The sequence below is a fragment of the Flintibacter hominis genome, assembly GCF_014287965.1.
GTDB lineage: Bacteria > Bacillota > Clostridia > Oscillospirales > Oscillospiraceae > Lawsonibacter > Lawsonibacter aceti.
Genome location: NZ_JACOPO010000003.1, coordinates 169,590 through 282,812, shown reverse-complemented (window position 1 = coordinate 282,812; position 113,223 = coordinate 169,590). Strand labels below are relative to the sequence as shown.

The window sequence follows — 113,223 nt, the reverse complement described above, 5'->3', positions numbered from 1 at the left end:
CGCTATTCCTTCCATCTTCCACATGAGGCTGATGCTATCGAACAGGCGGTAGATGCCGTGCTGGCTGAGGGCTGGCGGACCCAGGATATTGCGAAGTCGGGAGAGCAGACCATTGGCACGGTTCAGATGGGAGAGCTAATCCGAAGGAAACTATAAAAATAGAAGAAAGAGATCTGGTTCGCCAGGTCTCTTTTTGTTTCTCTTTCCCGGAGGCAATTAGTAGAAATTGCAAAATTAATTTTTTTCTCTTGCATTTTAGATCGTAATCGAATATAATATGCGTTGCAAAAATTGGGCCTCAAAATGAGAGGTTGAAGGAGGACACATGATATGAAGGAACTGTCTAAGATCGCCCTGGCAGTGGAGCCCTCTACTACTATGGCCATCGACGCTATGTTTAAGCAGATGAAGGCGGAGGGGCAGAATGTCATCGGTTTTGGTGCTGGAGAGCCTGACTTCCCCACCCCTGATTATATTAAGGAGGCTGGTATCCAGGCCATTCGGAACAACGAAACGAAATATACCCCTGCAGCCGGCACCATTGAGCTGCGCAAGGCTGTCTGCCAGCGGCTGAAGGAGGACTGCGGTGTAGACTATGAATATACCCAGATCGCTGTGTCTAACGGCGCGAAGCCCTGTGTCTATGTGGCCCTCCGCGCGCTTGTCAATCCAGGGGATGAGGTCATCTTGCCCGCTCCCTACTGGGTCAGTTATATCGAGCTGATCCGTATGGTGGGCGGCGTTCCGGTTGTGGTAGAGGCTACCGAGGCAGAGAATTTCAAGATTACGCCAGAGAAGCTGGCCGCCGCCATCACTCCAAAGACCAAATGTATGATCCTTAACAACCCATCAAACCCCACTGGCATGATGTATAGCCGCCAGGAGCTGGAGGCCATCTCTAAGGTCTGTGTGGAGCAGGATATTTATGTTATCTCTGACGAAATCTACTACGGGCTGGTCTATGACGGCGGACAGTTTGTCAGCCTGGCTGCCTTAGGCGAGGATATTAAAGAGCGCACCCTGCTGATTAACGGCGTGTCCAAGTCCTATGCCATGACCGGCTGGCGAATTGGCTATGTGGCTGCCCCCGCCAAGATTGCAAAGGTCATCGCCAATTTCCTCAGCCATTCCACTGGCTCCCCCTGCTCTATCTCTCAGAAAGCCTCGGCTCTCGCGCTCTCCGCTTCTCAAGACTCCATTGAGGAGATGCGCAAGGCATTTGAGGAACGGCGCAACTATATGGTGGAACGGATGAATCAGATTGAGGGGGTCAGCTGCATCAAGCCTGAGGGCGCTTTCTATGTAATGATGAACATTGAGAAGCTCATTGGAAAAGAACTCCATAGTACGGTGATTAAAGACTCTGATGACTTCGGAAACCTCTTCCTGAAGTACGGGAAGGTGGCGGTTGTCCCCGGGACCGGCTTTGCGGCGCCGAATTTTGTCCGCTGGTCCTATGCCACCTCTATGGAGAACATCAAAGAGGGACTGGACCGTCTGGAGCGATTCCTGGCGGGAGAGACAATCTGAATACGATGAAAAATGGCCGTCCCTATGGGCGGCCATTTTCAATCATTAAAGTTTTGTGAAACTTTTAAGAAAGAGTAGCGGGGGAGAAGAAAATACGATATAATGAAAACAACAGCGATCAAGAAGAAAGCGGGTGGGCTGGTTTGAAGAGAGAGAAGTACGGACCATTTATCGCGGCGGGAGTCACGGCCTTTTGTGTGGTGACCGCGGCAATTTTACTGTTTTTCCTGATCTTCAACGCCGCCTCGGTCCGTGCTTTTTTCACGACCTTATCACATATCCTGCGCCCTATTTTTATGGGGATGATACTGGCCTTTCTGTTGCTGCCAATCCAAAGGCATATCCTCCAGTTTATGTTGGCCATGACACCAAATCAGAAGCTGAAAAACAAGAACGATGTCCGGTTTTTATCTATAATATCCATCGTCTTGAGTCTGCTGGTTGCCTTTATCCTGCTGTATCTACTGCTGGCCATGGTAATTCCCCAGGTATATGACAGCATCGTCGGATTGGTCATGGCTTTCCCAGAGTACATTGAGAGCGCCCAGGTGTGGTTGTTAACCTTCCTGGAGGACAATCCAGAGATACAGTCCGCTATCATGCCCATCTATAACTCGGCGGCCACCTCTCTGGAGCAGTGGCTCTCCTCAGATATCCTGCCCAATTTAGAGTCGGTGTCCTCCACGCTGGACTGGCTGCGAGCTACGGTCCTACCGAACATTACCGGAGTTGTGTCCGGTGTATCCGCTATTTTGTTGGCTGCCTTACTGCTGATTAAGGACCTGTTGATTGCCATCATCGTTTCTGTCTATCTCCTTGTTCGGAAGGACACGTTTGCTGCTCAGAGTAAGAAGATTGTTTACAGTATCTTCCGTACAGACCACGCTGATTTGATTGTATCTGAAACGAGAGAAGCCTACCGCATCATGAGTGGGTTTATTAATGGAAAGCTGTTGGATTCTCTCATTATCGGAATTATTTGTCTGGCCTGTTGTAATCTCTTTCACTTTCCCTATCCGGCTTTGGTTGCGACCATCATTGGTGTGACCAATGTGATCCCCTTTTTTGGTCCATTCATTGGAGCGATTCCCTGTATCCTGCTGATCTTTATCATCGATCCCATCCAGAGCATATATTTTGCCATTTTTGTTTTAGTGCTTCAGCAGTTTGACGGAAATATCCTGGGCCCTAAGATCTTGGGTGAGTCTACCGGGTTGGCCTCCTTTTGGGTCCTGTTTTCTATTATTCTGTTTGGCGGACTGTTTGGTTTTGCTGGGATGGTGCTGGGAGTGCCAGTATTTGCTATGATCTACAGTATAATCAGGCGGCTGGTCTGCTATGGCCTGCGCCGTCATAAGCTGCCAACTGAAACAGAGGTGTATATGGGGCGTACAGGCCCCATGTCCCTGCCAAATGGTCATAAAGAATAAAAAATCAGCCCCGGAGAGCAGCTCCGGGGCTGATTATATTTTAGATTACATATCAGTGGTCAGCACTTTCTTCAGATGGGCGAAGCGGGGGAGGGAATGTTCCTTGGGAGCGTCAGTTTCGCCTTGGATTAGGGGGAGTACATAATCGATGAAGGGCTGCTCCACGCCGTTTCCGGCCTCGTTGATCCACTCACGGGGGACCTTCTTCTCGAAGTTAGCCACGATGTCCAATGGCTCCAGAGAGGTCTGGCACTGATAGCCGCCTTCACGGGTGCATTTGAAGGCCACCATCTTATCGGTTGTGCCGGCCACAGCGGCTTCAACAGCAGCGGAGCCGGCCTGCCAGGCTTCTTCGACATCGGTCTTGGAGGCGGCGTGGGAGGCACAACGCTGCAGCAGAGAGAGCTCGATTCCCCGGACCTTGGCGCCAGTGTGCTTCTTGATGACATCAGCCAGCATTACGGCCAGGCCACCCAACTGAGCGTGGCCGAAGCCGTCGGTGGCGGAGGTTTCCGCCTCAGACACGAACCGGCCATCGGCGTAGTGGATACCCTCGGATACAGCGACCATGCACTTACCGGTCTTATCATAGATGCTCTTGACATCGGCGATGAACCGGTCCATATCGAAGTCCACTTCGGGCAGGTAGACAAGGTCGGGACCACAGCCGGTGAGGGAAGCCAGAGCGGCCGAACCGGCCAGCCAGCCGGCGTGACGGCCCATGATCTCAATGACAGTGACCATGCCAGTATCATAGACGTGGGCGTCCTGCCAGACCTCGGCGCAGGAGGTGGCGATATACTTGGCGGCAGAGGCGAAGCCGGGGCAGTGGTCTGTGCCGTTCAGGTCGTTATCAATTGTCTTGGGCACGCCCATGATGCGGCACTCATAGCCTACCTTCTGCATATACTTAGAGATCTTATTGCAGGTATCCATAGAGTCATTGCCGCCATTGTAGAAGAAGTAGCGGACGTTGTACTTCTGGAAAATCTCAAGGATCCGCTTGTAATCAGTGTCATCCTTGTCGGGGTCAGCCAGCTTGTAGCGGCAGGAGCCCAAAGCGGAAGAGGGGGTATACTTTAGAAGATCCAGTTCAGCGGGATCCTCCTGGGACATATCATACAGCTTGTCCTCCAGTACACCTTTGATGCCATGGGCAGCACCGAGAACACGGGTAATGCAATCGGACTTCAAAGCGGTCTGGATGACACCCTGAGCGCTGGCGTTGATGACAGCGGTGGGGCCGCCAGACTGGCCAATGATACAAGCTCCGGTCAGTTTCTCCATGTTTGCTTCCTCCTTAAATATAAAAATACGTGGAAAAATGATTTAACTCAGAAATTCTCTTCTAAATTCTAGCACAGATACTTGTAATTATCAACTGTTAATGGTACAATAAGGATTACCAAATTCAAAGGAGATGGTAATTATGCCATTGGTTACTACTACAGAAATGTTCAAGAAAGCCTATGATGGCGGTTACGCAATCGGTGCTTTCAACGTCAATAACATGGAGATCGTTCAGGGCATTACCGAAGCTGCTAAAGAAGTCAATGCTCCCCTGATCCTCCAGGTCTCCAAAGGGGCCCGGGCTTATGCGAACCACACCTATCTGATGAAGCTGGTGGAGGCTGCTGTGATTGAGACCGGCCTGCCCATCTGCCTGCATCTGGATCATGGCGACAGCTTTGAGACCTGTAAGTCCTGTATTGACGGCGGCTTTACCTCCGTTATGATCGACGCCAGCTCCAAGCCCTTTGCCGAGAATATTGAGATCACCAAGAAAGTGGTGGAGTACGCCCATGACCACGGCGTGGTGGTTGAGGCGGAGCTGGGCGCTCTGGCTGGCGTTGAGGACGAAGTGAATGTGTCTGCTGAGGCCTCCCATTATACCCGCCCCGAAGAGGTGGAAGAGTTTGTGTCCAAGACTGGCTGTGACTCTTTGGCCATTGCTATCGGCACCAGTCACGGCGCTTATAAGTTCACCGCCGCTCAGTGCACCCGTAACGAGAAGGGCGAACTGGTGCCTCCACCCCTGCGATTTGACATCTTGGATGAAGTTGTGAAGCGCCTGCCCGGCTTCCCCATTGTGCTTCATGGCTCCTCTTCCGTGCCGCAGGAGTTTGTCAAGATGATTAATGAGAACGGCGGAAAGATGCCCGATGCCGTCGGTATTCCTGAGGAGCAGCTCCGTCAGGCCGCCCGTGGCGCTGTGTGTAAGATCAATATTGACTCCGACCTGCGTCTGGCCATGACTGGAACCATCCGCAAGTTCATGGCTGAACACCCTGATAAGTTTGATCCCCGTGAGTATCTAAAGCCTGCCCGTGCCGCTATCCAGGCTATGGTTAAGCATAAGCTGATTGATGTTTTGGGCTGCGACGGTAAGGCCTGATAATTTTCAAAAAGCAACGACTCCGGCCCCAGATCCGCTACGGCGGGTCTGGGGTCCTTTTCTGATCTCTCTGCATAAGATGAGAGAAGGGGGGAGGAAGAATGCTAAAAATCATACCTTATGACCGTTTTGCTGGAGTTTCCTATGCGCACCGCTGGGCCTATGAAAGAAACCCTAAATATATGAATTTCGATGAATTAGGAGGGGATTGTACTAACTTTGCTTCCCAGTGCCTCTATGCCGGGGCTGGGGTCATGAACTTCACACCTACCTTTGGCTGGTACTACAACAGCGGGAAAGACAGGGCTCCGGCGTGGACAGGGGTACCTTATTTTTTTAACTTTTTAACGAGGAAGCAAAAGACACCCGGTCCATTTGGGAGAGAGGTCCTGCTGGAGCAGGTGGAACCGGGCGATTTTATCCAGCTTCGTTTCTCCGGACATCAGGAATTTAGCCATAATCCAATCGTGGTAGAGATAAAAAGAGAGAATGGGCCGGGCTCTATTCTTGTGGCCGCGCATAGTCAGGACACGGATTTTCGTCCCTTGAGCACCTATCCTTATGTACAGCTAAGATGTATCCATATCTTAGGTACATATCAATGGGGATGAAAGATACCATTAAAAAGCACCCAAAGTAGATACTTTGGGTGCTTTTTTAATGCTTCTTTGAATTGCGATGGCTTAGTTTCCTCAACCAAATCACCACTCCGGCCAGCAGAAGAACGATAACAAGAGTCAAAGCCGAACTAATAGTAGACATCATATCATAGGTGAGAAAAGGAAGAACTTCAATGGAGAAATTCTGTATGATAATGACACCATTCTCGGTAATGGTCTGAGTAAACATTTGATTCTGCAGCATACAAACAGCAGATTCCACCAGAGCGATAATGCCAGCAATAGCATAGATGAGGCGCAGAGGGAGGCGGACTCGCATCTGATCTTCCTCTGAAATATCAAAAAAACGGTACATCTGTCCAGAACCTTTAATTGAAACATAAAACAAATAAAAAGCAACGATTAATTGAAAGGAATCAAGGAATGCGGTAGGCATGGGTTCCTCCTAAAATACTGTTTAGCGAAATAAAAGTTAACAACAATAATAATATATTGCGGACCAATGATTGTCAACTGATTTAGATGCCACTTCACTTTGAATAAAAATTGAACTGCCTACAGACTCATAGGGTAATGCAAGAATGCAGCCATTAAATTTCATTATAATATGACTGAGTTTCAATTACAATAATTTTATCTTTACGACTTAAACAAATTTTGGCTACAAATTTGACATATCATACAAAAAGAATAAATATAGAAATGTTAGCGTTGACATTTTGCATGTACTGATATTAAAATAAACAACAAGAATTTGATTCCATAATAAGAGATAATATTTCATAATATGAAAAAACGATATTAAAGAGAAGTCTCTCTTTAGTATAATATTTGATCAAACAGGAGGAAAACAATGAAAAAGGTTCTTGCATTTGCGATGGCTTTGGCGATGGTGTTTTCCATGGCCGGCTGTGGAAACGGTAGTAATAGCGGCTCTACCAACAGCGGCGGAGATGAGGTAGAAACATTAAAAATTGGCGTTGTTTGCCCCATTTCTGGTGTCTCTGCTATTGCTGGAAAGTACATTACGAATGGTGTCGAGGTTGTAGAGAACGAGCTAGGCGGTAAGATCGACATTAAGGGCAAAGAGTATAACATCGAGTTCATTTACATGGACAATGAGGCATCCGAGGAAAAAACAACAAATGTGTTTCAGAAGTTAATTGAGGAAGAAAAGGTTATTGCTATAGTCGGCCCTGATATGTCCAAATGCGCATTGGCTGCTGGTCCGATTGCTCAGAATGCCAAATGCCCCATCGTTACTACCTTTGCGACTAACACTGCGGTTACTGAGGTAGGCGACTATATTTTCCGGGCCTGCTTTATTGATCCTTTCCAAGGGCAGATGGCTGCCCAGTATATCTGGGAGTCCGGATATGAGACTGCCAGCATTATGTTCAACAACGCTGATGCCTATGCGACTGGACTGAAGGACGCATTTATTGAAAGCTATGAAGCGCTGGGCGGTCAGATCTTGGCTATCGAAGAGTATTCCGGCTCTGATGTTAAGGACTATAACGTCCAGTTGACGAAGCTGGCCGCTGCCAATGCAGAGAGTGTATTTTTCCCCAACCTGCTGAGTGAGCTCGGCCTCCAGATCCAGCAGGCCCGCTCCGCTGGCATCACTTGCCCCATTATCTGTGGTGACTCTGCTGATACTCCTGAAGTCGGACAGGTGGCTGGTGCTGCTGTGGATGGCGTAGCCTATGTTTCCGCTTTTTCTGCTGAGTCTACCGATCCCGCTGCTGTTGAGTTTGTTGAGAAGTACACTGCCCTGCATCCCGATGAGCAACCCAATTCCAATGCTGAACTGGCTTATGAAGCTACTATGATGGTTCTCTATGCGTTGCAGAATGCAGAAGAGCTGACCCGCGATGGTGTCCGTGACGCTCTGGCTTCTATTGAGAATCTTCAACTGCCCTCTGGTCCTATGACGATGGGTGAGGATCGTAACCCCATTAAGGGTGGCGTGGTTATGCAGTATGATGCTGATGGTGTTTCCCATTATGTTTCTTCCATCAATCCTAGCTGATTTCTTTTGGATTTTTCATCGGTGACATAGGGCAGCAATTCTTTCTTAGGCATAACTGAATGTGCCGGCTGCGTTTGATACCAGCCGGCACATTTCCTTTCTTAGTAAATCCATTTTTTAGACATGATAGGAGGCGTTCCTGTGGCTACGATCCTACAATACTTAGTTTACGGCTTGCAATTGGGCAGCGTATATGCGTTGCTTGCATTGGGCTATACCATGGTCTATGGGATTGTTGGCATGATCAATTTTGCTCATGGTGACTTTTTGATGATTGGTGCATTGGGCACCTATTTTATTGCTCAACTTTTCTCCAGCTATCAGATTGATGGAACATTCCCAATGCTTATTGTAGGGATTATCATATTGATTGCTATGCTGGGCACTGGCGGAATCGCTGTAGCGACTGAGGCGATCGCTTACAGACCTCTGCGCAATAAACCTAGAATGATTGCGTTGATCACAGCTGTAGGTGTCTCCATGTTTTTGGAGAACTTTCCAAGGGCCTTACCTTTTATTGGCCCGAATCCTCGCTCGTTCCCCACACTATTTACGCCCAAAACCTTTAATGTTTTAGGGGCGTCTATCACTTCGACCCAGATTATCATGATCATATTGGCTGCTGTTACTATGATGGCACTATATTTCATGGTGAATGGCACAAAGATCGGTGGACAGATGAGGGCCGTCAGTATGGACAAGGATGCAGCTTCTTTGATGGGTATCAATGTCAACCGCGTCATTTCCATCACATTCTTCGTAGGCGGCGCTCTGGCCGCAGTGTCTGGTATTTGCTATGCCAGTGCCTATCCTCAGGTTGATGTGTATATGGGTTCCTGGCTGGGCAATATGTCATTTGTCGCAGCCGTTCTGGGTGGTATCGGTGATATTAGGGGGGCCATGTTGGGGGGCTTTATCCTTGGAATCGCCCAAATATTTGCTACCGCTTTGAACTCTACCTTCGGCTATGCTGTCGGATTCATTATTTTGATTGTTATCCTTTTGGTCAAGCCTGCCGGTATCATGGGCAAGCTGGTCATAGAGAAAGTTTAAGGAGGGGTGATCTTTATGAATATAAAGAAATTGATTAAGTCGATTTACCCCGCCTTAATTGTTGTCCTTTTATATGTAGTTGTAACGGTCCTGCGCTCTGTGGGTATCCTAAATGGCTATTATATTCAAGTCATGATGTTTGCCGGCATCAACATTATGATGACAGCCAGTCTGAACTTGGTCAATGGCTTTACTGGACAGTTCTGCATTGGCCACGCTGGCTTTATGTCCCTAGGTGCTTATGGGGCCGCGGTCATTACCACCATGGTATTTGATGGTAAGAATATTCCGGTAGTTGCCCAGGTCCCTGTCTTTTTGTTAGGCCTACTGGTAGGAGGGTGTGTGGCTGCCTTGGTAGGAGTGCTGATTGGGATGCCCTCCCTAAAGCTAAAGGGGGACTATTTGGCCATTGTTACTCTGGCCTTTGGTGAAATTGTCCGCGCTATCCTTCGTCTGATCCAGCCGATTGGCGGAGCCAGAGGCATGATTGGCATTCCAAATTACTCCAATTTTGCCTGGATCTTATTCTTTATGGCGTTGACGTTATATCTATTGCGTAACCTTATCTATTCTCCCTACGGCCGCGCCTTTATCGCAATTCGGGACAATGAGATTGCTGCAGATGCCATGGGCATCAATACTACCCGCTACAAGATCACATCGTTCTGTATCGCTGCCTTTATTGCCGGCGTAGCAGGCGGCCTGTATGCTCATGTGCTAGCCTTCATTCAGCCGGACTCCTTTAGCTTTACAAAGAGCTCCGATTTCTTGGTCTACTTGTATGCCGGGGGTTCCGGATCTCTGACTGGTTCTATTTTGGGCGCCACACTGTTGACCATCCTGCCTGAGGTTCTCCGCTTTTTGGCCGACTGGCGCCTGGCGGTGTATGCGGCTATTCTGGTCATTGTGATGCTCTATCGCTCAGAGGGGCTTTGTGGTGGCAAGGAAGTTCCCTTTATGCGTATTTCTCGTGCGTCCCTGTACGAGACTCCGCTGTTTGGCTCAAAGAAGGATAAAGAGCCTGCGGGTGTCTCTAAGTCCTGAGAAGGGAGAAGTGGTGATATGAGTCTTCTTGAGGTCAAAAACCTCTCTATCATGTTCGGTGGGCTTTGCGCCGTGGATAATTTTAATTTGGAAGTTGAAAAGGGCGAATTAATTGCCATTATTGGGCCAAACGGCGCAGGAAAGACAACCGTATTTAATATGCTGACCGGTATTTACAAACCCACCACCGGTACCATTAAGCTAGATGGGGTGGATATGGTAGGGCTTAAACCCTATCAGTTTGCGCGACAGGGGATTACCCGAACTTTCCAGAACATCCGCCTGTTCTCTAATGCCAGTGTGGCGGACAATGTAAAGATGGCCCATACTATGCATAACGACCAGAATCTAGCCAAATGTTTTTTGCGTACACCGGGCATGGTGAAGAGCGAAAGGGAGCTGGATGAGAAGGTCATGGGTCTGTTAGACCGTCTGGGACTGGCCGACAAAGCAAATTTACTAGCAAAAAATCTGCCCTATGGCGATCAGCGCCGTCTGGAAATTGCACGTGCCCTGATGACGGATCCCAAGATCCTGTTGTTGGATGAGCCAGTAGCTGGTATGATTACCACTGAACTGGAGGATATGGCGAACCTGGTAGCACAGATTCGCAAGGACTTTGGTGTGACTATCATTTTGATTGAGCACCACATGAACTTTGTAATGCCTATTGCGGACCGCATCAAAGTCTTAGACTTTGGTAAGACCATAGCTGAAGGGGTGCCCGCCGAAGTGCAGGCCAATCCGAAGGTTATCGAGGCATACTTAGGAGGAGGCTATCAGAATGTCGCTACTTGAGATTCGGGATCTTCATGTGTCCTATGGAGCCATTAATGCGGTACAAGGCGTTTCCTTCTCGATGGAAAAAGGGGAGATTGTGGCGTTGATTGGGTCCAATGGCGCTGGAAAGTCCACCATTCTGCGCACCATCTCTGGTCTGGAGCACGCAAAAAGCGGGTCAATTCTGTTTCAGGGAACAGAATTGACCAAGATGAAGCCCCATAAGATTGTAGAACAGGGCATTGCCCATGTGCCAGAAGGCCGCCGGGTATTTTCGAAGATGTCCGTCACTGAAAACCTGACTATGGGAGCCAATCTGATAAAAGATAGAGCTTTCATAAAAGATGGTCTGGAACGGGTATTTACTATCTTTCCACGACTGAAGGAGCGTGAAAAGCAGCAGGCTGGGACACTTTCTGGAGGTGAGCAGCAGATGCTGGCGTTAGGCCGGGCCTTGATGACCAATGGAAGCCTGTTAATGCTAGACGAGCCTTCCATGGGGCTGGCTCCTATTGTTGTAGAAGATATTTTTCGCGTCATCAGGCAGATTAATGAAACTGGCACTAGCATCTTGCTCATCGAACAGAACGCCTTTTTAGCTCTGAATACGGCCTCCCACGCTTATGTGCTGGAGACGGGGAAAATTACCATGCAAGGTGCCTCTCAGGATTTGCTAGCTGATGAGCGTGTGAAGGCAGCCTATCTGGGTGCCTAAGCATATACAACAAACTGATTTGTAGGAGTGAATGAACGATGCAGTTGTCAAATTTGGCCCAAAATCTGGGTGGATCAGTCATTCGGGAGATGTTCAATGAGGCCTTGAAAATGGAGGATACTATCAGCTTTACAGTTGGCGAGCCGGACTTTATCACTCCGCGCCCCATCATTGAAGAGGCATGCCGATGCTGGGAGTCCGGTATGACTCACTATACCCCGAACAGTGGCGTGTTGGAACTGCGCCAAGCGATTGCGGAGTACCATGCCAATGATCTGAAGCCTGATCCCGCAAACCAGATTATGGTGTCCTGCGGTGCCACTGAGGCGATCCAGATGGCTTTGTTCACCTTGGTAAATCCCGGTGATGAAGTCATCGTAATCACACCGGCCTGGCCTAATTATTTTGGACAGATTGGTATGGTGGGCGCCAGAATGATCTGTGTCCCAGCACGTGAGGAAAACGGATTTATCCCAGATCCTGATGACATCAAGGCCGCGATCACACCTAAAACAAAAGCTATCATTCTCAACTCACCCTCTAATCCTACCGGTGCGGTGATTGACAAGGATACTTGCAAAGCCCTGGCTGACCTGCTCCGCGAGCGGGATATCTTTATCATTGCCGATGAGATATACAGCCGGTTAGTTTATGATGATGCGGGCTATACCAGCATTACCTCCTTTGATGGAATCATGGAAAAGACTGTGTACATTAGCGGCTTCTCCAAAATGTTTGCCATGACTGGCTGGCGCCTTGGTTATGCGATCTCCCAGCCTGATATTATCCGTAACATGACTAAACTGCACGAGAACGGCGCTTCCTGTCTGCCGGCCCCCAGCCAGATTGCGGCCGCCTGTGGGCTGCGTCAGTGCCAGTCTGAAATTGAGAATATGCGGCAGAGCTATCTTCGCCGCCGTGACCTGATCTGTTCACTGATTGACCAGACACCTGGTCTGTCTATTAAAAAGCCAAAGGGCGCCTTCTATGCCTTTGTCAATGCCAAGGAACTGACAGAGTTCACCGGGATGAATTCCCGTGACTTGTGTATGGATCTACTGAAGAAGACCGGGGTCGTTACTGTCCCTGGATCCGGATTCGGTGACAGTGGGGAAGGATTCATCCGAATTACCTACGCCACCTCTGACGAAAATATTAAGAGGGGCTTTGAGCGCATCCAGGGCTATATTCAGGGCCTGGGATTTTGAATCTAAATCTATATCAAATGAAGGGCAGAGGCCTTGTCTGGGGACAGGGCCTCTGCCTTTGTTTTGATTCCCTTGAATTTTGTTTTGGAAAATGCTATGCTGGAATTAAGAAACTACAATGGAGCGGATAATGAATATGTTAGCCTATACTTTTTTGGAACAAGGAACATTCAAATTGTTGGAGAAGGAGAGACCAGTGATCTTGGATGACCGAGATGCGATCGTGCGGGTCACCTTGGCCAGCATTTGTACCAGTGACCTCCACATCAAGCATGGCTCTGTGCCAAGAGCAGTGCCAGGTATTACAGTTGGCCATGAGATGGTGGGTATAGTAGAGAAGGTTGGTCCTGCTGTATTATCAGTGAGGCCTGGTGACAGGGTCACCGTAAATGTAGAGACTTTCTGTGGGCACTGTTTTTTCTGCCAGCATGGCTGGGTGAATAACTGCATAGACCCGAATGGTGGCTGGGCCTTGGGCTGCCGCATCGATGGCGGGCAGGCAGAATATGTGAGAGTTCCCTATGCGGACCAGAGCTTGGATAGGATCCCTGATCCCGTGACTGACCGCCAGGCCCTTTTTGTAGGTGACATTCTGGCTACAGGTTATTGGGCGGCCCAGATATCAGATATCAGCCCTGATGACACTGTGCTTATCATCGGGGCCGGCCCGACAGGTATATGTACCTTACAGTGTGTTTTGTTAAAAAGTCCAAAACGTGTGATTGTATGCGAGCGGGAAGAACAGCGCCTCCAGTTTCTCCACCGTTACTATCCTCAGGTGCTGGCGACCACACCGGAAAAAGCACTGGACTATGTACGGCGAAACAGCGACCATGGCGGTGCGGATGTAGTGCTCGAGGTCGCTGGTGGAGCGGAAACCTTTCGTATGGCCTGGCAGTGTGCCAGACCCAATGGCACTGTGGCAGTAGTGGCGCTGTATGACGGTCCTCAGCAGCTGCCATTGCCCGAAATGTACGGGAAAAATCTGACCTTCAAGACTGGTGGTGTGGATGGTTGCAGCTGTGCGGAGATATTAAAGCTGATCAAGGAGGGAATGCTGGACACCACGCCGTTAATCACCCATACCTTTCCGCTAGAGGAAATCGAGGCGGCCTATGACCTCTTTGAACATCGGCGGGATAACGTGATAAAAGTGGCCATTGAGATAGGGGAGAAGTCCTAATGATCTTATATTTTTCCGGAACTGGAAACAGCTGTTATGCCGCTGAACTTTTGTCAGAGCAGCTGAATGAAGAACTCCTGGATCTAGGAAAACGAATCAAAAGTGGTGAAAAAAACCGATTTTTCTGCTAGGCATTGGGTTTTTGTAAGTTTTCATTATATTTAAATTTAGAAACATGTCACTGAATTTGTATCTTTCTCTATATCCGTCAAGCTTCCAGACTAATTTTTTCATATCCATCCATATCTCATATCTTTTCCACTCTAGGACATACTACTTACTCTCGATACTGGAGGTGAAAAGAATGAGCTTGATCGTGTGCACTGATTCCTGTGTTTATCAGAAGGACGGATACTGTTCTCTCTACCGAGCCGCCTCCTCCGGGTTAACTTCTAGCTCCAGCTGTATTAATTTTGTTCCCTTAAGTAAAAAAGCTTTACAGCAACGTCGCCAGAGCCTCCCGAATACTGGAAACCCGGATCAACTCTAGTCCCTCCGGAGCAATTAGTTTGCCCTGGACACGCTTTGGAATCAGACATTTTGTAAAGCCTAGCCGCTGGACTTCGGACAGGCGTTGGCCTAACGCACTGACTGCCCGAAGTTCTCCGGTCAGCCCCACTTCCCCAATAGCAGCAAGATAATGAGGTACCGGTCTGTCCCGAAAACTGGAGGCCATAGCCAACACAACTGCTAAATCTGCCGCTGGTTCGTCTAATGTTAGCCCTCCAATGACATTTAGATAGCTGTCACAATTTCCCAGTAAAAGGCCGCCGCGTTTTTCCAGCACGGCCAGCAACAACATGGTGCGGTTATATTCGAAGCCATTGCTCACTCTTCTAGGATTTCCTAGGCTGCTGGGCACCACTAGGGCCTGGATTTCTGCCAGCACCGGGCGTACTCCCTCCATAACACAGGTAACACAGGTACCCGGAGCATCCATGGGACGGCCAGCTAACAGAGTTTCCGAGGGGTTTGGCACTTCACACAGTCCACCATCCTCCATCTCAAAAACACCAATCTCATTGGTCGCACCAAAGCGGTTCTTGGCCGCCCTTAAGATGCGGTAGGCCATATGCCTCTCACCTTCAAAATAAAGGACACAGTCTACCATATGCTCCAGCACCTTAGGCCCGGCAATAAAGCCCTCTTTGTTCACATGTCCGATGACAAAAACGGTAATTCCCTCTCCCTTTGCAAGCTGCATCAACGCCAGTGTGCACTCCTTTACCTGGCTTACGCTTCCAGGGGCGGCATTCACATCCCCGTGGTATAAAGTCTGAATAGAATCCACAATGAGCACATCAGGCTGGAGATGATGAACTGAATCAATCATGTTCTCCAGATCGGTTTCCGCCAGCAGATGAAGCCCCTCCTCTGCCACGTTTAGCCTCTGCGCTCGGAGTTTGATCTGCCGTTCGGATTCCTCTCCTGATACATACAAAACTGTGGCAAACCGGCACAGATTATCGCAGATCTGCAGCATAAGTGTGGACTTTCCAATGCCAGGAGCACCGCCTATCAGAACCAGCGATCCCTTGACCGCGCCGCCTCCCAGAACCCGGTCCAGCTCTCCCATTCCTGTACAAAATCTCAGCTCATCTTTGATCTCCACATCTTTCATGAGTTTGGGACGGTGAACGGCCACGCCAGCCGCGGAACCTCTGGGATGGTTGATTCCTGCTTTTTTGACGGGCTTTTCTGTGGGTTGCTCTACCACCGTATTCCATGCGCCGCAGGCAGGACATTTCCCCTGCCATTTTGGCATCTCGTTCCCGCATTCTGTACAGTAAAAGAGAGTCTTTGCTTTCATCGTCCTGCTCCTTCTGGTGCCGAGTTTGATTTATTTTATTCTAGCAGGTTTTCGCCTTATTGTAAATCTGTACGGACAGTTTCTATCAGCTTTGAGAAGAGCCAGGCCCCCTAATAAATGGGAGCCTGGCTGTTTTTTAACCTCTAGCAGGAGTCCTGGGTTGTGCTTTGTCAAAGGCAGGGTTAGTAAGGTAGACGTTTCTTGCGTCCATCTTCTCTTTGCACAGGCGCAAACACTCGCCAAATCGCTGGAAGTGGACAATTTCCCGCTCTCGCAGAAAACGGATGACGTTGTTGACATCTGGGTCATCGGAAAGGCGGAGAATGTTATCATAGGTGAGGCGGGCCTTTTGCTCGGCCGCCAAGTCTTCAGTCAAGTCGGCAATGACATCGCCGGTAGATTGGATAGAGCCGGCGCTCCAAGGGAACCCGGAAGCGGCAGTAGGATAGACACCTGTGGTGTGGTCTACGAAATAAGGAGCAAAGGTTGGATTATTTCGCACATCTTCGTCGGTGAGGTTTCGAGTCAGTTGGTGAACGATGGCGGCTACCATCTCCATATGGCCCAGCTCCTCAGTGCCGATGTCCGTCAATACGCCTTTTGCCTCAGCATAAGGCATGGCATAACGCTGGGACAGATAGCGCATAGAGGCACCTAGTTCTCCGTCTGGACCACCATATTGACTGATAATAAAAGCGGCCAACTTAGGATTTGGAGTGGCAATTTTTACTGGAAATTGAAGCTTCTTTTCATAAATAAACATTTACTTCACCTCATTCTGCTGGAAATTCCAAGGCCAGGGCTCCTGGAGCCAGTTGTATCTCTCTCCAGTCGCCGCCGCGGCTTTGGTCAGGGGCCCGAATTTGCTTTCGTAAGCGGCTTTGGCCGACTTTTCCATGGCGGCATACTGCTTGAAAAGGGTGAATGCCTCCGTATCGTCAGGATGGGTGTCAAGATAAATCCCAAGTTCTAGTACGACGAATTCCAGAGCCTGGAGCTCTACCAGCGGATTTGTGGGCAAAGTGGAACCTTCCACCTTCAAATGGAAGGGGAGGTTGAGGCCTGGAAAGAGTGTACCGTTGCTCAGAGCCTCACTTTGGGAATATTTATTGGGTCTATCCTGCTGAAATGGGACGTAAGGGACTGCCAGTCCTGCACAGGACGGCAGAGTACCATAATTATCAGGGCAGCTAGTCTGCAGGGGGCAGGAGCTACCGATCTCTTGATTCAAAGGGATTCCCTCCTTGGTTGGATTTGAGGGGCGGATGGGCCCTCATCCCAGTGTATGGTCTGACCGGTAACGTGGTCCCTGGAGAAAAAGGGAGTCAAGGATGGAACTTTTGGGCTTTCCGGTTATCTTCTCTATTTCTTTACCAAGGAAGACAAGATTTGGTGGCCAAAATAAATTTTATTTTAAATAGGGAATATTGCTCTTGTCCGTCTCCATATGTTAGGTCGAGGTGGTCTTATGAGGCGGCGGATGTTATTGCTAGGATTGGCTATCGTGACAGTATTGTTTTTGCTGAACTGGTCGCTGCGCTTATGCATGGGGAGAATGGATAGAATAGCGTCATCTTCCTCTTTAGTAAATAGCCAGGCCAATCTGATTCTGGATGCCGGGCATGGTGGAGAAGATGGGGGTGCTGTCTCACTCACTGGTATGCCGGAAAGTCAGATTAATCTGGCAGTGGTATTGAGGATGCGGGATATTTTGGCCTTTTACGGAGTATCTCCCATGGTCCTTCGAGAAGAAGACATTTCCCTCCACGACAACAGTGCGGTTTCACTGCGTGAAAAGAAGGTATCTGATCTAAAAAATAGAGTGGCTGCTATTGAGGGACAAAGAAGCGCCACTCTGCTTAGTATCCATCAGAATACTTATCCGAATAATCGCTATCACGGCGCACAGGTATTCTATGCGCCCACAGAGGGCTCTAAGGAACTGGCGGAACATATTCAGGCGGTAGTCAAGGGGACACTCCAGCCAGAAAATGAGCGGTCGGTAAAACAAATTCCGGATACGGTCTATCTTATGAATCATATTAGTTGTCCAGCCGTCCTGGTGGAGTGTGGATTTTTAACGAATCCAGAAGAGGAGGCACAACTGTTGGATCCAGATTATCAGAAACAACTGGCCGCTGTTCTGGTGGGGGCCTGGCTGACCGCTCCATAAGAACACAACCACCAGCTTCGCTGGTGGTTGTCTCTATGCGGGCATAGCCCTTTATTCCTCACGGATGACACATCAAACGTGTAATTCAAATTCTGTCAGCCGGCTCTATCCACGCCGTTTTGATTCCTTAGTCCTTTCCTACCACCACTTTCTCTTTCTGCACCTCTGTCACTCCTACTGAGTTACGATAAATTCCTGTTTTTTCCGTTAATCCCTCAAGGAATTAATACACGCCAGCCGCAGTGATGTGTTCTCATGACACAGTTTAATCGAACATAACCGTCTCAGCTAAGTCTAGATTGGTATTTGATATTTCTTGGTCTACAACAGATACCGGAGCATTACTCTTTACTCTTTCTGCTCCTGTGATATCCCATCCGCCACCAGCAACGGCTTCGTTTGTGTTCACCATTACTTCCATACCACTATACATGAATCTTAACCAGCCTTCTGCGGTTATCGTGTCTTCTCCGAAGTACTCATAATCATCGACACCAATCAAGGAGAAGAAATCTTCAAAGGACATGTCATCTTCCATGTCTGGAAAAAGTACATTTGCTGTTGTGATGAAACCAGCGCATTTTAACTGGTCTTCATATTCGTTCATAGCCTTTTCAGCATCACCGCTCTGTGTTCCGAAAAAGTAGGAAACATATTCCGCCTCCGGATCCCCAAAACATATAGCAGCACAATCCGGGAATCCATCTAATCTTACAATAAATTCGCCTTCGGGATACTCATTTCTTAATTCACTAAGTGTTTTTCCAATGTCATTAAAAAATTCAGGTGTTTGGTCGCTAGGGGTTGCAGGTACGCAAGCGGAAAATGCGAATGATACAAGCAAACATATGGTCACAATAACTACGTTTCTTTTCATATTAACCTCCGTTCAGCGATATCATACTGCTCTAAATGTAACATTTTTGAGGAATTTCTTGGAGTAAATCGGCAGACAAAATGATGTATTGTTTTATAAATTATAATAAGAAGCACAACAAAAAGCAAGGATTTGGAATGTTGTTCCCAATCCCCCAATTCTTGCTAATCAAAGTACATTTTCAGCAGAAATGATAAATCCGAACACATTCATCACTTAGAGAATGTAGTTCGGATTATCGTTGTTTGCAGAGGACTGTTAATATCGATATTTTCCGACGGTGAAAAATACCGCCCGCAGGGCGGCCACCAGCTGCGAGCCCAGCGGAGCGGGTCGCAGTTGGAAAGGAGGAGCAAGGGAGCGGGCAGATGACGCCTTTTTCCCCAGCATAAAAAGATGTCGGAGCAAAGTGGACTTTGCTCCGACGTGGTCCTCCTAATGATTACATATCCGAACGATGACGATCTTCCAAAAGGTAAGTATTATATCCTTTGGGGACAGGGCAGTAGGTAGCACGATAAAATTAAGACAGAGTCCTGGTCCTGGCCCTGGCCCTGCTCCCAGAGATACAAGCCTTTTTCGAGAGCGAGGAAGGACAGCGGGAGTTTGCAGAGTGGAAAGCGCAACAAGAACAAGACAAGGAAAAACAGGACTAAAGCACAAGGCGGGAACATCTGTCACGATGCTCCCGCCTTGTTATTAACTCTCATTAGATGCTTTTCGTCCAAATAGAACAAAAATATATGGAGGCAATATCCAGGCAATTATGGCAGAAATCCAAACATTTTGAGTAACTTGGAATAGCAGACTTGAAATAAAACTATCCCACTCTGTTAACTCGGCAAAATACAGAGAAAACATTCCTTGCATTTTATAAGCAATTAAGCCAAATACAATATTGAGGACAACCAAGACAGACGCAGAGTAAAAAAGTTCTCTGTGCGTCATCTTACGAAAAAAGAAAAATCCACCAATCGTAACAACAATTATAAACAGTACAATATTAAGAATTAACCATCGTGTACTATCTGTGGATATTGACCCGTCTGGCAATGTTACTATTGTCCATCTTCCCAAAAAACGGACCTCCAGTTGAAAACATATCCAACTTGCTACAATGCAATATAGAGGAACTTTCCACCATGATTTCTTCATGCTATGCGCCTCCTTTGGATCAGTTTCTGTGATTATATCACCGATTTTGTTGAAAAGCAATGGCAGGAATTTTCTTCCTGCCATTGTCTGCTAAATTACATTTTCAATAGAAATGATAAATCCGAACACATTACCCATTTGGATAATGTAGTTCGGATTATCATTGTTTGGTCCGAGTGGCGGGATTTGAACCCACGGTCTCTTGGACCCGAACCAAGCGCGATACCAAGCTTCGCCACACCCGGAGTTCTAACTGCTATATTATAAAATCTTTCATCAAAGATGTCAAGTGTAATATCCAAAACCGCTTCAGAATAGACTGACCTATCACCGATATCTGAAAAGGGAGGGGCCAGGATGTATCGCGCCGCACACACTGCCCGAAAAAATATCCATTTCTCACCTACCGGAGCAGGCCGGCATAGTAGAGGATCCAGCAGCCAGGAGAGGACACGTCTACGTCAGCTGTTGGTCTGTGTCGTCCTATTCCTAACCGTATTTTTAGGGAAGGGAATTTTCCCAGCCAAACTGCTTCAGGTGCGGGACGATATCGTTCAGCTTATCACCTATAATATCGATTTTAAAGCTGCTTTTTCCAAACTTGGTGCCACGATTGGGGGGGAAGGCACGCTGCTGGACCAACTTGGTGAATTTTGCGTAGAAGTATTCGGCGGTTCTTCTAGTTCCGACGTAGATCCACAGCAGGCAGGAAATTTGTATGATTCCTCCCAATCAAAGATTGTGCTCCTGACAGGGGGCAGACAGGATCCGGAGGAATTGACCCAGAACCTATTTTCCTCCGATCTCCCAAAGCTGGATATTTCCTTTGATACGGAGCCTGTGGAACAGTCGGAGCAGCCAGCGGCAGTGGAGGAGCCAGCCGTGGTGCCGGCCGCGGGTACGCTGCTCCTCAAATCTGATTATAGTGGGAAGGAACTGCCCAATAATTATACCATGGATAAGCTCTCACTGGGAGATCTCGAAACAGTCACCCCTGTTCTTGGCCATTTAAATTCTGTCTATGGATACCGGGACCACCCTATTAATGGTGTGTATCAGTTTCACGGCGGCGTGGATATTGGTGGACAGACAGGCGATCCGATCAGCGCCTTTGCCACCGGCACGGTGGAGTATGTCGGCCAAGACGACTCCTATGGGCTCTATCTCCAACTGGACCATGGAAATGGCGTCAAATCATTCTATGCTCATTGTAACAAGGTCTGTGTCAGTAAGGGACAGTCTGTGGCTGTGGGGGAGAAGATTGCGGAGGTGGGCTCATCCGGCGCCGCCACTGGGCCACACCTGCATTTGGAACTTAAATTCAATAAAACTCATCTGGATCCAATTTACTATATCCAGGTCCTGGAAAACTAATGCGCATTGGAAAGTTGGAAGTAACAGCGCCCTTTTTCCTCATGTTGGCGTGGCTCAACTACCTGGACCGGCAGGGGCTGGTCCCGCTGTGCGTGTTGGCCTGCTGTTTCCATGAGCTGGGGCATCTCCTGTCGATACGGCTGTTGAGTGGAGATATCAAGCTAATCCGCCTTACAGCTGTTGGAGCGGAAATGGTACTGTGTAGGCCGATGGGATATGGCCAGGAGATGGTGGCGGCTCTAGCGGGACCGGGCGTGAATCTGCTGCTGGCTGTCCTCTGCTGCCGCTGGAGCTGGGGAACACTTTTCGCCGGGTTGAATCTGGCTCTAGGCTGTTTTAATCTTTTGCCGGTCGGGAGGCTGGACGGCGGCCGTTTTTTACATGGATTGCTGGCTGTCTTTTGTGGCCTGAATGTGGCAGAGCAAATTGGAGCCTTGCTGGACGGATGTCTGGTAGGCTCGCTGCTTCTGGCGGGGGCGCTGCTGGCCTGGAAAAACGGAAATATCACCCTGTTATCTGTTGGGCTGTGGCTGCTGGCTGTTTTTTCCAAAGGAAAAAAGAGGGGAAATAGGGCTTGCCTTATAGATAAGAAAAAGGTAAAATCATATTGATTCGCTCCTAGGCGTTTCAACTGGAGGATCAATATGAATCGCACACTAGAGCATATCTTACCCAAAGTACAAAAGCCCGCCCGCTATACTGGCGGCGAGTATAACGCAGTGGTCAAAGAGAAGTGTTCTGTGACCACTCGTTTCGCACTTTGTTTTCCGGATACCTATGAGATTGGGATGTCCAATTTGGGATGCCGCATTTTATATGGCGTCATGAATCAGAGGCCCGATGTGTGGTGCGAGCGCTGCTATGCCCCCTGGGGCGATATGGAAGAGGAAATGCGCCGGGAGGGACTGCTCCTCTATGGGCTGGAGAGCGGGGATCCCATCGCAGACTTTCATATCATCGGCTTTTCTCTTGGGTATGAGATGGCCTACTCCAATGTTTTGAATATGTTGGATCTGGCGGGACTGCCGCTCCGATCCGCGGACCGGAAAGGTCTTACTCCGCTTGTGGTAGCTGGTGGCACCTGCTGTTATAATCCTGAACCGTTGGCCCCTTTTATTGACTTCTTCGTCCTTGGCGAAGGGGAGGAGGTCACCCTGGAGTACATAGACCTGTACCAAAGGGCCCAGGAGGAAGGATGGTCTAAAGAGGAGCTTCTGCAGGAAGCGGCTCGTATCCCTGGTATCTATGTCCCCTCGCTTTATGAGGTAACTTACCATGAGGACGGACGGGTGGCAGCCATCACTCCAAAGGAGGGCGCCCCCGCCACCGTGACAAAACGGATCATCCAGGACATGGACAAAGCCTATTTCCCAGTAAAGACCATCATTCCCTCCACCGAGATCGTCCACGACCGGGTGATGCTGGAGCTGTTTCGGGGATGTATCCGGGGCTGCCGCTTCTGCCAGGCTGGATATGCCTATCGCCCTGTCCGAAGCCGCAGCCCAGAACTGCTGGCCAGATATGGGAAGGAAGCCTGCGAGGACTCCGGCTATCAGGAGATGACACTGTCCAGCCTGTCCTCCACGGATTATCCCTGTCTGCTGCAGTTGTGTGATGACCTGCTGGATTACTGCGCCCCACGGGATATTGGCCTGTCTCTGCCCTCCCTGCGGGCGGATACCTTCTCCATGAATCTGATGGAGCGGCTCCAGCGGGTCCGAAAGGGCGGATTGACTTTCGCTCCGGAGGCTGGGACCCAGCGCCTAAGAGACGCCATCAACAAAAATCTCCGGGAGGAGGACCTTCTCCAGTCCTGCCGCACCGCCTTTTCCGGCGGTTGGAGTGGAGTAAAGCTGTATTTTATGCTGGGACTGCCCACAGAAACAGATGAGGATGTCCTGGGCATCGCCGACCTAGCCCGTAAGGTCTATTTTACCTGGCGGGAGTGCACTCCAAACAAGGCCCGTGGAGTACGAATCACGGTATCCACCTCCTGGTTCGTTCCAAAGCCGCACACCGCCTTCCAGTGGGAGGCCCAAATCCCGGTAGAGGAGTACCAGCGCCGGGTGGATTTGTTGCGGGATGCGCTGAAGCGGGACAAGTCGATCACTTACAACTGGCACGACCCCCAGACCAGCTATCTGGAGGCCATTTTCTCCAGGGGAGACCGCCGTTTAGCCGATGTATTGGAATGGGCCTGGGAGCATGGAGCCAAATTTGACGCCTGGAGCGAATATTTCGATTACCAGCGATGGATGGACGCTCTGTCCGCCTGTGGGCTGGATGGGGACTTCTATGCCCACCGGGTCCGGGAAAAGGACGAGCTATTCCCCTGGGCAGTACCAAGCGTCGGGGTCAGTCGGGAATTCCTGTGGCGGGAGCGGGAGCTTTGCTACCAGTCTGTCACCACTCCAGACTGCCGGTCACGCTGCTCGGCCTGTGGGGCCAACAAAATGCTGACAGGAGGTAGGACCTGTGGCTGACCGCCTGCTATTTTCCAAGACAGGGAGAGCCAAATATATCTCTCATCTGGATCTGATGCGCACCTTTCAGCGTGCTTTCGCTCGCGCCAAGATCCCGATCAAGCATACAGAAGGGTTTAATCCACATCCCTTTGTTTCCATTGCGCTGCCCCTCTCGGTGGGCTACTCCAGCCAGTGTGAAATACTGGAGTTTGGACTGATGGAGGGGACCGGCAGGGAAGAGGTGCCGGGCAGATTGACCGCCGCCATGCCGGAGGGGATCGTGGTCCATCAGTGCTATCCAGCACAGCGAAAACTCAAGGAGTTGGCCTATGTCAACTACATCATGAATATGGAATATCCGGCAGGCCGTCCCCAGGAGACAGAGTCTGCCATGCGGGAGCTGCTGGGCCGCGACAGTTTGATTATGCAAAAGAAATCTAACAAAGCCAAAAAGGGATATACAGAAGTGGATCTCATTCCTTTGATCCGCGGCTGGAATCTGGAATGTCAGAGCGACACTATGACGCTAGATGCGGTACTGTCAGCCCAGAATCCCGGCCTGAACCCCGAACTTATCCACAGCGCCTTTTGCCAGGAATATCCTCAATTCCGGCCAGACATGGTTACCTTCCACCGCCGAGAGGTACTGGACAAAGATGGAACTCCCTTCCGCTGAAGGGGCACAATACACAGGAGGAGAATACCCATGGAGGAGAAGAAGCAGCATACACTGACCTGGACAGTCACAGACGATATGACCGCCAAGCGCATCGGAACCGCCGGCGCCAAGATCCTTTCCACCCCCAATATGCTGGCCCTGATGGAAGGGGCCGCTCTGGAATTGGCCCGTGAATTTTTGGACGATGGGATGACCACCGTAGGCGCGGAAGCGCACGTCAAGCATTTGGCCCCTACACCCGTTGGGATGAAGGTGTGGGCTACCGCCACCCTCCGGGAAATCGAGCGCCGGAAGATGTGGTTTGACATCGAAGTGTTTGACGAGAAGGGCAAATGTGGTGAGGGTTGGCATCTGCGTATCATGGTGCCTGACAAAGACCGGAGTCAGGTCCAGTGACGCTGGCATTGTATCCGAAAGGCCTTGGGATCTCCTGACTTCAATTACACCTATATTGTCTATGGAAAGTATTGCGAACTTTGAAAGCAATTGTACCAAAGGAGGTTAAACAATGAAAAATTGGGTATTTCTTTTAGGTATGATCACTTTATCCATTTCTATTATAATTTTTGGCGTTCTTTTGTCTCAAGCAATTGAACGGGCAGGATCTGGTTTGGATAGTTCGCTTTCTTATTTTGCAGAGTTGTTGCGTGGCACACTTCTTACCATTTCCGAAAGAAATTGACGGTGCAATTTCTGTAATCTATATAGATTGGACGATCTCCTGAGAAAACAGCTTGTCAAGGCCTATAAAGAGTGATATAATATTTGCGCTCATTACACAAGAAGGGAACGATATTACCATGTCCGGACATTCCAAGTGGCACAATATACAGAAGACCAAGGGTGCGGCCGATGCCAAGCGCTCCCAAATTTTTACCAAGATTGCCCGTGAAATGATCGTAGCAGTCAAGACCGGGGGCAGCGGTGATCCCGCCAACAACTCCCGTCTGGCCACCGTCATTGCCAAGGCCAAGGCGGCCAATATGCCCAACGATAATATCAAGCGGACCATCGACAAGGCGCTGGGCTCCGGCAATACCGACAGCTTTGAGAACGTGACCTATGAGGGCTACGGCCCCAATGGCGTCGCCGTGATCATCGAGGCGCTGACCGACAACCGCAACCGCACCGCCCCTGAGGTGCGCCACCTGCTGGACAAGTATGGCAAGGGCTTGGGCGCCACTGGTTGTGTATCCTGGTCCTTTGACCGCAAGGGTGTCATTGTCATCGAGTCGGAAGACCTAGACGAGGATACTGTTATGATGGATGCTCTGGAGGCCGGCGCCGACGATATGCAGGCTGACGACGAGGTATTTGAGGTCTATACTGATCCCGATGCCTTCGCCGCTGTGACCGAAACTCTGGAGAAGAAAGGCTATGTCTTCTTGGAGGCTGGAGTCCAGATGGTCCCCCAGAACTATGTCAAGCTCACCGCTGAGGACGATATCAAAAATATGGAGAAGCTGATCGATTTCCTGGAGGAAAATGATGATGTCCAGGCTGTGTATCACAACTGGGACCAGGACTGATTCTTCTCATAAGATAAGGGCCCTGGAGCGCAAAACCGCTCCAGGGCCCTTTTTTGTTACTCGTCATAGATGATAATGCAGAACTGACTGGTGCCAGTATAGGTATCATACTTTGTAACAGAAGATGAAATTTCCATAAAATAAACTCCTAATTTCTTGGTCCCAAAGTCTAATTCAAAAATGAATGTACATTGATTCATTGATAGGTTTATCAAAATTTATAGAAGAATACAATCAAATCATTTTTTTAGATTGGCTGGGTATTATCTGTTTCTTCAAGGTCAATAAAATACTGTTCATCCATATGGACGCAAAAAATTCTGTGATGTTACATTTCATCATTAAATAATCCTTGAATGTAAAAAAAGAATCATATAACAGCCAAAGTTGCCTTCAGCTATTTCATGTTTCTGGGTATTTCTTATAGTATTCATACTATTATTCTCAGTTCCGACCAGGAACACAAAGAGGAATTCTGATAGAAAATAAAAAATACAGCGTCCCTGCCCTCTGACTGGAACGCTGTATCGCAAGCAGGCCTGTAAGCCGGGTTCTGTCTTTTAAGACAGCCATCTATCTCGATGCGTCGTTGCCGGCGCACTCAAGCCGCCTCCATGGAACGGCCGGGCCAGCCTGTTGTCCCTCCACGGCGTTGCTCCGGATAGAGTTTACAGCGATGGGCGCTTCCACGCCATCGGGTGAGCTCTTACCTCACCTTTCCACCCTTACCCCGTTCAAGGAGAACGAGGCGGTATATCTCTGTTGCACTTTTCCTAGGGTCGCCCCCGGCGGGTGTTACCCGTTATCCTTGCCCTGTGGAGCCCGGACTTTCCTCACAGATGGGCCTTTCGCCCCATCCGCGCGGCTGTCCAGCCTGCTTGACTGGTCTATCATACAGGAAAACGGAGTGTATGTCAAATGGTTTCCTGGACTGGAAACTTCCAAGCATATGGAGCCGCTCACAGTTTCGATTGAATTTTTTTACCCGGTATGTTAATATAAAGTTCTAGGAAAGAAAAACTTGGAAGGAGGACGTTTCAGTGTCCACCATTACTGAATATCTTGAGTCCCTCCATGGCTATTCCATCGCTGTCATTGGTATGGGAGTCAGCAATACCCCTCTGATTCGAATGTTCCTTCGGGCTGGTCTGAAGGTCACGGTCTGTGATAAGGCGCCCCGGGAACGGGTGGAGGAGCAGGCCGCGGAATTGGAGAGCCTGGGGGCTAAACTTCATCTGGGACCTGGTTATCTGGACCGGTTGGCGCGGTTCGACCTTATTTTCCGAACGCCCGGCCTCAGTCCCAATACCCCTGAACTGCGGGAGGCGGCCGAGAGGGGGAGCATCGTTACCTCTGAAATGGAGCTCTTTTTTCAGATGTGTCCCTGTAAGATCATCGGTGTCACTGGCAGCGACGGAAAGACCACGACCACAACGCTGATCAGTGAGTTTCTAAAAGAAGCTGGGTATAATGTCTATGTGGGGGGTAATATCGGCAAACCACTTCTCCCGGATGTCGCCGGTATGACCCCGGAGGATATGGTCGTGGTGGAGCTGTCCTCTTTTCAACTGATGTCTATGGGGCAGAGCCCCAATGTGGCGGTCTTTACCAATCTTTCCCCCAACCATCTGGACTATCATCACACCATGGAGGAATATACCGCCGCTAAGATTAATATTTTCCGGTACCAGGAGCCGGGTGACCGTGCAATATTCAACTACGATAACGATATTACACGTGCCCTGTCCAAACAGGCCCCGACCGCCGTCATGCTGTTCAGCAGAAAGCAGAGTTTGGAAGAGGGAGTCTATCTCCGGGATGGCGCTATCTGGCTGACCAATGAAATCGGCAGCCGTGAGGTGCTCCCCCTGGCTGACATCCAAATTCCTGGTGTCCACAATATCGAAAATTATATGGCGGCCATTGCGGCTGTGGATGGCTTAGTGCCAGACAAAAAGGTTCGGGCCGTTGCACAGCGATTCACCGGTGTCGAACATCGTATTGAGTTGGTCCGTGAATTGGATGGCGTAAAGTATTACAATGATTCTATCGGTACCAGCCCTACCCGCACTATGGCCTGCCTGGATTCCTTCAATCAAAAGCTCATTTTGATTGCGGGAGGATATGATAAGGGAGTCCCCTTTACGCAGCTAGGCGTGGAGATTATAAAGAAGGTAAAAACGTTGATTTTGACGGGTGATACCGCCCCTGCCATACGAAAGGCTGTGGAAGAAGCGGAGGGCTACAGGGACAGCGGGCTAAAACTGATTGAAACCGAGGATTTGTCCGCCGCTGTGGCCGCGGCTCAGGGGGCCGCAGTCGCGGGTGATGTGGTGGTTCTATCTCCCGCCTGTGCCGCGTTTGACCGATTTAAAAATTTTATGGAGCGCGGACGCGTATTTAAAGAGCTTGTCAACGCGCTCTGATGCGGAGGAATAGGCTTGGACTATAGAATCATTTTGCCGCAGTTGTGTGCCCTAGCGGGCCCTAGCGGCTTTGAGCGGGCGGTAGCGGAGGCTGCCGCCCAGCTTCTGGCCCCCTGGATGGACGCAGTACAGATCCAAAAAATGGGCAGTGTAGTAGGCGTCCGGCGGTGTGGAAAAGAAAATGCACCTAGACTTGTACTGGATGCCCACTTAGATGAGATTGGTTTTATCATTACCGGACATGAGGACGGTTTCCTCCGTTTTGCATCCTTGGGCGGTGTAGATCCTCGGATGCTTCCAGACCGGGAAGTGACCATTCTCACCGATCCTCCCATGCTGGGTGTGGTAGCCTGCCTGCCGCCCCATGTGCAGAGTAGAGAGGACATGGACAAGTCCCAGCCCATTCAGGAACTGTTTATCGACATCGGACAGAGTAAGGAAAATGCCAAAAAACTGGTCCCCGTTGGCACGCCGGCCGTATATCACACCAGCTGTGTGCCATTGGGGGAGGATCTGATATGCGGAAAATCACTGGATGACCGGGCCTGTTTTGCCATTTTGCTGGACACTGTCCAGCGTCTGGCGGGAGAAGATCTGGATGTGGACGTATATGTAGTAGGCTCCACACAGGAGGAAACGCATAGTACCGGCGCTATTACCGCCGCTTATGGCATCATCCCTGATCTGTGTGTGGCAGTGGACGTGACACACGGAGACAGCCCGGATGCCTCTAAAGATAAGACGTTCCGGCTGGGAGGGGGCCCTGTCATTGGGCTTGGCCCAAACTGTGCCCGCTGGATGTCCCAGAGGCTGCGGGACAAGGCGCGGGAGCTGGATATGGACTTCCAGATGGAAGTCATGGCTGGTCACAGCGGTACCAACGGATGGCCCCTTCAGGTGAGCCGGGAAGGTGTGGCTACCGCCGTCCTATCCCTACCACTGCGGTATATGCATACCCCAGTGGAAACTGTCAACTGCCGGGATTTAGAAGCGACGGCCGAGCTTCTGGCCGCCTTTATTCGGGGTATTGGGAGGGAGGTCCCCAGCTATGCTTGAGCTACTGAAGGAACTGTGCCGACTCAACGGCGTTTCTGGGGCAGAGGACCCGGTCCGAAACTTTATCCAGACACAGGCACAGCCATATGCCGACTCCCTGCGCAGCGACGCGCTAGGAAATCTAATCGTTTTTAAGCGTGGAAAGAAGTCTACCGGAAATAAGCTCCTTCTCGCCGCCCACATGGATGAGGTGGGCGTGATTGTTACAAGGATTACGGAGGAAGGCTTTCTAAAATTTGATTTTGTTGGTGGTGTCGACCGCCGTGTGGCCATTGGTAAGCCGGTGGTCCTGGGCGAAAATGAGATTCCTGGACTGATTGGACTAAAGGCCATCCACCTGGTGAGCAGGGAGGAGGAGGAGAAGGTCCCAAAGACCGACGCCCTCTATATTGATATCGGAGTGAAGGATAGGGAAGAGGCAGAGAAGCTGGTCCCGCCTGGCACCTACGGCTCCTTTGTTGGCCCCCCCCAGGAGTTTGGACAGGGCTTCTTGAAGGCCAAGGCCATTGATGACCGGATTGGCTGTGCGATTATGCTGGAGCTGTTGAAGGAGGATCTGCCCCTGGATGTGACCTTTGCCTTCACTGCCCAGGAGGAAGTAGGCACCCGTGGAGCCTTTGGGAGTGCCTTCTCGGTGTCGCCGGAGGTGGCGCTGGTGCTGGAAACCACGACCGCTGCCGATCTGCCTGGGATAGAGGGAGCGCGTCGAGTATGTGCCCCAGGCAAGGGGCCTGTGATCTCCTATATGGACGGCGCTACCATCTATGACCGGGACCTTTTTGAGAATCTGCGCCGCTTGGCGGAGGAGCACGGGATTCCCTGGCAGACCAAGGAATATATTGCCGGAGGCAACGACGCCCGCACCATTCAGCGATCCAGATCCGGTGTCCGGGTAGCCGCTCTGTCCGCTGCGGTACGCTACCTTCATGCGCCGGCCACGGTCGGCAGTTTGGCCGACTTTGAAAATATGTGGAAGCTGACCCGACTGTTTCTGGCCGATCAGGCGGCACAGCTTTGATGGGAGGACAATAGGTAATTCATATGGAACTGTTTGAATTGATACAGACGTTAAGCTCTGCCCACGGCCCCTCTGGGGATGAGGCCGATATTAGGAATATCCTCTCCGAATTGGCTTCTCCCATGGCCGATGAGGTGGCCTGGGACACCATGGGAAATCTCATCGTTCACCGGAAGGGACCCGGCTCGAAGGTAATGCTTGCCGCCCATATGGACTCCATCGGTTTTATCGTAACTCACATCGAGAAGGAGGGATTCCTCCGAATGGGGAAGCTGGGGGGGATTAGCCCCAAGGAGGCTGTCTATACCCCCATTCGTTTCAAAAACGGTGTCCGGGGCGTGGTCGTACCAGAGGAAAAAGCCGATTTTGGCAAGCTGAAGCTAGATGAATGTTATATTGATATCGGAGCCAGAGACGAGGAGCAGGCGAAAAAACTGGTCCAGGTGGGAGATACGGCAGTGTATGACTCCCCCTGCTTTCTCCAGGGCAGCGGCGTAATCTCTCCCTATTTGGATAACCGCATCTCCTGCGCGGTCCTGCTAGCTGTGCTGGAGCGTATCCAGACCAGTGCTAACGACCTGTACTTCGTCTTTACCTCCCAGGAAGAGGTGGGGCTGCGGGGCGCTAAGACCGCCGCCTGGGCTGTTGATCCGGACTGGGCCATTGCCGTAGATGTCACTGATGTAGATGACACCCCTGGATCAGAGCGGTCAGGCACTGTTCAGTTGGGCAAGGGAGCGGCTGTCAAGGTAATGGACTCCTCTATCATCTGCCACCCAGAAGTGGTAGCGAAGCTGGAGGGACTCGCGCAGGTACAGGGGATCTCTGTCCAAAGGGATATTATGCGCGGCGGCGGTACTGACGCTGGCGCCATTCATACCACCCGCCTGGGGGTAAAAACCGGAGGGATCTCTGTGCCCTGTCGGTATATCCATACCCCTGTTGAGATGGCCGACCTTGGAGATGCGGAAGCCTGCATAAAACTGGTGGAAGCCTTCGCCCAGACTGCGTTGAATGTATAACAAGAGACAAAAAGATTGGACTGACAAATAAAATGCCTTTACAGTTAAGCGATAAAGTGCGTGCCCTGGGTGATCAGGCCCAGAGGGAGCTGGTTGATGAATTTTCCCGCATCGATACCATAGCCCAGGAAAATACCCAGCGGGTGCTGGCTGCCTTTCAAGACCACCGGGTGGCGGATAGCTATTTTGCCGGCACCACCGGCTACGGCTATGATGACCTTGGCCGGGACAAGCTGGATGAGATCTATGCCGATCTTTTTGGCACAGAGGCCGCTCTTGTCCGGATACAGTTCGTCAACGGTACCCATGCCATCGCCTCCGCTCTTTTTGGCGCTCTGAAGTCTGGCGATGTGCTGGTTTCCGCTGTCGGGGCCCCCTATGATACCCTTTTAGGTGTCATAGGTACAGCGGAAAAGGGTCATGGATCTCTAAAGGACTACGGCGTGGAATATCGTCAAGTGGAGCTGGTAGACGACGCCCCAGACTTGGAGGGGATTGCCCGGATGGCGGCCGATCCCAAGGTAAAAGCGGTGCTGATTCAGCGATCAAAAGGGTATTCTACTCGAGCCTCCCTCTCTGTGGCGGAGATTGGAGAGATGTGTGCTATCATCAAAAGGGCGAATCCCAATGCCGCCATTTTGGTGGACAACTGCTATGGTGAATTTGTAGAAACTCTGGAGCCGACCCATGTAGGGGCCGACCTAGTAGTAGGCTCCCTGATTAAAAATCCCGGCGGCGGACTGGCACCCACTGGAGGCTATATCGCTGGCCGCCGCGATCTGGTAGAGGGGGCGGCCCAACGGCTTACAGTTCCAGGAATCGGTGGGGAGTGCGGCTGTACTCTGGGCCAGAACCGTCTGCTTTACCAGGGACTGTTTTTGGCCCCTCACACTGTGTCTCAGGCTGTTAAAACGGCTGTTTTTGGCGCAAAAGTAATGGAACTGCTGGGCTATGAAACAGAGCCACACTCCAGTGCCGTCCGTCACGATATCATCCAAATGATTCATATGCGGGAACCGGAAGCCCTTAAAAAATTTTGTAAGGGCATCCAGTTCGGCGCGCCTGTGGACTCCTATGTGACCCCGGAACCCTGGGATATGCCCGGTTATGACAGCCAAGTCATTATGGCTGCTGGCGCCTTTATTCAGGGAGCCTCCATCGAACTGTCCGCTGATGCCCCCATGCGTCCGCCCTATACGGTGTATCTCCAGGGCGGCCTGACCTTCGAGTCGGGCAGACTGGGGATCCTGCTGGCCGTCCAAGAGCTCCTTGGCTCAGATCAGCCGGTTCCCAGGGAATAGGCCAAGCCGGAAATTACATATCTTCTCCCTATGGGGGTGAGGATATGGTCATGGGTCCTTTACGGCGTGAATTATACCGAAAAATACACGGCGGCCTATTTTATAGATCGGCTGGCAGGGGAGTGGGACGGTCCTATTCATTTCCAGTTCACGTCCCGCGTTGGCTGGTCACACTTGGCGTCGCTTTGCTCCTATCTTTCTCAATCATCAGTTTCTTGGAGTCCAGGATAAAGCCCGTTATAGCGGCGGCGGCTACTACCCAGATTCAAAATCAATTGACAGGCCTGATCGAGCGATCTGTTGTAGAAGATCTGGCACAGCGCCAACTGGGATATGGCGATCTAGTTACGATACAGCGTGAGGAAAGCGGCGCGATTACCTCACTTTCCACGGATATGGCATCTATGAACCAGCTCAGGGCATATCTGGTTAATCAAATCCTAGAAGAATTAGATGGTATCGATGTTTCAACCATTCAGATCCCAATAGGGAGCCTCTTTGATTCTGAGCTACTCTGGGCGGCTGGACCCTCGCTTCATGTCAGGGCTATGTCCGTAGGAACTGTCCAAGCGGAGTTTGAGAGCGAATTTTCGGAGGCGGGAGTCAACCAGACTCGTCACCGGATCTGGCTCCATCTCTCCATTCCCGCCACAGTCCTGCTGGCAGGCAGTGCCATAGAAGTGCCGCTGGATACAGAGCTTTGTGTCGCGGAAACAGTGATCGTAGGACAGGTACCCAACACCTATCTCAGCTTGGATGGGATATCAGGCCATTAAACGGAGTTTTACAGATGAGTCTTTGGGAAACAATACAATGGTATTGGGGTAATATCTTGGATTACGGTCTGCAGATGCTTCCCTGTATGCTGATCGGAGTATTCGGATTTCTTCTGTTCCTGCCGTCCCGCAAAAGAAGACTGGCCAGTCTTGGGCTGTCAAGCAGCAGCGGGAGAGAGGCTGTTCTGCTCCTTTTTGTCATGTTTTGCGCTGGATTGGCCTCTGTAACTCTTTTTCCTGCTAATTTCTGGAGCTTGAATCGATGGTACTGGGTCCTGCATGGAATGGAGCCTCTATTTCCGCCTGTCGATTGGCAGATCCAGTGGGATACTTTACAGCTTACCCCCTTTCAAGAGATCATTCGGGCCTTTCGCGGGCCATGGGTCATGTTTTTAATGGTCGCGAATATCGGTATCTTCTGCCCTATTGGTTTTTTCCCTGCTCTGCTGTGGCGGGGCTGGCGGTGGTGGAAATCCGCTCTGGTTGGTCTTTGCACCTCTGTTTTTATTGAATTTGTCCAGTTTTTCATTGGGCGCAGTAGCGATGTGGATGATGTAATCCTCAATACTGCGGGCACTCTCGTGGGATTCTGGATCTTCTGGATGATAAATACCCTGCTGCCACAGCTGACCATTAAATTTCAGTGCACCACAAAGGAGTTACCTGGATATGGATGAATTGAAGGAGCTCGAGCTACTACGCCATGAGCTGATACAGGCCGGTTTAGAGTATTATGTGTATGATGCGCCAACCATGTCTGACTATGAATATGACCACAAATTGCGCCGTCTTGAGGAGCTGGAGGCAGCCCACCCAGAGGCAATAACTCCTGACTCCCCCACCCAGAGGGTGGGTGGGAAGGCACTGGAGGCGTTTTCTCAAGTAGAGCACCGGGTCCCCCTGGAGTCGCTCCAGGATGTCTTTGATTTTGAAGAACTGAAGGCTTTTGACATCCGGGTCCGAGGAGTGGTCCCGGATGCCCATTATGTAGTGGAGCCTAAGGTGGATGGACTTTCTGTCGCGCTGGAATATGAAAATGGTCTCTTTGTCCGTGGGGCAACACGGGGAGATGGCCGGGTAGGGGAGGATGTCACAGAAAATTTGAGGACGATCCGCTCTATCCCTATGCGTCTGCCGGATATGCCGGCTCACCTGATTGTCCGCGGTGAGGTATTCATGCCTAAACAGGTTTTTCATGCGCTCAATGAGGAACGTGAGCGCAGGGGAGAGCCTCTTTTTGCCAATCCAAGAAATGCCGCCGCTGGCTCGCTCCGCCAGTTAGACCCCAAAATTGCCGCATCTCGGAGGCTTGACATACTAGTATTTAACATCCAGTGGATTGAGGGGGCCGCTCTGTCCACACATCTGGAGACACTGGAATACTTGAAACGCAATAACTTCAAGGTGATTCCGCATTACAGCTGTCAACAGATGGAACAGGTGATGGACCATATCGCAGAGATTGGAGAGAACCGTGATTCCTTCCAGTTCGATATTGACGGAGCGGTCGTAAAGGTAAATAGCCTGTCAGATAGAGAACGCCTAGGTTCCACCGCAAAATTTCCCCGCTGGGCCGCTGCCTATAAGTACCCGCCTGAAGTCAAGCCCTCCAAAGTGACGGATATTTTAGTCCAGGTAGGGCGAACTGGGGTACTGACACCCAAAGCAGTACTGGAGCCGGTCCGGCTCGCCGGTACTACGGTGACCAGCGCGACTCTGCATAATCAGGATTTTATTTCGGAAAAGGATATTCGCATTGGCGACACAGTTCTGGTTCGGAAAGCAGGGGAGATCATACCAGAGGTTCTGTCTGTCGTTATGGAGCAGCGTCCGGAAGGAACACGCCCCTACTTTTTGCCATCTGTCTGTCCGGTGTGCGGGGCTCCGGTGGAACGAGATGAGGATGGGGCCCATATCCGTTGTACTGGATCCGAATGTCCAGCGCAGCTGCTTCGCAATCTAGCCCATTTTGCCAGCCGGGATGCCATGGATATCGATGGTATGGGTATCGCAGTGGTGGAGAACCTTGTTGGGGCCGGCCTAGTCAAGACCCCAGGTGATCTCTACTTTCTTCATGAGGAAGATATCGCAAAGCTGGACCGGATGGGTAAAAAATCAGCTCAAAATCTTATTTCAGCGATTGAGAACTCTAAATCCCAGGACCTGTCCCGACTGATCTACGCCTTCGGTATCCGTCAGGTGGGCCAGAAGGCCGGAAAAGTATTGGCTGCCCACTTCAAGACCCTAGATGCTTTGGAAACGGCTACGTTAGAGGAGCTCACCGCCATTGATGATATTGGAGAGATTACAGCACACAGCTTGTTGGAGTGGATGTCCAGCCCTCAAAGCCGACATTTGATCTCTCGTCTGCGGGAGGCAGGCGTCAATATGACGGCAACTGATCAGGGAGATGACCAGCGCTTCGCTGGTATGATTTTTGTTTTGACAGGGGCGCTGGAACGCTTTACCCGGGATGAGGCCACTGAATTGATCGAGGCAAGAGGTGGAAAGGCCGCCAGTTCTGTATCTAAAAAGACCACCTATGTAGTAGCAGGGGAGTCCGCCGGATCAAAACTGCGCAAAGCACAGGAGCTAGGAATCCAGATCTTGACAGAGGATGATTTTTCAGCACTTCTGAAATAATACTTGGATGATTTAAAGGCCCTCAATACTGTTTGGGGGCCTTTCTTTCATTATTAGTTTTTTTACTATTGTGCAGTTCCATTTTCTTTAGCATATGGTATAATTATTCTATCGAGAGGGGAGGCGTTATTTGTGAAAACAGGATATCTGTATATTGCTATTGCGGTAGTCATGTTCAGCTCCTTTGAGGTGGTATTGAAATTTATTGCTGGAGAACTGAACTCTGTCCAGTTGACCTTTGCTCGTTTTGTTATTGGCTTTCTCTTCCTATTACCTTTGGCCCTGCATACACTTCGAAAGAGGAAAAAGAGGCTTGATACGAAAACTCTGGCTTATTTTGCCCTTTTAGGGTTCACTGGGATATCTCTGAGCATGACAATTCTCCATCTAGCTGTCGAGTATACCAGTTCCTCGGTCACTGCGGTCCTCTTCAGTTGTAATCCGGTATTCGTGACCTTCCTGGCCTTCTTTCTGCTCCATGAACCCATTAAAAAACGTCATGTGGCAGCCCTTATTTTTGAAATCATCGGGACTCTGGCAATCATCAATCCATTCCACAGCAACCTGAATATGTTGGGGGTATCGTTGGCGCTGCTATCTACCCTGTTGTTTTCTCTGTACGGGGTTATGGGAAAGCGGAAGTGTGCTGAGTATGGCGGTGTGGTCGTGACCTGCTTTAGTTTCCTATTTGGAAGCCTCATCGTACTTCTTTTTATCGTCCTATCTCACATTCCGGCTGTGGCGGCGGCGATTACCTCGGCTGGTCTGCCAAATTTCGCCAACATTCCTATCCTGGCCGGTTATACCATGGAAAATCTCCCCTATGTGCTCTATGTTTCTGCCGGTGTAGCAGGTATCGGGTTCTGCTCCTACTTTTTAGCTATGGAATATCAGCCAGCTAGTGTAGTTTCCCTAGTATACTTTTTTAAGCCCGCTCTGTCACCGATACTGGCTTGGTGGCTCCATGGGGAAGATATCCCGGGAAATATGCTGCTTGGTATCCTTTTGATTGTCGTTGGCTCTCTGTGTTCCATCATCCCAGGTATTTTGGAAGCCAAACGCCCGACTGTATCACATTAAATAATAAAAAGGCCTCCAAGAAAAAACTTGGAGGTCTTTTTTATATTAGTTTGTTTCCATGTTCATCAAATCCATTTTTTAACAGCAGATCTACTAGAAAGGCGGACAAACAAAAAAATACCATCTGACCGGCCAGAAGCCACAAAATAAAATTGAGATACTGGTCCCGAAAAAACCACATCAGCAGAGCGGTCACCAACCCAAGTACGATGCCAAGACGAATCCAGAGCTTTGAGCAATGGCGATGTGCAAAGCTCCAAGTTTCTTCACTGCGTGTAGACAACGCTGTACGGTAGGCCAACCCCTTGCTGTCCATTTTGGGCGGGGATACTTTCCATATGATTCCCACACACAGAATAAGGATAGGGGGGAGCATGGTCAGAATAAAGCAGGCAGCGTACATGTATCAAACCTCTTTCTTTTGATTTTTCGTCTTCGTTCGAGATACTCGGCCAAGGGGATTGGCCCTGGCTGCGGTACGAAGATCATCACTATCTACATGGGTATAAATCTGGGTAGTATTGAGATTATCGTGCCCCAAAACTTCCTGGAGGGTACGTACATCTACACCGTTTTGAAGCATAAGGGTAGCCGCTGTATGGCGCAGTTTATGCGCTGAATACTGGCTACTGTCCAGCCCTGCAGCTAATAGATGCTTTTTGACCAGTTTATGGACTGCCGCTCTGGATATCCGACGCCTATTTTGCAACGTGACAAATAACGCCTTTTGATCGACTAACGTCAACATGCTTCGCTCAGTTATCCAATCCTGAAGCGCCTGTTGACAAGCTTCATTCAAATAGAGCATCCGCTCTTTATTTCCTTTTCCCAAAACACGCAGTTGATCGCCTCGAACATCTGTTACATTTAAGCCTACCAACTCAGAAATACGTAATCCACAGTTTAGGAACAAAGTAAGAATACAATAATCACGACTAGAGTTTTTTCCAGCCACTGAATCCAGAAGTTCTATGCTTTCATCAAGATTCAGATATCTTGGGAGTGATTTGCGTAGCCTAGGTGAGTCCAAATCTTGCACAGGATTTTCTCTTAACAGCTTGGCCTTATTAGTCAAGTATTTATAAAAGGAGCGGATTGTAGCGACTTTTCGAGCCCTTGACGTAGCTGTAAGTGAGCGATCTTGGGAGAGAAAACTCATAAAATCATAGACATCGCTTAATGTGATACTGTGGACCAGAGATAGGTCGACATCATCAATCATGATACTGTCAAACGGAACATCCTTAGATATAAGATCCTTTTTCTGTTTAATATAGCGAAAGAAACTACGCAGATCCAGAAAATATTCATCTATTGTGCGACTGGAATGTCCTTGGATAGTTTCATGATAGACAAGAAAATCTCTGATTAGTGCGGGAGCTTCAGTTCGATAATCCATATTCCCCTCCTTTTAGGTCAACAAAATTTTTATTTTGTTGACCTATTATCTTAAAAAATAAAGGACCGAGGAGGTCAACAAAATAGACGGTTATTGTTGGGCCAAGAAGCGACTGCTTAAGATGGTCCGAACCCTTATTCCTTCCCTTTTGAATAATCTAGCTTAAATATAATCACAAAAAAGGAAGAAAGTCAAGCATTATTTTTTGTTTTATTTATAAGTATTATACTTAGTATGTTAGCTGGATTTAGTCATTCGATGAATTGACCGTTAATGTGTATTTATTCCTTGAAGGATTTATAGAAAAATAATGATTGCTAAATAAGTAAACCAGGAGGGAACAGCATTTCAGATGTCCCCTCCTTTATCATGCGTGTTTGTATTATTTAGACTTTAGACTGTTGCCGTGCTTTCCACTCTGCAAACTCTTGTTTCCAGGTTATCAGTGGCCGTATTTTTGGCAGAGATACTGGATGGCGCGCCGGTAGCCCTCGAAGCCCAGTCCGATAAAGGACTCCTCGCAGGCCATGCCCGCATAGGAGATTTGCCGAAATGGTTCCCGGCTGTTCACATCGGAGAGATGGACCTCTACCGCCGGCAGCGCCACCGCCTTTAGGGCATCCAAAATAGCTACGCTGGTATGGGTATAGGCGGCTGGGTTGATTACGATACCGTGCATTCTGCCATAGGCAGATTGAATTTTATCCACAATCGCTCCCTCATGATTGGATTGGAACAACTCCACAGACGCCCCACTCTCCTGGGCTGCCGCCTGGATAAATCGTTCCAAGGCGGCAAAACTCTGGTCGCCGTAAATGTTCGGCTCCCGGATACCTAACAGATTCAAGTTTGGACCATTGATTACAAGTAGATTCATAACTCCAGCCTCCTAATGATCTCGTCCGCTGTTTCCTCTACCGTACCTTGGTTGTCAACCGTAAGGTCAGCCAACTGACTATATAGAGGTGCGCGCTGCCGGTAGAGCTCCTCCAGAGAATGGAACTGGGATACCGGACGCCCATCCGTGGGGAGCAGTTCCAAGTCCCGGCGGAGATAAATAACTGTGGAATTTTGGCGGATAGGGTCCCAGTTCTCACGTTTGGTGACGATTCCGCCGCCGCAGGCAATGACTTTACCTGACTGCTTGGCCAGCTGACAGAGGGCCTGATGCTCCCTGCTTCGGAAGCTCTCCTCCCCTTCCCAGGAAAATATCTCCGGAATAGAACAACCACTGTTGGCAACGATATGCTGGTCAATATCTTCCAGGGGCCGCCCCAGACGGCGGGCCAGCGCCTGCCCTATCGTAGTCTTTCCGCAGCCCGGCATCCCAATCAGAAGAAGATTGAGAGTCTGACGTTCAATACAGGCGGTGATTTCCGCCACCCTGCTGTCCTGAATCGTTTGGCCTAAAAACCGCTCCGCTGCCGTTTTGGCCTGGGCTACCAGCATTCCTAAGCCATTGGCCCAGAGCATTCCTCGTCTAGCACCATCCAACAGGAACCGGGTCCGGCTTGGGTTGTAAATGAGGTCAAAGACCTGGCCGCAATGTGGAAATTGCGCCAAGTCCACAGGAGAAGCCTCTACATTGGGATACATCCCCACTGGCGTAGCGTTCACAATCAGTTCCGCATCCTGGTTCCGCTCCAGATTTTCGTAATTGTCCGGTCCTTTGCGGGATATCCCTACGGCCTGCCTAACGCCTAAATCCGAAAGGACCGCATGGACAGTGAGCGAGGCTCCTCCACTTCCAAGTACAAGCGCTTTTTTTCCTCTTATCTGGGCCCCGGCTGAACGAAGCAGATACAAGAAACCGTCATAATCGGTATTATCCCCATACAGGGTCCCATCAGGTCCCTTGATAATGGTATTGACACTGCCGATCCGCTGGGCCGCAGGGGAAAGCTGGTCACAGAATCTCATCGCTGTTTTTTTGTAGGGAATCGTCACATTGAGTCCGCGAAACTGCCCTTGACGCAGGAAGGGCCCCACCTGTTCTGGAGACAGCTCCACTAGTTGGTAATCATAGTCCCCCAACTGCCGATGGATTGCTGGGGAGAAGCTGTGAGCAAGATGCTCCCCCAGTAGTCCAAATTCCAGATGACGCGGGACCATCAGCAGATGACCTCGTTATAGGTCCCAAGGTAGCGGAAGTACTCGCTCTCCTCATCCAAATCTTGGAACAGGCGTTCCATCTCCGGGGCGTATACAGAGCACTCCAGATCGAAGTAGAACATGAACTCAAATTCCCGGTCCGGAAGCGGGCGGCTCTCCAGCTTGCGAAGGTTGATCCCCAGAGCATAAAATTTGGACAGTACATGGTAGAGCGAGCCTGGTCTATGGGGCAGGGTCATCATCAGCGAGGTGCGGTCCGCTCCGGGATATATTTCAGGGATTTTTGAGATACAAATGAACCGGGTATAGTTGTTATCCTGGTCCTGAACATTGGTCTGAACCAGATTGAGACCATACTCCTCGCCACAGAAGCGAGAGGAGATAGCGGCAACATCGGTACGGTCAGATTGTGCCACCATACGGGCGGCCACCGCAGTATTTTCTACCATGGTCACTTTGATGTTCTTCATTCCAGCCAGATAGTACGCGCACTGGCTGATCGCCTGCTCATGGGAGAACACCTCTCGAATGTCACCCAGCTTCGTCCCGTGCTTGGCCAGCAGATTGTGGCTGACCTTCAGGCGGACAGAGCGGACAATGGAAAAGTTGTGCTGGATCATCAGATCATATATCGCGTTGACGGAACCGGCGGTACTGTTTTCGATGGGCAGTATTCCATATTGGCACATGCCGCTCTCCACCGCTTTGAATACATGATCGAAGGTATCAAAATAGAGAATCGTAGGAGATTTAAAGATGCTGTCGCAGGCCATCTGGGAGTAGGCGCCCTCTATCCCCTGGCAGGCCACGGTGGCCCGCTGGGGAAAGAGCGCCGGGGTCTCAGCCAAGGCCGTCCGGATGGTTTCATAGATCTGGGACTTCACCCCGCCACACTGGTTCTGATAGGAGCGGCCCACGGCCAGGATGGCACGAAATACAGACTCTGTGTAATCGGCCAGCTCCTCACCAGCCTCCGCCCCTACCTTGGCCAGCAGCACCCGTTCTCTGCCGGCATCTAAGGTGGGCAGTCCGTTTTTCCTTTTGTATAGAGCTACATCTCTGGAGACAGCCATCCGCTGTTTCAGCAGGTCTACCAGTTGGCTGTCAATGTGGTCAATTCGCTCCCTTAAGTCATTCAGATTGTGCTCCATGGGAAATCTCCTCCTAAATTTTTATCCTAGATATGGTCGGTATTTTGATCCAGCAGGGCGTCCAGTACGACGGCGGCAGCGACAGCCTCTACCACTGGCACCGCCCGGGGTACGATACAAGGGTCATGGCGGCCGGTGATGTGAAGCTCCTCCTCTGTGTGGGTAGAAAGGCGGACCGTACGCTGAGACTGGGCGATAGAGGGGGTAGGTTTAAAGGCAACTCGGAACAGGATAGGCATCCCATTTGATATCCCACCCAGTATTCCACCGGCATGATTTGTTTCAGTCCGGATAGCCCCATCCTCCAAAATAAATGGGTCGTTGTTCTCTGATCCCCGCAGGTTGGCGCACTGAAAGCCGGTGCCAAACTCCACGCCCTTTACAGCCGGGATGGCGAACAGGGCCGCGGCCAGTTGGCTCTCCAGGCCCTGAAACATGGGAGAGCCTACCCCGGCCGGCAGCCCGGTGACCATGCACTCTACAACACCCCCTACCGAGTCCCCTTCCCTCTGCGCCTGGAGGATGACCGCACGCATCGGCTCCTCCACATTGGGGTCTAGGACTGGGAATGAGGCCGCCTGAACCCGCCGCAGCACTTCTGTCTGTTCTCCCAGTGGGTCAAATGGCTTATCTTCTATCTGTGCGATAAAACGAATATGGGCCCCAATGGCAATCCCGCGTCGGGACAGGAGCTGGGCGCAGATGCCGCCGGCGATACAAAGGGGGGCTGTGAGCCGCCCAGAAAAGTGTCCGCCGCCCCGCACATCCTGATGGCCACCATATTTGATCTGGGCAGTAAAGTCTGCATGTGCGGGGCGCGGCTTATCGCATAGGTCATTGTAATCCTGGGACCGAATATTGGTGTTCTCGATGATAGCGGTCAGAGGCGCTCCACAGGTCTCTCCCTCCAGCAAACCACACAGAATACTAGGGATATCTCCCTCCTTTCGAGCGGTAGCGGTAGTGTCCCATCCAGGGGCGCGACGATGGAGAAAGCGTTGGAGTCCCTCCAGATCCACGCTCTCGCCGGCTGGCAGTCCATCCACTGTCACGCCGATCACCTGGGAATGGGACTGCCCAAAGATAGAGATATGGATATGCTTACCGAAGTACGAGGCCATGTATATTCCCTCCTAACACTTGAAAATGCTCCCAGAAATTGGGGTAGGACTTGTTTACGCACTCCGCACCTAAGATAGTTACTGGCTTCTGGCAAGTCTGGGCGGACACAGCGGCCATCATTGCAATGCGGTGATCGTTTTGGCTGTCAACCATTTCGCCTCCCATCAGGCTGTCCCGGCCCCGGATGGTAAGGCTGTCCTCCCCTTCCCTAATATCCGCTCCTAAAGCAATCAGAGCTGCCGTTACTGAATTGAGGCGGTCACTCTCCTTCATTCTAAGCCGCCCAGCGTTATTAAAGCGGCAGGTCCCTTTCCGTACCGCGGCCATTGCGGCCAGAGGGGGTACAAGATCAGGGTACTGGGACATGTCCAGATCCACATCACCTGGCCGCGCCAGTTTCCAGTAGAAGGAGGCCACAGCCTTGTCTCCCTGGGCGGAGGTGGGGTTCAACCCCTGAATCGTAATCTGTCCACCCAGAAAATTGGCGGCGTACCAAAAGGCTGCCTGGGACCAATCGGATTCCACAGTATAATCCATCGCCTTGTAAGCAGTCTTTCCGGTGATGTGAAAATACTTTATAGTATTGTGAAGCTCGGTCACTGTTACCCCTGCGCCTGCCAGGGTATCCAAAGTCATGGCGAGGTAATCCCGGCCCTCTATGTGGGTAGTAGGTACAATGCGTGATATCCCTGACACCAGAGGTAGAGCATAGAGAAGACCTGTAAAAAATTGGCTGGACACATTTCCGGGTAGCTCGTAGTCCCCTGCCTTCAGTTGTCCAAGGACTGTCAATGTATCCCCCTCCCTGTTCCAGGAGATCCCCTTTTCACGGAACAGGTGGATGTAAGGCTCCTGGGGCCGCTCCATCAGCCGGCCCCGGCCGGTAAATATCCCGCCTCCTGCTACCGCCAAGGCAATCGGGATGAGAAAGCGCAAGGTAGAGCCCGACTCTCCACAGTCAAAGTGTGGCAACTCCTTTCCCGGCTGGAAGATCCCCCCCATACCGGTCACCTCTAAGGTCCGCTCCCCCTTCCGCTCCCAATGTGCCCCCAGGGCACCGATACAACTCAGGGTAGCGAGGATATCCTGTGAAATGGCCACATTCTCCAGCCTGCTCCTGCCCCTGGCCAGGGCAGCGGCCAGAATGACCCGGTGTGTCTGACTCTTACTGGGTGGCGGCGTTACCCTGCCCTGGAGTTTGTTTGGAACAATGGTCACATCCATAAGCTCATCTCCCATACATACACTTCAGCAGTCCCAGCAGCTCATCCCGAGCCATCTTTCGGTGTACCGCCTGCCCCAGCTTTTCCAGGACGATGAGGGATATGTGGTCCCCGGCGTTCTTCTTATCTAGTCCTACCGCCTCTGTCATAGTCTCCCAGGGGCAGGGAATGTCCAAGGGTAAGTCAAATTTTTTCAGAAGCTCCTGAATGCACTCCACCGTTTCCGGTGGCGTGACGCCCAGCTCTACGCCAAGTTGGGCGGCCCAGTTCATGCCAGCGGCCACTCCCTGCCCGTGAGTCCAGGTTTCATAATGTCCGGCCAGCTCAAAGGCATGGCCGACAGTGTGTCCAAAGTTCAGTAGCTGGCGCAAGCCGGTGTCCCGCTCGTCCTCTACAACCACCCGGCGCTTCAAGTCGCAGCAGGTATAGACTACATCTACAATGCGCTCCATCACTCTCACCCGGCTCCCGCACCGATTCAGGAGTTCAAACAACTTCCGGTCCAAGATACAGCCGTATTTGATGACCTCGGCCATGCCGTCGGAGAAGGTCCTGTCAGGCAGGGTATCCAGGCAGCCTGGATCGATGATTACCAGGCTGGGCTGCCAGAAGGCTCCTGCTAGATTCTTGCCAGCCCGCAGATCAATGGCCACTTTTCCGCCTACGGAGGAATCGACCTGGGACAGCAGGGTGGTAGGGATCTGGACATAATCTACCCCGCGTAACAGGGTGGCTGCCGCAAAGCCCGCCAAGTCCCCCACTACGCCGCCCCCAAGAGCTACCACAGCATCCGTGCGGGTCATACCAAAGGCCATCATTTTTTCCCAAAGGATAACAAGCTGCTCCGCGCTTTTTGACGCCTCCCCAGCAGGGACGGTAAGGCATTGAATCTGAAAGCCCATCTGCTCCAGGCTGTCTGCCGTCCGCGCCAAATACAGGGGCAGAACTCTGCTGTCGGTGACGATTGTCAGCTTCCGGGCGTTGGGGATCGCCTGACGGCACAGTACACCAGCCTGGTCCAGAGATCCCCGCCCAATCTTGATCTCATAGGGCCGGGAGGTATTGACGGCCAATGTTTTCATAGTCAGACCTCCTGGGCCGCCGCCCGAATGGCATAGACGGCCTTGACCACATCCTCAAACTGCTCTGGACGAAGGGACTGGGCCCCGTCGCATAGAGCGCGTGGAGGGTCATTGTGGACCTCGATGATCAGGCCATCCGCCCCGCAGGCCGCCGCCGCCATAGCCATGGGTTTGACATAGCGGGCCACACCAGTTGCGTGGCTGGGATCCACGATGACAGGCAGGTGGGTCAGCTCATGGAGCACGGTCACGGCGGACAGATCCAGTGTGTTCCGGGTCGCTGTTTCGAAGGTCCGAATCCCCCGCTCACAAAGAATGATGTTTTCGTTGCCGCTAGCCATAATATATTCTGCGCTCATCAGTAGCTCCTTGATGGTATTGGCCAGACCGCGTTTGATGAGGATCGGCTTCTGGGTCTTTCCCAGTTCCTTGAGTAGCTCGAAATTCTGCATATTCCGAGCACCAACCTGAATCACGTCCACGTCCTCGAACAACGGCAGGTGGTTGGCGTTCATGATCTCGGTGACAATAGGCAATCCAGTCTCCCTCTTCGCTTCCAACAGCAATTCGATGCCATCCGCCTTCAATCCCTGGAAATCATAGGGAGAGGTCCGGGGTTTGAAGGCTCCACCCCGGAGCATGGTGGCCCCAGAGGCCTTGACGCTTTTAGCCACGGAAATGATTTGCTCCTCGCTCTCCACCGAGCAAGGGCCGGCGATCATAACAAAGTTGCCGTGCCCCACCTTGACGTGCTCCTGGCCTACTTGGATAATGGAGTCCAGGGGATGGAATTTCCGGTTGGCGCTTTTGAAGGGTTCCGACACACGCTTGACTCCCTCTACAATATCCAGCCCACTGACCAGGCCCTCGTCTAGCTTGCTGGTATCTCCAATCACACCGATAATTGTCGAGTAGTCCCCGGTAGAAACATGGGTTCGGAGGTCCTGGGCCTCGATCCACTGAATCAGATCCCGGATTCGCTCTTCCTTTGCGTTCTGCTTAATGATGATAACCATGATGCGCTTCCTTCCTTTCCTCTGCGCTCTCCACCGGGTCATAAAAAATGACCTGCGGTGAAGCGTTTGTTCACCGCAGGTCATTCAATGTTCCAACACTCCACCTAAATTGCGGAGGGGAGCCGTCTGTTTGCAGCAAAAAACACTTTTACCTTTTTTGCACGAAAGCCAAAAAAGTAAAAGTAGCTAAAGAAGTAAGCTGCAAACTGCTTCATAAAAGCGTGGCTCCTTTCCTCAAAATGTATATTGGTTATTTTTATGGTAGCACTGGTCATTCCGTCTGTCAATTCAAAAAATATATTATTTTTTACAAACAATTTTATTATACTGTCAAAAATATATTCAAATAATACAATTCAGAGTATCAAGACGATTGTATTGACCGATAGAATACTCAGGTCGCAGGATATCCGTTAGCAGTCGCCCGTCCTCCTGCTTTACTCTATTTTTACTGTCTATTCAACAATCACTCCTGAGCCTGACTGTGTTGGTGGCGATCTTCTGCCGGAACATCTGGTCGTGCTCTACAAAAAGCAAGGTAGGCTGAAAGTCCAGAAGCAGGTCCTCGATTTGAATGCGGGAAAACAGGTCGATATAGTTCAGCGGCTCGTCCCAGATATAGAGGTGGGCGCTTTGACACAGGCTGACCGCCAATAGCACCTTTTTCTTTTGACCCTCGCTGTATCCGGACATATCCCGTTCAAACAGAGCACGGGAGAAATCCAGTTTTCGTAAGACAGTGAAAAACCTCGTCAGATCTATCCCCTGTCTTTCCGCCCATTCTAAGGGGCTGCCCTTCAGATGGTCCGTTTTTTGGGAGACATAGGATATCTTCAATCCAGACGCCCGCCAGAGTGTTCCAATATGGGACAGATTCTCCCCCAGGACAGCCCTGAGCAGACTCGTCTTTCCGCTTCCGTTTCCCCCATCCAAACATATCCGATCACCACGTTTTAGTGTAAAGCTAACTCCCTTGCAAGCAGGACTTTCCTCATAACAAACCGCAAAATTGCGCAGCTCCAGGATTCGCTCACTGTGATAGTCCAGCGGTGTTAGCTTCAAGCTGTCCGCACACTCTACATCCCGGAGCAGGGCAGACTTTTCCTGGATGGCGCTCCGCTGCCTGGCCTCAAGGGTTTTGGCCCGCTTCATCATTTTAGCTGATTTATGGCCGATAAATCCACGGTCTACCCGCAGTCCTGAATTCTTACTGTTAAATTTGCTCTGTTCCGTCCGCTCCGACCAATCGGATGCCCGGCGGGCTGCCTGTTCCAGTCGCCGGATATCCCCTTTCAGCTTCTCATTTCGCTCCTGCTCTCCCCTGTCCCGGGCCTCTTTTTCCTGAAACCAGGTAGAAAAATCTCCACGCATCAGTTCCGGGCCTGTCTGGTTCAGCGCCAGCACATGGTCGATACAGTGATCCAGGAAAGCTCGGTCGTGGGAAACCAGCAAAAAACCCCGGCGCGTATTTTTCAGATAAGCGGCTACCAGTTCCCTTCCCTGGACATCTAAATGGTTGGTGGGCTCGTCCAGCATGGGATAGCTGTCCTCGTCAAGGAAAATGGCGGCCAGAGCGGCTCGTGTCTGCTCTCCCCCGCTTAAACTTTGGAACGGCCGGTCCAGTAGATGTTCCCCCAGTCCAAGGCGGGAAAACTCCCTGATTAACCGCCACTCGTCCACATCCTCCATCCCATCTAACAGGACCTGCCGGGTAGGAAGGTCCATGTGGAGCACCGGTTTTGGATAGCGGCGGCATCGTCCAGGGAGAATAATCTGGCCCACGCCCTCCAATTCTCCCTCTAACAGGCGAAGCAGCGTGGTCTTGCCCCTGCCGTTGCGGCCTACCAGCCCCAGTCTCCAGTTGGTGTCTAGCTGCAGGTCCAACCCTTCAAATACCGGCGTATAGTCGCCCTCGTAGGTAAATCCAAGGTCTTGTATCATGATCTGTGACATAAGACATTCCTCCTGTCGTATCAAAAGTAAAAGCCGCAAGAGGGTATTCCTCTCGCGGCAGACAACGACAGAAAGACAGCCGGAAATTCCGATGTCATTCCTCCTGTTTGACCGAAAGCAGGTACGAATCCCTCTTACGCCGGGTACGACAGACCAGGGCCACAGAGATGGCCCAAAGTTGTCATACCATATTCAGCAAGAGAGATTGCGCATTTTCCCGCCTCCGTTTCTTTCATATCGCGCCTATCATAGCACAGGAAAAAATTGATGTCAATAGAGTGGAAAAAGCTCCTTTTTATTGTATTGGACATCCCAAGCAGGGGGTATTTATGGCCTCGGAAGCCGCTGATGCTATCTGTAAACCGCCCAAACATCTGCATCCTCTCTGCAATCAGCTTCGTCAACTTTTCTTAACATTCTTTTTCAATCTTGCTGAAGACAGTACGGATTTGTGTGGTGCTATCCGACCACCTCATCGTACACTGTCCGCACCAGCGGTATTCGTAGATCTACTACTTGATATATCCAGTCCCAGGTCTGCGTCTGGCCCTTTTCGCAGATTGAAAGTCGGTCATAATTTTTGCTGGAGGCTCCAAAGATGTGTCTAGCAGTTTCGCTTTCCCTGCTATGATTTTTTCTGTTATACTGTGTCAGTTTACAAATATCTATGTGTGGTACGCATTACAATTTCAGCTAGTAATCAGGTATTACCACCATAAAAAAGAGACCTCACGCAGCAGGGTGCGCACTGCACAGGACGCCATGCGGTCTGTCAACTACCCTATCGTACTCTCAGATTTATACACAGCAGGATCCTCCCTCCAAACTATAATATAAACCAGTTAGACTAGGACCCCCCGGCTATACTTGGGAGTTCCTATTGTTCAGACAGTGGGATTCAAGTTTTTTATCTTTGGACGAGAGGAGTTATTCACCAAATCCGCTATCAATGAGGGCTACCAGGGTATCCACAGCCTCCTGTTCATCCGGACCATCACCGCAAATCTGTACACGCTCGCCACAGGCAAGTCCCTGTGTCAGAAGTGTGACCATGGACTTGGCGTTGTTCATCTTGGGCGGCTCGCCTACTGTCCGCTGGATGGTCAGGCGGGAAGCATATTGTAAGGCACACTTAACAAATTCCGAAGCAGGGCGGGCGTGTAACCCGGTTTCATTCCGGATGGTAGTTTCCTTTTCATACATGATACTTTCTCCTTTCAAGGCTTGCTTTTCAATCTCTCTAGTCGTTCTTTTACTTCTGCCTCTGTGGTCAAGACACAGATATCCCGTGCACACTGCTCCGCCTGCCACAGGTCTAGGTTGCACACCAGCTCCTTCACCATCGCCACGGAGGACGCACCCACAGACAGGGTCCTGAGCCCCATGCCCAGCAAGGCAGTCACTGCCAGTGGGTCACTGCCCATTTCACCGCATACGGAAATCTGCTTCCCGGCATCGTTGAAGGCCTGGATTGCAAATCTCAGCAGCCGCATCAGCGCTGGATGGAAAGGGCGGTAATACTGACTGACCACGGGGTTCACGCGGTCCACCGCCAGCGTATACTGGGTCAGATCATTGGTTCCGATGCTGGCAAAGTCTACCTCTTTTGCGACTTGGTCAGCCAGAAGAGCCAGCGAGGGTATCTCAATCATCACACCTACCGACATCTTCTGGTCCCACTGCTCTCCCCTGGACTGGAGCTGCTCCTTGGCCCGTTCAAGCAGAGCCTTCGCCTGGCGGATGTCCTCAATGCCTCCTACCATGGGGAACATCAACTTCAACCTTCCGTGGGCCGAGGCCCGCAGGATGGCCCGAAGTTGGGTCAGGAACATATCCGGGTGGTCAAAGCACAGCCGCACAGCCCGGTTGCCTAAGAACGGATTCAATTCCTTTGGCAGATCCAGGCAGGGAGCCTCTTTGTCGCCACCGATGTCCAGAGTACGTACAGTCACTGGTGCGGGGGCGAACACCTCAAAGACTCGGCGATAATAACGATATTGTTCCTCCTCGTCTGGAATCTCCTGTCGGTCCATGTAGAGAAACTCCGTTCGGAACAAGCCAACACCATCTACAAAGGCAGCACACTGCAATTCCTTGTCATCAACCGCACCCACATTGACCATCACCTGAACCCGCTCACCATTGAGTAGGGTCGGCTGTACCTTCCGGTAGGTTTCCTCCCGTTCCCGTGCGGCATGGAACTCAACCTGTTTGGCCCGGAAGTTGGACAGCTCATTCTTAGAGGGTTGGACAATCAGTGCTCCCTCCAGCGTGTCGACCAGCACCAGCTGACCGTCTTTCACAATCTGGCAGATATCAGTCACACCAGCTAGGGCAGGGATGCCATAACTGCGAGCAATGATAGAACTATGGGAGGTGATACCGCCTACTTCTGTAACGATGGCCAGGACCTGGGAGGGGTCTAGTGCGGCAGTGTCGGATGGAAGCAGATCATGGGCAAACAGTACCACGGGTTCTAACAGTCCAGCCAGACCTTTATCCGTCCGGCCCTCCAGACAGCGCAACAACCGCAGGCGCACGTCCGCCATGTCCGCAGCCCGTTCGGAAATGATGGAGTTGGGTGACATGCGCAGGACCTCAGCATACTGGGAATACACTTGGTCCACCGCCCAGGAGGCTCCACAGTCCTCAGAGCGGATCAGCATTTCAATCTCCTCCGTCATCACGATGTCATCCAGAATGCCCATGTGAGCTTGGAATATCTTTGCCCGCTCCGGATCTCGGGCAGTCATGCTCGTACAGAGCTGTTCCAGCTCTGTACGAGCCGCACGGTGGGCCGCCTGATATCGCTCCATCTCATCTTGCGGCTCTCCCTTTGGAACCTGGACCACATTTGGCACATAGGGCGCATAAAGGAAGGCCGTTCCCTCCACCAATCCTCTCGATGTTGCTATACCGGGATATCTCATCTTGATCACTCCAATGGTCTATGAATTCTGCGTTACTCGGATACGCCGATTCGATAACTGCGCTGGAACAGCCCGCCGGCGTCTAAGGCAGTCACCCGCGCCTTTTGGTCGATCTCTCCCGGTTTCTCCCCACACAACGCGTTGATGCCGCACCAGGGCTCCAGGCAGAGGAATTCAGCCTGTTCCACGGTATGGGGGTCGGTCCAGACGGCCACTACCGGGAAATCCGGGAAATCGACCCACAGGGCATAGTTCTTCTTCTCACACTGTAGTGCGACACGAGTAAGGCCCGTGTCTTCCAGGATGAGTGCATCCCGCTCCATCAATTTGGGCGAGAGGGGAAGCACTGTACCTTTCGGGGCTACAAGTTCCTTCTCCTCCGTAAGGTAACGTCCCTTTACCCGGCGTGTTTCCACCAAAATAGGTTTGTCAAATACTAACTGGTAGTCGCTCAAGCTGGTACCGGGTAGCAACCGGAAACCCGGATGGGCACCGATTGAAAAATACATGGTTTTATTATCCAGATTTTTTATGTTCCAAGTGACATGAATTCCATTTTTTTCCAGTTGATAGCTGATCTCTAAGACAAAGTGGAAGGGGAAATATCTCCAGCTCTCCTCACTGTCTCGCAGGGCAAAGGCGGCGGACTCATCTTTCCTGTCCAGCAACTCAAAGTCCATGTCCCGGGCAAAGCCGTGGGCGGGGGCTGGGTACTTTACCCCTCCATGTACATAGACCTCACCGGCCAAACCGCCAATGTTTGGGAAAAGAACCGGTGAGCTACGCTTCCAGCTCCCATTCCCGTTCCACAAATACTCCCGACTGGTCTTTTTGCTGTACAGCCGCTTTAGTTCGGCCCCATGTTGGGCAATCTGAGCAATCAAGGCCCCGTTCTCAATGGTAATCAAATTCATGGATCCGCACCTCTTTTGCTTTTTGATGATTTGTATGTTAAACTAATTATATATTTCTTCTATATTTAAATACACGGAGGCCATTATGGACAAAACAACAAAGAAAAATTTTCAGGCGAGAGAGTACATCATGAATATTATCCTCTCTTCACCAATCGGAACAAAATTGCCGTCTGAGCGGGAGCTGATGTCCCACCTCAACTTTTCACGGCCCACCATCCAGCACGCCATCGACGACCTGTTACTGGACGGCTACCTCTATCGAGTAAAGCGGCAGGGGACCTTTATCGCAAACAATTTCCGCAGTACCAACCTCAACCGTATTTCCAGCTTCAACGAGGCGGCCAGAGAACTAGGCGTTCAGCCCGACACGGAGCTGTTAGACCAGGCGATTGTCCCCGCCAACGAGTATATGGCGACAAAGCTGGACTGCCCTATGGGAACGATCATCCACTTCTTCCTTCGGCTGCGGAAGCACGCCGGGATACCCGTGATACTGGAATACTCTTACTTCACTGATTTTGCTGTCTCCAACATCACGAAGACCGACGTGACCCGGTCGATCTACCGGTATATCGAGCAGATTAAGGGCCTGTCTATTGGTTCAAGCAGTGTTACCATTGAGGCGGTCCTGCCTGAGGCGGAAATCGCCGAACTCCTCGAGGTTCCTAATAATGAACCGTTGTTGCAGTTAGAGCGCTCCTCCCGGCTCCAGGATGGGCACACCTTTGAATATACTAATAGCTTTGTAGTCTCACGATACAATAAATTTTCTGTTACTTCAGTACGCCGTGGATAGAATTAAGTTGGCCTATCACAGGGAGAGGGTTCTCTATGATAGGCCTTTTTAATCGTTATCCAGGCCTTTAACCAGATAATCTGCAGCGGAGAGATACGCACGCTCCTGTGTGGTCAGCTTTCCCTTACTTTCCAGTACCCTCTTTGCCTCATAGCAGTCCCGATATTGAAACCCGGCGTCCAGTGCGTAGCCGGAGGCAATAGACCACCCTTTTACCCGGTAGGCCTCTAGGATGGTGCCATCCTTTTCAGCGATGAGCACGGCCACCCGCACCCCCGCCAGAGACTTGGCGATGGCGACACTGCTCGCCGGCCCCCGCACTTTCAACTGGACTAGCTCCTTGTTTAGCCGGATCTGCTGAGGCACGGCCAGCATCCGCGCTAAAAATATCATCAGAATTAGGGCAATGGCAAGAAAAGCCAGCTCTTTTCTCATACGTATCTCTCCCTATTCAGCAGTAGAACCGGATGGTGTCTCCTACCCGGACCTCGGGCAGGGGTTTCTCCTCCACATGAATCACGCCAGGAAGAACCGGGGCCTTCTTTCCATCAAAGTGCAGGGTGCAGTGTCCCAGAAGCCTAAAGGTTTCCATAGCCTTATGTCCGATGGCGGTTACCTGGTAGGTATGTCCGCCGAAGTCCAGGATATCTCCGGGGGCAACGTCCCGGTTCACCTGGGGCATGGTAATCTGGACACTGTACTCCTCCAGACCGTTGCCGGCCTGATTGCCGAAGAGGATTAGGATATGGTCCTCCACAAAATCAAGCGCACCCTGGCCCATGCCGGTAATCCTAGTCTCACAAATATTTTCCATGGAAGCTCCTCCGCAATCAGAACAGGAACATACCGATGACGATTGCCAGACCGACCTCCACAGGGGCGATAATGAATTTGCTGTAAAGGCAAGCAGGTACGGCAATCTCAACGGTTTCTGGTTCGGCTTCAGTAAGGGACATTCCCACAGGGATAAAGTCGGAACCACAAGGCTGGTGAATGGCGAACACAGCAGGCAGTGCCATGGCCAGTGGGATATCGCCGGTGGCAATCAGGCCGCCGATGAGGGTGCCAATGATGGAGGCGATGACGGCACCTGGACCGATTATGGGGGAAATCAGGGGGAACGTGATAATCAGCGACATAATGAGCAGACCGATGCTGGAACTGGCAAGACCGCTCAGGCCGTTGGCGATGATATTGCCCAGACCGGTGGTCAAGATGAGGGTAGACACGGTGGCAATGAGGATCATAAAGGGAATGATGGTGGACAAAACGATTTTGAATGAGCGCTTGGCAGACTCAAAGATGATCATGACGAATTTGCCGATGGCAGAAGAAATCGTAATCGCCAGATTTCCAATCGCGTTCATAAATATTACCCCTCTTTCGATTCAATATTTCTCGGTGTCACGCCAGAGACATAGATACCGGCCTTGACAAAGGCGGCAAAAGGACCACTGGGACCAGCAGGGTTGACGTTGATTGTCTTCAGCCCTTTCTTGGGAAACATACCAAGGCGGAGAGTACCTCCGCAGTTGACGATGACGCAGGCGGTTTCCTTATCGGGGATGACCTTGCGGAAACCGTCCACCGCCTCACCGCCGGTGATCTCGGCGATTTTCTTAGCCACGGGATGGATGCCCGTCCCGGTCATAGAGACAATCTTGTTGCGCTCCCCTTCGACGGAGATTTCCAGCGGGGTGCCAAAACCGCCGCTGCCCTTGGATACAATAGCGATGCTCATAAGAGTCTTTCTCCTTTCACTTACAGTCAGCGTCAAATCAGGTCATATCTTCTGTATAAACCTTTTCGGCTTTGTTCTTTTCAATTTGATTGAAATCCACGCCCTGGCGCTTGGCAAGGAACATAGTCATTTTCTCTACCACAAGTCCGATGAAACTGGAGGTGCAGAAGGCTAGGGCAAAGGTAGCTACAGCAAGGGTGGCGCCAGCCCGCTCGCCAGCGATGGTGACCACGCCGTTAAAGATGCCCAGCCAGACGAACAGCTCACCGGGATTAACGTGGGGGAACAGGCACATCATGGGTGCCATGTTGGTGCGGGTGCAGACCTCCTGATAGCCGGGCTTGTACTTCTCGGGCAGATATTTGCCGAAGGTAAAGGATGCAGGGCTACCCACCATAAAGTTTGCCAAGTAGGGTAAGAGGGTATAGCGGGCGAAGAAATTTTTGGTCAGCTTACGGGAGGCGGAGTCGAACCGGTCCTCACCAATGAGGGCCACGATGGCATTCAGCACTGTCAGGGCGATCAGGGCTAAAGGGACGATACTGGCAGCAGTCCCCATAAAAGATTCACCAGCGGCTGAAAAAAAGCCTGTTATACCCTGGGCGATACTTACGATGAAATCCATGTTGTTTCCTCCTTTTACATCCTATATTTTTGTTTTCACTGGCAGGAATCATATTGGGCGGCCAACTCCACCTGGTGTCTGTTACGCAGATAGTCGGCGTAGGCGTCCGCCTTGGCCTGGCAAATCTCCTGGCACAGAGCCATATACCGCTGGGTAGTCAACTCCGGCAAATCCAACTCTGCTTTCCGGACAGTCCGGGCGGCCTGCTCCGCCTTAGCGGCCTGCTCCATAGCAGCTTGGTGATCGGCCCTGCCAGCTCGCACCCGCTGGATAATTTTATCCAGCCGGGCCTTCTCACCAGCGCAGACCTGTGCATCGGCCCCTGAGGCCGGGATCTGACACTGCTCCTCCAATGTACCATAGATGTCCGTATAGTACTTGTCCAGTGCGGTCAGGACCCAATCCTTAGTAATAGGCTTGGCGCTGATGATGGTGTACCGATAGGCAATCTCGTCGATATATGCCTTTAGGTCGGCCAAACAGTCATACAAGGTGATGGGCGCGATTTTGTAGTTGGTCCGGGGGTTGATAGCCAGGTCGGCCAGGGAGATGTCCAGCCCCAGCCGTTGAATCATGGACAGCGCCCGCTCATGCTCGTTCTCCTGGAGCAGAGACATAAAGTACACAGAAAGGGCAACCACCTGTCCATGAGTCAGTTCAGTACCTGCCACATTCTCGAAATGGTCGAACATACCGTGCTCACTGGCACTTTCCCACATGGTGTGCTGCATGATCCAGCTCTGCTCGGCAATCCAGTGATAGGCCCGGGCCAGGAACATGGCGCCTGCTTTCCGTCCATTACGGATATCGTCAGCGTGCTCAGCCAACAGGGAGAGCAACTCCTTGGCACCCTCACACACGTCCTGGGAGAAGGGTTTCTCCAGTATGGTGGTTTCCCGGTGATCAATGGGGTCGGGAACAGACATTCCCCGGGCTACCAGGCTGTTGATCCGCCAGTCAAAGGTGGCAGTCAGGATAGATAGCAAATCTCCGGCACCGGCAATATTCAGCTCCCGAAGCATGTTCCACTGTCGGCCTGCGATTGCGGAATCCTCACCACCCGCCTGAGCCCGCTGGAGCAGCTTAGATCCGGTAATAACATCCAGGTCAATGCAAATAGCTTGGGGCAGACCGTAGAACTTATATACCACGTTGTACGCCCCTGACTTGTAGGGGTCCTTCATCCGGATGGCCGCCTTGTAGCAAAAGGAGGCGTTAACGGAAAGAGCTGTAGGCACGCTGTACAGGGGGGCGTGAATAATGTTCTCGGCAAAATACTTTCCCGCATCACTGGCTACGCCGCCGCCCAGGGCGACCACTGCTTCAAAGGTCCTGTCAGCTAGGCTCGCCGTCTGCTGTACCAAATGTTTAGGCAGAGAAGCGTCCTTCTGCTGATGGGCTACCGTGCCGTCATATAGCGTCTGGATAGCGCACAGAGTGTCCTCCTTGGTGTCGGTTACGTAGATGCAGGTATAGTTGGTGCCTTCCAGCTGGTCTAGCGTAGCCAGATAGGCACCGGGGGCGGTAACCAGCAAATAGTTGTTAATCTTCTGCTCTTTCAAAAAGTCTGAAATGGGCTGATACTTGATGTGGAACACCTGATCCTTGGCCTTGACCAACGGGCGGATGGGCAGGAGGGGCAGCTCACAGGCAGATGCCACGGTTTGACGCCGCTCCAATTCCGCAAGGCGCGCTTGAGATAGGCCCCCACAGCCCGCATAATATTTTTCCATAATACACATGACTCCTTCTGACTCAAATAAGCGGGTAGATCAACCCTTGATGCCACACTTGTCGGCCAGCGCCCGGTCGATGACAATGGTAGCGTCCCTGTGTAGCTTCAAAACGGAGACGGGCAGGTCAGAGGAGACACTGTCATCGGCAAAGAGCTTAGAGATGACGGGTTGCTTACTATCTCCAGTGGCAATCAGGATAATCTTACTGGCCTTCATAATATCGCCCACGCCCATAGTGATGGACTTAGTTGGCACATCGGCGGGGGAGTCGAAGTAGCGGGAATTGGCCTGAATGGTGCTCTCGTCCAGTTCCTCAATGTGGACGCCGGCAGTGAGGACAGCGCTGGGCTCATTGAAGCCTATATGTCCGCTGACGCCAACGCCCAGTAACTGGAAGTCCAGCAGTTTGTCGCCATACAGCTTTTGGTTGAAGGTCTTAATCTCGGCCTGGGGGTCATTCAAGCCACTAGCCACATAGGTGTTCTCCTTCTTAATGTTCACATGGTCAAAGAACCAGTTGTCCATGCACTTGCGGTAGCTGACTGGATTGTCAGGGCTCATCCCCAGATACTCGTCCAGGTTTACAGTGGTCACATTGGAGAAGTCTACCTTGCCGTCCTGATAGGCTTTGACCAAGTGGGGATATACCTGCTCAGCGGTGCCGCCAGTGGCCAGTCCCAACTTGGCAACGGGGTTAGCATTGACCAGAGAGACCATTTCCTGTGCTACATATTTGCAGGACTCCTCATAGCTGTTGGTAATAATCAGTTTCATATTAAGTTCGCTCCTTTACTTGTAAGATTTTTCATTCTTCAGATATGACTGCTACTTATATTGTGCTGATGGTTTTATTGTAGGATGCTGGACATATCCAGGGCAAGTATCCACGAACTTTTGTTTTTTCTTTGTTGGAATCGCCAGTTAATAGAGTTTTATTTTGGAAATTTTCAACATAAAAAAACTATTCTTTTGATGTATTAAATAAAATAGGCCACTATATTTTGTCGTTTTTGTCATTCCGTTATCCGAAGTACGTTGCCCTCTTTCCACCATGGATATATCCAGAGCAGTTTAGAGAAGGCAATCCAAACAGTAAAAAGGAGTTGTTACTATTTTTGAAATGTGTTACAATATGGGCAATATATTGGGGGGATGATATTTATGACACAAAACAAGTATGTCATTTTTGATATGGATGGCGTCCTGTTCGATACGGAGGCCCTTACCATCCGCATATGGGAGCAGATTGCAGAGGAATATTCTATCCCTCATGTAACGGAGGTCTGCCATCTTTGCGTCGGTATTAACGCCGTAGAGACGGAGCGAATTTTCGAGGAGCATTACGGAGATCGTTTACCAATTCACGATATCCGCAAGGAGGTTGCCCATCGTTTCCGACATATTCTGCAAACGGAAGGCCCACCTCCTAAACCTTATGCCGACCAGATCCTTCCTTTTCTAAAGGGCAAGGGGTATTTGCTGGCCGTTGCATCCAGCACAGTCTCCCATATCGTTCACCAGAACCTGACCACGGTAGGCTTTATCCAGTATTTTGACCAAATCATTGATGGCGATATGGTCCAGCGAAGCAAACCTTACCCAGATATCTTTCTCAAAGCCTGCGAAGCACTGAGATGCACTCCGGCGGACGCCTATGTCATTGAAGATTCTTTTCATGGTATCCGAGCCGCCCATGCCGCCGGAACTACTCCTCTAATGGTCCCGGATCTGTTTCAGCCTAATGAGGAGATCCGCAAACTGTGCCACGCAGTTTTTTCCGACTTGGGAGAAGTCCAGACATTCTTTAAAAATATGTGAATCTTCCCACTTCGGAGCAAACTCCATATTGTTTGCTCCGAATTTCGATAAAAGTCGGAGCACGCTCATTTCATTTATTATCCTTGTTATATATAGTCCATCTCCAAGGGCCAGCTTGACGTGCGATTACCCGGCCACAAGACGGTTCTAGAAAGGCTCCAACCACACTCCCTTACAGTTTTTACCAATCATTTAGATTCCGCCAGACGCTTGATATAGAACAAGGTTACAAGGTGTTTTGTAGATACAGCATCAAGTCTCACATCTGGAGGTTTTGCTCATGGTTTGTGTCGGTATTGGCCATGTAGGACTTGAGACCCAAATTGGACAAGAGCATAGCCAAGATTAACTAGCCCAAAGGGGAAAGGGAGAAAAAAGCCAGGAACTAAACAGTTCCTGGCTTTCACGCTCTAGGGTGGGCTTTGAGATAGACATCTTTGAGCTTTTGGTTCAGCAGTTTGGAATATATCTGAGTGGATGAGATGTCGGCGTGGCCCAGCATCTCCTGGATGGAGCGCAAATCAGCGCCGTTCTCTAGCAGGTGTGCCGCAAAAGAGTGCCGCAGGGTATGTGGAGTGATGTCCTTTTGGATTCCAGCCTTCTCCTGGTAATATTTGATGAGTTTCCAGAAACCCTGACGGCTCATCCGTTCCCCGTTCATATTGACAAAAAGGGCGGTCTCTTCCACATCCTCCACCAACTGGGGACGGACATTATGTACATATTCGCTCAGTGCACGAATGGCGGTCTGGTACAGAGGGATGATTCGCTCCTTCCCCTTACTGTAGCATTTAAGTACCCCGCCCGGAAGATTGAGATCATCCAAATCCAGGTCGATCAGCTCACTGACCCGGATGCCGGTGGCATACAACAGCTCCAGCATAGCTCGGTCCCGGTAACCCTTCAAATCTGTACAATCAGGCTGCTCTAAAAACAGCTCGACTTCCTTTCCAGTCAGAACTTGGGGCAGTTTACGCTCCACCTTGGCCGGGGCCACCCCCTTGGCCGGATTACGGTCCACTTTCCCAAGGGCAATCAGACAGTTATAAAAAGATTTGATAGACGCCACAGAGCGGGTTACCGTGGCGGGAGACTTCCCTTTTCGTACCAAGGATTTGGTGAACCCCTCTACATCTTTGGGTAACACCTCAGTCAAGGACACACCGCTATCCTCCATAGACTGAGCGAATTGATGAACGTCACGGACATAGGAACTGACCGTGTTTGCCGAGGCGTGTTTTTCAGTTTTCAAATAGTCCTCATACACTGTCAAAAGCTCAGACACGTTCCTATGCTCCCCTACAATGATTTTACAACACAACACGGGCAGCTGCCCGAAGAAGAACTGGGATCACATGGTATTCTACTAGGCCACACAAAAGGATCAGGATGAAGCTGACTGTCAGCTTTCCCCAATAGACTGGCGCGAAGGGTAGTGCGTCGCGCCCATCACCAAGGCCACGCAAAAGCAGCTTGCGCGAACCATTCAGCCCTTGGACGCCAGAGAGAAAAAGAGCCGGTCCCCACAACAGCGCTGGCAAGCCAAACAAAAACAGGGCGGGCAGCAAGCCAGAAGATCCGAATACACGGCAGAAGCAGGCCACAGAAAAAGCGAAGAAAAAACCCCGCACCCCAAAAAGTAACGGCAGACCCACCACACCGATCCCAGTAAGGCCGAGCAAAAAAACAGCAAGCAGGTACCGAAGCTCCTCCCACAAGCCGGACCAAAAGTTATGAAAGAGGGCACCATCTCTGATCAGCCCCAGGTAATCCCGCAGATAGTCACACAGCTCCTGTCCACCCTGCCCGTCTGCCAGACTGGCAAAGATGGAACCGCAAAGTCCCCCCAATAAAAAGAAACCTGATAAAATAGCCAAGGGGACCCATTGTTCCGACGGCAAGTCCCATTTTTTTCGTTCCCTCTTTCCCATCGCTGTCACCTCAAGATAACCTTATGAGAAAGGGGAAAAAAATAGACATGGAAAGCTCAAAATAAGGCCCACCATTTTCTATATTCTTAATATAGCCTCTTCTTCCGCTTCGCGCAAGTGTTTTCGGTCATATTTTCAAGAAATATTTTTTCCGCTCCAATTTTATGTAAATTGCGTTATGTAAATTTAAAAACTAAAAAATGAAGTGAGGCGCTAAAGTAGCGCCTCACTTCACAAAATGCAGTACATAAAACACGCCGCCGGCACTATATGTTGAAATTCATTTAGATTCCCCTAGACTGCACTCAATACAATCTGTATTATTACAATTCGTATTTCTTTTGCTTCCCATACCGGCTTCAATGGCGTTCAGAGCGATGGCACATTCCAGCCGCTTGCGTTCCATCTGGCAGGCTACATCATTCGATTTTGTTATGTCGCCATTGACAAGCAGGTTAGATGCGGAACAGCCGCCGCTGCAATAGAAACGGGCCCAGCACTCCCGGCAGGCCGGGCGGGTATAGATGTTCTGCTGTGCAAAGGTTCCGGAGATATCCATATCAAAGGAGCCATCGAACACGTTGCCCATACGGTACTCCTCCTTCCCTACGAACTGGTGGCAGGGATAGATATCTCCATCAGGCGTAATGGCCACATACTCACAGCCAGCGCCACAGCCGCGCAGACGCTTAATCACGCAGGGCCCCTGGGCCAGATCTACATTGAAATGGAAAAAGTTGATGTCTGGCCGCTCCATCAACTGGCCGGCCAATTTCTCATATTCCGCTTCTACCTTTTCCAAGTCCTCCTCTTTAATGGCGAAAGGATCATCCAGCGGTCCGCTGGCGGGCTCTACCGATACATGACGGAAACCCAGATCCCCCATGTGGAGAACATCCTGAGAAAAGTCCAAGTTATCCCGTGTAAAGGTCCCACGAACATAGTAATCCTTGGTTCCACGGCCGGCCACCAATTTTTGGAATTTTGGAACGATGACCTCATAGCTCCCCTTCCCGTTCACAGTAGGCCGCATCCGGTCGTTAACAGGCTGACGACCGTCCAGAGACAGGACAACATTGGACATCTCCCGGTTGATATATTCTATCGTCTCATCATTGAGCAGGACACCGTTGGTCGTAATCGTAAAGCGAAATACCTTGTTGCGCTCTTTTTCCAGGGAACGGGCGTATTCCACAGTGCGCTTCACCGTATCCATCGCCATGAGAGGCTCCCCGCCAAAGAAATCAATCTCGATATTTCTACGCTTTCCGGATTTTGCCACGACCCAGTCGATGGCCCTTTTGGCCGTTTCAAAGTCCATGGTCATCCGATGGCCAGTGCCGAAGTCGCCTGTCGAGGCAAAACAATATTTGCACCGCAGGTTACAGTCATGAGATACATGGAGACAAAGCGCCTTGACCACTGCCGACTTGGGCAGGGCCATAGCGGCCTCCGGATCGATGTATTCGTCATCAGAAAAGAGAAGGCCCTGGTCCTGAAGACCTCTCAGTTCCTCCCAAGCCTCGGATAGCTCCCGTGGATCATATTGGTCCAACTGCTCCGCCAGTTTTTGAGGCAGCCTCTCTCCCATTGGCCCTTCAATCAAAGAGAGCAGGTCAAAGCTCAACTTATCCAACACATGGACCGCGCCACTGTTCACATCAGCGGCCAGATACTGGCCGAGCGCCGTAAAGGTATGTACCATATCGAACTTCCTTCCTCGATTTCTCTATCGATATCATTTGGATGGAGAAATAGACATGAAAAAGGGCAGGCTGACGCCCACCCTTTTCAGGTATGTTGAGAACTTACTTATTCTCGCACTTCTGATTGGCAACAGTGCAGGAAGTCTTGCAGGCAGACTGGCAAGAAGTCTGGCACTCGCCGCAGCCGCCCTTGGCGGCACTGGCCTTCAAAGTGGCCCCGTTGAGGGTCTGGATATGCTTCATTGGTATCTCCTCCTGAATCGCTTAGTGCAACAATTATACCACAGTTTTTCTCTGGACGCAAGTCCGGCAGTTCCTTTGGCGGAAAACTGAAGCTGGGCAATATCGCTGCTATCAAGTGGTATTGTAGCATAGCGAACCGGATATTTCAATCATCTTTTCCGCTTTTTCTTGGGCTTTCTTCCCAGTATACCGGCTATCGCTCCCCCACACAGGCAGGCGCAGAGTATGCCAGCTCCCCCCTGCTCTAACGATGCGGTATCATAGGCCAGAAGGCCTGCCGTCAGCAGAAGCAGGAACAGGATTGCTCCTACTCCTGTCCCCACTAGCAAAGATTTGGAGCGGATCCTTTTGATGCTGTATATCCCGCCAACAGCCCCGCCTAAGACACAGACCGCTAGTACCGCTCCCTGAGCCCACTGTTCCCGCAGGACTCCTGTTGAAATGAGCAAGGCGCACAGCAGAAGTGCTAGCACGGCCGAAAAACCGGCGAGCACCCCACCCTTGAGCAGTTCACACATACTGTTGACCCACTGCTCGCCCGATTCCTCTTGCCGTCTTTCCCTCTTTTTCATAACACAATGCCCTCCCCGCGGTCTTCTGTTTTCACGAAAACCTATGCGAGAAGGGCATATAGTATGTCTATTTTCTGTGATTACTTCTGCTCCGCAGCAGCGGCAGAGGAGTTCTTAGTGGAAACAGCCCACTTGGTGAACTCGATGCGGACGCGGTCAGCCCCGGTCTCAATCACGATGGTATTCTCCTTCACAGAACAGATGGTGCCGATGATACCGCCGATGGTAGTAATCTCATCGCCGACAGTCAGCGAATTGCGGAGGTTCTGAGCCTCCTTCTTCCGCTTGTTCTCGGGGCGGATCATAAAGAAGTAGAGCATTGCGAACATTAAGGCCATCAGTATTAAGGTTTCCAAAATTCGTTCCCTCCAAAGTTGTTGTCAGCTGTTTCCAGTCAGACGCATTAGTGCTATTATAGCGGGTTTTTTTCCTGTTGGCAAGTCCTTTTGTCAAATTCGAGGACTATATTCCTGGGTCTGCTGCGGGTCTGTCCAGCTTTCCAGAAAATTTCTGTCGGAATGCCTCAAATCGTCCCTGATCCAGTGCCTCGCGGATGCGGAGCATCAATTCGTTATAGAAATGGAGATTGTGGAGCACTGCCAGACGCATAGCCAGCATCTCCCCGGCCGTCAGCAGGTGCCGGAGATAGGCTCGGGAAAAGGAGCGGCAGACCGGGCAGTTACAGGTGGGATCAATGGGACGGGAATCCAGCTTGTACTTCTCATTTTTGATATTTATGGTGCCCTCCCAGGTATACAGCTTTCCATGGCGGGCGTTTCGTGCCGGCATAACACAGTCAAAAAAATCCACGCCGCGGGCTACTCCCTCGATGATATTGGAGGGGGTTCCCACTCCCATCAGATACCTAGGTTTCTCTTTCGGCATATGGGGCTCCACCGCTTCGATAATATCATACATGGTCTGTGTGGGCTCCCCTACAGCCAGACCGCCGATGGCGTAACCGTCACAGTCCAGTTTGGCGATCTCATCCATGTGCCATTTCCGCAGGTCTGCATAGGTCCCACCCTGGTTGATGCCAAATAGCATTTGGCCGGGATTGACGCAGCCAGGCGCCTCATTGAGCTTTCTGTGCTCCACTGCACAGCGATCCAGCCATCGGGCTGTCCGCTCGCAGGAGGCCTTGACATAGTCGTAAGGCGCCGGGTTTTCCACACACTCATCAAAGGCCATGGCGATATCACTGCCCAGATTGGATTGGATCCGCATGGACTCCTCCGGTCCCATAAAGATCCGCTTTCCATCAATGTGGGAGGCGAAGGTAACGCCTTCCTCTGTGATCTTCCGCAGTCCGGACAGAGAGAACACCTGGAATCCTCCGCTGTCAGTGAGCATGGGGCCATCCCAATCCATAAATTTGTGGAGTCCACCCATCTGTCGGACTACATCGTCACCCGGACGCAGGTGGAGATGATAGGTATTAGACAACTCGATCTGACAGCCGATTTCTTTCAGGTCGTGGGCGGACACCGCCCCTTTGATCGCTCCGCAGGTGCCGACATTCATAAAAACAGGAGTCTGCACAGTTCCATGGGGGCAGGTAAATACTCCCCGGCGGGCCTTCACCTCGGTTTTTAGTAATTGAAACATAGATTTCTCCTTAAAGTGTGTGATACCAGCGACTTCATTCCGCCTTACGCGCTGGCTGCAGCTGGCTGTCTTGGGTCCCGGTCCTTCGCGCCGGTTAGCGCCTCCAACTGCTGGAGTCACGCTTCGGGATCCAAAACATTTCTGATTTTTTTGGAACACTCCTTCCAATCCCATCGCTCGAAGCTGCTCTGTAGCGGATATTACCGCCCCCTCTAGGCCGACCACGAGAGCCTGACCGATATTGGACAAGTCTATCAGCCATGACGCGCTTTCTAAGAAATGAACATGGCGTCTCCGAAGCTAAAAAAGCGGTATTTCTCTTTCACCGCCTCTTGATAGGCGTTCAGTACATGTTCGCGGCCCGCCAGAGCGGATACCAACATGATAAGGGTGGACTGAGGTAGGTGAAAATTTGTGACCAGCGCGTCCAACACCTTGAAGCGATACCCAGGATAGATAAAGATATTTGTCCATCCAGACCGCTGTGTCATGGTGCCGTCCTCCGCCGCAAAGCTCTCAATGGTGCGGCAGGAAGTGGTACCCACACAAATCACCCTGCCTCCATTTCTTTTGGTTTCATTGATGATGTCCGCGGTTTCCTGAGATATCATGCAAAACTCAGAATGCATCTCATGGTCGCGGATGTCCTCCGCTTTGACAGGCCGAAAGGTACCAAGGCCGACATGGAGCGTAACGTAGCATACCTTCACACCCATTTCCTGGATATTATCCAGCAGTTCCGGAGTAAAATGCAGTCCGGCGGTGGGCGCTGCGGCGGATCCTACGACTTTAGAATAGACCGTTTGATAACGCTCCTGGTTCTCCAGCTCGGCCTTGATATAGGGCGGCAGGGGCATTTTCCCCAATTCCTCTAATATTTCAAGAAAAATTCCCTGGTAGTGGAACTGGACCAGCCGCTTGCCGTCCTCCAGCTCCCGTTCAATCGTTGCAGTCAGCTGCCCTTGTCCAAATATTATCTGGGCGCCTGTCCTAAGTTTTTTTCCTGGACGGACTAAGCATTCCCAGCACCCCTCGCCCCGGTCCACCAGCAGCAATACCTCACAGGTCCCTCCCGTGGGTCGGTGCCCGATCAGACGAGCGGGCAGCACTCTGGAGTCATTGAGGACTAGGCAATCTCCGGGGCGCAGGAAGTCCGGCAGATCATAAAAGTGGTGATGTCCGACTGCTCCTGTGTTCTTGTCCAGTGTCAGCAGCCGGGAGGAATCACGCCGCTCTAGAGGAGTCTGAGCGATCAGCTCTTCTGGCAGTTCAAAATTGAAATCAGAGGTCTTCAAAACAGTTTACGCCTTTCTCTTCTTTTAATAGGTGCCCACTTGGACGCCAGGAAAATAAAATTTCAGTATCTCGTCATAGTCAAACCCTTCGCGGGCCATGGCGTTGGCACCAAATTGGCTCATTCCCAATTGGTGCCCCCAGCCCGCTCCGTCAAATACATAAGTATCTCCAGAGACGGTCACTGTGCCGCCTCCCACATTGGTCCCGGAGGCACCGGTATTCCCCTCCGCCAGCGAGCTGATCTTTCCAGAACCGGAGATCACATACAAATCGCTTCCAGCTCCAGATACCGAACCGGTACCAGAAATCACATATACATCGTCCGTACCACTCAGTGTACCGGAACCATTGACTGCATAGCTTCCAGATCCGTTTCCGGCTGGCTGGCTGACCATCTTTCCATTTACTGTAAACCGGATCGACTTAACACCAAAATTTCCTCGGATACCCATATCTATACCGCCAGAGGATGCACTTGGCTTGAACGTGTTGCTGTTCCCATTTTTCCAGTGTACCTGAAGTCGAATGACGTTTCCCATCTCAGAGTAGGTCAGTTCTAGGTAATCGATGGAAGTACCAACCCCAAAGCCGTTGCTCTGAAGTTTACTGGTCAGCTCCTCTGAGGTATAGGTAACCGTCCAGGGAGAATAGGGATTTAAGTCGTCTACTAGGGATTCGTAAGGATCTATCACACCCTTCAGGTAGGGATGGGTGTTGACTGTATCCGTCCCCCAGACATTCTTTGCGTCCTCTGTGGCTCCGCCCGCGCTGGAGGAATATACGGTCTCTGCCAATTTTCCGTTATAGAGAACCACCTGGCCCGCTGTTTCCTCTACCGCCTGGTCGCTTACCTCACTGGGGCCGGAGTTGGAACGTCCATCTCCGCAACCATGGTATGCCTGACATTCCGTACTGCCACATACGTCAAATCCGTAGCTCTGGTGCCGGCCCATGTTCCTCAGAACATAAGTCCTGGCACAGGTGGCTTGGGCCTTCAGGGCCTCCAAGGGCCAGGTGCGGCCCATCTCATAACAGACCACACCCTTTACATAGTCCTCCAGTTCCACCACATTGACTACCGAGATATTTCCTCCATTGAGGCGCTGATAAAGAAAGCCACCTCGGTATTTATAATTGGAGAACCAAGTCCTGACATCCTCTGCTCCGGTCACGTCTGGCAGGATCGCCAGGATACCACCTGTTCCCTGGTCAAATTGAAACAGGATATGATCCGTCCCTGTTTCCACAATACTCATTCCGTAGGAAGTAGTCCCTACAACGGTCCCCTCCCCTAAGGTATCGATTGCGTCCAGCGCCTCGCCCTTTGAGAGATAGGCTCCCACCCGAACCTGGTATTCTCCATCTATCCAGGCCACGAAGCCATCCTCATAGTCTTCCGCGTCCCGCCGTGCGTCCTCGTAGTCTCCATACCCGCTATCGATCAAAATATGATAGCAGCCCACCGCGATATTGCTGGTAATGGAGGAGGAGTAGGTAGTCTTGCCCAACGAGGCGTCCCGTCCATAGTAGAGGTTTTGTGTCTTAAGCACCGCCACCTGGTCAATGTCCTTCTCCGTCCGTCCCAGCTCAACGAAATCCATATTCCCGTCGTAGTAGCCGAAGCGGAAACCGGCGCCATACCCTGTATTATTTTGGAGGTGAGCGGCCTCCAGCTCTCCCGTTTCTACGTACTGGTACGAGGATGCCAGCCCTACACGGATCATAACCTCACCGTCACTGTTGGTTCTTACGGCCCATCCGGTGGGGACTGCCAGGGTTATTGCAAGTACAGCGGCGGCAAGCCGCATCCAATTTCTCCTCATGGTCTGCTCCATTTCTCCACTTCTGCGGTTTTGTACTATTGACACCGACCTTCAAACGTGATAGGATAGGGTCAAATTCTGCAAGATAGAGGTGCGGCTACATCAGTAGACATGGCCAGGGAGCCGGTTCCCGCTGATCCATGTTCAAAGGGGACGCCGCCGAAGAGCTGCTCTTCCGGTCGAGAGTTTGCTCTGGTCGTCTGGTTAACAGCCAGCCGACTGTCATCAGGGTCAGGCTGATGGAGAGCTGTCTGCTTTTGTGAATATTTTGCCGGTCGAGCAATTTGCTCTTAGTCGACATTATAGTACAAAATCAGCCGCTTGAAAAGCCGCTGATTTATTTTTTTCTTTTCCCTGGTCGACTCATCTATGTTCAGACTTTGTCATACCCTTATATAAGAGAGATTTGGAGGTTGCTTTACATGAAAAAGTATAAAGTAGGTATCATTGGCGGAACCGGTATGGTTGGTCAGCGTTTCATCACACTGATGGAGGGTCATCCCTGGTTCCAGCTTACAGTCATCGCAGCCAGCCCCCGTTCTGCTGGAAAGACCTATGAGCAGGCTGTCTCCGGACGTTGGGCCATGGAGAAACCCATTCCTGAAGAGGCCAAGGGCTTGGTTGTCATGGATGCTCAGGCCGACGTGGAGAAAATCGCCGGTCTGGTGGACTTCGTATTCTGTGCTGTTGATATGAAGAAGGATGAAATCCGCGCTTTGGAGGAGCGGTACGCCAAAGCCGAGTGTCCCGTGGTCTCCAACAACTCCGCCCACCGTTGGACCGATGACGTGCCCATGGTGGTCCCCGAGATGAATCCTCAGCATATTGAGATCATCCCCGCACAGCGCCGCCGCCTAGGTACCAAACGCGGCTTTATCGCCGTCAAGTCCAACTGCTCTATCCAGTCTTATGCTCCCGCCATCACCCCCCTGCTGAAGTACGGTGTGGAAAAGGTCCTGGTCTGTACCTATCAGGCCATCTCTGGCGCCGGCAAGACCTTTGAACGTTGGCCCGAAATGGTCGATAACCTGATCCCTTATATCGGTGGCGAGGAGGAAAAGAGCGAGCAGGAGCCGTTGAAGATCTGGGGACGCATCGAGAACGATAAATTTGTCAAGGCGGATGGCCCCTCCATCACCGCCCAGTGTCTGCGCGTCCCAGTATCCGACGGACACACCGCCGCCGTATTTATCAAGTTTTCCGGTGAAAAGCCCTCCATCGAGCAGATCAAGTTAGACTGGGCCAATTTCAAGGGCAGAGCCCAGGAGCTGGAGCTTCCCTCCGCGCCCAAGCAGTTTATCCATTACTTCGAGGAGCCAGACCGTCCCCAGGCCAAGCTGGACCGTGAGCTGGAAGGCGGAATGGCGGTTTCCATGGGGCGGCTCCGTGAGGACACACAGTATGACTATAAGTTCGTGGGCCTGTCCCACAATACCCTGCGGGGTGCTGCAGGCGGCGCTGTCCTGTTGGCCGAGCTGCTGTGCGCCGAGGGCTATATCGATCATATGTGAGCCAGGAGGTCACCCTCCTTACTTCCCGCATTTGAAGAAAGGGTGTATTGTTTATGAGAAGTCCTGTTTTTACCGGTTCCTGTCCCGCGCTGGTCACTCCCTTTGACCAAAACGGCAGCATCAACTACGACGCCTTCGGAAAGCTGATCGACGACCAGATCGCCGCCGGCGTGGATGCGGTGTGTGTCTGCGGCACCACTGGTGAGTCCGCTACCATGTCTATTCGTGAGCACATTGCTGCCGTGGAATTTTGTGTCAAGCGGGTAGATCACCGTGTCAAGGTCATCGCTGGTTCCGGCAGCAACGACACCTCTGCCGCCGTCTACCTGTCCCAGCACGCACAGGATTCCGGTGCAGATGCCCTGCTCCACGTCACTCCCTATTATAACAAGGCAAGCCAGACCGGTCTGATCAAGCACTATGAGTATATTTCCGACCGGACTGACCTTCCCATCATCCTGTATAATGTTCCCAGCCGCACCGGCGTATCCTTTACTGCCGACACCTATAAGGTGCTGTCCGAAAATCCCAAGATCAACGGTGTCAAGGAGGCCAGTGGCAATTTCTCCCTCCTGGCCCATACCCGGTATCTGTGCCCTGACGACTTCTATATCTGGTCCGGCAATGATGACCAAGTGGTCCCTATGATGGCGCTGGGAGCCAAAGGCGTCATCTCTGTGGCCTCTAACATCATCCCTGAGGTCATGGTACAGATGAGCCACTGGTGCCTGGACAATGACTTCGAATCCGCGGCTAAACTCCAGATCGAATATATGGATCTAATCGACGCCCTGTTCTGTGAGGTCAATCCCATCCCCGTCAAGGCGGCTATGAATCTAATGGGGATGGAGGCTGGTTCACTTCGGCTGCCTCTGTGCGATATCTCTGACAAGAATCTGGCCGTACTCCGCACCTCGATGGAGCGGATGGGCCTGCTGAAGTAAGGAGCGTCCACACGTGCTAAAGATAATCATTTCCGGCTGTAATGGTCATATGGGCCGGGTGGTGACCTCTCTCTGTGAGGCAGATCCCCAGGTCCAGGTCGTCGCTGGCTTTGATGTACTAGGCGCCAGTGACCGAGAATTTCCGGTGTACTCCTCCCCTGCCCAATTTCATGGAGAAGCGGATGCTGTCATTGATTTTTCCTCTCCGGCCGCGCTGGATGGTCTGTTGTCCTTTGCCAGGGATACCCGAATTCCCATGATTTTGGCCACCACCGGATATACTCCTGAGCAAGTCGCTCAAATTGGTGCGGCCGCTCTAGAAGTTCCAATCTTCCGCTCGGCTAATATGTCCCTTGGCATCAATGTACTGCTTGAGTTGGTCAAGAAGGCTTCCACAGTATTGGGAGACAGCTATGATATCGAAATCATCGAGCGGCACCACCGCCGCAAGGTAGATGCCCCTTCGGGAACTGCCCTTATGATTGCGGACGCTGCCGCCTCCGCCTGTGGGCATGAAACCGAATACGTCTTTGACCGACACTCCGTCCGTCAACCACGGGATAAAAAGGAGATTGGCATCTCTGCTGTACGTGGAGGCACCATTGTAGGAGAGCATGAGATCATTTTTGCCGGCCACGATGAAGTAATGGAGATCCGTCATATCGCCCATTCCCGTGAGATTTTTGCCAAAGGGGCTCTTGAAGCCGCAAAATTCATGGCCACAGTGGATGCTCCGGGCCTGTACGATATGAGTATGCTAGTCAAATAAGTCCATCAAAAACGCTCGGATGCCGATGTGGCGATCCGAGCGTTTTTGATGGGGCAAGAAAAAGGACGCCCGATTGGGCGCCCTTTTTTCTTGGCAGATATCAGCCCTGCTGCTCACGCATCTTGGCGAAGCAGTCGCTGCAGTAAACGGGACGGTCAGACTTGGGCTCGAAAGGAACCTTAGCCTCACCACCACAGGCAGCGCACACCGCGGTAAAATACTCACGGGGGCCGCGAGCAGCGTTCTTGCGGGCATCACGGCAGGCCTTGCAGCGCTGGGGCTCGTTCTGGAAGCCGCGCTCGGCATAGAACTCCTGCTCACCAGCGGTGAAGGTGAACTCGTTGCCACACTCTTTACATACCAGGATCTTGTCTTCGTACATGGACTTTCCCTCTCTTTGACTCGTTGCCCAAATCAATTCGCTTGGGCGATTGTAATATGCGATCAGCTCACGCTGGATACGCCGGGGATAAAATCACCGCGCCAATTTGCGGCGAATGCGTTGGATGGCGTTGTCTACCGACTTTTGGGAGCGGTCTACCTGCTTTGCAATCTCTCCACAGGAGAGGCCGTTTAAATAGAGCGGCAAAATATTGGCTTCAAGCTCAGACAACTGGCCCTTCAGAGCATCTAGCCGCTCTTTCAGTTCCTCCCTGCCGATGATGACGTCCTCCGGGCTTTCCACGATGGAAAACAGTTGCGCGTTGGTCCCGTCAAAAAGAGGGGGTTCAAAAGAGATGCTGTGATTCAATGGGGAATGCTTGCCGCCTTGGGCGGCGCGGACAGCAGTAATCAGACGGCTTCGGATACAGATTTCAGCATAAGTGCGAAAAGCCGTGTCCCGCCGGAGATCAAAGCCACGGATGGCAGTCAGCAGGCCCAACATACCTTCCTGGATCAGGTCCTCGCTATCACCGCCTGCTAAGAACAGAGGGCGGGCACAAGCACGTACCAGTTGACCATATCGAAGGACCAATTCATCCTCCGCCTCACGGCAGCCATTGGAAATCTGCTGACATAATTCCTCATCGGACAAACTCTGGAATCGCGTTACTTCCATATCAATAGGATGGCTCTTAATCATAATAAACAAAATCAACGGATTTGTCAAGCCCTTTGCAGAAATATTTTGTCAAAACCTCCAAGCTCGACCATATCCGATTCATCTTTTATAGTTGGGGGATCAGATCTGCCAGCCGTTGGGCAGCCGCCTGGGCAATCTCCTCTGTCTTGGCCTCCACCATCACCCGCATCAGGGCCTCGGTTCCTGACGGGCGGACCAGCACCCGGCCCTCGCCGTTTAGGGCGCTCTCCTCCTGCTGGACAGCCTGGGCCAGTAACGGGCTGGCCATCGCCGACTTTTTTACATCGTTATCCGTGACCGGAACATTGATAAGCACCTGTGGGAAACGGGGACAGCATCCAAACAGCTCCGAAGCCCTTTTTCCACTCTCCTTCAGCAGGGCCAACATCTGTAACGCAGTCAACTGGCCGTCGCCAGTAGTTGCGTACTCCAGGAAAATCATGTGGCCAGACTGCTCGCCGCCTAGACGGTACCCCTTTTCCAGCATCCGCTCTAGAACATTCCGGTCGCCTACCGCAGTACATTCCAGGTCCATACCTTTTTCCTTGCTGTAAAGATGTAGGCCCAGATTGGACATGACAGTGGCCACGATGGCATTCCCAGGCAGCTTTCCCTTGGCTTTCATATCCAGTCCACAGGCGGCCATGATCTGATCCCCGTCGATGAGATTTCCCAGTTCATCGACCGCCAGACAGCGGTCCGCGTCCCCGTCAAAGGCGATGCCAATGTCGTAGCCGCCTGCCTTGACCATAGCGGCCAATCCATCAATATGGGTAGAGCCGCACTTTTCGTTGATATTGATTCCATCCGGGTCGGCGTTGATGACATCGGTACGCAGCTTAGAGAAGCGGTCAAACAGCCGCGCGGCAGTGGTAGAGGCCGCTCCGTTGGCACAGTCTACAAGGATACGCAGGCCACCCAGGGTGGAGTCTATAGTGCTCTCCAGGTGGTCGATGTAGTCCTCGCTGGCCTTGGGGGCCACATAGCTCACCTTGCCAATATCGCCACCTGTTTTCATAGGGACATTGTTGTGGCCAAAAAGGACAATATCCTCGATTTTTTCCTCCAGTTCATCGGACAGCTTGAAGCCCTGGCCGTTGAAGATCTTGATGCCGTTGTGCTCAAATGGATTGTGACTGGCGGAGATAACGATGCCAGCGTCCGCCCCCTCGTCCACAGTCACCCAGGCCACGCCTGGGGTGGGAAGAGTGCCCAAGTCCAGCACATCGGCCCCAGCAGTGCACAGCCCAGCGATGAGGGAGCCTTTCAGCAGATCCCCGGAGATCCGGGTATCCTTCCCGATGGTAACCAGAGGCTTCTCCCCCGGTTTTTTGTCCTTGGACAGCACAATAGCGGCAGCCAGTCCTACTTTATACGCCAAATCGGCGTCAAGCCCGGCGTTGACTACGCCGCGGATTCCGTCAGTCCCAAATAATTTACCCATAAATTCGCACCTCTATCATACAAAATGTGTCAAGTCAGAATGTCAGTTGATCCAGCTGGTCCACGGCTGCCGCTCCCGCGACAGGCAGTCCTAAATGTCGATAGGCTTTTTCCGTGACGCACCGCCCTCTTGGGGTACGGGTGAGGAAGCCAAGCTGCATCAGATAGGGCTCATAAACGTCCTCTAGGGTAACAGCCTCCTCGTTGATGGTAGCGGCCAGAGTATCTAACCCCACCGGTCCCCCCCGATAGTTTTCAATAATGGAGCGAAGCATCCGGTGATCGATGGAATCCAGCCCCAGGTAGTCGATCTCCAGGGCGGTGAGGGCTTCATCAGCCACCTTCTTGGTGATGACACCGCCAGCCCTCACCTGGGCGAAGTCCCGTACCCGGCGGAGCATCCGGTTGGCGATGCGAGGGGTTCCACGGCTGCGGCGCGCGATCTCCATGGCCCCGTCGGCTTCAATGGGCACCTCCAAGATGCCGGCGGATCGGGTAACGATCAACGCCAGTTCCGCCGGGGTATAGAGTTCAAGCCTTAATGTCACACCGAACCGGTCCCGCAGCGGGGCAGACAGTTGGCCAGCCCTGGTAGTAGCCCCGATCAGGGTAAACTTGGGCAGGTCCAAGCGGATAGAGTTGGCCGATGGGCCCTTGCCGATGATGATGTCGATGGCGTAGTCCTCCATGGCCGGGTACAGAACCTCCTCCACCGAGCGGTTGAGGCGGTGGATCTCATCCACAAAGAGTATGTCGTTCTCATTCAGGTTGGTGAGCAGGGCAGCCAGGTCCCCAGCCTTTTCAATGGCGGGGCCAGAGGTAATGCGCACATTGACCCCCATCTCGTTGGCGATAATGCCGCTAAGGGTAGTCTTACCTAATCCGGGTGGTCCGTGGAGGAGCACATGGTCCAGGGGCTCATGGCGCATCTTGGCCGCCTGGATGAACACCTCCAGGTTTCCCTTGGCCTTCTCCTGGCCGATATACTCCCGGAGGGTTCTGGGCCGAAGGGAATACTCCCCCTCGTCCTCCCTGGTGAGAGAGGTGGTCACCAGCGGTTCATCCGGCTCCTCACGGTCAAATTCTATGTTGGAAAAATCGATTGCCATGGGTTCACTTCCTGTTTTATTTTAGAGCTTTTCCGCCAGATCCCGGAGGGTATCTAAAAAGGCCTCCTCCCCCCAGGTGTTGAGCTTAAAAAACATGGCCTGGCTGCCGCCAGAGGTGATGGCGGACAGGAACAGCTCATCCCCATCCCCTGCCAAAGTCATGGCCAGGGACACTCGGTTACCACCGCCGAAGCTGTACCGCTCGTACACCCGTACACAGCAGCGCACTCCGGCGGACTGGAAATAACTCTCATCCTCAAAGCTTGCCGACATGCTGGCGTTCAAAATGCCCTCATGGATATACCGCAAGGTGTCGTCAAAGTCCCCATGAAGCCTTACTTCATACTTGGCCATAGCGTTTCACCTCAATCTCTTTTTTGAAATCAGTCCGCCCACACAATGGTACAAGGTACCTTGCGTCATATCGGGCCTTCACTACCTCGGAACTCAAGTCCGGCGCTCATCCCTTCATCATCTTTTTCAGGGCCTGCTTGATAATCTCCTCCAGCGCCAGGCTGTCCAAATCGATTCCCTTCAAAGCCAGATTGATCTCTCCCTGGGAATAGCCCAGTACCGCCAGAGCGGCGGACGCCTCTGACAGCTTATTCTCCGGGATGACGGTGATGCCCGTTCCGCCATAGGCCTCTCCCTTGGCAGAAATGGTCTGTCCTTTGGCCAGTTTATCTTTTAATTCCAAAATCACCCTCTGGGCAATTTTTTTGCCAATCCCTTGGGCGCAGGTAAGGGCCTTTTCGTCCCCAGTAATGATAGACAGCGCCAAATTGGCCGGTGTACTGGCAGACAGAATGGACAGCGCCGCCTTGGGCCCCACGCCGGACACAGAGATAAGATGCTGAAACAGGTTCAGCTCCTCCTGGGTGGCGAAGCCGTAGAGCTCCATGGCGTCCTCACGGACATTCAGGTATGTAAAAAGTTTTCCCTTGTTTCCTTTTTTCAGCGCTGACAAGGTGTAGCTGGTGGTACGGCAGGCAAACCCTACCCCGCCGCAATCAATCACGGCCAGGTAGGGCTCAATATGGGCCACCGTGCCGCTGAGATAGTAAAACATAAGTTCCTCCGCATACCGCCTTTTGGGCGGTGTTTATTCTTTTAGCAAATACCGTATTTCCCCGGTATAGTAGATCTCCAGTTTAAATTCTAATATGTGGTCCTGCAGATTCAGAAAACCGCTCAACACGGTCAGCCGAAAGCCATAGCTCTCGTCCATAATGTCCAGAGTACCGTCGGAATGCTCCAGCAGGAAGGTCTCCAGGGTCATTTTTTTGCCAGTAAAAGCTCCACAGTTGCCGCACAGGACGTCCTGGTACTCTATTATGTAGATGTAAGAGGAGTCCCAGTCCACCCCGGTGAGCTCCACATCCCCATCCACCTGTCCATAGGGGGCGGCGGTGCACACATAGCCGTACTGGGTCACCAGACGCAGGGTATCCCTCTCCGCCTGCAGTTCCATAATATGGGCGTCATGGAGGCTGTACTCCGGTTCTGAAGCGGGCTTTTTGACGATCATCCTCATCCCATTACCTCGTATCGTACTTTTTGGGGTCAAAGACCCGCTCAGTGTTCAGCAGAGATGTGGCCGCCCGGCTGTGGCAGATGGCGATGGCCAGGGCGTCGGCGGCATCGTCAGGCCGGGGAATCTCCTTCATGTTGAGAAGCCGCTGGGTCATGAGCATGACCTGCCGCTTGTCCGCCCCTCCGTAGCCAGCGACAGCTTGTTTCACCTGCATAGGGGTGTACTCAAAGACGGGCACGCCCAGCTTCTCCGCGGCCAGCAAAATAACTCCCCGTCCATGGGCTACGGCAATGCCAGTGGTAATATTTTTGGTAAAAAACAGTTCCTCCACGGCCATCTCGTCCGGATGAAAGGTCTGGATCAGCTCCTCCATATCGTCAGATATCTGACAAAGGCGGCGGGACAGAGGGAGCCCCGGCGGTGTGGTGATGACACCATATTGGAGCAGAGCGTTCCTGCCCCGATCAGCCCGAATGAGGCCAAAGCCAATGGTAGCGACCCCAGGGTCGATGCCTAAGACGACCATAATTCCCTCCGTGTCCATATCAATACATTGTAATGATAACATACTTTTGTTAGAATTGGAAGTTGGAAATAAACTTTGTTTTTATAGGTGGTCGTCACAGGACTTCAGGGGCTTGCGATCTATCCGTCTAAAAATATTTCTTAAGGCGGTGACATTTGGCCTTCCAGAGTTGAGTTATGGTAGAAAGGAGGTTTTGCCGATGGACGCTAAACCACTGCGCACGGGCGGCCAAGTGGAGGATATCCTGGTCCGCTATCAAAATACGGTATACGGTCTGGCTCTGGCTAGGACCGGCAGCCGAGCAGACGCAGAGGATGTATTTCAGGAGGTCTTTCTCGCTTACTTCCAATCAAACAAAGCTTTTCGAGATGAGGAACATCAAAAGGCATGGCTGCTTCGGACCACGATCAATTTCTGCCGGCGGGTCACCTCCTCCAGTTGGAGGAAAAGGACGGTCCCTCTTTCCCAGCGGGAAGACAGGCCTCTTCCCTTCCAGTCCGCGGAAGAAAACTCCGTGTGGCAGGCTGTGATGGAGCTGGAGGAGTCCCTCCGTGTCCCCATCTACCTCTTTTATTTTCAGGGGCTGACCACACAGGAAATCGCCCGCGCTCTGTCTATCCGTCCTGGTGCGGTCCGAATGCGGTTGTCCCGTGGTCGGGAGAGGCTGCGCCAGACTCTGAAAGGAGATTATTTCGATGAATAAGGATCTGTTTTGCTCCATGCAGAGAAAACTGATACCCAGCCAACAGGCAGTGGACCAACTGAAAGAGCGGCTTGTCCAATCCGCTCCCGCCGGACGGCAGCCCATCCCCTGGAAGTATGGGGCGCTGGCTGCCTGCGCCGCTTTATTGATCGCCGCGTATCCCATTTATCACACTCTCTCCCCCACACTTCATCCTGTGTTGGATGGTGGTCAGGGCGGATATGGCACCTATGAGATAGCCAACGAGGATGCCTATGGCGAAATCGGGACGGAGCTGCCCCGGCTTAACATCTGGGATACCCAGGCACCATCCCAAGCCAGCGCGCACAGCTACGCCGCTGGAGAGGGGGTAAACCGAGAGGTTACTCAGTCCGACTTGGAGACCCTGCTGGGCGGCTTTATTCCCCAGGTATTGGGGTGGGAGGGGTTTGACCAGCTCTCCGGTATGTTAGCCTTCGGACCGGGGCACGGCGACCCCTTGGACACGCTGTTTTATGGTCACTTCTATGCCGACTGCGACTGGGGTAAGCTGACCCTAATGGTAGGAGGTCTAGGCACCAAGGTCTCTCCTGATGCCATTGGCCGCCCGGAGGGCTATCCGGGGGATGCCCTCACAGTCATCGAGGGTATCGAGGTCTTGGCAGCCCGATTCACCGATCTGGACGGCACAAACTATGGAGAGGTGTCCTTTACCACTAGGGACGGTTACAGCGTTTTTTACGCGGTAAACACTCCATCCCCGGAGCAGACGGAGGAACTTCTCGCCCGGCTGGTTCAGCTTGCGGTGTTGGAGGACGGCCTATCCCCTGAGGCTCTGGCCCCCGACCCTGACGCCTATGCCCAGGGCAGAGGAGAAACTGACCCCATGGAATCCAAAGACGCGGCCGCGCCGCCTCCTCTAGCCGGGGTATCTGCCTGGCAGAGTCAGCCTTGGTTCGGTGGATACTATTATGACAATGACACTGGCCGGTACGTCATCGTGCAGGTAGAGGGTCAGCCGCTCCCTGACCTGGACTTCGGAAACGCCGTCTTTGTCCCTGGAAAATATTCTTACACCTGCCTCAGCGGGCTGATGGACCAGCTCAACGAGCTTGTCCGTACTGACCCAGTGTGCAAGGCTGTCATGTCTGGCTGGTGGATCAATGAGATCGACAACCGTATCGACCTGACCATCACAGAGGAAGATCCCCATCTGCTGGCCATTCTGGCCCAGCTGGACCCGGAGGGGGACGCTATCCAGGTCTCTCTGGGCGGTTTTGCTGCTACAGACGAGGATGTGTCCGTGTCCTATCAGGTCCTTCCCAGCGCCCTTCCAGGCAGCCTACGAGACGGAGATCCGGCAGGCTGCCCCACTTCGGAGGAACCAATAGTCATCGAACCTACCGAGCCACAGGACGGTGGGGAAGTCAGTCAGCCGGCCCGTGAGGATTTAGCGCAGGAGCCCTTCTGTAATCAGACTGCCTCCTCCTACTCCGGCAGCATACCTTCAGGCGCACGGGCGGCGAATACCGGGTCCTATGAGCCCCAGGCTTGACAATCCCTTTCGGGCGAGATACCATGAATACAGCTTATGAGAAAAGGAGCGTGTCGATATGGACGCCCAACGGTGTATTTTGACCCGGCGCAGCGTGCGCCAGTTTGCTGACCGGCCGGTCAGCCGCGAGCTGCTGGAGAAAGTCGTTTCTCTGGCCTCCTATGCCCCAAGCTGGAAAAACACTCAGATCAGCCGCTATATCGCCATCGAGGATCCGGCCACACGGGAAACCATCGCTTCGGAGTACTGTCTGCCAGGGGCTAACAACCCCACCATTATCCGTGCTTGTCCCCTGCTTGTGGCCCAAACCTTCGTGAAGGCACGCAGCGGCTATGAGCGGGACGGCAGCTTTACCACAGACCGAGAGGCCGGTTGGCAGTATTACGACTGCGGTATCGCAGCCCAGACCTTCTGCTTGGCCGCTCATGAATTAGGGCTAGGTACCGTCATCATGGGAATCTTTGACCGGAAGAGGCTTCAAGCCTATCTAGAGGTGCCAGAGGATCAAGAGCTGATGGCCCTCATCGCGGTCGGCTGGCCAGGAGGGGCCGAGCTGACTGCTCCAAAGCGGAAGGACGTAGACATTCTGCTCTCCTATCGATAAATTGAGACAAAAAGCTCCCCAGTGCTAATTTAGCACCGGGGAGCTTTTTTTACCGTCTGCGATTTCCCAGGAAACGAAGGAGATATAAAAACAGGTTCAGGAAATCCAGATAAAGCTGCAAAGCGGAGAAGATAGACGCCTTGGCCAGCATGTCGGGATAGCTGGCATAATATTGATAGAAAGCCTTGATCTTCTGCGTGTCATAGGCGGTATAGGCCAGGAACACCGCGATGCCGAACAGGCAGGCCACCCGGTCGAACATTACCAGTCCAGGGATAAACATGGATAAAAGGCCAAAGGCGATGAGGAAAAGCAGCCCAAAAAACAGAAACGGCCGCAAATTGGACATGTCCCTGCGTGTCAAAAAGCCGTAGGCAGACAGGGCGCCAAAATAAAGCCCCGTGAGCAGGAAACTCCAAATGACTGACTCTATCTCATAGACAAACAGGTAGATGGAAAGTGTAAAACCAAACAGGACGGAGAACAGAACGAATATCAGAACAGCCGTGCTGACCCGCATCCGCTCGATCCTTCGAGCCATGGTAAAAGATAAAATCATTGTAGCCACCAGAGCCAGCAGATGGAGATAGGGGACAGAAACCAAAGCATAGATGGTGAAATAGGACATCCGGCAGGCCAGCGCCGTACCAAAGGTGATTAATAGGCCCAGCATCACCCACAGGAAGGTCTTGGCTGTATACTGACCAAGGGGCTCAACATAACCGCTTGCGTAGCTGCGGTCAAATTCATTGGGATCAAAACTCAATAGAAACACTCCTTTCAGGTCTCATGATCGCTGACATGGAATTGTTTTAAGTTGCCGATCTTGGTGCTGCGGCGATCCAGCTCCTCCATGACCGCCTCCAACGGGATATCCTGTTGGACCATCATAACAGTCAGATGATAGAGAAGATCGGAAATCTCCCCCACCGTTTCCTCCTGCCTGCCGTTCTTGGCGGCAATAATGGTTTCCGAACACTCCTCCCCTACTTTTTTCAATATCTTATCCAGGCCCTTTTCTAACAAATAGCAGGTGTAAGAACCCTCTTGCGGTTGCGCTCTCCGGCTCTCTATCACCCGGTATAGCTGGGCCAAAGTATCATTCATCCTTATCGCTCCCATCCTAGGACAGTTTTCCCTCATTGAAAAAGGATACACTGTGTTTTTATTATATCTCGATTTCCCGGAAAAAGCAACTGTGTGCTCCGGTGTGGCAGGTAGGTCCATCTGGAATGCACAGGTAAAGCAGGGTATCGGTGTCACAGTCTGTCATAATGCGCTTCACATGGAGAAAGTTGCCGGAAGTGCTCCCCTTGTTCCAGAGCTCCTGCCGGCTTCGGCTCCAGAACCAAGCCGTCCCCGTTTCCAGTGTCAGCTCCACCGCTTTTCTATTCGTGAAACCCAGCATCAGGACATCCTTGGTGTCCACATGCTGAATAATCACCGGAATCAGCTCTGACTTTTGAAAAAGGAGGTCTAAATCAAACATATCCATCACCTCACCGGGATATTCTTGCCCCGGAGAAAATCCTTGACCTGGGGCACCGTCAGCTCGCCAAAATGAAACAGGGAAGCCGCCAGGGCCGCATCGCAGCCTGTTTCCTGGAAAACCTGAGCAAAATGCTCCAGAGTGCCGCAGCCGCCGGAGGCGATCACCGGGATCGATACCGCCTGAGTGACCGCACGGGTCATTTCCAGGTCAAAACCGGCCTTGGTGCCGTCCGCATCCATGGATGTAAGGAGGATCTCCCCCGCGCCCAGAGCTTCCCCCTGTTGAGCCCACTCCACAGCGTCCAGGCCAGTCGGAGTCCGGCCTCCGGCGGTGACCACCTCAAAGGTGCCGTCGGTCCGCTTGCGGGCATCGATGGCCAAAACGACACATTGGGAGCCAAAGCGTTCCGCGGCTCTGGAAATCAGAGTCGGGTCCTGAACCGCAGCCGAATTCACAGATATCTTATCCGCTCCCGCCCGGAGCAGACGCTGGAAATCCTCCAGCGTGCGGATCCCGCCGCCAACGGTCAGCGGAACAAAGACCTGGCTGGCTGTGCGCTCCACCACATCAGCCACCGTATCCCTTTTGTCGCTGGTGGCAGTGATGTCCAAAAAGACGATCTCGTCCGCCCCCTGATCCGAGTAAAATTTGGCCAGCGCCACCGGATCGCCCGCGTCCCGGATGTTGACAAAGTTGACTCCCTTCACCACCCGTCCGTCACGGACATCGAGGCAGGGAATGATTCGTTTGGCTAACATGACAGTCCCTCCAAAAATCGATTGATGGCCCTCTGGTCGTTCAGAACCACCGTCTTGTGGGGATACCGCAAGGCAACCGCTCTATAAAAAGCTCGGTTCCGCCCCTTCCACAGCAGCCAGGCAAGGAATTCCGGGTCCAACTTTTCCAGGCAACCTTCCGCCATATCCTCCCGAGTGCGGCCGTGGTAGATAACATATCTTTTGACCGCCCTTACCAGACAGGAAAAGCGGTTCAAAAGTAGGATTATGACACAGTCCGCCTCTTCCAGCCTTCGTTCTTGGAGAAAGGCACTATAATTTCCATCTATAACCCAGCTCTCTTGGGACATAAACTGTTCCACCTGGGACAGGGCTTCTCCCCTGTCCCGTTCTATCCATCCAGCCTCAAACTGCACCTGGTCCAGATAAAGGACAGGACAGCCGTACCGCTTCCCCAACTCCCGGGATAACGTGGACTTTCCGGCCCCGCTGTATCCCAGGACCGCGATCTTCATTCCTGTGTGCCTCCGTCCGCCACCGCCCGCGCCAGATCAATCGTTCCGGCGTAGTACGCCTTGCCAATGATAGCGCCGTACAGTCCCATGGCGGCTAGTACACGGATATCTCCGTTATTCGATACGCCGCCGGAGGCCACGATATGGCAGCCGACGGTCCTCTGCAGCTCCTCCAGTCTTCCAAAGCTGGGGCCGGACAGAGTCCCATCTGTCTCAATATCTGTAAAGATGATCGTCCTTACACCGAGCTTCTCCATGGACCGCGCAAATTCCAGGTAATCCAGGCCAGAGTCCTCTACCCAGCCGGCGGTCTTGACCCGTCCGTCTTTGGTATCGACGCCCACCGCGATCTTATCTCCCCATCGTTTCACAGCGTCGGATACCAGTTGGGGATGGGTGACAGCGGCGGAACCGATGACGGCCCGAGATACGCCCAGGTCAAAGACCTCCTCCAGATCCGACATAGAGCGGATTCCCCCGCCCAGTTCGACATGAAGCCCCACATCTGACACCGCTTGGACGATTTCTCCATTTTTTCTGGTTCCATCTCTGGCTCCATCCAAATCCACAATATGGACCCAGCGAGTTCCAGCGCGCAAAAAGGCCCGTGCCGTCTCCACCGGATCTCTTGCCACCTGGTGGACTGTATCAAAATCCCCCTTGTAGAGTCGGACAACCTTTCTGTCTTTCAAATCGATGGCGGGAAGTATCTGCATAGGACCGCTCCTCCTTTGATTCAGATAAAAGCGGGACGGGGCCACTGGTCCCGCCCCAGCTTATTTAGCCATTCCCAAACACATAGCCGTAAAAATCATTCTCTATGACCAACGCTGTGCTGTCCAGCTTATATTGTACTAGCTTCTTCATGGCGGACACATAGTCCTCCTGTTCCTCTGCGGTCATGGAGACTCCCGCAGCCGGGGTAAAGGTACTGGTATAGCGGTCATAGAACCCCCGATCTGACCTCCAGCACTTGGAGGAAAAGACCACCAATCCCTCGTTGTCTGACAGAATATCGCTTCCGTCCAGCATCCGTGAGTCGTACTCCAGCCCCAGAAGATTGGACACCGTAGGCAGGATATCTACCTGGCAGCACACCTTATCTACCTCTACAGGCTCCTCCATGCTGGCCGACCACAGGATCAGGGAATTTCTGTATACGTCAAAATTGATGTTGCCCTCCTTCAGATACTCCAGGTCCTCTGAGCTTCCAAAGGATTCACCCGCCAGCTCCTCCAGTGTCGCTACATCGAAGTAAGGGATATGGTCGGGGGCAGCAACAATCAAGGTAGAGTCCAGCTTGCCCGCCTCCTCCAGCCGCTGGATGAGATACTCCAAAGCCCGATCCACTTCAATCACGGTGGCCACATAGTTCTTGGTGGTATCGCTGTAAGGCAACGGGTCCACAAGATCTCTGTACTGATTGGCCACACGGTTGTTGGAGTATGGCATGTGGCCGCTGATGGTCAGATAGTACACATGGAAGGGCGCCTCGCTATTGAGATAGTTGTCGATGCTGGCTTGGATCATATACTTGTCCCGCTGGGGCCACAGCAGCTTGCCGCTTTCGGACAGCTCCAAATTGTCAAAGCCCATGCCGAACTGTCGCCAATCGTAGCCCAGGTTAGGATGAGACTTCTCCCGGTTATACATATTGGAGTTGGGGTGATAGCCCTGGACCAGGTATCCCTCCCGTCCCAACTGCTGGGCCAGGGAGAAGTACAGGTTGGTCCCCAGGTCCCCGGTCCGGGGCAGGGTGGCCGGATTCCCGTTTTTCGGGTATAGTCCTAGCAAGTTCTGACACTCTCCGCCGGAGGTGCTGGTAAAATGGAGGGCGGTATAGAAGTTGTTGAATACAAAGCCCTCGTGGGTCAGCTTATAGAGTGTAGGGGTCAGCTCCGGGTCAATAGCGTAGCCAGAGAAACCTTCCAGTGTCAGGAAAATCACGTTATAGCCCTCGAACATCCCGGTATATTCATTCTTTCTGGTGGGAGTCACGCTGTTGAAATAGTTGGCTAACCACTGGATGTCCTGATTCGTAGCCGTTTCCGCAATTTGGGACAGGTCCACATCCATCACGTTGGGTGATGTGTCGATGACCGGCTCCGGGTCCTCTAGATTCTGGGAGGAGCCGCCCTCTTCCGAGGAGGAACTGCCTCCCAAGTCGCCCAGACCACTAAAGTCCGCGTCTAATGTGTTGTCCGCCGGGAAAAAGAGGTGCTTCACATCCAGTCTCAGCGATGTCCACATACCGAGCTGCTCTACCTGGTCATCCATATTGGTATCCATGCGGTACAGCTGCTTCGGAGTCAAATCCCCCTTCCAGGGCAGATGGACCATACCCAGGCCAAGCAGATGAAAAATTACCGCCCCGGCCAACACTACCCCGGAAAAACGGATATCAAATCGTCCAAAGCCCAGTAGGCGCCCCCCAAAGGCGATGATCAAAATCGCCGGAAGGAAAAGCAGCAAAATGATGGGAATGGAGCGCACTAGGGTAGATACAATCACGTCGGCGTAGTCAATGAGCCGATTTCCCGCCGCCATTTTCACAGCGCTGAACCCATAATAAGTGGTCAAAATCTTTTTTGCGATAATCTCCACCACATAAATCAGAGAAAACAGGAACGCCAGCACTTTGGTGATAATACAGTTGGCCAGCCGAGAGAACGGCAGGGTAAATGCGGCCACAAAAAGGCCTCCCGCCAGGCTGAACACCAGATAAATAGGCAAGTACCCTAAATAATTGCCCATATAAATATGAAGCACCAGCTCCAAATAGAGGATCTGGAGGGGAAAGAACATCACTCGCCCCAAAGTCTGCCCAGAGCCGGACCCTGTTCGGCTAGACCGGCGCTCCTGATAAATGCGTTTACCACTGTAAGGACGGGACATGGGAAATTACCCCCTGGAAATTCAATAGGTTCAGCGGGTTAAACCCGCAAAATTTTGTAAGATAGCCAGCCCGGTCTCTCCGCTCTTTTCCGGGTGGAACTGACAGCCAAAAAAGTTCCCGTTTTGGACGGCGGCAATCACAGGGACCCCATATTGGGACACAGCACTAACCTGGTCTGGATCTGTGTGCTGTGCGGAGAAGGAATGGACAAAATATACATAGCTGCCCTCATCTACCCCTTCAAACAACGGGGATCGATTAGGAAATGTCAGGCTGTTCCAGCCGATATGGGGCAGTTTTTCTTCCGTGGGGATCCTGGCACAGACTCCTTTTATGACACCCAGACCTGGGCAGGGTCTGACCTCCTCTCCCCTGTCCAACAGCAGCTGCATTCCAAGGCAGATCCCCAGCACAGGCTTTTTACGGCCCTGTTTCACCACAGACTGATCCAAGCCTGTGGCCCTTAGTTTTTCTGCCGCATCCGGAAAGGCACCCACTCCAGGCAGGACGATGGCCTGAGCCAGCTCCAACTCGTCCGGGTCTCCGGTAATTTTCGTTTCTATCCCCAGATAGGCAAAGGCGTTGGATACGCTTTTCAGGTTGCCTACACCATAATCTACAACAGCGATATAGCTCATAACTAGTCTCTCTCCCGGCTTACAGCAGCCCCTTAGTGGACACCACCTGATCCCCTTCCACTCTGATGGCCTCTTTGGCGGCCAGTCCCAAGGACTTGAACAGCCCTTCTGTGATATGGTGGGCATTGGACCCGTAATGGCACTTCTGGTGCAGTGTCAGCCCCCCGTTCATCGCTAAGGCCCGCATAAACTCGACCGTCAAACAGGAGTCGTAGCCACCGATCATCCCCTGGGGCATCTCCGCGTCAAAAACCAGGAAGGGCCGGTTAGAAAAATCCAGGGCGGTAAAGCACAGGGCTTCATCCATGGGAACAAAGGCAGCGCCAAAACGCCGGATGCCCGTTTTTTCCCCAAGCGCCTGCTTCAGTGCCTGGCCCAAGACGATCCCCGTGTCCTCTACCGTGTGGTGTCCATCCACATGAAGGTCGCCCTCTACCTCCAGTTCCAAACCCCAGCCGGCATAGAAGGCCAGGGCGGTGAGCATATGATCAAAAAAGCCGATTCTTGTTTTTATTTCAATTTTTCCGCCTTCTAAGGTCAACTTGACCTGTATATTTGTCTCCTTTGTCACACGGGAAATTTCAGCCGTCCGCACAGCACGACCCCTCCCTCTATGTTCTATTCTGATTCGCTTCTCGGGACTTTGTCCCGGCAGTTTTTTAGTCAAGAAGATTAAGTGTAGTAGCGGATGTCTATCCACTGCGGTTTTACCCCCGCCTGATCTCAGGCTCCCCTTCCTCAAACCTCACACGGATTGAGTTGGCATGGGCGGTAAGCTTTTCTGTCTGGGCCAACGTCATAATCTCAGAAGAAATAGGTGCCAGACTGGACCGGTCAAACTGAATAACACTCATTGTTTTCAAAAAGCTGTCAACGCTCAGTGGGGAGAAGAACCTGGCCGTCCCACTGGTAGGAAGCACATGGTCAGGTCCCGCCAGATAATCACCCAGGGGCTCCGGACTGTAGGCCCCCAGGAATACGGCTCCAGCGTTTTTGACGCGGGGCAGCAGCTCCCGTGGCTGGCAGGTCATGATCTCCAGGTGCTCCGGCGCGATTTCATTGGCCAGCTCCACACACCAGTCCAGATTCGGGCAGACGATGGCGCAGCCGAAATCCCGCAGAGACGCCTCCATGATCTCAGACCGCTCCAGATAGCCGGTCTGGCGGATGATCTCTCGGTCCACGCTTCGAGCTAACTCCATGCTGTCCGTCAACAGTACCGCGGATGCTAGTTTATCATGTTCCGCCTGACTTAGCAAGTCCGCCGCCACATATTTCCCATCGGCTGAACCGTCAGCAATAATCAACACCTCAGAGGGGCCGGCCACCATATCGATATCCAGCGTACCATAGGCCATCCGCTTTGCCGCGGCGACAAAGGCATTGCCAGGGCCCACCAGCTTATCCACCTTGGGAATAAAGCCGGCGCCATAGGTCAAAGCGGCCACAGCCTGGGCCCCACCCACAGCGATAACCCGGTCCACTCCGGCGATCTTAGCAGCAGCCAGAACGCCGTCATTCAGATTATCTGTAGGAGGAGTCACCATAATGATCTCCTCCACACCAGCCACCTTGGCGGGAATGGCGTTCATCAGTACGGAGCTGGGGTAGGCGGCTGTTCCACCGGGAACATAGATTCCAACCCTGGTCAGTCCCCGTACGATCCTCCCAACAGTGCCACCGTCCGGAGAGGTCCACTCCACTGTTTTGGTCAATAATCGCTGATTATAGTCACGGATATTGTCCGCCGCATGTTCCAGGGCAGATATCAACTCCGGCGGGCAGCTCTGATAGGCCTGTTCCAGCCTCTCATTAGGTACCTCATAGGGCATCCGGTGGTCAAACTCCCTGGTATATCGCTCTACTGCCGGCAGGCCTTCTTCCTTTACATTCTCCATAATGGAGGAGACAGCCAGTTCTATCGCTTCGTTCTTTTGGGCAGCCCGGGCCCGCATGGCCTCCAACTGCTCACGCTCTCGCCGTCCATCCGCTTCGATAATAGTAATCATAGCTCTTTCTCCAATCCAGTCTCACATTTGGCAATCAAATCGTTGATCTGACCCTTATAGAGCTTCATACTGGCTGTGTTGATGATAAGGCGGGCGGATACATCAGCCACTGTCTCAATGGGCTCCAGGCCGTTTGCCTTTAAGGTAGCCCCGGTCTCCACGATGTCCACGATGGCGTCAGTTAGGTCCAGGAGCGGGGCCAGCTCCACACTGCCCTCAATCTTGATGATATCTACATCCATCCCTTTCTTCTCAAAAAAGGCCCGTGTCACCTCAGGATATTTGGAGGCCACCCGGCGGGTCTTATACGTCCCATAAAAATCGCTGCCTGACTTCACTGCCAAAGCAAAGCGGCACCGTCCAAAGCCCAGGTCCAGGACCTCATAAAAGCTGCCGCCCTTCTCCAGAATGGTATCCTTTCCCACGATGCCCAGATCGCATACCCCATGCTCCACATAGGTAATAACGTCTGGAGCCTTGGCCAGCACGGCATCCAGTGGATAGTTAGGCAGCGAGTGGATAAGCCGGCGGCCCGGGTCCCGGATGGGTCCGCAATCCAGCCCGACCCGTTCAAACAACTCCACAGACTGGTCCAGGAGCCGCCCCTTTGTGATTGCGATTCGCAGCCGTTCGCTCATACCAGCACTCTCCTCCCTCCGTCCTTATCAAAGACTAGCACCATCTCCGCCCCCTTCTCCCGTGCCATATTTCTGCTGGACTCCAAGGTACGGCAGGGGGACAGCTCACAGGTGCCGGCGGGGCACCCGTCCACAGCCTCCAATGCCTGGGATAGGTAGCCGGGCTCATAATGGACCACCGCCCGAAGCTGGGGCAGCGCGGTCTCCGGCAGGGTACGGGCTACGGTATCCACATCCACCGCAAAGCCAGTGGCCTGGGCCTCACGGCCAAATATCTCTACCAGCGCGTCATACCGGCCGCCTGACAGGACCGCGTCACCGGCCCCCTCTACATAGCCCCGAAAAACGACACCAGTATAGTAGTCGATCTGGTGGACCATCCCAAGGTCAAAACGGACATACTGTCCGTATCCAGCGGCGGACAGCTCGTCATAGAGGGCATGGAGATAGTCCACCGCCTCTGTTTTCCCCGCCAGCCTCTCCGCTTCGGCCAGGACCTCTGTCCCGCCGAAGAGTCGGGACAGCCGCTCCAGCGCGGCACAAGCCGGGTTACCTCTATAAGGAGATAAAAAGGCGTTCAGTGCCGCAAAATTTTTTCCCTCTACCAGGGTGCGTATCTCCTCCTCCTGGCCATCGTCCAGGTCCAGACGGGCGGCCAGGTCCCGGAAAAAGCCGGCGTGTCCCAACTCCACATGGAAGCGGGGCGCTCCACAAGACCGCAGGGAGTCAATGGCGGTAACGATGATTTCCAGATCAGCTTTCAACCCTTTGGCTCCAATAAGCTCAACACCACACTGGGGAATCTCCCGGCTGCTGCCGTTGTGGGCAGGGTTGGCCCGGTAAACCTTCTGGTCGTAGTACAGCCTCTGGGGCAGCGCCATAGAGCGGAGCTTTGTGGCAGCCACACGGGCGATTGGAGTGGTTGAGTCTGGCCGCATCACACAAATTTTTCCACTTGGATCCCCGACTTTTAACATCCGCTCCTGGGGAATCGCACTGCCAGACAGCGCAAATAGATCATAGTACTCTGTTTCCGGTGTAGAAACCTCTAAGTAGCCTCGCTGCCGAAACAAGCGGATCAGACGGCTCTGGACTTGGCGGCGCTCCTGGCACTCCGAGAAAAGACGGTCCCTCGTTCCCTCTGGCGTATTGACTGTCAGCTTCATGGTATCGCTCCCTCTGTGTGGTGAGAAGCTTCCTTCTCAAATTCTTTACTACGCTAATATACTACTATACTAAAAATATGTCAAGAAAAATAAAAAGCAGGGCGCTTAACGCGCCCTGCTGACACAGCCGGTTCAGCCCTTCCAAAAGGTATTCCAATATCCCATCACGAAAATGAACAGCACAATCAGCGGCAGGACATAGGTGACATAGAAGCGAGTAGCGGCCGGAAAACGCAGTCCGCTGCCGGCGTTGGCCTCGGCAAGGAAGGCGTCCCAGCCCCATCCCCGTTTGGAGACGCAGAACAATAGGTAGAGCAGCGAACCTAGGGGCAGAATGTTCTGGGACACTAAAAAGTCCTCTATACCAGAGATATCCATTCCAAGGGGCCGGAAAGCTGCCCACAGGTTAGAGCCCAGCACACAGGGCATGGACAGGATCAAGACCCAGATAAAATTGACCAGCACAGCTTTTTTCCGGCTCCATCCCTTGTCCATACAAAAGGAGATGATATTCTCAAAGACAGCAATGATGGTGGACAAAGCCGCAAAGGACAGGAATAGGAAAAAGAGAGCTCCCCACAGCCGCCCCATTGGCATATGGTCAAAAATATTGGGCAGGGTAACAAAAACCAGAGAGGGCCCCTCTCCGGTGGGGACTCCAAAGGCGGAGCAGGCCGGGAAGATGATTAGCCCGGCTACAAAAGCTACGCAGGTATCCAGTACGCCGATCCGCAGAGCCTCCCCGGTCAAGCGGTGCTCTTTGCCGATGTAACTCCCAAAAATGGCGATGGCGCCAATTCCAAGCGACAGGGTAAAGAATGCCTGCCCCATAGCGGCAAAGATCGCCTCACCCAAAATCCAATTTCCTTGGGCGTCATACATCAAATTCCGAAAATTGGGCTGAAGATAAAACTTCAGCCCCTCCCCCGCTCCCTCCAGAGTGATGGAGTTGACCGCCAGCACCAGCATAAGCGCCAGCAGGCACAGCATCATGACCTTGTTTACCCGCTCCACTCCATTCCGCAGGCCCTGGGCACACACCAGCATTCCGATACATACCACGATCACCATATATATGGCCATAACGCCGGGGCGGGCCTGCATCTGGCTGAATTGCTCTGCCACGCCGGCGGAATCCAGGCCCATAAAATCACCCCGTAGCATTTTGACAAAGTAGTAGAGCAGCCAACCAGCTATGACCGTGTAGAACATCATCAGTAGATAGTTTCCCGCAAAACCGAGATAGCTGTACCAATGCCATTTGGAGCCGGCCGGCTCCAGAACGTGGAAGGACAAGGCCATGCTCCTCTGGCTGGCCCGGCCGACCGCCAGCTCCGTCACCATGACGGGCAGTCCAAGAATGACCAAAAACAGCAAATAAATCAGGACGAAGGCCGCACCTCCGTATTTTCCTGTGATGTAGGGGAATCTCCATACATTCCCTAGTCCAATCGCGCACCCGGCTGAAATCAAAATAAATCCCAAGCGGGACGAAAAGCTTTCTCTCTCGTCCATGGCTCCTGCCTCCTAAAATTTGTCTGATTATCCATAACACAGTGACTACATTGTACCGAAACTCTCCAGCCAGGTCAACCCAATGACTTCTGTTTGCCCGATTTTTCTTTTCAGAAAAAGACCTTCTGTGAAAAATATCCATTCCCTCCCGCCGGATATTCTGATATACTTGATTCTATCCAGAGCGAAAAAGGAGGGATACCATGGCGAAAAAAACTTATACCGTCCAGGATCGGGAGGATATTCGGGAGCGGCTGCTGGATCTGGGACAGCGTTCTTTTTCCCAAAAGGGATATCGTGAGGCCTCTCTAAAGGAGATCTATGAGGCCGTCGGGATATCCAAAGCGTTTTTCTATACCTTCTTTCCCTCTAAAGAGGCTCTAGCAATTCAAGTGCTTCGTCGTCAGCGGACCAAGATGCTGGAGCGGGCCCGGAAGGTGGCACAGGAGAGCGCCTCTTGGAGAGGCAGTCTGGAGACTGTGTTTGACCTGTTCTTCCACGGCGACCGGCATGGCGTATTTGTATTGGAGTTAGATAATCTCCCCCATCTGTGCCGCCATATGTCCCAGCATGAATTGCAGGATTTCGAAATGGGACTTACTCAATTTTATCAGGCGCTTTTGGAACTTTGGAACATCCCCGTCACCGCTGGTCAGTGTCATCTGATCCAGAACATGGTCAATACGCTCTTACTCAGCTATCATTCCCATCTATACTCCTCCTTTCCCTTCCATCCTGGTGTCGATGAGGAAACGGTGTCCCTCCAGATTCGGCTGATCATCGACTATTTAGAGGGAATTTATCGAAACGCATAACTCGACTTCGGGCCCGGCAGAGTCGCTGGGCTTTGTCTTGACAAATAGACCTTCTGTTATTATACTGCATTTATAAATACTTTTTTACAAAAAAGTATTTATAAATCAAAGAATAGAAAGAGGTTTTCTCATGGGACTGTTTGGCAAGCTATTCAAAGGGCCTGAAGTTGATCAGGAGAAAAGTGAAAACAACAAGAAAAAAATGCGTGCTCTTTTTGACCAGGTAGTGGAAAACGGGGCACAGTATAAACTGCTGGCCTGCTACACGGAGGATGTACGCCGGTTCAATTATGGTCTGGTCCACGGCAGCAAAAGTACCATCGCCAGTCTGATCGTGGGATGGAAGGAGGAGGATCCAACTGTGGTCATCCTTCCCACTGTGCCGGACTTGTCCGGTTGCGGTGACCCTCTAGTCTATAAAAAGTCCGAAATTGAAAAGGCGTATCGGGAAAAAATGCTGGATAGCCTTGTGATCTATCCCGATAAAAAGGGGTATACGGCACTGAAAACATTCAGCTGGCTGGATGACGAAAATTTGTATATCTATGTAGACCAGGAACAGGAGGAAAAAGACTTCCGCGACTTCTTCCTCAACGTTTACGCTACCAAATAAGGTATGGAGCATCTGATTTTATTTGGCGGCCTGTTAGCTGTCCTGCTTCTGATCCTCGTCGTGGGAAATCTCTGGTTCCATCTGGTAGAGTGGGCACTAGCACGAATCAAAGAGCTCTTCCTTCCGCAAAAGAGAGAAAACTGGCATACTTTTTCAGACCATGAAGAAAAGAAGTAAAAAGGCCCGCCCCGCTTTCAGCGGGGCGGGTCTCTATTTTCCTTCTGGTCCCTTACAGTGTCAACGATGGGGCGGTATAGGTCCGGCCGGCCATCTCGCTGTTCAGCGCATACAGGCTTTTAGCATCGTCGCCAAAGAGCCTCATCTTCTTGATCATATCCTCAGCTGTCTTTTCTTCTTCGCCTTGCTCCTTAACAAACCAATCCAGGAACTGCATGGTCCGGAAATCCTTGGCGGAATAGGCAGCCTCATAAATCGTGTGGATCAGGCTGGTAACATATCTCTCATGCTCAAGCCCCAGTTCCAGCACCTGCAATTTGTCCTTCAACTCCTTGTCAGGCTTGGCAATAGCCTCCAGGGTGACCTTCTCACCATTATTCTGCAGGTACTGCAGCATCAGTACGGCGTGGTCTCTCTCTTCCTGGGCCTGGATCATATACCAGTTGGCGAAGCCGTCCAGCCCCACCTCCTCATAGTACACAGAGAAGTCCAGATACAGATAAGCGGAGTAAAACTCCTTATTGATCTGGTCATTGATGAGTTCCGCAACTTTTTTATCCAACATAAAAATGACCCTTTCTTTGCATGATTACCCCTTATGAGGCAGATGTATCCTATCACAGCAGGTAAACTTTTACAAGTCCCTTTCTTCCCCTTCCCTGGAAAAGAAGATTGTCCAGTCAAATGCTCTAACCAAATAGAGAAAACAGATCTATTTGACTGGTTTCCGGCATATCTCCGAAGGCTCCGGCCTCCTTCAGCATCTCAATGTGTGTCTTGGACACTTTGGGGCAGGCCGCTGTCACCTCTTCAATGGAGATAAAATGCCGGTCCCTGGCCTGCTCCGCCAGAGAGATGGCCGCTGTTTCCCCCAGTCCAGCCACAGACACAAATGGGGGGATCAGAGTTCCCTTTTCCTCATCCATAGCGAAATGGATGGCCTGGGATTTATACAGGTCCAGCCGCTCGAAATGGAAGCCCCGGAGATAGAATTCATAACAGACCTCCAGGGTGATAAGCATATCCTGCTCCACCGCTGTGGCCTCCTTATCCTTGGCGATGATCTCTCTCATCTTCTTTTGGCACACATCCATGCCCCGGCACATAAACTTCTCGTCAAAAGCCTTGGCCCGGATGGAGAAGAAGGCCGCGTAGAAAGCCAAAGGGCGGTGGGCCTTAAACCAGGCGATGCGAAACGCCATCATCACATAGGCTACTGCGTGAGCCTTCGGAAAGAGGTAAGCAATCTTTTTACAGGAGTTGATGTACCAGTCAGGGACGCCTGCCGCCCGCATCTCCTCCTCCGCTCCTTCGGGCAGGCCCCGGCCCTTTCGGACCGACTCCATGATCTTGAACGAGCGCTTAGGCGGCATCCCCTTGGAGATAAGGAACAGCATAATGTCATCACGACAGCCTACGCACTCCGACACGCCACCCGTACCGCTCATGATAATATCCCTGGCATTGCCCAGCCATACATCCGTACCGTGGGTAAAGCCGGAGATCCGAAGCAGCATATCAAATTGGGTAGGTTGCGTTTCCTCCAGCACCCCACGAGTAAATCTGGTGTTGAACTCCGGAACGGCTACGGCGCCAGTGGGCCCCAATACCTTGTCGTTCTCAAACCCAAGGACCTTGGATGAGGTAAACAGTGACATGGTGTCTGGATCATCCAGCGGGATCTCCCTGGCATTCACCCCCGTCAGATCCTCCAGCATACGCACCATCGTCGGGTCATCGTGTCCAAGCATATCCAGCTTGAGCAGGTTGGACTCCATGGAGTGGTATTCAAAGTGAGTCGTGATGATGTCACTGTTCGGGTCGTCCGCAGGATGCTGGACGGGACAGAAGTCATAGATCTCCTTATCCTGGGGAATGACCACCATTCCGCCCGGATGCTGTCCGGTGGTGCGTTTGACGCCGGTGCAGCCGATGGCCAGCCGGTTCTCTTCCGCCTTTGAAACACTCTTTCCTTTTTCCTCAAAATATTTTTTTACATAACCAAAAGCGGTCTTCTCCGCAACGGTCCCGATGGTGCCCGCCCGGAACACATGGGTCTGACCAAAGAGCTCAAAGGTATACTTGTGGGCGCTGGACTGGTACTCGCCGGAGAAATTCAGGTCGATATCTGGGACCTTGTCGCCGCCGAACCCCAGGAAGGTCTCGAAGGGGATGTTGAAGCCGTCCTTGACATATTTTGTCCCGCAAACGGGACAGACAGCGTCCGGCATGTCCACTCCGCAGCCATAGAGGTGAGCGGGATCCTGGGCATAATCAAAGTCAGAATGCTTGCACTTGGGGCAGCGGTAGTGGGCTGGCAGGGAGTTGACCTCGGTAATACCGGACATGAAGGCGACCAGAGAGGAGCCCACCGATCCCCGTGAGCCTACCAGATAGCCATGCTCCAAGGAGTTTTGAACCAACTTTTGGGCGGACATATAGATGACGTCATACTTACACCGAATAATGTCTCCCAGCTCGGCGTTGATCCGGTCCACCACAATCTGGGGCGGCTCCTCTCCATAGAGCTCATGGGCCTTCCCCCAGACCAGACGGGTCAGCTCTCCATCAGAGTCCTCAAGCTTGGGGGCAAACAGCCCCTTTGGGAGCGGTTCGATAGGATCGCACCAGTTGGCGATCAGATTGGTGTTTTCCACCACCACCTGATGCGCCTTCTCCTTTCCAAGATAGGAAAACTCCTTCAGCATCTCGTCCGTAGTCTTGAAATAGATTGGCAGGGCCTCGTCGGCGTCCTCAAACCCCTTAGAGGCCAACAGGATGTGCCGATATATCTCGTCCTCTGGGTCCAGGAAGTGGACGTCGCCGGTGGCGCAGACTGGTTTCCCCAGCTCCTCCCCCAGCTTGACGATGGTACGGTTGAAGTCCCGCAGCTCCTCCTCGGTGCGGACCATCCCCTTACGAAGCATGAACATATTGTTGCAGATCGGCTGTATCTCCAGATAGTCATACCAGGAGGCAATACGCTTCAGCTCTTCCCAGCTCTTCCCGTCCACCACGGCCCGGAACAGCTCTCCCGCCTCGCAGGCCGAACCGATGATAAGCCCCTCCCGATTCTCCTCGATAAGAGATTTGGGTATGATAGGGACTCGCTTAAAGTGCTCTAAGTAGGACAGGGAAATCAGCTTGTATAGATTGCGAAGGCCGGTCTGATTCTTAGCTAGAACAATCAGGTGCTTTGGCTGGCGCTTGGCTCTGCCGCCCTTGCGCAGCTTGGGCATGTAGCCGTTGATCTGGTTAAGGTTATCAAGGCCGGCTTCCTCCAGCATTTCAAAAAAGTGGGGCAGCATATAGGCCACTGTGGCTGCGTCATCGCTGGCCCGATGGTGGTTAAAGGCCGGGAGATGCAGATGCTCCGCCACAATATTCAGCTTGTGCTTGTTCAGCTCCGGCAACAGGTTCTGGGCCAGGATCAGGCTGTCAACGGAGGGATTGTGAAAGGGGATGCCATATCGCTGACACCCCTCCGCAAGAAAGCCCATGTCGAACTCGGCGTTGTGTGCAGCCAGAGGCCGATCACCGGCAAACTCCAAAAAGGCACGAAGTGCCTCCTCCTGGGATGGGGCTCCTACCAGCATTTCATCCGTGATTCCGGTCAGATTGATAATGTCGGCAGACAGGATACGGCCTGGTGAAACAAAGGTATTGAAGGTATCGGTGACCTCGCCGTTCTTCAGCACCACGGCACCAATCTCAATAATGACCTCATATTTTTTATGAAATCCGGTGGTTTCCAGGTCAAAGCATACGATCTCTTCCTCAAATCCCTGGTCCGGTGTCCCATGGATGGCCACCCGGTCGTCCACGTCGTTGACAAAATAGGCCTCTACGCCATAGAGCAGCTTGATCTTTTTGGCCGAATGCCAGGCGTCTGGGAAAGAGTGGGCCACACCGTGGTCGGTGATAGCGATGGCAGGATGTCCCCAGGCCTCAGCCCGTTTTACCACATTTTTGTCTGGCCCCAGCTTTGGTCCCACAGAGGTCAGCGCATCCATGGAGGACATGGTAGTATGCAGGTGGAGCTCCACCCGCTTCTCCGGTGCTGTATCCTCCTTCATTTTCTTTTCCACAGCGGTAACGGCCACAGGTTCCAGCACCATATCACCATAAAACCGGTCCATGTTCAGCCGGCCCTGGACCTTGACGTGCATCCCTTTTTTGATCCCATCCACCAGCGGTTTTCCCTCATCGCCTGGAAAAAATTTATTGACGCGGATAGAGCCGGTATAGTCGGTCATATCAAAGGCGACTACCCAGGCTCCCCGCTTTTTCAGCTCCCGGTTATCCACAGCAAAGACATCGCCTTCCACCACCACTGTACCCATGTCCAGCTCCAGGTCCCCCATAGGGGTGGGAGCTTTGGTGATAGTCTTGCCGAAGATCGCTTTGCCGGTGCTCTTCTTCTCCCCCTTAGGAGCAGAAGGGCCTGAGGGCTTTACGCCGGCCCGCTTCAAGGCTGCCTGCCGAATGGCCTCGGTGCGTGCGAAGGGATCCTCGTCGCCGCGGGGTTCGCATCCTTCGCTTCCGGCTGTTGGCAAAAGCTCACTTACTTCGCCGCTCCTTTTCTCCAAACCGGACCCGCTTCTCTGGGCTCCAGTTTGGGATACGGAGTTGTCTGCCGGAGCTGCCGCCTCGATTTTCACACTGCCCAGGCCATAGGCTCTGCACACCGCCTCCTCCGCCTGGACTATTAGGTTCGGCCCCGCGCCTTCCGCTCTCTCCACCAATATTTTAGCGCTTCGGCTGCCTTTGTCGATGGCGGCGGATACGATCAGCCAGCCCTCCACGCCGTTGGACAGCTCGGTCCACTGGCGCAGGGCGGCAAACATCTCTAAAAAAGGTATCTTCTGGGACATTGGTGCTCGATTCTCCTTGCGCTTCTTACCTGGAACGCCCTCACCGCGCCCAGTCCATCTGTTTTTATAGTGTATCGATCAGTGCAAACAGCTCGTCCACCAACTGATCCTGTGGGACCTTTTTGACGATCTGCCCCTTTTTGAAGAGCAGGCCTTCCCCCTGTCCTCCTGCAATCCCACAGTCGGCGGCGGAGGCTTCCCCAGGACCGTTGACTACGCAGCCCATGACCGCTACGGTGATTGGCTTATCCACCGCCTTCAGACGCTCCTCCACCTCCCCAGCCAGGGAGATCAAATCGATACGAGTACGACCGCAGGTGGGGCAGGAAACCAGTTCCGCTCCCTCTCTTCGGATGCCTGCCGCCTTCAGGATATCCCGTGCGGCCATGACCTCCTGTACCGGGTCGGCGGACAGGGACACCCGCATCGTATCACCGATGCCCAAAGCCAGCAGCCCACCTATTCCAATGGCCGACTTTAGAGTGCCCATACGGACCGTGCCCGCCTCAGTTACTCCAATATGTAAAGGGTAATCACTTTTCAGACTCATAAGCTGATAGGCTTTCATAGTAGTGGGGACACTGGAGGACTTCAGGGACACGCAGATATCATCAAAGTCAAATCGGTTCAGCAACCGAATATGGCCGAAGGCAGATTCCACCATCGCCTCTGGGCACACCTTGCCGTATTTGGCCAGAATATCCTTCTCCAGCGAGCCGCCGTTTACCCCGATGCGAATCGGGATGTTCCTCTGGCGGCAGGCATCGGCCACCGCCTTTACACGGTCCTCACTCCCGATATTTCCGGGATTGATCCGGACCTTGTCGGCGCCGGCCGCAATGGCTTCCAGCGCCAGCCTATAATCAAAGTGGATATCCACCACCACAGGCAGCGGACTGCGCTCCTTGATTTTTCCTACCGCATGGGCCGCCGCCTGGTCAGGGACAGCCACCCGGACGATATCGCACCCGGCGGTAGCCAGAGCCCGTATCTGGGAGAGAGTGGCATCCACATCATCTGTACGGGTATTGGTCATAGACTGGATGGAAACCGGCGCCCCGCCGCCTACAGGTACGCCTCCTACACGGATCTGTCTGGTCATGTCACAAATCCTCCCTTTCCGGACACTTCTTATCTTCCGAACAGCTTGCCCACATCACTTAGGGTGACCACCAGCATCAGGCACATCAGCGCAGCCAGACCGGCCATGTGGACGTATCCCTCGTACCTGGGATCTATTCTCTTTCGGAACAGTCTATAAAGCACGGTGTTAAGCAACAGGAAAAACACTCTCCCGCCGTCCAACGCTGGCAGCGGCAGAAGATTCATGACCGCGAGATTGACCGCGATGAGGGCCGCAAAATAGGTCAGGCTGTAAAAGGCCGCATAGGCAGACGTAGCCGAGCTCCCCACTTCCGTCATGGTATCCACGATGCCGACAGGTCCGGACAGGTCGCGGACTCCCACAGATCCTGAAATCAGGTCCCCCAGACTGATCCACACCAGGCGGACAAAGTCCAGGGACATATTCCAGGCGTATTGCACCTTTCCAAATCCGGACAGAGGCGCAGCCTCCGAAGCCACCAGGATTCCGCGGCGGTTTGTGGTCACTCCTTCTTCGTCGGTACGCTCCTGACGGGGCAGATAGAGGCCGTCCAGTCGCACCGTCTGCCCGTCGCGCTCCACTACGATGTCTAGCGTATCCCCCGCCCGCTCCAGATACATCTGGGCATTGCCGTAAACCAGGATTCGGTGACCGTCAATAGACAGAAACCGATCCCCTGGCAGGAGCCCGCATTCTTCAGTTCCATAGCCGGGGGTAGAACCTCCGTAGGTTTCCACAAGGACAGCCTGCTGTGGAACATAGAGAATCAGGATCAGAAGCAGTCCAGTGAGAAAATTCATTGCGGCTCCGGCGCACAGAATGACCATTTTCTTCCAACTGGCCGCCTTTCCAAAGGCCCGCGGATCAACGGAGTCATCGTCCTCCCCCTCCATGGCACAGTATCCGCCAATAGGAAGGATACGGACGCTGTAAAGGGTGTCACCCCGCTGCTTTTTCCAGATAGCTGGGCCCATCCCCACAGAAAACTCGTTGACCTTTACCCCCAGCAGCTTTGCCGTGGCGAAATGGCCCAATTCATGGGTGGCGATCAGGACGCCGAAAATCAGAATTGCGACGATGATATAGAGCATAGAACCTCCAAAAAAGGTAAAATCAATCAATGGCCTCTCGCGCTGCCCGGTCAGCCTCCAGGACGTCGTCTAACCCAGGCTCCCGAACTACTGGTACCCGCTCCATGGCCAAGGCCACCTTCTCAGCGATCTCCAGGAATCCGATCTTCCCGGCCAGAAACTGGGACACCGCCTCCTCGTTAGCGCCGTTGAGGATGGCGCCGGCTGTTCCCCCTGTTTCGGCTGCCTCCATCGCCAGCTTTAGGCACCGGAAAGTATCTGTATCCGGTGTCCCGAAAGTCATTGACCCACAGTTCCACAGGTCCAGTGGGACAGCCGGACCGGGCGTCCGCTTAGGCCATGTCAGGGCATATTGGATGGGCAGACGCATATCTGGCGCGCCAAGCTGGGCAATCATGGCATTATCACAGTATTCCACCAGCGAGTGGATAATACTCTCCCGGTGGATCAGGACAGAAATTTTCTCCGGTGGCATCCGATATAGGTGCATAGCCTCAATAAATTCCAGCCCTTTATTCATCAGGGTGGCCGAATCCACAGTGATCTTCGCCCCCATTGACCAGTTCGGATGCTGTAAAGCATTTTCCCTGGTCATTCCTTTCAATTCAGCAGGTTTTTTGCCATAGAAAGGGCCACCGGAGCAGGTGAGAATCAGCCGTTTGACCTCTCCCCTGTCCCTGTTGCCCTCCAGACATTGGAATAGGGCGGAGTGCTCTGAATCCACAGGTATAATCTGGGCCCCATAGTCCCGAGCCTCCTCCAGTACAAGCTGGCCGGCACATACCAGCGTCTCTTTGTTGGCCAGAGCGATCCGCTTCCCCTCACGAATCGCGGCCAAGGTGGGACGCAGACCGATCATTCCCACCACAGCGGTAATGACAGTGTCAGCGCTGGAAAGGGAAGCTGCCTCCAGAATGCCCTCCATACCACCTAACACCCTGACGTTCGTATCGGCAAGTTTGACCCGCAGATCGCCGGCCGCTCTCTCGTCCATCAGAACAGCAAGCTCAGGCCGGTATCGGCGCGCCTGCTCCTCCAGCAGTTTCACACTGGAATTGGCTGTAAGCGCCACCGCCTCCATACCGCAGGCGGAAATCACCTCCAGAGACTGCCGCCCGATGGAGCCTGTGGAGCCTAAGATTGTGATTCGTTTACTCATATTAAAATACCCTCAAAATCAAAACGGCAAGGCACACAACAATCCCGGTCAGAAGGGAGGCAATCACTGTGTGCGGGTCCCACTGTTTCTTCTGTGCCGGGGTCTTATAGCACGCGGCAGCTCCAGAGAATATGGCAACGAAGATTGCCAGCCAAAGAAACCAGGGCAAACCGGCAAATTCCAAGTTTATCCTCCTTACAACGCCAAGTACACGAAGTTCGCCCGACCAAAATTTTCTTTACCTCTTTTCTTTTCTAAAAGAGAGGAAATTAGAAGGCCGGAATCAGCTCCACTAAAATCAACAGCATGGGTGCGGCGAAGATCATAGAGTCAAACCGGTCCAGCATCCCTCCATGTCCTGGAAGCAGAGTCCCATAATCCTTGATGCCGAACTGCCGCTTTACCAAAGAAAAAGACAGGTCACCCAACTCAGTAATAGCGCTTCCCAGTATCCCATAGAGCGCCATGATGTGAAGTTCCACAGACAAGCCTGCGAATTGCCGCAGAAGCAGGCCGTAACCCAGGAGGAACAGACCTCCGGTCAGCAGTCCTCCAATATAGCCTTCCACAGATTTATTAGGGCTGACCTTGGTGACACCCCGGTGTTTCCCAAGAAATACGCCCGCAAAATAGGCTCCGATGTCGGTAGTAAAGGCGCAGAGCACAGGCAGCAGCACTAAAAATCTGCCGTTCTCCATCATTTTGAGGGGTATCAGTGAGGACAGAAACAGGGGAACAGCGATGCCCCCAAAGAGGCAGACAACAATCTCACTGAATTTGATCTCTCGCTCTGTGCCGTACTGGCGGACAGCAAAGAAAAAGGCCACAGCCATCAATGCGAGAGAAACCGCCCGGATATACCAACCACCATAGCCCCACCGCCAGCATCCAAAGGGAATCATAGCCGCAGCGATGGCAGTAAAAATATACAGTCCATTATGGTGAGCTACCTGTGTCGCCCGCAGCAGTTCAAAAGAGGCAAGGGCCAAAATAAAGGCCAGCATCACGACCAAATAGATTGGCGGCAGGAAGAATAGCACGCTTAGAAAAAGGGGGGCCAGTACCACCCCGACACAAATACGTTTCAGCAAATCACACACCTCCAAACCGACGATCTCTATTCTGATACGCCGCAATAGCCTTGTGGAGCTCAACCTTAGAAAAGTCAGGCCAGAGTACATCAGTGAAGTAAAACTCCGAATAGGCAGACTGCCACAGGAGAAAATTGGACAGCCTCAGCTCCCCACTGGGGCGGATGACCAGATCCGGGTCCGGGACTCCTCTGGAAAAAAGGTATCGTCCAAACTGCTCTTGTGTCAGATGGTTCGGGTCCGCCTTTCCCTCCAGGCAATCTTTGGCATAGTTCATGGCCCCCCTAAGCAGCTCGTCTCGCCCCCCGTAATTTAGGCAGATATTGACCTGGCAGCCCTCGTAGTGGCGGGATATCTCTCTTGTCCGCTCACACAGCTGTCGAAGCTCAGGGGTCAGAGGGGAAAGATCTCCAAAAAATTCCATTTTTACTCTATCCCGCTCCATCTGCCCGATGGCCTCCAAAAGATATTTCTTCAACAGGCCCATGATGGCAGATACCTCATCCGGAGGCCGCTTCCAATTCTCTGTAGAAAAGGCATAAACTGTAAGGTATTCCAGTCCAATCTCCTTGCAGTAGGTGGCTATGGTACGGAAATTCTCTGCGCCGGCGGCGTGGCCGGCTGTACGCGGCATTCCTCGTTTTTTTGCCCAGCGACCATTTCCGTCCATGATAATCGCGATATGCCGGGGCAGCCGCTTCAGGTCCACCGCTGGCGCTCTATCCGCTTTTGATCTGAAAAAATCCATAAATTGATATCCTATCCGCACAAATGCAGAATGCAGAAGAAAAAATCATTCCGCATTCTGCATTGTGCATTTTCAGTTCATTAAACTGCCATCAGTTCGGCTTCCTTTTTGGCTGTCAGGTCATCGATATCCTTGCATCGCTTATCTGTCAGGTCCTGCAGCTCCTTCTCCATGGATTTCTGGTCGTCCTCGGTGAGCTCGCCGTTCTTCTTCATCTTTTTGAAATCTTCCATGGCGTCCCGGCGAATATTACGGACGGCCACCTTGCCCTCCTCGCCGTACTTGCGGACCTGTTTACCCAGTTCTTTACGGCGCTCCTCCGTGAGCTGGGGAAAAGCCAATCGAATCACACGCCCATCATTCTGGGGGTTAATGCCCAGGTCAGAGGTCTGAATTGCCTTTTCAATTGCCCTAAGCAGGGTGGCATCCCAAGGCTGGATCACCAGGGTCCGGGGATCGGGAGAGGACACGGCAGCCACCTGATTCAGCGGCGTGGGCGTTCCATAGTACTCTACCATGATCCGATCCAGCACGCCGGCATTGGCGCGGCCCGCCCGGACAGAGGCAAAATTGGACTTGACTACCTCGATGGTTTTGAGCATCTTATCATCGTATACCTTATTCTCTGGACTCATGGTCTTAACTTCCTTTCCTTGTTCCATTTCTCTGTTCAGGGCTCATCCGCCCACAATAGTACCAATCTTCTCCCCCATAACTACTCGGAGGATATTCTCCGGGTCCTTGAGTGCAAAGAGCAAAACAGGGATCTTATTGTCCATAGACAGAGATGTAGCAGTGGAGTCCATCACCTTCAGATGCTGGGCTAGCACATCGTCATAGGTGATGGCGTCATACTTGACCGCACTGGGGTCCACCTTGGGGTCTGCGGAATAGACACCGTCGATATTCTTGGCCAGCAGGATGACATCGGCGTCGATCTCCGCGGCACGAAGGACCGCCGCAGTATCGGTAGAAAAGAAGGGATTTCCAGTGCCGCAGCCGAAGATGACCACTCTGCCCTTCTCCAGATGGCGGATGGCACGGGATCGGATATAGGGCTCTGCCACGGACCGCATCTCGATTGCCGTTTGGACCCGAACTGGCACCCCCTTTTGCTCCAGCACATCTGCGACCGCCAAGGCGTTGATGGTCGTAGCCAGCATACCCATATGATCAGCGCGGACCCGCTCCATCTGGTCGCCGCCGTCTTTTACTCCGCGCCAGAAGTTTCCGCCGCCGACGACCACGCCTACCTGGACACCAAGCTCCACACACTTCTTCACTACATCACAGACACTGCCGATCACATGAAAATCCAGGCCGCGGGAAGCTTCGCCAGCCAGGGCCTCACCGCTGATTTTCAGCAGGACTCTTTTATATTTGGGCTGCTCCATAGGAACCACTCCTCGTGTTTCATTTTTTCTATTTTAATATAATTCTTTCCATTTGCATAGAGGGAAAGACAAAGTTTTTGAAAATATCTTTTTGTTCATGGCGGCCCCTAATCACGCTTGCAGCCCGGTCTCCTGCTCTGCTATAAAAATTCCTTGCCTTTTTCTTTGTTGCGCCCCATAATAAAGCTTGAGGTGACACCATGGAAAGTCTGTTTTGCTGTCCTCTCTGCTTAGGAAACTTGGAGCGAAGCGAGGGACGATACCACTGCTCTTCCGGACACAGCTTCGATGTGGCGTCGGCCGGCTATACTCATCTCTTGCCCGCCAACCGCAAGCACTCCAAGAATCCCGGTGACGACAAAGAGATGGTGGCCGCTCGTGCGGCCTTTTTGGAGCGCGGGCACTATGCCCCGCTGCTGTCTGCCCTGTGCGCCGCCGTGCTAGACCAGGTGACCGCCTCCTCCCCTGTCCTGCTGGACAGCGGCTGCGGCGAGGGCTATTATACCGCCGGACTGCACAATGCCCTTACTCACTCCGGGCGGCAGCCCAGAACAGCCGGCATCGATATCTCCAAATTCGCCCTGCGCCGTGCGGCCAAGCGGATTCCCCAGGGGGAGTTCGCCGTAGCTTCAGTCTACCGGCTTCCCCTTGCCGCCCGGAGCGTAGACCTAGTAACAAATATCTTCTCCCCGTTGGCGGCGGAGGAGTTTGCTCGGGTGCTTCGGCCTGGTGGACTATTCTGCTACGTGGTCCCCTCAGCCCGTCATCTTTGGGAAATGAAAGAGATCCTATACCCCGTCCCCTATGAAAATCCTGTAAAGCGGGAAGACTATCCAGGCTTTGATTGGGTTGGGGCGGAACAGGTTCGCTATGGTCTCCACTTGGATCGCCCTGAGGATATTATGGCACTGTTCCGCATGACTCCCTATGCCTGGAAAACACCCCGTGAGGGCATAGAACGGTTGAGCTCACTAAGCCAGATTGACACACAGATTGGATTTGACATCCACCTGTATCGCAGAGAGTAAAGGAGCGTTATATGTATCATCCTGTCCTATGGGCGGCCTTTGGCACCGGAATTACCTGTCTGTCCACGGTTCTTGGCTCCGCCACTGTTCTATTTGTCCGGGGTAAGACTACCCCCACCCTTCAGCGGATGTTTTTGGGCTTCGCGGCCGGGGTAATGGTGGCCGCCTCAGTATTCAGCCTGCTCCTGCCCGCTATCGAGGAGGCGGAGGCCGCTGGCGGGGTTGGGTGGCTCCCAGCAGCAGGAGGCTTTATTCTGGGGGTGCTGTTCCTGTGGGGACTAGACTCCCTTCTCCCCCACCTACATCCGGAGTCAGACGCTCCAGAGGGTCTCCCTTCCTCCTGGCGGCGGACCACCCTGATGGTGCTGGCTGTCACCCTCCACAACATCCCAGAGGGAATGGCGGTAGGCCTTTCCTTCGCCCTGGCCGCCCAGAGTGACGGCGGAAGCCTGTCTGCCGCCATGGCGTTGGCGGTGGGCATTGGCCTTCAGAATTTTCCGGAGGGCGCCGCTATCTCCCTCCCCCTTCGTCAGGAGGGGATCAGCACCGGCCGAGCCTTTCTGTATGGCGCTCTTTCCGGAGTGGTAGAACCTATTTTCGGCATTTCAGTGGTTTTGGCCGCGGGAACCATCACCCCCTTTATGCCCTGGCTGCTCTCCTTCGCCGCCGGCACCATGATGTATGTAGTCACAGAGGAGCTCATCCCGGAGGCGCATTTGGGAGAGCACTCCAATACCGGCACGATGAGCGTGATGTTTGGCTTTGTCGTAATGATGATCTTAGACATCGCACTGGGATAGAAAAGCTTATAATTTTTATATGTCAACGCCCGTCCATCTACTTTCGTCAGATGGGCGGGCGTCTCTGTTTCCTGGGGTAGATTGAACACTGTTACGTCGGCCCATTAGGGAACGTTTCAGAGGGGGCTCCCACTTCTGCCTTGTTCAGCTCAACTTCTCCAGCCCCAGCTTCAGCCGGCGAATCGTTTCCTCCCGACCGAGGATCTGGCAGATCTCTACCGCTCCTCCAGGTGTCACCGCCTTGCCGGCGGCGGCGATGCGAATGGGCCACATCAAGGTGGCGTTCTTGACCTGCAGCCCCTCCGCCAGACCGACCAGGCTGTCGTGGATCATCTCCTGGTTCCATACAGGGATAGCCTCAAGCATGGGGATAGCCGCGTGGAGCATATTCCGGCAGACACCGGGATCGGTTTTTGATTTCTTGTTGGTAAACAGCGCCACATCATACTCTGGCAGAGCATCAAAGAAGTCCACCTTTTCGGGAATGTCTGTCAGTTTCTCGCATCTGGCCTGAAGCAGGGCCGCCACGGCTTCTGCCGAGATATCCGGGTTCTTCACCCCCTGTCGGATATAGGGCTCCGCCGCCCGAGCAAATGCTTCGGGGGACATGGCCCTGATATACAGTGCGTTGAAATGGGTCAGCTTCTCTATATCGAAGATGGCCGGGGACTTGGACATCCCCCCAAGATCAAAGGCCCGTGCCAGCTCTTCCAGGGAGAATACTTCCTGCTCGGCCAGTTCTCCTCTGGGCGACCAGCCTAACAGGGCCACATAGTTCAAAATGGCCCCGGTCAGGAACCCCTGGGCCTTCAGATCCTCATAGGAGGGGTCTCCGTGGCGCTTAGACATCTTGTTCTGGGCGTCCCGCATGACAGGCGAGCAGTGGACATAGGTGGGAATGTCCCAGCCAAAGCCCCGGTACAACAGGTCATATTTTGGGGCGGAGGACAGGTACTCGCTCCCACGGACCACATGAGTAATGCCCATTAGGTGGTCGTCGATGACATTGGCGAAGTTGTAGGTGGGCATCCCATCCCTCTTGATGAGCACCTGGTCGTCCAGCGTGTCGTTCTCTACGGTGATATCGCCAAAGATGGCATCGTGGAAGGTGGTGCTCCCACCATGAGGGATCTTCTGCCGGATGACATAGGGCTGCCCGGCGGCCACACGGGCCTCCGCCTCCTCTTTGCTCAAGGAGCGGCAGGGGTCATCGGACCGGTCAAAATCACCGGAGTCCTCCTCCGACTCGCACTTCTCGCAGAAGCAGTAGTAGGCGTGCCCCCGCTCCACCAGTAGCCTTGCATATTTTCCGTAGGTATCCCTTCGCTCTGACTGGATATAGGGAGCCACAGGGCCACCCACATCCGGGCCCTCGTCATGATCCAGCCCGCACTCGGCCAGAGTCTTATAAATGACCTCGGTGGCTCCATCCACCAGGCGGCCCTGATCGGTGTCCTCAATACGCAGGATGAAGGTTCCGCCGGCGTTCCGGGCGATCAGCCAGGTATAAAGGGCTGTTCGCAGATTACCCACGTGCATATATCCTGTGGGAGAGGGGGCAAATCGGGTGCGTACCTTCCCTTTGGGGATTTTAGCCTCCATCTCCTCAAAATAGTTTCTATCCAGTTCCATATCTTGTTTCCCTCCGTCGCAGCGGTCATACCGCTTTCTCGCCAAGTGGTCTGCCGTTATTATATTGGATTTTTTTGCTCTTGGCAAGTGGTCAAGGACTCTGGCGCACCAGATACTCCCGTTTTTCATAGAATGGAGAAAAAACGGAGGTATCTCTATGCCCATTATCTATCTCTCCCCCTCCACCCAGGAGTGGAATTACTTTGTCACTGGCGGCACGGAAGAGCAGTACATGAACCAACTGGCTGACCTGATGGTACCCTATCTGGATGCCTCAGGTATCCGGTATGTCCGCAATACCCCTGATATGACCGCCGCCTCGTCCATTGCCGCCTCTAATGCCGGAAATTTTGACCTGCACCTGGCTCTTCACTCCAATGCCGCGCCGGAAGGACAGTATGGCACCGCACGGGGCTCCCTGATCTTCTACTATCCCGGCAGTGTCCAGGGAGAAAAGGCGGCACAAATCGTGGCTGATGGTTTGAAAGCGATCTATCCGGTCCCTAATCTGGTACAGACAGTTCCCACCACCTCCATTGGTGAGGTGCGCCGGGTCCGGGCTCCCTCTGTTTTCATTGAGCTGGCATTCCATGACAACCTGGAGGACGCAAACTGGATCATCGACAACTTGGGCGCCATCGCCCGCAATATTGTTCTCTCCCTCACTGAATATTTCCAGATTCCCTTTTTTGAATCAGAAAACCGCCATCCCGGCGTAGTAGATGTCACTTATGGTTACTTGAATATCCGCTCCCGTCCCACTACCCAGGCCCCTGTGATCGCCCAAGCGCCGGACGGAGCTCCCATCACCATCATCAATCAGTGGGATGGCTGGTATTTGGTCAACTATCAGGGCTCTATCGGTTACGCTAAGGACGATTTTGTAACACTGAATTAGCTTTTTCCTAAGAAAGGAGGCTTTCCTATGGATATCCATGTAGTCAAGTCCGGAGATACTCTCTATTCCATCGCCCTCCAGCATGGCGTGCCCATGTCACAGCTAATCCTTGATAATCAGCTGCCGGAGCCGGACCGCCTGGTCGTAGGGCAGGCCATCGTAATCCAATACCCGGAACAGACCTACACGGTCCAGGCGGGCGATACTCTTTTTTCCATCGCTGCCGCGCACCAGACTACTGTGCGCCAGTTGCTGCGCGATAACCCGGCGCTGGGCGGCGGGGACCGGATCTTCCCCGGTCAGGTCTTGATTCTCTCCTACCGTCAGACGAGGGAGGGAACCTTATCTGTCAACGGATACGCCTATCCCCATATCGACCGTGGACTGCTCCAGCGCACGCTCCCCTTCCTCTCCGATTTGACGCCCTTTACCTATCGATTTACAAACCAAGGGGCACTCATTCAGCTAGACGACCAGTATATGATCGATGCCGCCCAGTATATGGGAGTTCGGCCTGTCTTTCATCTCTCCAACCTTGATGACACTGAGGGAGCTTTTTCCCAGGATCTGGCCCACATTGCCCTCACAGACCAGCAGGTCCAGACTAGGCTGATCCATGAAGTGCTGGGAACTTTGCACAGCCTTGGCTATCAGGGAGTGGATGTGGACTTTGAAAATGTGGCCGCCCAAGACGCTCAGGCTTATGCCCAGTTCATCAGCCGCCTCCGTGAAGCCCTATCTCCGCACAACATCCCTGTCCTAGTGGCCCTCACAGCCAAGACCTCACGGGATCAGCCCGGTTCTCTCTACGAGGGTCATGATTACCGCCTGCTGGCCCAGGCGGCGGACTATGTTCTGCTGATGACCTATGAGTGGGGCTACTCTTATGGACCTCCTATGGCCATAGCGCCTATCCGAAACGTACGTCAGGTGATAGAATACGCGCTAACGGAGATGAAAGCAGAACAGATCTTTTTGGGTATCCCCAACTACGGCTACGATTGGCTGCTCCCCTATCAGCAGGGGCGGCGCGCGCCCTCCATTTCTAACCAGGAGGCAGTCCAACTGGCGATCCGCCATTACGCCGCCATCCGCTATGATCAGGAGGCTCAGTCCCCCTGGTTCCGGTATGTGGATGGAAGTGGGCAGGAACACGAGGTCTGGTTCGAGGATGCCAGGAGCATCAAGGCCAAGCTCGCCCTGGCTCAGGAATACGGTCTCTATGGAGTGGGGTATTGGAACCTGATGCGGCCCTTCCCGCAGAACTGGACGGTCCTCAATTCCCTGTACCACATCCGGGAAGAGCTTTCATCGGGGACTGGATTTTTTTCCTCCTCTGCTGTATAATAGGCATTGATTTATACAAAGGAGGACGTTTTCATGTCTGTCACGATTGGAATGAAAGGCAGTGCAGAGGCCCTTGTCTGTGAAAGCAACACAGCTCAGGCGGCTGGCTCCGGCACGCTGCCTGTCTTCGCCACCCCGTGGATGTGTGCTTTGATGGAACAGGCATCTTGGACCGCCGTGGCCCCCGGACTAGAGGAGGGGGAAAGTACCGTAGGAACTAAGCTGGACGTCTCCCATGACTCCGCCACGCCCTTAGGTCTGAAGGTGTGGGCTGAAAGCGAGGTCACTGAAGTGGACGGCAAGCGCATCCTTTTTCAGGTAACCGCCTACGATGAGAGAGGGCCCATTGGGAAGGGCACCCATGAGCGGTTCATTATCACGGACCGGCGTTTTCTGGATAAGGCCGCCCGGAAGCTGGAGGGCTGAGTCCATGTCTATCGAGAAGGTCAGAGCCTACTTCCGTCCCTTGGGGCGGGAACAGGATATCCTGGAGTTCCCGGTATCCAGCGCGACAGTGGAACTGGCCGCACAGGCGGTCGGTGTTATCCCTGCCCGGATCGCCAAGACGCTCTCTTTCCTGGTGGACGGGGCGTGTATTCTGGTGGTCACCGCTGGAGACGCAAAAATCGACAACAGCAAATTCAAGGCTTTCTTCCATACCAAGGCCAAAATGCTGACTCCGGAGCAGGTGTCCCAGCTCACCGGACACACGGTCGGCGGCGTCTGCCCCTTCGCCAACCCTCCGGGGGTGAAAACTTATCTGGATATTTCTCTCCGCCGGTTTCAGAGCATCTTCCCTGCCGCCGGCAGCTCCAACTCCGCCATTGAGCTGACCTGCCCGGAGTTGGAGGAATATTCCGGCAGTCTGGAGTGGATCGATATCTGCAAGGGCTGGCAAGAGGAATCCTAAACCATTTCACTTCCCCACAGTATGAAAAAACAGCGGACCCGACGTTTGTCGGGTCCGCTGTTTTTATGTAACTGTTCCAAGGCTCAACCAAAGTAGGAGGCGCCGTTGATGTTGACGTCCTCACCAGAAATATAGGAGGCCTCGTCAGAAGCCAGCCACACAATGGTATTAGCCACCTCACGGGCAGTGCCGGCGCGGCCCATAGCCTGCTTGGCGCGGGACTCCTTCTCCGCCTCATCAGAGAGTTCAGCACGGATATCAGTGGCAATCAGACCAGGACACACACAGTTGACGGTAATCATATCCTTGTACCGCTTGCACAGTTCCATGGCTTGGGCACGGGCAAAGGCTATGATGCCAGCCTTCGCAGCGCAGTAGTGAGCGCCGCCGTACACACCGCCGCCGCACTTGGCGGAAACGGAGGAAGTATTGACAATACGGCCATAGCTGTTTTTGACCATGTAGGGCACGACTAGCTTGGAGCACAGGAAGGTACCCACCAGGTTAACGTTCATAATGCGCATAAAGTCATCCTTGGTCATATCAGCGATGGCGACGGGCTGGGTGATACCGGCGTTGTTGCATAGCACATCGATACGGCCGTACTTGGCAAACACAGCCTCAAACATAGCGGTAACAGAGTCAGCATCGGTAACGTTGACGCTGACGGCCATGGAATCACAGCCAAATTCCGTATTCAGGTCGTCGGCGTTCTTCTGGGCACCCTCCAGATTCATATCAGCGACCACGACGTTACAACCCTTCTCGGTCAGAGCGCGGGTGATCTCCCGGCCAATCCCGTGTGGAGAGCCGGAGCCGGTAACAATGGCGACCTTACCTTCAAAATCCATGATGATTTCCTCCTGTTCAGCTTTTTTGATACTCCACAGTCCGAGCCCATGGAGCGGTTACACAGGGAATCTCTCCCCCGGTTCCCTTCAGCTCATGAGTATCATATCATTTAAATTATGAAATTTCAATCATTATATTTTAAAAATATTGAAATATTATTTCATTTATAATGCACAAAGAAATTTGTAGGTTGCCGCCGCCTCTCTGGGGACAATGGACCGATATGAGGCTGTCATCCTTGACTTTACATCGAAAAGCAGTATAATTTCACTATACTGACCATGTCTTGACAGAAATAAGCCGGATAACAGGAGTTTTATTCATGGAAGAATCCTTGCTTTATATCCAGCGCATCAAAGCTATGTATCAATCGCGGACCTTCTCCAAATCTGACCGCCTGATTGCCGACTATATCCTAGCGCATCCGACCTGTGTTGCCTCCACCACGGCTGCCGAGCTGGGAGAGGTCACCGGGACGAGCTCTGCAACGGTGGTCCGTTTCTGCCGGAAGCTGGGGTTTTCCGGTCTTGTTGATTTGAAAATGAGCATGGCCTATCGCTATGCCAACGGTGAAAACATCATCATGGACCTGGACCGAGGGGATAATGTCCATCAGATCAAGCAGAAGGTCATCAGCTTTACCAAAATGGTGGCAGACCATTTGATGGAAAGTCTGGATGATCAGGCCCTGGCCTGCGCGGCCCAGGAGATTCTCAGGGCAGAACAACTGGTTATCGTTGGCGAGGGGGGCTCTGGCACCATTTGTAGAGCTGCTTACGACATCTTTCTAAAGCTGGCGATCCAATGCCGCTATGTATCAGATCCCCTCTTTCAAGCCATGGAGATCGGGTCTATGAAGCAGACAGATGTACTGCTCCTAATCGTCAACTCTGGCCGTACAGCCAACATGGTCCAAAATGCCCAACTGGCCCATGCCTGCGGGATCAAGACCATCGGCATCGTCGGTTCCTCCAATTCTCCCATCTCACAGTATTTGGACATTGAGATCCGGACAAGCCTTTTCCGCAGCGACTACTTCAGCGATCTGGCTGCTGCCAGGACCTGCGAGTTGACCGCCATCTCCATTCTCCATTCTATCATCGCTCTGTCCTGTGACGAGGCGCGGCTGGCAAAAGGACAGCGGATCG

The 113,223-nt window shown here is 52.5% G+C and carries 117 protein-coding genes, 1 tRNA gene, 1 other RNA gene and 1 riboswitch (2 of these 120 running past the window's edge); of the genes, 47 read left to right on the top strand and 72 right to left on the bottom strand.

The features are described 5' to 3' along the window. Positions 1-156: the 3' end of a 3-isopropylmalate dehydrogenase gene (leuB, locus tag H8S11_RS06630; protein ID WP_147571808.1), read on the top strand. It extends 921 nt beyond the left edge of the window; 156 of the gene's 1,077 nt are visible here — the last part of the coding sequence; the start codon falls outside the window, past its left edge; the stop codon is at positions 154-156. Between the two features lie 174 nt (positions 157-330). Further along, positions 331-1,530, top strand: a complete 1,200-nt coding sequence (locus tag H8S11_RS06625; RefSeq protein ID WP_186852599.1) for a pyridoxal phosphate-dependent aminotransferase — start codon at positions 331-333, stop codon at positions 1,528-1,530. 118 nt (positions 1,531-1,648) lie between these two features. Here H8S11_RS06625 and H8S11_RS13925 read toward each other — a convergent pair whose 3' ends face one another. Further along, positions 1,649-1,894, bottom strand: a complete 246-nt coding sequence (locus tag H8S11_RS13925) for a hypothetical protein (protein ID WP_243200977.1) — start codon at positions 1,892-1,894, stop codon at positions 1,649-1,651. On the opposite strand from H8S11_RS13925, the gene H8S11_RS06620 reads away from it, so the two are divergent. Further along, entirely contained in the window at positions 1,809-2,960 is a 1,152-nt protein-coding gene (locus H8S11_RS06620; protein WP_366460872.1) for an AI-2E family transporter, read from the top strand. The two genes, H8S11_RS13925 and H8S11_RS06620, sit on opposite strands and share 86 nt — an antisense overlap. A 45-nt stretch (positions 2,961-3,005) precedes the next feature. On the opposite strand, the gene H8S11_RS06615 is transcribed toward H8S11_RS06620, so the two are convergent. Further along, on the bottom strand, positions 3,006-4,247 hold the full coding sequence (locus H8S11_RS06615; RefSeq protein ID WP_186852597.1) for a 6-phosphofructokinase: 1,242 nt from the start codon (positions 4,245-4,247) through the stop codon (positions 3,006-3,008). Positions 4,248-4,389: 142 nt separating this feature from the next. On the opposite strand from H8S11_RS06615, the gene fba reads away from it, so the two are divergent. Beyond that, positions 4,390-5,355 carry a class II fructose-1,6-bisphosphate aldolase gene (gene fba, locus H8S11_RS06610; protein ID WP_147571804.1) on the top strand — a complete coding sequence of 322 codons (966 nt, stop codon included), beginning with the start codon at positions 4,390-4,392 and terminating at the stop codon, positions 5,353-5,355. A gap of 101 nt (positions 5,356-5,456) precedes the next feature. After that, a complete protein-coding gene (locus tag H8S11_RS06605; RefSeq protein ID WP_186852596.1) occupies positions 5,457-5,966 on the top strand; it encodes an amidase domain-containing protein in 510 nt (169 codons plus the stop codon). A 46-nt stretch (positions 5,967-6,012) separates the two neighbouring features. Here the strand turns inward: H8S11_RS06605 and H8S11_RS06600 are convergent, their stop codons facing one another. Further along, positions 6,013-6,411 (bottom strand): hypothetical protein, encoded by a 399-nt coding sequence (locus H8S11_RS06600; protein WP_186852595.1) that lies wholly within the window; start codon positions 6,409-6,411, stop codon positions 6,013-6,015. 417 nt (positions 6,412-6,828) lie between these two features. Between H8S11_RS06600 and H8S11_RS06595 the strand changes: the two genes are divergently transcribed. The 7 genes from H8S11_RS06595 (at position 6,829) to H8S11_RS06565 (ending at position 13,990) form a co-directional block, all read left to right on the top strand. Next, positions 6,829-8,007 carry an ABC transporter substrate-binding protein gene (locus H8S11_RS06595; RefSeq protein ID WP_186852594.1) on the top strand — a complete coding sequence of 393 codons (1,179 nt, stop codon included), beginning with the start codon at positions 6,829-6,831 and terminating at the stop codon, positions 8,005-8,007. A gap of 141 nt (positions 8,008-8,148) precedes the next feature. After that, positions 8,149-9,060 (top strand): branched-chain amino acid ABC transporter permease, encoded by a 912-nt coding sequence (locus tag H8S11_RS06590; protein ID WP_262670249.1) that lies wholly within the window; start codon positions 8,149-8,151, stop codon positions 9,058-9,060. A gap of 15 nt (positions 9,061-9,075) precedes the next feature. Next, a complete protein-coding gene (locus H8S11_RS06585; RefSeq protein WP_207721925.1) occupies positions 9,076-10,104 on the top strand; it encodes a branched-chain amino acid ABC transporter permease in 1,029 nt (342 codons plus the stop codon). An 18-nt stretch (positions 10,105-10,122) separates the two neighbouring features. Continuing rightward, positions 10,123-10,902 carry an ABC transporter ATP-binding protein gene (locus tag H8S11_RS06580; protein ID WP_186852592.1) on the top strand — a complete coding sequence of 260 codons (780 nt, stop codon included), beginning with the start codon at positions 10,123-10,125 and terminating at the stop codon, positions 10,900-10,902. Then, positions 10,889-11,599, top strand: coding sequence for an ABC transporter ATP-binding protein (locus H8S11_RS06575; RefSeq protein WP_186852591.1), 711 nt, complete (start codon positions 10,889-10,891; stop codon positions 11,597-11,599). The genes H8S11_RS06580 and H8S11_RS06575 overlap by 14 nt, the downstream gene beginning before the upstream one ends. A gap of 38 nt (positions 11,600-11,637) precedes the next feature. Then, entirely contained in the window at positions 11,638-12,807 is a 1,170-nt protein-coding gene (locus tag H8S11_RS06570; protein ID WP_186852590.1) for a pyridoxal phosphate-dependent aminotransferase, read from the top strand. 196 nt (positions 12,808-13,003) lie between these two features. Further along, on the top strand, positions 13,004-13,990 hold the full coding sequence (locus H8S11_RS06565; RefSeq protein ID WP_436233173.1) for an alcohol dehydrogenase: 987 nt from the start codon (positions 13,004-13,006) through the stop codon (positions 13,988-13,990). A 436-nt stretch (positions 13,991-14,426) separates the two neighbouring features. Here the strand turns inward: H8S11_RS06565 and radA are convergent, their stop codons facing one another. The 3 genes from radA to H8S11_RS06550 all read right to left on the bottom strand — a co-directional run bounded on the left by radA (position 14,427) and on the right by H8S11_RS06550 (position 17,031). Next, on the bottom strand, positions 14,427-15,800 hold the full coding sequence (gene radA / locus H8S11_RS06560) for a DNA repair protein RadA (protein ID WP_186852588.1): 1,374 nt from the start codon (positions 15,798-15,800) through the stop codon (positions 14,427-14,429). 136 nt (positions 15,801-15,936) lie between these two features. Beyond that, positions 15,937-16,563, bottom strand: coding sequence for a manganese catalase family protein (locus H8S11_RS06555; protein WP_147571795.1), 627 nt, complete (start codon positions 16,561-16,563; stop codon positions 15,937-15,939). Continuing rightward, entirely contained in the window at positions 16,564-17,031 is a 468-nt protein-coding gene (locus tag H8S11_RS06550) for a spore coat protein CotJB (protein ID WP_240287650.1), read from the bottom strand. A 249-nt stretch (positions 17,032-17,280) separates the two neighbouring features. Between H8S11_RS06550 and H8S11_RS06545 the strand changes: the two genes are divergently transcribed. Next, positions 17,281-17,973, top strand: a complete 693-nt coding sequence (locus tag H8S11_RS06545; RefSeq protein ID WP_186852587.1) for an N-acetylmuramoyl-L-alanine amidase — start codon at positions 17,281-17,283, stop codon at positions 17,971-17,973. Between the two features lie 265 nt (positions 17,974-18,238). On the opposite strand, the gene H8S11_RS06540 is transcribed toward H8S11_RS06545, so the two are convergent. The 3 genes from H8S11_RS06540 to H8S11_RS06530 form a co-directional block, all read right to left on the bottom strand. Beyond that, a complete protein-coding gene (locus H8S11_RS06540; RefSeq protein ID WP_147571793.1) occupies positions 18,239-18,850 on the bottom strand; it encodes a hypothetical protein in 612 nt (203 codons plus the stop codon). A 699-nt stretch (positions 18,851-19,549) separates the two neighbouring features. Further along, a complete protein-coding gene (locus H8S11_RS06535) occupies positions 19,550-20,005 on the bottom strand; it encodes a hypothetical protein (protein ID WP_186852586.1) in 456 nt (151 codons plus the stop codon). 168 nt (positions 20,006-20,173) lie between these two features. Next, positions 20,174-20,250 (bottom strand) — tRNA-Pro (locus tag H8S11_RS06530). A 112-nt stretch (positions 20,251-20,362) separates the two neighbouring features. Between H8S11_RS06530 and H8S11_RS06525 the strand changes: the two genes are divergently transcribed. From H8S11_RS06525 to H8S11_RS06495, 7 genes are all read left to right on the top strand, one after another. After that, a complete protein-coding gene (locus tag H8S11_RS06525; RefSeq protein WP_186852585.1) occupies positions 20,363-21,379 on the top strand; it encodes a M23 family metallopeptidase in 1,017 nt (338 codons plus the stop codon). A 41-nt stretch (positions 21,380-21,420) separates the two neighbouring features. Further along, complete coding sequence (locus H8S11_RS06520; RefSeq protein ID WP_186852584.1) at positions 21,421-21,990, top strand: site-2 protease family protein; 570 nt, start codon at positions 21,421-21,423, stop codon at positions 21,988-21,990. 33 nt (positions 21,991-22,023) lie between these two features. Continuing rightward, positions 22,024-23,862, top strand: coding sequence for a TIGR03960 family B12-binding radical SAM protein (locus H8S11_RS06515; RefSeq protein WP_147571789.1), 1,839 nt, complete (start codon positions 22,024-22,026; stop codon positions 23,860-23,862). After that, positions 23,855-24,520 carry a TIGR03936 family radical SAM-associated protein gene (locus H8S11_RS06510; protein ID WP_186852583.1) on the top strand — a complete coding sequence of 222 codons (666 nt, stop codon included), beginning with the start codon at positions 23,855-23,857 and terminating at the stop codon, positions 24,518-24,520. The genes H8S11_RS06515 and H8S11_RS06510 overlap by 8 nt, the downstream gene beginning before the upstream one ends. A 30-nt stretch (positions 24,521-24,550) precedes the next feature. After that, a complete protein-coding gene (locus H8S11_RS06505) occupies positions 24,551-24,919 on the top strand; it encodes a thioesterase family protein (RefSeq protein ID WP_147571787.1) in 369 nt (122 codons plus the stop codon). Positions 24,920-25,031: 112 nt separating this feature from the next. Next, on the top strand, positions 25,032-25,205 hold the full coding sequence (locus H8S11_RS06500) for a hypothetical protein (protein WP_186852582.1): 174 nt from the start codon (positions 25,032-25,034) through the stop codon (positions 25,203-25,205). Positions 25,206-25,323: 118 nt separating this feature from the next. Beyond that, the gene (locus H8S11_RS06495) at positions 25,324-26,052 is read left to right on the top strand and encodes a YebC/PmpR family DNA-binding transcriptional regulator (protein ID WP_147571786.1); all 729 of its coding nucleotides are present in this window, start codon (positions 25,324-25,326) and stop codon (positions 26,050-26,052) included. 526 nt (positions 26,053-26,578) lie between these two features. Here the strand turns inward: H8S11_RS06495 and rnpB are convergent. After that, an RNA gene (gene rnpB / locus H8S11_RS06490) (RNase P RNA component class A) lies at positions 26,579-26,933 on the bottom strand. A 159-nt stretch (positions 26,934-27,092) separates the two neighbouring features. Here rnpB and murD point away from each other — a divergent pair. From murD to H8S11_RS06445, 9 genes are all read left to right on the top strand, one after another. Further along, positions 27,093-28,478, top strand: coding sequence for a UDP-N-acetylmuramoyl-L-alanine--D-glutamate ligase (murD, locus tag H8S11_RS06485; protein ID WP_186852581.1), 1,386 nt, complete (start codon positions 27,093-27,095; stop codon positions 28,476-28,478). Between the two features lie 15 nt (positions 28,479-28,493). Next, entirely contained in the window at positions 28,494-29,534 is a 1,041-nt protein-coding gene (locus H8S11_RS06480; RefSeq protein ID WP_186852580.1) for a zinc-binding metallopeptidase family protein, read from the top strand. Continuing rightward, on the top strand, positions 29,527-30,552 hold the full coding sequence (locus H8S11_RS06475; protein ID WP_186852579.1) for a M42 family metallopeptidase: 1,026 nt from the start codon (positions 29,527-29,529) through the stop codon (positions 30,550-30,552). The genes H8S11_RS06480 and H8S11_RS06475 overlap by 8 nt, the downstream gene beginning before the upstream one ends. Before the next feature lie 23 nt (positions 30,553-30,575). After that, positions 30,576-31,574 (top strand): M42 family metallopeptidase, encoded by a 999-nt coding sequence (locus H8S11_RS06470; protein ID WP_186852578.1) that lies wholly within the window; start codon positions 30,576-30,578, stop codon positions 31,572-31,574. Positions 31,575-31,606: 32 nt separating this feature from the next. After that, the gene (locus H8S11_RS06465; RefSeq protein ID WP_186852577.1) at positions 31,607-32,875 is read left to right on the top strand and encodes a methionine gamma-lyase family protein; all 1,269 of its coding nucleotides are present in this window, start codon (positions 31,607-31,609) and stop codon (positions 32,873-32,875) included. 44 nt (positions 32,876-32,919) lie between these two features. Next, positions 32,920-33,651 (top strand): sporulation protein YunB, encoded by a 732-nt coding sequence (gene yunB / locus H8S11_RS06460; RefSeq protein WP_147571780.1) that lies wholly within the window; start codon positions 32,920-32,922, stop codon positions 33,649-33,651. Positions 33,652-33,737: 86 nt separating this feature from the next. Further along, entirely contained in the window at positions 33,738-34,328 is a 591-nt protein-coding gene (locus H8S11_RS06455; RefSeq protein WP_186852576.1) for a VanZ family protein, read from the top strand. Continuing rightward, a complete protein-coding gene (ligA, locus tag H8S11_RS06450) occupies positions 34,321-36,294 on the top strand; it encodes an NAD-dependent DNA ligase LigA (RefSeq protein ID WP_186852575.1) in 1,974 nt (657 codons plus the stop codon). Before H8S11_RS06455 ends, ligA begins: the two co-directional genes overlap by 8 nt. Before the next feature lie 132 nt (positions 36,295-36,426). Continuing rightward, a complete protein-coding gene (locus H8S11_RS06445) occupies positions 36,427-37,374 on the top strand; it encodes a DMT family transporter (RefSeq protein ID WP_186852574.1) in 948 nt (315 codons plus the stop codon). A 40-nt stretch (positions 37,375-37,414) separates the two neighbouring features. Here the strand turns inward: H8S11_RS06445 and H8S11_RS06440 are convergent, their stop codons facing one another. The 13 genes from H8S11_RS06440 to H8S11_RS06380 form a co-directional block, all read right to left on the bottom strand. Next, a complete protein-coding gene (locus H8S11_RS06440; RefSeq protein WP_147571776.1) occupies positions 37,415-37,777 on the bottom strand; it encodes an SdpI family protein in 363 nt (120 codons plus the stop codon). Positions 37,778-37,780: 3 nt separating this feature from the next. Next, on the bottom strand, positions 37,781-38,773 hold the full coding sequence (locus H8S11_RS06435; protein WP_186852573.1) for a tyrosine recombinase XerC: 993 nt from the start codon (positions 38,771-38,773) through the stop codon (positions 37,781-37,783). 442 nt (positions 38,774-39,215) lie between these two features. Continuing rightward, the gene (gene aroQ, locus H8S11_RS06430; RefSeq protein ID WP_186852572.1) at positions 39,216-39,650 is read right to left on the bottom strand and encodes a type II 3-dehydroquinate dehydratase; all 435 of its coding nucleotides are present in this window, start codon (positions 39,648-39,650) and stop codon (positions 39,216-39,218) included. Then, positions 39,647-40,885 carry a shikimate kinase gene (locus tag H8S11_RS06425; RefSeq protein ID WP_243200958.1) on the bottom strand — a complete coding sequence of 413 codons (1,239 nt, stop codon included), beginning with the start codon at positions 40,883-40,885 and terminating at the stop codon, positions 39,647-39,649. The genes aroQ and H8S11_RS06425 overlap by 4 nt, the downstream gene beginning before the upstream one ends. Next, complete coding sequence (locus H8S11_RS06420) at positions 40,885-42,036, bottom strand: bifunctional chorismate mutase/prephenate dehydratase (RefSeq protein ID WP_186852571.1); 1,152 nt, start codon at positions 42,034-42,036, stop codon at positions 40,885-40,887. The genes H8S11_RS06425 and H8S11_RS06420 overlap by 1 nt, the downstream gene beginning before the upstream one ends. Before the next feature lie 26 nt (positions 42,037-42,062). Beyond that, entirely contained in the window at positions 42,063-43,157 is a 1,095-nt protein-coding gene (gene aroC, locus H8S11_RS06415; protein WP_186852570.1) for a chorismate synthase, read from the bottom strand. After that, the gene (gene aroA / locus H8S11_RS06410) at positions 43,138-44,397 is read right to left on the bottom strand and encodes a 3-phosphoshikimate 1-carboxyvinyltransferase (protein WP_243200957.1); all 1,260 of its coding nucleotides are present in this window, start codon (positions 44,395-44,397) and stop codon (positions 43,138-43,140) included. Before aroA ends, aroC begins: the two co-directional genes overlap by 20 nt. Further along, the gene (gene aroB / locus H8S11_RS06405; RefSeq protein ID WP_147571771.1) at positions 44,387-45,463 is read right to left on the bottom strand and encodes a 3-dehydroquinate synthase; all 1,077 of its coding nucleotides are present in this window, start codon (positions 45,461-45,463) and stop codon (positions 44,387-44,389) included. The genes aroA and aroB overlap by 11 nt, the downstream gene beginning before the upstream one ends. Before the next feature lie 2 nt (positions 45,464-45,465). Further along, positions 45,466-46,479 carry a 3-deoxy-7-phosphoheptulonate synthase gene (aroF, locus tag H8S11_RS06400; protein WP_186852569.1) on the bottom strand — a complete coding sequence of 338 codons (1,014 nt, stop codon included), beginning with the start codon at positions 46,477-46,479 and terminating at the stop codon, positions 45,466-45,468. A gap of 459 nt (positions 46,480-46,938) precedes the next feature. Beyond that, positions 46,939-48,432 (bottom strand): ribosomal protection-like ABC-F family protein, encoded by a 1,494-nt coding sequence (gene abc-f / locus H8S11_RS06395; RefSeq protein ID WP_186852568.1) that lies wholly within the window; start codon positions 48,430-48,432, stop codon positions 46,939-46,941. Positions 48,433-49,359: 927 nt separating this feature from the next. Next, a complete protein-coding gene (locus H8S11_RS06390; protein WP_186852567.1) occupies positions 49,360-49,635 on the bottom strand; it encodes an HPr family phosphocarrier protein in 276 nt (91 codons plus the stop codon). Positions 49,636-49,649: 14 nt separating this feature from the next. Then, a complete protein-coding gene (ptsP, locus tag H8S11_RS06385; protein WP_243200956.1) occupies positions 49,650-51,362 on the bottom strand; it encodes a phosphoenolpyruvate--protein phosphotransferase in 1,713 nt (570 codons plus the stop codon). A 32-nt stretch (positions 51,363-51,394) separates the two neighbouring features. Beyond that, positions 51,395-52,276 (bottom strand): aldose 1-epimerase family protein, encoded by an 882-nt coding sequence (locus H8S11_RS06380; protein ID WP_186852565.1) that lies wholly within the window; start codon positions 52,274-52,276, stop codon positions 51,395-51,397. A gap of 85 nt (positions 52,277-52,361) precedes the next feature. On the opposite strand from H8S11_RS06380, the gene H8S11_RS06375 reads away from it, so the two are divergent. Continuing rightward, positions 52,362-53,075 (top strand): GntR family transcriptional regulator, encoded by a 714-nt coding sequence (locus H8S11_RS06375; RefSeq protein ID WP_186852564.1) that lies wholly within the window; start codon positions 52,362-52,364, stop codon positions 53,073-53,075. Between the two features lie 48 nt (positions 53,076-53,123). Here H8S11_RS06375 and H8S11_RS06370 read toward each other — a convergent pair whose 3' ends face one another. The 7 genes from H8S11_RS06370 to H8S11_RS06340 are packed head-to-tail and all read right to left on the bottom strand — an operon-like array spanning position 53,124 to position 57,951. Continuing rightward, positions 53,124-53,510, bottom strand: a complete 387-nt coding sequence (locus H8S11_RS06370; RefSeq protein WP_186852563.1) for a transcriptional regulator GutM — start codon at positions 53,508-53,510, stop codon at positions 53,124-53,126. A gap of 16 nt (positions 53,511-53,526) precedes the next feature. Beyond that, positions 53,527-53,889, bottom strand: coding sequence for a PTS glucitol/sorbitol transporter subunit IIA (locus tag H8S11_RS06365; RefSeq protein WP_186852562.1), 363 nt, complete (start codon positions 53,887-53,889; stop codon positions 53,527-53,529). A gap of 16 nt (positions 53,890-53,905) precedes the next feature. Beyond that, entirely contained in the window at positions 53,906-54,442 is a 537-nt protein-coding gene (locus H8S11_RS06360) for a PTS glucitol/sorbitol transporter subunit IIB (protein ID WP_186852561.1), read from the bottom strand. A gap of 5 nt (positions 54,443-54,447) precedes the next feature. Next, the gene (locus H8S11_RS06355) at positions 54,448-54,816 is read right to left on the bottom strand and encodes a PTS sorbitol transporter (protein WP_186852560.1); all 369 of its coding nucleotides are present in this window, start codon (positions 54,814-54,816) and stop codon (positions 54,448-54,450) included. 37 nt (positions 54,817-54,853) lie between these two features. Then, on the bottom strand, positions 54,854-55,441 hold the full coding sequence (gene srlA, locus H8S11_RS06350; protein WP_186852559.1) for a PTS glucitol/sorbitol transporter subunit IIC: 588 nt from the start codon (positions 55,439-55,441) through the stop codon (positions 54,854-54,856). A 35-nt stretch (positions 55,442-55,476) separates the two neighbouring features. After that, complete coding sequence (locus H8S11_RS06345; protein ID WP_186852558.1) at positions 55,477-57,174, bottom strand: iron-containing alcohol dehydrogenase; 1,698 nt, start codon at positions 57,172-57,174, stop codon at positions 55,477-55,479. A gap of 39 nt (positions 57,175-57,213) precedes the next feature. Then, positions 57,214-57,951, bottom strand: a complete 738-nt coding sequence (locus H8S11_RS06340) for a glucosamine-6-phosphate deaminase (RefSeq protein WP_186852557.1) — start codon at positions 57,949-57,951, stop codon at positions 57,214-57,216. A 387-nt stretch (positions 57,952-58,338) separates the two neighbouring features. Between H8S11_RS06340 and H8S11_RS06335 the strand changes: the two genes are divergently transcribed. Beyond that, entirely contained in the window at positions 58,339-58,995 is a 657-nt protein-coding gene (locus H8S11_RS06335) for an HAD family hydrolase (RefSeq protein ID WP_186852556.1), read from the top strand. A gap of 403 nt (positions 58,996-59,398) precedes the next feature. Here the strand turns inward: H8S11_RS06335 and xerD are convergent, their stop codons facing one another. The 9 genes from xerD to H8S11_RS06290 form a co-directional block, all read right to left on the bottom strand. Next, a complete protein-coding gene (xerD, locus tag H8S11_RS06330) occupies positions 59,399-60,280 on the bottom strand; it encodes a site-specific tyrosine recombinase XerD (RefSeq protein ID WP_147571768.1) in 882 nt (293 codons plus the stop codon). Between the two features lie 25 nt (positions 60,281-60,305). Then, positions 60,306-60,926 carry a stage II sporulation protein M gene (locus tag H8S11_RS06325; protein ID WP_186852555.1) on the bottom strand — a complete coding sequence of 207 codons (621 nt, stop codon included), beginning with the start codon at positions 60,924-60,926 and terminating at the stop codon, positions 60,306-60,308. Positions 60,927-61,206: 280 nt separating this feature from the next. After that, positions 61,207-62,631, bottom strand: coding sequence for a thioether cross-link-forming SCIFF peptide maturase (scfB, locus tag H8S11_RS06320; protein ID WP_186852554.1), 1,425 nt, complete (start codon positions 62,629-62,631; stop codon positions 61,207-61,209). 103 nt (positions 62,632-62,734) lie between these two features. Continuing rightward, positions 62,735-62,875: a six-cysteine ranthipeptide SCIFF gene (scfA, locus tag H8S11_RS06315; RefSeq protein ID WP_087393998.1), complete on the bottom strand. Its 141-nt coding sequence runs from the start codon at positions 62,873-62,875 to the stop codon at positions 62,735-62,737. 149 nt (positions 62,876-63,024) lie between these two features. Beyond that, the gene (locus H8S11_RS06310) at positions 63,025-63,447 is read right to left on the bottom strand and encodes a TIGR04086 family membrane protein (protein ID WP_147571765.1); all 423 of its coding nucleotides are present in this window, start codon (positions 63,445-63,447) and stop codon (positions 63,025-63,027) included. An 80-nt stretch (positions 63,448-63,527) separates the two neighbouring features. Next, complete coding sequence (gene yajC / locus H8S11_RS06305; protein WP_147571764.1) at positions 63,528-63,803, bottom strand: preprotein translocase subunit YajC; 276 nt, start codon at positions 63,801-63,803, stop codon at positions 63,528-63,530. Between the two features lie 106 nt (positions 63,804-63,909). After that, a complete protein-coding gene (tgt, locus tag H8S11_RS06300) occupies positions 63,910-65,055 on the bottom strand; it encodes a tRNA guanosine(34) transglycosylase Tgt (RefSeq protein ID WP_147571763.1) in 1,146 nt (381 codons plus the stop codon). A gap of 272 nt (positions 65,056-65,327) precedes the next feature. Beyond that, positions 65,328-66,350: a tRNA preQ1(34) S-adenosylmethionine ribosyltransferase-isomerase QueA gene (queA, locus tag H8S11_RS06295; RefSeq protein WP_147571762.1), complete on the bottom strand. Its 1,023-nt coding sequence runs from the start codon at positions 66,348-66,350 to the stop codon at positions 65,328-65,330. A 24-nt stretch (positions 66,351-66,374) separates the two neighbouring features. Beyond that, positions 66,375-68,186 (bottom strand): SpoIID/LytB domain-containing protein, encoded by a 1,812-nt coding sequence (locus H8S11_RS06290; RefSeq protein WP_186852553.1) that lies wholly within the window; start codon positions 68,184-68,186, stop codon positions 66,375-66,377. A 66-nt stretch (positions 68,187-68,252) separates the two neighbouring features. After that, a riboswitch (Lysine riboswitch) is annotated at positions 68,253-68,432 on the top strand. Positions 68,433-68,596: 164 nt separating this feature from the next. Between H8S11_RS06290 and asd the strand changes: the two genes are divergently transcribed. Genes asd through dapB form a run of 3 tightly spaced genes read left to right on the top strand, consistent with a single transcriptional unit; the run spans position 68,597 to position 71,398 of the window. After that, the gene (asd, locus tag H8S11_RS06285; protein WP_186852552.1) at positions 68,597-69,685 is read left to right on the top strand and encodes an aspartate-semialdehyde dehydrogenase; all 1,089 of its coding nucleotides are present in this window, start codon (positions 68,597-68,599) and stop codon (positions 69,683-69,685) included. 53 nt (positions 69,686-69,738) lie between these two features. Then, positions 69,739-70,629 carry a 4-hydroxy-tetrahydrodipicolinate synthase gene (dapA, locus tag H8S11_RS06280; RefSeq protein ID WP_147571759.1) on the top strand — a complete coding sequence of 297 codons (891 nt, stop codon included), beginning with the start codon at positions 69,739-69,741 and terminating at the stop codon, positions 70,627-70,629. Between the two features lie 13 nt (positions 70,630-70,642). Continuing rightward, entirely contained in the window at positions 70,643-71,398 is a 756-nt protein-coding gene (dapB, locus tag H8S11_RS06275; RefSeq protein WP_147571758.1) for a 4-hydroxy-tetrahydrodipicolinate reductase, read from the top strand. A gap of 100 nt (positions 71,399-71,498) precedes the next feature. Here the strand turns inward: dapB and H8S11_RS06270 are convergent, their stop codons facing one another. The 8 genes from H8S11_RS06270 to ruvC form a co-directional block, all read right to left on the bottom strand. Continuing rightward, a complete protein-coding gene (locus H8S11_RS06270) occupies positions 71,499-71,780 on the bottom strand; it encodes a zinc-ribbon domain containing protein (RefSeq protein ID WP_147571757.1) in 282 nt (93 codons plus the stop codon). Positions 71,781-71,873: 93 nt separating this feature from the next. Continuing rightward, positions 71,874-72,482, bottom strand: coding sequence for a sigma-70 family RNA polymerase sigma factor (locus H8S11_RS06265; RefSeq protein WP_243200955.1), 609 nt, complete (start codon positions 72,480-72,482; stop codon positions 71,874-71,876). Positions 72,483-72,567: 85 nt separating this feature from the next. Beyond that, positions 72,568-73,926 carry a phosphoglucosamine mutase gene (glmM, locus tag H8S11_RS06260; RefSeq protein ID WP_186852551.1) on the bottom strand — a complete coding sequence of 453 codons (1,359 nt, stop codon included), beginning with the start codon at positions 73,924-73,926 and terminating at the stop codon, positions 72,568-72,570. 34 nt (positions 73,927-73,960) lie between these two features. After that, complete coding sequence (ruvB, locus tag H8S11_RS06255) at positions 73,961-75,034, bottom strand: Holliday junction branch migration DNA helicase RuvB (RefSeq protein ID WP_186852550.1); 1,074 nt, start codon at positions 75,032-75,034, stop codon at positions 73,961-73,963. A 21-nt stretch (positions 75,035-75,055) separates the two neighbouring features. Further along, positions 75,056-75,388: a DUF6054 family protein gene (locus tag H8S11_RS06250; protein ID WP_186852549.1), complete on the bottom strand. Its 333-nt coding sequence runs from the start codon at positions 75,386-75,388 to the stop codon at positions 75,056-75,058. A gap of 106 nt (positions 75,389-75,494) precedes the next feature. After that, positions 75,495-76,103, bottom strand: a complete 609-nt coding sequence (ruvA, locus tag H8S11_RS06245) for a Holliday junction branch migration protein RuvA (protein WP_147571753.1) — start codon at positions 76,101-76,103, stop codon at positions 75,495-75,497. 33 nt (positions 76,104-76,136) lie between these two features. Continuing rightward, the gene (locus tag H8S11_RS06240) at positions 76,137-76,568 is read right to left on the bottom strand and encodes a hypothetical protein (protein WP_186852548.1); all 432 of its coding nucleotides are present in this window, start codon (positions 76,566-76,568) and stop codon (positions 76,137-76,139) included. A gap of 4 nt (positions 76,569-76,572) precedes the next feature. Beyond that, positions 76,573-77,094, bottom strand: coding sequence for a crossover junction endodeoxyribonuclease RuvC (ruvC, locus tag H8S11_RS06235; protein ID WP_186852654.1), 522 nt, complete (start codon positions 77,092-77,094; stop codon positions 76,573-76,575). A 199-nt stretch (positions 77,095-77,293) separates the two neighbouring features. Between ruvC and H8S11_RS06230 the strand changes: the two genes are divergently transcribed. From H8S11_RS06230 to H8S11_RS06220, 3 genes are read left to right on the top strand one after another with little or no spacing between them, the layout of a single operon-like run. After that, complete coding sequence (locus H8S11_RS06230) at positions 77,294-77,797, top strand: RNA polymerase sigma factor (protein WP_147571749.1); 504 nt, start codon at positions 77,294-77,296, stop codon at positions 77,795-77,797. Continuing rightward, a complete protein-coding gene (locus tag H8S11_RS06225) occupies positions 77,790-79,331 on the top strand; it encodes a hypothetical protein (protein ID WP_186852547.1) in 1,542 nt (513 codons plus the stop codon). The genes H8S11_RS06230 and H8S11_RS06225 overlap by 8 nt, the downstream gene beginning before the upstream one ends. A 58-nt stretch (positions 79,332-79,389) precedes the next feature. Beyond that, on the top strand, positions 79,390-79,935 hold the full coding sequence (locus tag H8S11_RS06220; RefSeq protein WP_186852546.1) for a nitroreductase family protein: 546 nt from the start codon (positions 79,390-79,392) through the stop codon (positions 79,933-79,935). Between the two features lie 49 nt (positions 79,936-79,984). On the opposite strand, the gene H8S11_RS06215 is transcribed toward H8S11_RS06220, so the two are convergent. The 13 genes from H8S11_RS06215 to H8S11_RS06155 all read right to left on the bottom strand — a co-directional run bounded on the left by H8S11_RS06215 (position 79,985) and on the right by H8S11_RS06155 (position 91,541). Beyond that, on the bottom strand, positions 79,985-80,701 hold the full coding sequence (locus H8S11_RS06215; protein WP_147571746.1) for a Bax inhibitor-1/YccA family protein: 717 nt from the start codon (positions 80,699-80,701) through the stop codon (positions 79,985-79,987). 14 nt (positions 80,702-80,715) lie between these two features. Next, entirely contained in the window at positions 80,716-81,042 is a 327-nt protein-coding gene (hisE, locus tag H8S11_RS06210; protein ID WP_147571745.1) for a phosphoribosyl-ATP diphosphatase, read from the bottom strand. A 61-nt stretch (positions 81,043-81,103) separates the two neighbouring features. Further along, a complete protein-coding gene (gene hisI, locus H8S11_RS06205; RefSeq protein WP_147571744.1) occupies positions 81,104-81,424 on the bottom strand; it encodes a phosphoribosyl-AMP cyclohydrolase in 321 nt (106 codons plus the stop codon). Between the two features lie 5 nt (positions 81,425-81,429). Further along, complete coding sequence (gene hisF / locus H8S11_RS06200) at positions 81,430-82,185, bottom strand: imidazole glycerol phosphate synthase subunit HisF (protein WP_186852545.1); 756 nt, start codon at positions 82,183-82,185, stop codon at positions 81,430-81,432. Beyond that, positions 82,179-82,679: a P-loop NTPase family protein gene (locus H8S11_RS06195; protein ID WP_186852544.1), complete on the bottom strand. Its 501-nt coding sequence runs from the start codon at positions 82,677-82,679 to the stop codon at positions 82,179-82,181. Before H8S11_RS06195 ends, hisF begins: the two co-directional genes overlap by 7 nt. Then, positions 82,676-83,395: a 1-(5-phosphoribosyl)-5-[(5-phosphoribosylamino)methylideneamino]imidazole-4-carboxamide isomerase gene (gene hisA / locus H8S11_RS06190; RefSeq protein WP_186852543.1), complete on the bottom strand. Its 720-nt coding sequence runs from the start codon at positions 83,393-83,395 to the stop codon at positions 82,676-82,678. The genes H8S11_RS06195 and hisA overlap by 4 nt, the downstream gene beginning before the upstream one ends. Before the next feature lie 64 nt (positions 83,396-83,459). After that, complete coding sequence (locus H8S11_RS06185; protein WP_186852542.1) at positions 83,460-85,574, bottom strand: LTA synthase family protein; 2,115 nt, start codon at positions 85,572-85,574, stop codon at positions 83,460-83,462. Between the two features lie 30 nt (positions 85,575-85,604). Further along, the gene (gene hisH / locus H8S11_RS06180) at positions 85,605-86,213 is read right to left on the bottom strand and encodes an imidazole glycerol phosphate synthase subunit HisH (RefSeq protein ID WP_186852541.1); all 609 of its coding nucleotides are present in this window, start codon (positions 86,211-86,213) and stop codon (positions 85,605-85,607) included. A 19-nt stretch (positions 86,214-86,232) separates the two neighbouring features. Continuing rightward, positions 86,233-86,808 (bottom strand): imidazoleglycerol-phosphate dehydratase HisB, encoded by a 576-nt coding sequence (gene hisB, locus H8S11_RS06175; protein WP_186852540.1) that lies wholly within the window; start codon positions 86,806-86,808, stop codon positions 86,233-86,235. Between the two features lie 112 nt (positions 86,809-86,920). Further along, complete coding sequence (gene hisD / locus H8S11_RS06170; RefSeq protein WP_186852539.1) at positions 86,921-88,222, bottom strand: histidinol dehydrogenase; 1,302 nt, start codon at positions 88,220-88,222, stop codon at positions 86,921-86,923. Then, a complete protein-coding gene (hisG, locus tag H8S11_RS06165; RefSeq protein WP_147571736.1) occupies positions 88,219-88,860 on the bottom strand; it encodes an ATP phosphoribosyltransferase in 642 nt (213 codons plus the stop codon). The genes hisD and hisG overlap by 4 nt, the downstream gene beginning before the upstream one ends. Beyond that, the gene (gene hisZ / locus H8S11_RS06160; protein ID WP_186852538.1) at positions 88,857-90,026 is read right to left on the bottom strand and encodes an ATP phosphoribosyltransferase regulatory subunit; all 1,170 of its coding nucleotides are present in this window, start codon (positions 90,024-90,026) and stop codon (positions 88,857-88,859) included. The genes hisG and hisZ overlap by 4 nt, the downstream gene beginning before the upstream one ends. Before the next feature lie 132 nt (positions 90,027-90,158). Beyond that, on the bottom strand, positions 90,159-91,541 hold the full coding sequence (locus H8S11_RS06155; RefSeq protein ID WP_186852537.1) for a sodium-dependent transporter: 1,383 nt from the start codon (positions 91,539-91,541) through the stop codon (positions 90,159-90,161). 203 nt (positions 91,542-91,744) lie between these two features. Here H8S11_RS06155 and H8S11_RS06150 point away from each other — a divergent pair, with 203 nt between their 5' ends. The 3 genes from H8S11_RS06150 (at position 91,745) to H8S11_RS06140 (ending at position 93,146) form a co-directional block, all read left to right on the top strand. Then, the gene (locus tag H8S11_RS06150; RefSeq protein ID WP_186852536.1) at positions 91,745-92,356 is read left to right on the top strand and encodes a TetR/AcrR family transcriptional regulator; all 612 of its coding nucleotides are present in this window, start codon (positions 91,745-91,747) and stop codon (positions 92,354-92,356) included. 130 nt (positions 92,357-92,486) lie between these two features. Further along, on the top strand, positions 92,487-92,969 hold the full coding sequence (locus H8S11_RS06145; RefSeq protein WP_147571732.1) for a hypothetical protein: 483 nt from the start codon (positions 92,487-92,489) through the stop codon (positions 92,967-92,969). A 3-nt stretch (positions 92,970-92,972) separates the two neighbouring features. Continuing rightward, complete coding sequence (locus H8S11_RS06140; RefSeq protein ID WP_186852535.1) at positions 92,973-93,146, top strand: hypothetical protein; 174 nt, start codon at positions 92,973-92,975, stop codon at positions 93,144-93,146. A 52-nt stretch (positions 93,147-93,198) separates the two neighbouring features. Here the strand turns inward: H8S11_RS06140 and H8S11_RS06135 are convergent, their stop codons facing one another. From H8S11_RS06135 to pyrH, 10 genes are all read right to left on the bottom strand, one after another. Beyond that, complete coding sequence (locus H8S11_RS06135) at positions 93,199-93,711, bottom strand: ferritin (RefSeq protein WP_186852534.1); 513 nt, start codon at positions 93,709-93,711, stop codon at positions 93,199-93,201. 124 nt (positions 93,712-93,835) lie between these two features. Then, positions 93,836-98,020, bottom strand: coding sequence for a PolC-type DNA polymerase III (locus H8S11_RS06130; protein ID WP_186852533.1), 4,185 nt, complete (start codon positions 98,018-98,020; stop codon positions 93,836-93,838). A gap of 64 nt (positions 98,021-98,084) precedes the next feature. Beyond that, positions 98,085-99,122, bottom strand: coding sequence for a flavodoxin-dependent (E)-4-hydroxy-3-methylbut-2-enyl-diphosphate synthase (gene ispG, locus H8S11_RS06125; protein ID WP_186852532.1), 1,038 nt, complete (start codon positions 99,120-99,122; stop codon positions 98,085-98,087). 29 nt (positions 99,123-99,151) lie between these two features. After that, complete coding sequence (locus H8S11_RS06120; protein ID WP_186852531.1) at positions 99,152-100,216, bottom strand: M50 family metallopeptidase; 1,065 nt, start codon at positions 100,214-100,216, stop codon at positions 99,152-99,154. Between the two features lie 22 nt (positions 100,217-100,238). Continuing rightward, positions 100,239-101,375, bottom strand: coding sequence for a 1-deoxy-D-xylulose-5-phosphate reductoisomerase (locus H8S11_RS06115; RefSeq protein WP_147571727.1), 1,137 nt, complete (start codon positions 101,373-101,375; stop codon positions 100,239-100,241). 1 nt (position 101,376) lies between these two features. Further along, positions 101,377-101,559: a hypothetical protein gene (locus tag H8S11_RS06110; protein ID WP_147571726.1), complete on the bottom strand. Its 183-nt coding sequence runs from the start codon at positions 101,557-101,559 to the stop codon at positions 101,377-101,379. An 85-nt stretch (positions 101,560-101,644) separates the two neighbouring features. After that, positions 101,645-102,466 carry a phosphatidate cytidylyltransferase gene (locus H8S11_RS06105; protein WP_186852530.1) on the bottom strand — a complete coding sequence of 274 codons (822 nt, stop codon included), beginning with the start codon at positions 102,464-102,466 and terminating at the stop codon, positions 101,645-101,647. Position 102,467: 1 nt separating this feature from the next. Continuing rightward, positions 102,468-103,214 (bottom strand): undecaprenyl pyrophosphate synthase, encoded by a 747-nt coding sequence (gene uppS, locus H8S11_RS06100; protein ID WP_186852529.1) that lies wholly within the window; start codon positions 103,212-103,214, stop codon positions 102,468-102,470. A gap of 80 nt (positions 103,215-103,294) precedes the next feature. After that, positions 103,295-103,876, bottom strand: coding sequence for a ribosome recycling factor (frr, locus tag H8S11_RS06095; protein WP_494545936.1), 582 nt, complete (start codon positions 103,874-103,876; stop codon positions 103,295-103,297). A gap of 15 nt (positions 103,877-103,891) precedes the next feature. Then, positions 103,892-104,608, bottom strand: coding sequence for a UMP kinase (gene pyrH, locus H8S11_RS06090; RefSeq protein ID WP_147571723.1), 717 nt, complete (start codon positions 104,606-104,608; stop codon positions 103,892-103,894). A 200-nt stretch (positions 104,609-104,808) separates the two neighbouring features. Between pyrH and H8S11_RS06085 the strand changes: the two genes are divergently transcribed. Next, positions 104,809-105,636: a putative RNA methyltransferase gene (locus tag H8S11_RS06085; protein ID WP_147571722.1), complete on the top strand. Its 828-nt coding sequence runs from the start codon at positions 104,809-104,811 to the stop codon at positions 105,634-105,636. Positions 105,637-105,647: 11 nt separating this feature from the next. Further along, the gene (locus H8S11_RS06080) at positions 105,648-106,436 is read left to right on the top strand and encodes a ZIP family metal transporter (protein WP_147571721.1); all 789 of its coding nucleotides are present in this window, start codon (positions 105,648-105,650) and stop codon (positions 106,434-106,436) included. Positions 106,437-106,580: 144 nt separating this feature from the next. On the opposite strand, the gene gltX is transcribed toward H8S11_RS06080, so the two are convergent. Next, on the bottom strand, positions 106,581-108,068 hold the full coding sequence (gene gltX / locus H8S11_RS06075) for a glutamate--tRNA ligase (RefSeq protein WP_186852528.1): 1,488 nt from the start codon (positions 108,066-108,068) through the stop codon (positions 106,581-106,583). A 157-nt stretch (positions 108,069-108,225) separates the two neighbouring features. Here gltX and H8S11_RS06070 point away from each other — a divergent pair, with 157 nt between their 5' ends. Genes H8S11_RS06070 through H8S11_RS06055 form a run of 4 tightly spaced genes read left to right on the top strand, consistent with a single transcriptional unit; the run spans position 108,226 to position 111,223 of the window. Then, on the top strand, positions 108,226-108,966 hold the full coding sequence (locus H8S11_RS06070; protein WP_147571719.1) for an N-acetylmuramoyl-L-alanine amidase: 741 nt from the start codon (positions 108,226-108,228) through the stop codon (positions 108,964-108,966). Positions 108,967-108,993: 27 nt separating this feature from the next. Then, positions 108,994-110,313 (top strand): LysM peptidoglycan-binding domain-containing protein, encoded by a 1,320-nt coding sequence (locus tag H8S11_RS06065; protein ID WP_186852527.1) that lies wholly within the window; start codon positions 108,994-108,996, stop codon positions 110,311-110,313. 33 nt (positions 110,314-110,346) lie between these two features. Then, positions 110,347-110,739: a thioesterase family protein gene (locus H8S11_RS06060; protein ID WP_147571717.1), complete on the top strand. Its 393-nt coding sequence runs from the start codon at positions 110,347-110,349 to the stop codon at positions 110,737-110,739. Positions 110,740-110,743: 4 nt separating this feature from the next. Next, positions 110,744-111,223: a YbaK/EbsC family protein gene (locus tag H8S11_RS06055; protein WP_186852526.1), complete on the top strand. Its 480-nt coding sequence runs from the start codon at positions 110,744-110,746 to the stop codon at positions 111,221-111,223. An 83-nt stretch (positions 111,224-111,306) separates the two neighbouring features. Here H8S11_RS06055 and H8S11_RS06050 read toward each other — a convergent pair whose 3' ends face one another. Next, positions 111,307-112,074: an SDR family NAD(P)-dependent oxidoreductase gene (locus tag H8S11_RS06050; protein WP_186852525.1), complete on the bottom strand. Its 768-nt coding sequence runs from the start codon at positions 112,072-112,074 to the stop codon at positions 111,307-111,309. Between the two features lie 323 nt (positions 112,075-112,397). Here H8S11_RS06050 and H8S11_RS06045 point away from each other — a divergent pair, with 323 nt between their 5' ends. Further along, positions 112,398-113,223: the 5' portion of a MurR/RpiR family transcriptional regulator gene (locus H8S11_RS06045; RefSeq protein ID WP_147571714.1), read on the top strand. 38 nt of this gene lie beyond the right edge of the window; 826 of the gene's 864 nt are visible here — the first part of the coding sequence; its start codon is at positions 112,398-112,400; its stop codon lies beyond the right edge, outside the window.

Bases quoted from the DNA above. Each gene is read 5' to 3' on its own strand.
- H8S11_RS06625 (WP_186852599.1), top strand. From the start codon at position 331: ATGAAGGAACTGTCTAAGATCGCCCTGGCAGTGGAGCCCTCTACTACT.
- H8S11_RS13925 (WP_243200977.1), bottom strand. From the start codon at position 1,894: ATGGCCAACATAAACTGGAGGATATGCCTTTGGATTGGCAGCAACAGA.
- H8S11_RS06615 (WP_186852597.1), bottom strand. From the start codon at position 4,247: ATGGAGAAACTGACCGGAGCTTGTATCATTGGCCAGTCTGGCGGCCCC.
- fba (WP_147571804.1), top strand. From the start codon at position 4,390: ATGCCATTGGTTACTACTACAGAAATGTTCAAGAAAGCCTATGATGGC.
- H8S11_RS06605 (WP_186852596.1), top strand. From the start codon at position 5,457: ATGCTAAAAATCATACCTTATGACCGTTTTGCTGGAGTTTCCTATGCG.
- H8S11_RS06600 (WP_186852595.1), bottom strand. From the start codon at position 6,411: ATGCCTACCGCATTCCTTGATTCCTTTCAATTAATCGTTGCTTTTTAT.
- H8S11_RS06595 (WP_186852594.1), top strand. From the start codon at position 6,829: ATGAAAAAGGTTCTTGCATTTGCGATGGCTTTGGCGATGGTGTTTTCC.
- H8S11_RS06585 (WP_207721925.1), top strand. From the start codon at position 9,076: ATGAATATAAAGAAATTGATTAAGTCGATTTACCCCGCCTTAATTGTT.
- H8S11_RS06580 (WP_186852592.1), top strand. From the start codon at position 10,123: ATGAGTCTTCTTGAGGTCAAAAACCTCTCTATCATGTTCGGTGGGCTT.
- H8S11_RS06575 (WP_186852591.1), top strand. From the start codon at position 10,889: ATGTCGCTACTTGAGATTCGGGATCTTCATGTGTCCTATGGAGCCATT.
- H8S11_RS06570 (WP_186852590.1), top strand. From the start codon at position 11,638: ATGCAGTTGTCAAATTTGGCCCAAAATCTGGGTGGATCAGTCATTCGG.
- radA (WP_186852588.1), bottom strand. From the start codon at position 15,800: ATGAAAGCAAAGACTCTCTTTTACTGTACAGAATGCGGGAACGAGATG.
- H8S11_RS06555 (WP_147571795.1), bottom strand. From the start codon at position 16,563: ATGTTTATTTATGAAAAGAAGCTTCAATTTCCAGTAAAAATTGCCACT.
- H8S11_RS06545 (WP_186852587.1), top strand. From the start codon at position 17,281: ATGTTATTGCTAGGATTGGCTATCGTGACAGTATTGTTTTTGCTGAAC.
- H8S11_RS06540 (WP_147571793.1), bottom strand. From the start codon at position 18,850: ATGAAAAGAAACGTAGTTATTGTGACCATATGTTTGCTTGTATCATTC.
- H8S11_RS06535 (WP_186852586.1), bottom strand. From the start codon at position 20,005: ATGAAGAAATCATGGTGGAAAGTTCCTCTATATTGCATTGTAGCAAGT.
- H8S11_RS06525 (WP_186852585.1), top strand. From the start codon at position 20,363: ATGTATCGCGCCGCACACACTGCCCGAAAAAATATCCATTTCTCACCT.
- H8S11_RS06520 (WP_186852584.1), top strand. From the start codon at position 21,421: ATGTTGGCGTGGCTCAACTACCTGGACCGGCAGGGGCTGGTCCCGCTG.
- H8S11_RS06515 (WP_147571789.1), top strand. From the start codon at position 22,024: ATGAATCGCACACTAGAGCATATCTTACCCAAAGTACAAAAGCCCGCC.
- H8S11_RS06505 (WP_147571787.1), top strand. From the start codon at position 24,551: ATGGAGGAGAAGAAGCAGCATACACTGACCTGGACAGTCACAGACGAT.
- H8S11_RS06500 (WP_186852582.1), top strand. From the start codon at position 25,032: ATGAAAAATTGGGTATTTCTTTTAGGTATGATCACTTTATCCATTTCT.
- H8S11_RS06495 (WP_147571786.1), top strand. From the start codon at position 25,324: ATGTCCGGACATTCCAAGTGGCACAATATACAGAAGACCAAGGGTGCG.
- H8S11_RS06475 (WP_186852579.1), top strand. From the start codon at position 29,527: ATGCTTGAGCTACTGAAGGAACTGTGCCGACTCAACGGCGTTTCTGGG.
- H8S11_RS06470 (WP_186852578.1), top strand. From the start codon at position 30,576: ATGGAACTGTTTGAATTGATACAGACGTTAAGCTCTGCCCACGGCCCC.
- H8S11_RS06465 (WP_186852577.1), top strand. From the start codon at position 31,607: ATGCCTTTACAGTTAAGCGATAAAGTGCGTGCCCTGGGTGATCAGGCC.
- yunB (WP_147571780.1), top strand. From the start codon at position 32,920: ATGGTCATGGGTCCTTTACGGCGTGAATTATACCGAAAAATACACGGC.
- H8S11_RS06455 (WP_186852576.1), top strand. From the start codon at position 33,738: ATGCTGATCGGAGTATTCGGATTTCTTCTGTTCCTGCCGTCCCGCAAA.
- ligA (WP_186852575.1), top strand. From the start codon at position 34,321: ATGGATGAATTGAAGGAGCTCGAGCTACTACGCCATGAGCTGATACAG.
- H8S11_RS06440 (WP_147571776.1), bottom strand. From the start codon at position 37,777: ATGTACGCTGCCTGCTTTATTCTGACCATGCTCCCCCCTATCCTTATT.
- H8S11_RS06435 (WP_186852573.1), bottom strand. From the start codon at position 38,773: ATGGATTATCGAACTGAAGCTCCCGCACTAATCAGAGATTTTCTTGTC.
- aroQ (WP_186852572.1), bottom strand. From the start codon at position 39,650: ATGAATCTACTTGTAATCAATGGTCCAAACTTGAATCTGTTAGGTATC.
- H8S11_RS06425 (WP_243200958.1), bottom strand. From the start codon at position 40,885: ATGGTCCCGCGTCATCTGGAATTTGGACTACTGGGGGAGCATCTTGCT.
- H8S11_RS06420 (WP_186852571.1), bottom strand. From the start codon at position 42,036: ATGGAGCACAATCTGAATGACTTAAGGGAGCGAATTGACCACATTGAC.
- aroC (WP_186852570.1), bottom strand. From the start codon at position 43,157: ATGGCCTCGTACTTCGGTAAGCATATCCATATCTCTATCTTTGGGCAG.
- aroA (WP_243200957.1), bottom strand. From the start codon at position 44,397: ATGGGAGATGAGCTTATGGATGTGACCATTGTTCCAAACAAACTCCAG.
- aroB (WP_147571771.1), bottom strand. From the start codon at position 45,463: ATGAAAACATTGGCCGTCAATACCTCCCGGCCCTATGAGATCAAGATT.
- aroF (WP_186852569.1), bottom strand. From the start codon at position 46,479: ATGGTTATCATCATTAAGCAGAACGCAAAGGAAGAGCGAATCCGGGAT.
- abc-f (WP_186852568.1), bottom strand. From the start codon at position 48,432: ATGTCACAGATCATGATACAAGACCTTGGATTTACCTACGAGGGCGAC.
- H8S11_RS06390 (WP_186852567.1), bottom strand. From the start codon at position 49,635: ATGTATGAAAAGGAAACTACCATCCGGAATGAAACCGGGTTACACGCC.
- ptsP (WP_243200956.1), bottom strand. From the start codon at position 51,362: ATGAGATATCCCGGTATAGCAACATCGAGAGGATTGGTGGAGGGAACG.
- H8S11_RS06380 (WP_186852565.1), bottom strand. From the start codon at position 52,276: ATGAATTTGATTACCATTGAGAACGGGGCCTTGATTGCTCAGATTGCC.
- H8S11_RS06375 (WP_186852564.1), top strand. From the start codon at position 52,362: ATGGACAAAACAACAAAGAAAAATTTTCAGGCGAGAGAGTACATCATG.
- H8S11_RS06370 (WP_186852563.1), bottom strand. From the start codon at position 53,510: ATGAGAAAAGAGCTGGCTTTTCTTGCCATTGCCCTAATTCTGATGATA.
- H8S11_RS06365 (WP_186852562.1), bottom strand. From the start codon at position 53,889: ATGGAAAATATTTGTGAGACTAGGATTACCGGCATGGGCCAGGGTGCG.
- H8S11_RS06360 (WP_186852561.1), bottom strand. From the start codon at position 54,442: ATGAACGCGATTGGAAATCTGGCGATTACGATTTCTTCTGCCATCGGC.
- H8S11_RS06355 (WP_186852560.1), bottom strand. From the start codon at position 54,816: ATGAGCATCGCTATTGTATCCAAGGGCAGCGGCGGTTTTGGCACCCCG.
- srlA (WP_186852559.1), bottom strand. From the start codon at position 55,441: ATGGATTTCATCGTAAGTATCGCCCAGGGTATAACAGGCTTTTTTTCA.
- H8S11_RS06345 (WP_186852558.1), bottom strand. From the start codon at position 57,174: ATGGAAAAATATTATGCGGGCTGTGGGGGCCTATCTCAAGCGCGCCTT.
- H8S11_RS06340 (WP_186852557.1), bottom strand. From the start codon at position 57,951: ATGAAACTGATTATTACCAACAGCTATGAGGAGTCCTGCAAATATGTA.
- H8S11_RS06335 (WP_186852556.1), top strand. From the start codon at position 58,339: ATGACACAAAACAAGTATGTCATTTTTGATATGGATGGCGTCCTGTTC.
- H8S11_RS06325 (WP_186852555.1), bottom strand. From the start codon at position 60,926: ATGGGAAAGAGGGAACGAAAAAAATGGGACTTGCCGTCGGAACAATGG.
- scfB (WP_186852554.1), bottom strand. From the start codon at position 62,631: ATGGTACATACCTTTACGGCGCTCGGCCAGTATCTGGCCGCTGATGTG.
- scfA (WP_087393998.1), bottom strand. From the start codon at position 62,875: ATGAAGCATATCCAGACCCTCAACGGGGCCACTTTGAAGGCCAGTGCC.
- H8S11_RS06310 (WP_147571765.1), bottom strand. From the start codon at position 63,447: ATGAAAAAGAGGGAAAGACGGCAAGAGGAATCGGGCGAGCAGTGGGTC.
- tgt (WP_147571763.1), bottom strand. From the start codon at position 65,055: ATGTTTCAATTACTAAAAACCGAGGTGAAGGCCCGCCGGGGAGTATTT.
- H8S11_RS06290 (WP_186852553.1), bottom strand. From the start codon at position 68,186: ATGGAGCAGACCATGAGGAGAAATTGGATGCGGCTTGCCGCCGCTGTA.
- asd (WP_186852552.1), top strand. From the start codon at position 68,597: ATGAAAAAGTATAAAGTAGGTATCATTGGCGGAACCGGTATGGTTGGT.
- dapA (WP_147571759.1), top strand. From the start codon at position 69,739: ATGAGAAGTCCTGTTTTTACCGGTTCCTGTCCCGCGCTGGTCACTCCC.
- H8S11_RS06270 (WP_147571757.1), bottom strand. From the start codon at position 71,780: ATGTACGAAGACAAGATCCTGGTATGTAAAGAGTGTGGCAACGAGTTC.
- H8S11_RS06265 (WP_243200955.1), bottom strand. From the start codon at position 72,482: ATGATTAAGAGCCATCCTATTGATATGGAAGTAACGCGATTCCAGAGT.
- glmM (WP_186852551.1), bottom strand. From the start codon at position 73,926: ATGGGTAAATTATTTGGGACTGACGGAATCCGCGGCGTAGTCAACGCC.
- ruvB (WP_186852550.1), bottom strand. From the start codon at position 75,034: ATGGCAATCGATTTTTCCAACATAGAATTTGACCGTGAGGAGCCGGAT.
- H8S11_RS06250 (WP_186852549.1), bottom strand. From the start codon at position 75,388: ATGGCCAAGTATGAAGTAAGGCTTCATGGGGACTTTGACGACACCTTG.
- ruvA (WP_147571753.1), bottom strand. From the start codon at position 76,103: ATGTTTTACTATCTCAGCGGCACGGTGGCCCATATTGAGCCCTACCTG.
- H8S11_RS06240 (WP_186852548.1), bottom strand. From the start codon at position 76,568: ATGAGGATGATCGTCAAAAAGCCCGCTTCAGAACCGGAGTACAGCCTC.
- ruvC (WP_186852654.1), bottom strand. From the start codon at position 77,094: ATGGTCGTCTTAGGCATCGACCCTGGGGTCGCTACCATTGGCTTTGGC.
- H8S11_RS06230 (WP_147571749.1), top strand. From the start codon at position 77,294: ATGGACGCTAAACCACTGCGCACGGGCGGCCAAGTGGAGGATATCCTG.
- H8S11_RS06225 (WP_186852547.1), top strand. From the start codon at position 77,790: ATGAATAAGGATCTGTTTTGCTCCATGCAGAGAAAACTGATACCCAGC.
- H8S11_RS06220 (WP_186852546.1), top strand. From the start codon at position 79,390: ATGGACGCCCAACGGTGTATTTTGACCCGGCGCAGCGTGCGCCAGTTT.
- hisE (WP_147571745.1), bottom strand. From the start codon at position 81,042: ATGAATGATACTTTGGCCCAGCTATACCGGGTGATAGAGAGCCGGAGA.
- hisI (WP_147571744.1), bottom strand. From the start codon at position 81,424: ATGTTTGATTTAGACCTCCTTTTTCAAAAGTCAGAGCTGATTCCGGTG.
- hisF (WP_186852545.1), bottom strand. From the start codon at position 82,185: ATGTTAGCCAAACGAATCATTCCCTGCCTCGATGTCCGTGACGGACGG.
- H8S11_RS06195 (WP_186852544.1), bottom strand. From the start codon at position 82,679: ATGAAGATCGCGGTCCTGGGATACAGCGGGGCCGGAAAGTCCACGTTA.
- hisA (WP_186852543.1), bottom strand. From the start codon at position 83,395: ATGCAGATACTTCCCGCCATCGATTTGAAAGACAGAAAGGTTGTCCGA.
- H8S11_RS06185 (WP_186852542.1), bottom strand. From the start codon at position 85,574: ATGTCCCGTCCTTACAGTGGTAAACGCATTTATCAGGAGCGCCGGTCT.
- hisH (WP_186852541.1), bottom strand. From the start codon at position 86,213: ATGAGCTATATCGCTGTTGTAGATTATGGTGTAGGCAACCTGAAAAGC.
- hisD (WP_186852539.1), bottom strand. From the start codon at position 88,222: ATGATTACTATTATCGAAGCGGATGGACGGCGAGAGCGTGAGCAGTTG.
- hisG (WP_147571736.1), bottom strand. From the start codon at position 88,860: ATGAGCGAACGGCTGCGAATCGCAATCACAAAGGGGCGGCTCCTGGAC.
- hisZ (WP_186852538.1), bottom strand. From the start codon at position 90,026: ATGAAGCTGACAGTCAATACGCCAGAGGGAACGAGGGACCGTCTTTTC.
- H8S11_RS06155 (WP_186852537.1), bottom strand. From the start codon at position 91,541: ATGGACGAGAGAGAAAGCTTTTCGTCCCGCTTGGGATTTATTTTGATT.
- H8S11_RS06150 (WP_186852536.1), top strand. From the start codon at position 91,745: ATGGCGAAAAAAACTTATACCGTCCAGGATCGGGAGGATATTCGGGAG.
- H8S11_RS06145 (WP_147571732.1), top strand. From the start codon at position 92,487: ATGGGACTGTTTGGCAAGCTATTCAAAGGGCCTGAAGTTGATCAGGAG.
- H8S11_RS06140 (WP_186852535.1), top strand. From the start codon at position 92,973: ATGGAGCATCTGATTTTATTTGGCGGCCTGTTAGCTGTCCTGCTTCTG.
- H8S11_RS06135 (WP_186852534.1), bottom strand. From the start codon at position 93,711: ATGTTGGATAAAAAAGTTGCGGAACTCATCAATGACCAGATCAATAAG.
- H8S11_RS06130 (WP_186852533.1), bottom strand. From the start codon at position 98,020: ATGTCCCAGAAGATACCTTTTTTAGAGATGTTTGCCGCCCTGCGCCAG.
- ispG (WP_186852532.1), bottom strand. From the start codon at position 99,122: ATGACCAGACAGATCCGTGTAGGAGGCGTACCTGTAGGCGGCGGGGCG.
- H8S11_RS06120 (WP_186852531.1), bottom strand. From the start codon at position 100,216: ATGCTCTATATCATCGTCGCAATTCTGATTTTCGGCGTCCTGATCGCC.
- H8S11_RS06115 (WP_147571727.1), bottom strand. From the start codon at position 101,375: ATGAGTAAACGAATCACAATCTTAGGCTCCACAGGCTCCATCGGGCGG.
- uppS (WP_186852529.1), bottom strand. From the start codon at position 103,214: ATGGATTTTTTCAGATCAAAAGCGGATAGAGCGCCAGCGGTGGACCTG.
- frr (WP_494545936.1), bottom strand. From the start codon at position 103,876: ATGGAACAAGGAAAGGAAGTTAAGACCATGAGTCCAGAGAATAAGGTA.
- pyrH (WP_147571723.1), bottom strand. From the start codon at position 104,608: ATGGAGCAGCCCAAATATAAAAGAGTCCTGCTGAAAATCAGCGGTGAG.
- H8S11_RS06085 (WP_147571722.1), top strand. From the start codon at position 104,809: ATGGAAAGTCTGTTTTGCTGTCCTCTCTGCTTAGGAAACTTGGAGCGA.
- H8S11_RS06080 (WP_147571721.1), top strand. From the start codon at position 105,648: ATGTATCATCCTGTCCTATGGGCGGCCTTTGGCACCGGAATTACCTGT.
- gltX (WP_186852528.1), bottom strand. From the start codon at position 108,068: ATGGAACTGGATAGAAACTATTTTGAGGAGATGGAGGCTAAAATCCCC.
- H8S11_RS06070 (WP_147571719.1), top strand. From the start codon at position 108,226: ATGCCCATTATCTATCTCTCCCCCTCCACCCAGGAGTGGAATTACTTT.
- H8S11_RS06065 (WP_186852527.1), top strand. From the start codon at position 108,994: ATGGATATCCATGTAGTCAAGTCCGGAGATACTCTCTATTCCATCGCC.
- H8S11_RS06060 (WP_147571717.1), top strand. From the start codon at position 110,347: ATGTCTGTCACGATTGGAATGAAAGGCAGTGCAGAGGCCCTTGTCTGT.
- H8S11_RS06055 (WP_186852526.1), top strand. From the start codon at position 110,744: ATGTCTATCGAGAAGGTCAGAGCCTACTTCCGTCCCTTGGGGCGGGAA.
- H8S11_RS06050 (WP_186852525.1), bottom strand. From the start codon at position 112,074: ATGGATTTTGAAGGTAAGGTCGCCATTGTTACCGGCTCCGGCTCTCCA.